Raw genomic sequence first — 113,383 nt, 5'->3', positions numbered from 1 at the left:
CGTCGTTGATATTGAGGGTTCGCACGGCCCGTATTTGCGTGACGCCATCACTGGCAAAGAATATATCGACTTCTTCACCTACTTTGCCAGCGCTCCCGTAAGCCATAACCACCCCAAAATGCACGAATCGGCCTTCATTGAGAAGATGCTGAGCGTCGCGATCACCAAACCGTCTTCGTCTGACTTTTTCACGACGTATATGGCCGAGTTCGTCGAGACCTTTGCCAAGTATGTGATGCCATCCAGCATGCAGAAGCTGTTCCTGGTTGGTGGCGGCGCTTTGGCGGTAGAGAATGCCCTCAAAGTGGCGTTCGACTGGAAGGTGCGCCGCAACTTTGCCACCATCAGCAAGCCGCCCCAAGGGCGTATGCACCGCATTGATGGACTGGGCAGCAAGGTCATTCATTTCCGCCAGGCCTTCCATGGCCGCTCCGGCTATACGGTCTCGATGACCAATACGCACGACGAGCGCAAGTATCTGTACTTCCCCAAGTTCGAGTGGCCGCGCATCCTCAACCCCAAGCTGCGCTTTCCGGTGACCGACCAGGTGCTGGAAGAGGTCAAGCGTGAAGAGCAGATCGCCATCACGCAGATCGAGTTTGCCCTGCAGCAGTTCCCGGGTGATATTGCCGCGCTGATCATTGAGCCGATCCAGGGCGAGGGCGGCGACAACCACTTCCGCCCGGAATTCTTCAAGGAACTGCGCCGCATGGCGGATGACCACGAGTTCCTGCTGATCATGGACGAAGTGCAGAGCGGCATGGGCATCACGGGCAAGATGTGGGCCGTGGAACATATGGGCATTGAGCCGGACATTATTGTGTTCGGCAAGAAGTCGCAGGTGTGCGGTTTCATTGCCGGCGACCGGATTGATGATGTGGACAAGAACGTCTTCGTAGAAGAGAGCCGCATCAACTCCACCTGGGGCGGCGACCTGACTGACATGGTGCGCTCGCAGCGCTTCATTGAGATCATGCAGGAAGAGAAGCTGGTGGAGCACACCGCCAAGATGGGCGAGCGCCTGATAAGCGGCCTTCACAGTGTGGCGGCCAACTCCAATGGCTTTATGGACAATGTGCGCGGCCGCGGCATGATGGTGGCGTTCGACACGCCCGACAGCGCGGCGCGTGACGCCCTACTGGAGCGCATGAAGGAGCACGGCGTGTACGCGCTCAGCTGCGGGCCGCGCTCGGTACGCTTCCGCGGCATGCTGGACACCCCGGCGGAGATCATTGATAAAGCGCTGGAGATCCTGGAAGCCAGCCTGCCCAAAGCCTGAGCATACGCCGTATGATTGGGCAACCTGGAGCTGGCCGCCCACGGCGCGCCAGCTTCAAGGACGGACGAGCCTATGTTGCCTGACTTTAGAGTACGCCAGCGTGATTATCTGCTTGAGATCGCGCGGGTCATCACCCAAGAGCTGGACCTTGACGAGGTGCTGGCGCGCATTTTGCGCCACGCTGCTGACCTGCTGGCCGGCCAGGCCGGGCTGGTGGCGTTGCGTGGCGAACCGGGCGGCTGGGCCACGGCCGCCTCGTATGGCATTCCCAACGAGCTGATCCAATATCTGAACCCCATCTTGAAGGCCGTGCCTGACCATGAGGATGCGGCCCGCTTTGAGCTGCCCGAGGTCAACCGCCTGCTGCAGCGCCTGGCGCGGGAAGTGAGCCTGGGCCTGTTCACTGGCGTGGGCTTGCCGCTGATCGCCCAGAACCGCGTGCTTGGCGTGATCTTTGTGTTCCGCAATTACCGCGGCCAGTTCTCTGGCGAGGACCGCGTGCTGTTGCAGAGCTTTGCGGTGCAGGCGGCAATTGCTGTGCAGAATGCACAGCAATACGCCAGCACCAACCGCGAACGGCGGCGCACCGAGGCGATTTTGGACGCGGTCGCAGACGGCATCCTGATCCTGGGGCCGGACCACACCATCGAGCGCTGCAACCCGGCCTTCGCGCGCCTCTCGGGCCGGGCGGCGGGCGACGTGGTGGGGCTGAGGCACAATGAGGTGATCCAATTCGGCGAGGTGGAGCACGGCCCCACGCTGGAGCAGGCGGAAGCCGGCGGCTGGCCGCTGACGCCCACGGCCACCCTGTACGTGGAGGGCGACCTGCAGCGTCCGGATGGCAGCGCGCTGGCGGTGGGCGTGACCTACGCGCCGCTAAAAACGCAGGAGGGCCAGCTGCTCAACATCATCGCCTCGGTACGGGATGTGAGCCGCTTCCGCGAGGCGGAGGAGCTGCAGACTACCTTCATCTCCGTCATCAGCCATGAGCTCAAGACGCCGGTGGCGCTGATCAAGGGCTATGTGGGCACGCTGCGCCGCCCGGATGTGCGCTGGGATGGCAAGGTGGTGCAGGACAGCCTGGAAGTGATCGAAGAAGAAGCCGACCGCCTGAGCGGGCTGATCGAGAACCTGCTGGACGCCTCGCGCCTGGAGGCGGGCGTGCTGCCGATCAACGCCAGCGACATTTCGCTGCCGCTGCTGGCGGAACGCATGGCCGAACGCTTCCGTACCCAGTCGCCTTCGCACAAGTTTGTGCTGGACTTCCCGCCGGACTATCCGGTGATCCTGGCTGACGAACAGCGCATTGGGCAGGTGCTGCTGAACTTGCTGTCCAATGCGGTCAAGTATTCGCCGCAAGGTGGCGAGATCCGCATCTGGGGCCAAGTGCGGCCGGAGCATGTGGTGGTGTGCGTGAGCGACCAGGGGCCGGGTATTGCGCAGGGCGACATTCCGCACATCTTTGACCGCTTTTATCGCGCCGATGAAGCCCAGCGCAACACCAAAGGCGCGGGTCTTGGTTTATATTTGACGCGGGCCATCCTGGAAGCACATGGGGGCAGCATCTGGGTGGACCCGACCTATACAGACGGCGCGTGCATTTGTTTTTCACTGCCGCGTCACTAAAAAATTCACTGCAAACGAGAGAAGATGCCACGAACACAAGTCGCTTGTCCGCAATGCCGCACGCCCGTCACCGCTGAAGTGGAGCAGCTGTTTGACGTGGGGGTTGACCCACAAGCCAAGCAAAAATTATTGAACGGCACGGTCAACGTCATCCAGTGCCCCAACTGCCGCTTCCAGGGCCAGATCCCGGTGCCGGTGGTGTATCACGACCCCAGCAAAGAACTGTTGCTGACCTACTTCCCGCCGGAGTTGAACACGCCGGTGATGGAGCAGGAGAAACAGATCGCCCCGTTCATGAACCGGGTGGTCAACAGCTTGAAGCAGGAAGAGCGCAAAGCGTATCTGTTCAAGCCACAGCAGATGTTCACCTACCAGAACCTGATCGAAAAAGTATTGGAAGGTGAAGGCATCACCAAGGAAATGTTACAGGCGCAACAAAAGCGGGTGGAGCTGCTGCAAAGCCTGCTGACCGCGCCCGAAGATGGCCTGGTGGAGCTGGTCAAGCAGAATGCAGAGACGGTGGATAACGACTTCTTCACCCTGCTGAGCCGCATGCTGCAGGCTGGCTTGGGCGCCGGCGACGAGAAGGCGGCCGTGCGCCTGGGCAAGATCCAGGAAGCGCTGCTCGAGAACACCGAGCTGGGCAAGCAGATCAAGCAACAGGCCGATGAGATCGAGGCGGCGCGGGCCGCGCTGGAAGGCGTGGGCGCCGAGCTGACCCGCGAGAAGTTGCTGGAGCTGCTGCTGGCCGCCGCCGAAAGCGACGCACGCCTGAGCGCGATGGTGAGCATGGCCCGCCCGGGGCTGGACTATGTGTTCTTCCAGCAATTGAGCGAGCAGATTGACAAGGCCGGCGAGGATGAGAAGGCCAAGCTGAGCAGCCTGCGCGAGAAGCTGTTGGAGATGACCCGCCAGATCGACGAGCAGATGCAGGTGCGGGTGGCCGCGGCCCAGCGCAACCTGGAAGCGATGCTGGCCGCCGAGAACCCGATCGAGCTGCTGCAGCAGAACCCAGCCATTTTGGATGAGCTGTTTGTGCAGGTGATCAACCAGAGCCTGCAGGACGCGGCCGAGAAGAAGGACGGCGAGCGCTTACAGAAGTTGCAGCGGCTGGCGATGCTGATCCAGCAGCTGATCAACCCGGGCTACAACCCGGCCCTGCTGGAGGAACTGATCGAGGCGCCGGATGATGCAGCGCGGGCTAAGGTGGCGGAGGAGAACCGCGAGTCGATCTCGCCCGAGTTCCTGGAGAGCCTGTCGGCGATGATGGTGCAGATGCAGGAGAGCCCGGACAAGGAACTGGCCGAGAAGGTGCGCCAGGCGTACCGGGCGGCGTTGAAGGCTTCGATGCAGAAGGGGATGCAGGGGGAGTAAAGAATCGCCGCAGATGAGCGTTGGGTTCGCTAACGCTCGCAGATAAAAACACAGAAGATACAGAAGTCTGTCTTATTTCTGAGCGCTACGGAGGGTCCCTCGCTGCGCTCGGGATGCACAGAAAAAGACCCGCTATTGCGGGTCTTTTTGTTCTTCGTCTGGGGTTACGGGATTGTCAAGCCGCAGGCCGTGGCCGCGGACGGTGATGACGTATTCGTGATCGGGGTCGGCTTTGGCCAGGCGCTCACGCAGGCGGCGGATGAGCGCATCCAGCGCCTGGTCAGAGATACTGAGGGCCTCTTCCTCCTGCCAGACATGCTTGACCAGCTCATCGCGGGTCACCACCAGGCCATCGCGCAGGTAGAGCATCTCCAGCATGCTGAACTGGGCCACGGAGAGCGGCGGCAGCACTTCCACATCGCTGGCCCACACACGGCGCGAGCGCTTGTCCATGTGCAGGCGGCGGCGGCCCTCGGGTACCTCGGCGGGGAGGTCAAAATCCAGCGGCACGGTGGCGTCTGAGCTGAGGAAGGTGAACTTCTGGGCCAGGGCGATCTGGATCAGGTCGCCATCGCCCAGCTGCACGCTGCCCTTGAGCGGCTTGCCGTTGTGGTGCGTGCCGTTCTTGCTGTCGAGGTCTTCGAGGAGGATGCCATCCGGCGCCAGGGTAAGGCGGGCGTGGTGGCGGGAGATCTTGCGGTCTGGGATGATGATGTCGCAATCATCACCGCGGCCGATGGTGAGCTGGTTGCGCACTGGCCAGCGTTCGCCGTTCAGCGGGCCGCTTTGAGCGATCAATACGGGGTGAGTTTCAGCGCTGGGGGGCATTAATGCTCCGTAGGTATAATACCAAATTCGGCTATCCGCCCTTGCGCCAGCACTTCCGGGCCGGTAACCTGACCGTATTTTTGGAGAAGAACAGACGAATGCCTTTGGAAACAGGCGAAATTTTACGCGAGCGCTACCAGATCAAAGAGTTCATCAGCCGCGGGGGCATGGGCAGCATCTACCTGGCTGAAGATCTGCGCCTGGAAGGCCGCCTGTGCGCGGTCAAAGAAGTGCGCCTGGACCCTTCGCTGTCTGATGAGACGCTGGAGCAAACCCGCACGCAGTTCCTGCGCGAGGCGACTGTGCTGGCGCGCATGGACCATCCCAACCTGCCCAAGGTGTCTGACTTCTTTTCTGAGGGCCAGAGCGATTACCTGGTGATGGACTATGTGCCCGGCGGCGACCTGCGGGCACTGATGATGGAAGCCAAGCAACGCGACGAGTTTTTGCCCGAGGTGGAAGTGCTGGCCTGGGCCAGCCAGATTGCCGAAGGGTTAAGTTACCTGCACAGCCAGGAGCCGCCGATCCTGCACCGGGATGTGAAACCCAGCAACTTGAAGCTGACGCCGAACGGCGTGGTCAAACTGGTGGACTTTGGCCTGGTGAAGATCCTGGCGGCGCAGGAGGATACGGTGACGATCGTGCAGGGGCGCGGTACGGCGCTGTACACGCCGCTGGAGCAGTATGGCGGCGACACGGGCCACACGGATGTGCGCAGCGATGTGTATGCACTGGGCGCCACGCTGTATCACCTGCTGAGCAATACGCCGCCGGTGGAAGCCCGCGAGCGCTTTTTACATCCGGAGCAGATGCCCAGCCTGCGCTCGCTCAACCCGGAGATCAGCCCACGCACTGAGCGGGCGGTCACCTGGGCGCTGAGTCTGCACCCTGAAGAGCGCCCGCAGAGCATTGCCCAATTCCAGGAAGCCTTGTTTGGCAAGCTGGAGCCCGCCGGACGTGCCTCGGGGCGCGTGCCAGCCCCTACCTGGGCCGACATTCTGGCGCGCGGCACCGAGCGCTCGCTGGTGTGGTTTGCAGGCTTGCTGTTGCTGCTGGGCTTTATTGCGACGATCGGGCACTAGCCGGTTTGCGGCGGGTCCACTGCCACCACAACCAGCCCGCCAGTGCGCCGGCCAATGCGCCGGCCAGCACTGAGATCACCAAACCCCACTTACCGCCAAATTCCAGGATCATACGGCTGGCTGGCAGATCCAGCGAGAGGTAGCAACCTACCAACAGGCCGCCAATAAGGGTGGTGAGCGCCCAGCGCACGCCCCAGCGCACCTGGTGCAGGTTGGCGCCGCTTTGGTATGCGAACAGGGCGGCCACGGCGGAGATCAGCACCCACAGGAACCAATCCACCAGGTCAGTGCGGCGAATGGTGCTTTCGGCGCCGCCGGGCTGCTGGGTGACCAGCGGCGTCAGGGCCGCCTGGGTGGCCAGGATGGATTGGGCGGTCTGCGTGGCTTGCAGCGCAAGGCCTTCGGGGTTGATGCCGGCCACGTTGAACTGCTGGCCGAGGGCAAGCGCGGGTGGCTCACCGCTGGAGGCGGTGAGCACCAGTGTGCCCTCGTCTTCGATCGAATAGTTGGCAGTTGCGATGCCCAGATGGGTCTGCGCAGTGATCTGGCGCTGCAGAGTGCTTTGCTCCGTGATCAGACTGATGGAAAAGTTGACCGGCGTGTTGTCTGGCACGGGGTTGCCGTTGTGGTCGAGGATCGGGCCGGCCTGCAGAGTGAGCAGATCGCCCGCCTGGAAAGTGGGCGGCTCGGCTGTGGCTTCGGACTCGCTGGTGGCCTGCGGCGTGGCGGTGGCGGCGGGCAGGATTCGGGTGACCAGCAGCGGGATCTCGCGCCCGGGGTTGGGCGCCAGGGCGGCGCTGAGGCTGTAGGCCACACCTTCGACGCTCACTGGGGATGCGCCGCGCGCTTCGATCTCTTTGAACAGCAGGCGAGCGGCCACTTCGGCCAGCTCAGGATTCTCGCCATACAAGCCGTAATACACGCTGACCTTGGTCACATCGGTGGCGTCCAGGTAATAGGGCGCATTGAGTGCAAAGACCACCACGCGCTTGTTCTGCAACAGGTCCATGCGCTCGGAGAGCAGGCGCAGCAGAGCCTGTGAATCGGGGCGGGCCGGGTCGTTCTGCGTGACGCCGAACACGACCCATTCAGCGCGGGCCAGATTGCCCAGCAGGGGGTCCTCGCCTTCAATGTTGCCGTCCAGCGTGCGGGTGAGCTGCGTGAAGGAGAACGACGCCAGGTTGGCGGCTGAGATCTGGTTGCCGCCAACCTGTCCGTATAGGCTCACCACGGCCTGGGCAAAGGAGTTGACGGAAACCTCCGCCCGTGGAGGGCACTGGCTACACTGCTGCGAGGTATAGCTATCGGTAATGAAGACGATCTGTTCAAAGCGGCCGGGCGGTTCGGGCAGGGCGTCGGCCAGGCCAGAGGTGGTGGGGCTGAACAAGGTAGCGGCGCGGCGGCCGACCTCAAAGATAAAGTCACGATTGGTGCCAATGGCTTCCAAGCCGGCAGGGTCAGTGATCACCTGGGCGGCGGAGAAGGCGGGGTAGAGCTGGTACTTGAGGGTGAGGATGCGCAGTACGGATTCATCCACGCGCTCGGCGAAGGCCAGGTCTTCGCGATACTTCTGTGCGAAGAACTGCATGGTGTTGATGACAGTCGTGTAGCTATTGGCATCCCCGGTGGAGATGAAGTTGCCCAGGTAGAGCAGATCATTGCCGGCCAGGAAGGCATCGCGCGCCACCAGCGTGCCGTTGAAGTTCAGCTCACTGGCGTCATAGCTGCGCCGCACGGCGCGGGTGCCCAGGCTGTCACTGATGATCAGGCCGCCATCCTGACGCCAGCTGGCAAAGGCGGGCAGGGCCATCAGATCATTGAAGGCTTGTGGGTCGAAGCTGAGCGGGCGAGTGGTGGTGCGGATGTTGCCCTGGAAGCCCTGGTAGCGAATGTGGGCCAGCAGCATGCCATCCGCTACGCCATCTGCAGAGGCGGCGTTGCCGGTAACAGAGAAGAAAGGCGGCAACTCCACTTGGGTGAGTTGTGTCAGTGATTTGCGGATGGTGGGGACTTCCTCTTCCAGCGGGCGGTCAGAATCGCCAAATCCGGGCAGGTGCTTGGCCACAACGGCAACACGGTTCTGGCTGCCGGAATGCACACCGGCGATAAAGGCCTGGCCCATCTGGCCGACCCAGTACGGGTCGCCGCCAAAGCTGCGCACGCCCAAGTCTCCAGTGGAGTCAGGCCGCGGCGTTTCGATAACATCCAGCGAGGGACCAAGCAGCATATTGACGCCGAGGGCCGAGAGCTCGCTGCCCAGCAGGGCGCCGGCCTGCTGGGCCAGGCTGGTGCGCCAGGTGGCGCCCAGCATCATGGCGTTGGGCTGCGGGCTAAGCACATCCAACAGCTGGTCGTTAGGGTAACCATCACCCTCCTGCGAGAGGGCGACCAGTAATGGAATGTAGACCGGGGTGTATTCTTCCTGGCTGGTGAGATCTCGCCGGCTGGCAAGCGAAGCGTGCTGCTCAGCCGTTTGCAGCTGGCTGATGAGCGTGTGGGCGCCGGTGAGCGTGTCCGGGCGAGCCATGAAATTGTCCATATCGCGGCGTAGCACCACGCCGCCGATGTGATAGTTATTGATCAGATCGTAGATCTGGCTTTCGGGGGCCGCGGTGGCGCCGCTGAAGGTGACCATGAAGAGCTGCCCCACCCGTTCTTCGGGCGAGAGGCGCTGCAGCAGGGCGGCAGCCCGGGCGGCCGGGTCGCTTTGCGCCAGCGGCGCCGCGTAGGCGGCGTACGCCGGAGACGGGGCGGGCAGGGCCTGCCAGAGCAGGGCCAGCAGCAGCGCGGCCAGGACCAGGCGGTAGCGGATTGCGGTGTGCAGGGAGCGCGTCATTTTTGCGGCAATACAGCGGTAACAAAAAACCGCAACGCTTCAACCGTTTGCGGTTGGAGCAAATTATACACGGCGGGTTTGCGCGGTTCAATCGCATATAATCGGCGGCATTATGAGGCTCAGCGTCGTCATCCCCATCTTTAATGAAGCCAATACGTTGGAAGAAATTATCAAGCGCGTGCGTTCCTCGGGCCTGGCGGACGAGCTGGTGCTGGTGAACGATGGCTCCACAGATGGCACGCCGCAGCTGCTGGAGAAGTTCGCCGCGCAGCCGGGGGTGCAGGTGCTGCACCACGAGCGCAACCAGGGCAAAGGGGCGGCGGTGCGCACGGGCATTGGGGCGGCCATGGGGGATCTGATCCTGATCCAGGATGCCGACCTGGAGTACGACCCGCGTGATTTTGAGAAACTGCTGGACCCGATCCAGAATTCCGGGGCGGATGTGGTGTATGGCTCGCGTTTTCTGGGCGGCCCGCGCCGGCCAACGATGTTCTGGCACATGGTGGCGAATAAGCTACTGACGCTGCTGACCAATATTCTGTATAACAACATCCTCACGGATATGGAGACAGGTTACAAGCTCTTCAAGCGTGAGGCGCTACAAGGCATCACCATCCGCTCGAACAGTTTTAATTTTGAGCCGGAGATCACGGCCAAACTGCTGAAGCGTCGCGTGCGCATCTTTGAAGTGCCGATCAGCTTCAACCCGCGGGATTATTCAGAGGGCAAGAAGATCGGGCTGAAGGATGCGTTCGAGGCGGTGTGGGCGCTGTTCTGGTATCGCTTTTTTGATTAGGGACTAGCTAGCAGGCTTCAGATCGCGTACGTTGAGCTGCAGCTGCGTGCGCCCGTTGAACTCATTGGTTTCGAAACGATACAGCAGGTCGATGGCGGCGGGCAGGTTGCCGGCCCATTCACCCATCCCAAACCCGATCGCATCGTAGACAATGCGCCCGTCGGTGACGGTGAGCTTGAGGTGACGTGCATCGGCGCCGACGGTGCGGGCGGAGCGCACGGTGAGGCCGCGGCTCACCAAATTGACCTGCGGGTTGCCGAAGCCGGTCGGCTCCAGCAGAGCGAGCTGGTTGAGGATGTCTGGCTTGAGCAGGTGTAGCGGTAGCTCCGCGTCCACCTTGATGACCTGGCGCAGGTCCAGCGCGCCGAGCTGGTCGACGGCGATGGCGTTCATGCGCTCGAGCAACTCTGGCACGCGCTCGTTGCGGATGGTGAAACCAGCCGCGGCGGCGTGGCCGCCGAAGTTCTGGAACAGATCGGCGCACTGCTCCAGCGCGTGGGTGATGTGGAAGTGGGGAATGCTGCGGCAGGAGGCGCGCGTGAACGCGTCACCCTGCTGGCCGACGATGGCCGGGCGGTAGAAGCGCTCAACAAGACGTGAGGCGGCCAGGCCGACCACGCCTGAGCTGTAATCAGGATGGATGGCTACCAGCAGGAGCGCATCCGGGTTGGCCTGGGTGGCCAGCACCTCGGCTGAGGCGCTCATCTCGCGGGTCAGCGCCTGGCGCTCCTTATTGCGCACATCCAGATATTGGGCCAGCTGGCCAGCCTTGAAGATGTCGTTGGTGGTCAGCAGGTCGTAGGCGGCTTTGGCGTTCTCCATGCGGCCGGCGGCGTTGAGCCGCGGGCCGAGCATGTAGCCAATATCGCCGGAGCTGACCCCGGCGGGCTTGACGCCCGCCGCGCCCATGAGCGACATCAGCCCCTGGCGGGCGGGGCGGCGGATCTGGGCCAGGCCTTCGCGCACCAGCCAGCGGTTCTCGCCAGCCAGCGGCACCATGTCGGCCACCGTGCCTAGCGCCACCAGGTCGAGTCCCATGTGCGGGTCGGCGTTAGGTTGCAGGCGGGCTTGCAGGGCGGCGGCCAGCTTGTAGGCGGTGCCCACGCCGGCCAGCTGCTTCTCCGGGTACTCGTCGCCGTCTTGTTTAGTGTTGATGATGGCAAACGCATCCGGCAGCTCAGGGCCGGGGGTGTGGTGGTCAGTGATGATCAGGTCGAGCCCCAGCTTGCGGGCCTCGGCGGCCTCGGCCAGTGAGCGCACGCCACAGTCGACACTAATGACCAGGCTGACACCGGCTTCTTTCAATGTATGCAGGGCCTGGATGTTGAGGCCGTAGCCTTCCTCGAAGCGGTCGGGAATGTAATCACGCGCCCGGCCGCCCAGTGCCTGGATGGCTTGCACCAGCAGGGCGGTGGCGGTGACGCCGTCGGCGTCATAGTCGCCGTAGACCGCTACTAGCTCCTGGTTGCGGATGGCGTGCTCGATGCGGTCCACCGCCAGGCCCATATCCTTGATGCGCAAGGGGTTGTTACCGTCAGGCGGCAGGGCGCCGAGGTAGCGTGTGGCGGCGTCCGCCTCGGCGTGGCCGCGGTTGAACAGGATCTGGCGCAGCAAGCCAGGGTAGGCAGACAATGCGGCGTCAGCCTCGGGCGTGATGAGGTCAGCAACTTTCCAAATTTTTTCCAGTGGGGGCATCGCGGCGCAATGATACGCTGTTTTTTGTGCGTTATCATCCTCTGGCATGTTGGCTCAATTGCAAAAATGGCTGCGGGTTGCCTGGGTCGCTGTGCGACGCGTGCTGCGCTGGTTGACGCCCGGCCTGGGCATCAAGCGCTGGCTGCTGGTGATCCTGCTGGGCACCTTTCTCATCGGTGTGGGCGGGGCGATCCTGGTGCTGGATTTTTATCGCACCGCGCCGGACACCTGGTGGGCCAGTTATCTTTCCACCCTGTCGCTGCGCTTCCTTGAGCGCCCACTGCGCGTGCTGGTTTTTGGAGGGCTGGGCGTGGGTGTGCTGGTGTATGGCGTGCTCAACATGAACCGAGCCCTGCTGGCGCCGTACATGCGCCCGGGCCGCCCGGTGGTGGATACTCTGGTGGACCACCGCAAGCGTGGCCGCGGCCACCGCATTGTGGTCATCGGCGGCGGGCACGGCCTCTCGACCCTGCTGCGCGGCCTGAAGGCGCACACCTATAACATCACCGCCATCGTCACCGTGGCGGACGACGGCGGCTCCTCCGGCCGTCTGCGCGACAACATGGGCGTGCTGCCGCCCGGCGACATTCGCAATTGCCTGGCAGCCCTCTCCAACGATGAAACGCTGATCACACAATTGTTCCAGTACCGCTTCCCCAGCGGGCAGGGTGGACTGGAAGGCCACTCGTTTGGCAACCTGTTCATCAGCGCGCTGAGTGAGATCACCGGAAGCTTTGAGAAGGCGGTTGCCGAATCGGGCCGGGTGCTTTCAGTGCACGGCCAGGTGCTGCCGGCCACGCTGCACGATGTGCGCCTGGTGGCTGATCTGAGCATGCCGCTGTCTGGCGAAGTGCGCGTGCACGGCGAGAGCAAGATCCCGGAGCAGCCGGGGGCGGCTGTGCGCCGCGTCTGGCTTGAGCCGAACGCACCGCCGGCGTATCCGTCTGCAGTGCATGCCTTGCTGAACGCTGACATGATCGTGGTGGGGCCGGGCAGCCTGTACACGAGTATCCTGCCCAACCTGCTGGTGCCAGACCTGGCGGCGGCGCTGCGCAACAGCCCGGCGCTGAAGATCTTCATCTGCAATCTTTCCACCCAGCCAGGCGAGACGGATGGCTACAGCTGCGGCGACCATGTGCGCGCTCTGGAGAGCCATGTTGGCCCGCAATTGTTTGATGTTGTCATCGGCAACCAGCCGCCGGAAAAACCGCTGCCGGATGGTGGCCAGTGGGTGACGATTGATGATGATTTGCGCAAGAACTACCCGCTGTACGTGGCGCAGGTGGCTGATCCCAATAAACCCGGCCAGCACATGGCCGATAAACTGGCCCAACTGCTGGTGGACCTGCTGCAGGAACGCACTGGCCCCCTGACCCTGGAAGACGAGAGTAACGATGTTTAACAAGAAAACAATCGCAGACATTGATCCGCAAGGCAAGCGCGTGCTGGTGCGGGTGGACTTCAACGTGCCGCTGGACGGCAGCGTGGTGCAAGACGACACCCGCATGACCGCCGCCTTGCCCACGATACAGAACCTGCTCGAGCGCGGCGCGACCGTGATCCTGTGCTCGCACCTCGGGCGGCCTAAGGACGCGCCTGACCCCAACTATTCGCTGGCCCCGGTGGCGGCGCACCTGCGCACGCTAACCCAGGCGCCGGTGCACTTTGTGGAAGAAACGGTAGGCCCGAAGGCCGAAGCCGCCGCCCAAACGTTGAAACCAGGCGAGATCCTGGTGTTGGAGAATACGCGCTTTTACCCGGGCGAGACCAAGAACGACCCCGCCATGGCCAAGGCGCTGGCCAAGCTGGCGGATGTTTACGTCAATGACGCCTTCGGCTCGGCCCACCGCGCTCACGCCTCCACCGAAGGCGTGGCGCGTCACCTGCCCGCGGTGGCCGGCCTGCTGATGGAGAAAGAGATCCAATACCTCGGCCAGGCGTTGGCCGAGCCCAAGCGGCCTTTTGTAGCCATTTTGGGCGGGGCCAAAGTGAGCGACAAAATAGAGGTCATCCGCAACCTGCTTGGCAAGGCTGACCAGGTGCTGATCGGCGGCGGTATGGCCAACACCTTCTTCGCAGCTCAAGGTATCGCCATGGGCGACTCGCTGGTGGAGCCCGATGCGGTCGATACCGCCAAGAGCCTGCTGGCGGACGGCAGCGGCAAGCTGCAGCTGCCGGTGGACTTTGTGATCGCAGATGCGTTCAGCGCAGAAGCGCAGCATAAGACCGTGCCGGTGGGCGATGTGCCGGCTGGCTGGCGCGTGCTGGATATTGGCCCGCAGAGCGTGGCCGTCTTCGGCGCGGCGGTGGGCGCAGCAGGCACGGTGGTGTGGAACGGCCCGATGGGCGTGTTCGAGCTGGCGCCGTTCGCGGCCGGCACGGTGGGCGTGGCCCAGGCCGTGGCCGACTCTAGTGCGGTCAGCATTGTGGGCGGCGGCGATTCGGTCGCTGCCCTGCAGCAATCCGGCCTGGCCGACAAGATCACGCATATCTCCACGGGCGGCGGCGCCTCGCTGGAGATGCTGGAAGGCAAACTGCTGCCGGGTCTGGCAGCTTTGGAGGATAAATAATGGCGCGTGTTCCGCTGATCGCTGGCAACTGGAAGATGAACAAGACCGTGGGGGAGGCAGTGCGCCTGGTGGATGAAATGCTGCCCGGCCTGCAGGCGGTGCAAGGCGTGGAGAAGCTGCTGTGCCCGCCCGCCATGGCGATCATGCCGGTGGCGGCCATGCTGGAAGGTAAAGGCATTGGCCTGGGCGCGCAGAACCTATACTGGGAAAAAGACGGCGCCTACACCGGAGAGCTTTCGGCGGGCATGGTGGCCGAGTTTTGCCAATATGTGATTGTGGGCCATTCAGAGCGGCGCGCTATGTTCGGCGACAGTGACCTGAACGTGCACCGCAAGGTGGTTGCGGCGCTGGCGGCTGGGTTGAAGCCGGTGCTGTGCATCGGCGAGACGCTGGAGCAGAACGAAGCCGGCCGCGCTGCCGAAGTGCTGAGCAGCCAACTGCGCGCTGCGCTGGAAGGCGTACAGGTCAATTCGGCCGAGGCGCTGGTGGTGGCGTATGAGCCGGTGTGGGCGATCGGCACCGGCAAAGCCGCCAGCCCGGAGCCGATCAACACCCTGCTGCGCAACGTGGTGCGCCCCACGCTGGCCGGCCTGCTGGGGCAAGACCTGGCAGACGGCGTGCGTGTGCTCTACGGCGGCTCAGTGAATGCAGCCAATGCCAAGGAATATTTCTCTCAGCCGGAGATCGACGGGGCCCTGGTGGGCGGGGCCAGTTTGAAAGCGGCGGACTTTACCGCCATCACCCAGGCTGCGGCGTAGCCGCAGCCTTGCTCCTTAGGACTGACCAAACAGGCGGAAATTGTTTCCGCCTGTTTGTTTTACTTCATACATCGCCTGGTCGGCGGCGCGCAGCAGGGCGTCAGCATCGGCATTGCCCTCATTGAGGGCAATGCCGATGCTGGCGGTGATGTTGACCTCCTGCGCCGGGTTGCTGAGCTGGAACGGCTGCACGATCGCCTCCTGCACGCGGGTGGCGACGTGGCTGGCATCCTCGGCCTGGTGCACGCCATCAAGGAAGACGGCGAATTCGTCGCCGCCCAGGCGGGCAACCACATCGCCGGGGCGGATGCTGGTTTCCACTCGGCGGGCGAAGTTATACAGCAGTTCGTCGCCGGCCATGTGGCCGAAGGTGTCGTTGAAGACCTTGAGATCGTCCAGATCAATGAACAGCACTGCGTAGCCGTAACTGTTGTTCTCGGCCAGCAAGTTGGCGCGCCGCAAATGGTCCAGAAAGAAAGAGCGGTTGGGGATCTGCGTCAGGGCATCGTGGGTGGCGTGGTGTTGCAAGACTTCCTGGGTAAGCTTGCGTACGGTGATGTTGTGCAGCACGCACACCCAACCGCTCTGGTCTGATTGGAGCGGGGCGGCGTGCCAGTCAAAATGCTGATCACCCAGAGCAATCTCAAAATCAAAAGCTCTCGAGTTGGCGAACATGTCCAAGGTGCGGGAGATCTCGTTCGCTTCCAGTTCCTTGCGTTGGAGCAACTGCTCCAGCGTGAGTGGAGCGCGCTCCGTCAAGTTAAAGAAATCCATGGCTGCCTGGCTGGCGCGGGTCAGGCTTAGTTGAGAGGAGAACAACAGAATAGGGTCGGGCGTGCTTTGCAGCAGCGCATCGAATAAGGCGGTCTGCTCCATCAATTCGGCCTGGACTTGGCGCTTGCCGGTGATGTTGCAGAACATGATCTCGGTGCCGATCACATTGCCCTCGTCATCTTTGCTGGCCACGGCCGAGCACATGGCGAAGACTGGCACACCGTGCTTGTTGTACAGGCTCAGCTCACGCTCGCGCACGAAGCCGTTGGTCTTGATGTCATTAAACAGCCGGGAAACCTCGGTCTCGTTGTTCCACATGTATTCGGGGAAAGGCTTGTTGAGCAACTGGCTGTTAGCTTCCTCGCCCATCATGGTGAGGAAGTAGGGGTTGGCATACGTAATCTGGTTGCTGGCGTCGGTATACACTACGCCGTCGTGGGCGTTGTTGTGGAAATTAAGATCAGCCATGGCGCGTTCAAGAAAATTGCGCTCAAGTGACACCTTCTCAAGTTTTTTCTTGAGTAGGGCGTTCTCTTTGTGCAACTTGGCCAATGCAGGCGTGGATACGGTGCGCTTGACCGCCTTACGCTTGGCCACGGCGGTCTTTGCCACGGCGGTCTTTGCCGTACCTTTCTTTGCAGTTTTCTTTACCGGCATAACCTTAAACACTTCTCCCATCTGAGAGTGTACACCCTTCAAAAACGTCAAAAAGCAGCAGCTAACAAAACTGCAAGCTAGTCGCTTGCAGCTTTATCCAGTACCGAACTGGCGATCACCGGCATCGCCGAGGCCGGGAACGATATACCCGATCTCGTTCAGGCGCTCATCCTTGGCGCCCAGGAAGATGGGCACATCTGGATGCTGTTCGCTCAGATGCTGTATGCCTTCCGGCGCGCCCAGCAAGCCAATGTAGCGGATGTTCTTCACGCCCCATTCTTTGAGAATGCTTACTGTGGCGGCAGCCGAGCCGCCGGTCGCCAGCATGGGGTCGAGCACCAAGCATACGCCCACGGTGGGGGCGGTGGGCAGCTTGTTGTAATACTGAACCGGTTGCAAGGTCTTCTCGTCGCGGAAGAGGCCGATGTGCCAGACCTGCGCGTCGGGAATCAGCTCCCATACGCCGTCCACCATTCCCAGGCCGGCGCGCAGGATCGGCACCAGGCCGATGGTGTCTTTCATCTCACCGCCCATGGCCTTGCCCATCGGCGTCTCAACCTGTTTGTCGATGGTGGGCAGGTCGCGAGTCGCCTCGTAGGTGAGCAGCGAGCTGATCTCTTTTACTAATTCTCTGAATTTACGGGGTTCGGTGGATTTGTCTCTGAGGATAGTGAGCTTGTGTAAGACCATGGGGTGTGTGGATACATATTCCTGGGCCATGCGCGTTCCTCCGTGGCTATTGGGTTGCAAATTGCGCTGATTATATACGCGCCGCCTGTGCGCCGCGATTTTTTGAACCTGTATAATCCTTCGCAATGAGCGACACGCCGCGCCTGGTTGACCCGGCGCCACAGACCACCGACCGCAGCGAACCTGCCCTGCGCCCCCGCAAGCTTGATGAACTCATCGGCCAGAAGAATGTCAAAGAAAACCTTGCCATCCTGATCGACGCGGCCCGCCAGCGCGGCGAAGCGCTGGACCATGTGCTGTTCTACGGCCCGCCGGGTTTGGGCAAGACCACCCTGGCGCATATTCTGGCCAATGAGATGGGCGTCAACATCAAGGTCACCGCCGGCCCGGCCATCGAACGCCAGGGCGACCTGGCCGCCATCCTGAGCAACCTCAACGAAGGCGATGTGTTGTTTGTCGACGAGATCCACCGCCTGGGCAAAGCCGTGGAAGAAGTGCTCTACCCGGCCATGGAAGACTATTCGCTCGATATCGTCATCGGCAAAGGCCCGTCGGCCCGCGCCATCCGGCTCAAGCTGCCGCGCTTCACCGTCATCGGCGCCACCACCCGACTGGCATTGCTGACTGCGCCGCTGCGCGCCCGCTTTGGCGCTACTTTCCGCCTGGACTACTACGAGCCCGAGGCGATCCGGGCCATCCTGGCGCGGGCGGCCGGCGAGCTGGGTCTGCAGCCCGACCCGGAGGGCATGCGCGAGATCGCCACACGCAGCCGCGGCACGCCGCGCGTGGCGCTGCGTCTGCTGCGCCGCGTGCGTGACTATGCCGAAGTGCGCGCCAGCGGGCAGATGACCCGCGCCGTGGCCCAGCAGGCCCTGCAGCTGCTGGAGGTTGACGAGCTTGGCCTGGACGAGTTGGACCGGCGCGTGCTGCGCGTGATTATTGAGAAGTTCAGCGGCGGCCCGGTGGGGCTCAACACCATCTCAGCCGCGGTGAGCGAAGAGCCCGACACGATCATGGACGTGGTCGAGCCGTATCTGATGCAGCTCGGCTTCCTGGAGCGGCGTGCCCAGGGCCGCCATGCCACCTTGGCGGCCTGCAAGCACCTGGGCTTGCCGGTGCCAGCGCAGTTGAATACACCTACGCTGTTTTAGCCCACAGATGAACACGGATGCTGAAAGGCGATAAACGCAGATATATCTGAGTTCATCTCTGCTTCTATCTGTGTTTATCTGTGGAGAATCGTATTTTGAATACCGCTGATTTTGACTACGAACTGCCTGAAGAGCGCATTGCCCAGACGCCGCTGGAGCCGCGGGATAGCTCGCGCCTGCTGGTGCTCGAGCGCGCCACGGGCAAGAGCATCCATGCCCACTTTGCCGAGATCGGCGCGTTTCTGCGTCCGCATGACCTGCTGGTGGCCAACCACAGCCGCGTGCTGCCCGCCCGCCTGCATGGGCGCAAGCTGCCCGGCGGCGGCGAGGTGGAGTTGCTGCTCATTGAGCAGCTGGAGCCGCAGCGTTGGAAGGCGCTGGCGGGTGGCAAGGGCCTGCGGCCCGGGCGGGTGATTGACCTGGGCAATGGCTTGCAGGCCGAGGTAGTGGAGGAACTGGAGCGCTCCGAACGGGTGGTGGTGTTCAACAAGCCGCTGGACGAGGCGCTCAACACCATTGGGCAGATGCCGCTGCCGCCCTATATCCACACTGCGCTGCAAGACCGCGAGCGCTACCAGACCGTGTATTCGCAGCAGGTTGGCTCCGTGGCGGCGCCCACGGCCGGCCTGCACTTCACGCCGGAGCTGCTGGCGCGCCTGCGGGCACAGGGCGTGGGCTTCGCCGAGGTGCTGCTGCATGTGGGTCTTGACACCTTCGCCCCTGTGCATGAGGAAGACCCGGCCGAGCACCACATCCACACGGAGTGGTGCCGCCTGCCCGCCGAGACCGCCGGCGCGGTGAACGCCGCCAAGCAGGCCGGCGGCCGCGTGGTGGCGGTGGGCACCACCAGCGTACGCACGCTGGAGAGCGCTGCCCGTGGAAATGGGGCTGGCGACGGCCAGGTGGCCGCCTACGAGGGCCGCACGGATCTGTTCATCTTGCCGGGTTTTGAGTTCAAGGCGGTGGACGCCATGGTGACCAACTTCCACCTGCCGCGCTCCAGCCTGCTGATGCTGGTGAGCGCGTTTGCGGGCCGCGAGCTGATCCTGGAAACCTACCAGGAGGCCATCGCGCTTAAGTATCGCTTCTATTCGTTTGGCGATGCAATGCTGATCGTGTAGCGGCTAGGTTTCGTCGCCGTTGCAGGTGTCAAGCACCTGCAGGAACGCCTCAACCACCAGCGGGTCGAATTGCGTACCGCTGCAGCGCTTAAGCTCGGCGATGGCTTCTTCCTTCGAACGCGCTTTGCGGTACACACGCTCGTCAGTCATGGCCACATAGGCGTCGGCCACGCTGATGATGCGGGCGATCTTGGGGATCTGATCACCCTTGAGCCCGTCAGGGTAGCCCGAGCCGTCATAGCGTTCCTGGTGGGCACGGATGATGGGGGCCACGGTGGCCAGGTTGCGCACCGGCTCCACAATGCGGGCGCCGATCTCAGGGTGCTGGCGCATCACTTCTAGTTCAGCTTGTTCCAGTGAGCTGGGCTTTCGCAGGATCTCATCCGGCACGCCGATCTTTCCAATGTCATGCAGCAGGGCGCCCCATTTGATGTCAACCAGCTCCTGTGGAGTGCAGCCCAGCAGGCGGCCGGTTTCCACGGCCATATCCACCAGGCGCTGGCTGTGGCCGCTGGTATAGGTGTCACGCACGTCAATGGCGCTGGCCAGGGCGCTGACGGTTTGCAGATAGGCGTCCTGCGCTTCTTCAAACAGGCGTACATTCTCCAACGCAATGCCGGCGTGGATGGCGAAAGTGGCCACCAGGTCGGCATCGGCCTGCGAGAACTGCTTTGCGGTGTATCCGTCCACGGTCAGCACACCAATGCAGGCGCCGCGGGCGATCAGCGGTGCACCGATCCATGATTTCACATTGCTGGCGCCTTCCAGCTGCAGCCAGTCGGGGTGGTCACTGATGTCTTCATATAGCACGGTGCGCTGTTCGAACAGCAACGGGTGGGCGAATTTGTCTTCTTTGATCGGCAGTTCGAGGCCGACCACGGCCGACTCCAAGTTGCCCGCCACCGCGTGCACGATCAGGTTTTCACCGCGCACCAGCTGAACTGACGCGCTGTCGAACGGCACGACGCGCTTGAGCTGCTCGAGGATCAGATCCAGCACGCTGGCCCGGTCTGCGGCGGAGCCCAGGATGGCGGCCACCTCGCGCAGGGTCTCGGCCTGGCTGCGCTGGAAGCGCTCGGATTGCAACAAGTGCAGCTTCTCAATGGCCGTGCCGATCTGGCCGGCGATCGTGCTGAGCAGGCGCAGGTCCGAGTCGGTGAACGCGTTCACGCGTATGCTCTCGGCGTTGATCACGCCCAGCACGCGGTTGCCGTTGCCGAGGATGGGCACGCACAGCTCAGAGCGCATGTTGGGGTTGATGCGCATGTAGCTGGGCTCCTTGCGCACATCCGGCACACGCCAGGCTTTGCCGGTGGCCGCCACGCGGCCGGTCACGCCTTCGGACAGCGTCACCATTCGAGACAGATCCTGCGGAGTGATACCTCTATAGGATGGATGTACGATCAGCTTATCGCCATCCGGGTGCATGGTGAGGAAGCCAAATTTGTCTGTATACAAGCTGGCGCCGATGATCTCGGTGGCGCGCTCGATCAGCTCATCCTGGGTGCGGGCATTAACCGCCGCCTGGGTGATGGCGTGCAGCACGGTGAGCTCCTGAAGCTGGCGCTTGGTCGACTCGAACAGATGCACGCTCTCCAGGAACATGGAGATCTGATCCCCCAGCGTGGATAGGGCGGCGATCTCGTAATCGTCAAACGCGTTGGCTTGCTGGCTTTCAATGTTCAGCAAGGCATACACCTTGTTGTAGATCTTGATCGGGATGACAATCTCTGATTGGATCCTGGCAAAGCCTTCCACCATGAAGAAGTTCGGATGGGCGCTGGCATTGTTGGTGTGAACTATTTCGCCTGTGCGGGCAGCCAACCCCAGCAGGCCCAGCCCGAAAGGCTGGGTGTAGCCCTGGCGCTCGGCCACGAGTTCAAAGCCGCCGGCCACAGCCTCCACGATGTAGGACTGGGTGTCATCATCCACGCGGGAGATGTCGGTGGAGTAGTAGCCCATGCGGCGGTGCAGGCACTCGACAATGATCTGGAACAGTTTGTCGCGCTCCAGCACGCCGCTCATGCGGCTGGTGAGCTCATTGAGAACTGCCAGTTGATGCGTGCGGCGGCCTTCGGCGGCTGCGTTGCGCAGGCGCTCGATGCCGGTGGCCAGCTGGCCGGCCAGCGTGAGCAGCAGGCGCTCGTCGTCTTCGGTGAAGTGGTTGAGCTCGCGGCTTTCCGTGTTGATGATGCCAATTACACGCTCGCCGATCTTCATCGGCACGCACAGCTCGGAAAGGGTTTGCTGGTCGTAGTCCAGGTAATTGGCTTCCTGGCGCGTGTCGGCGATGCGCATGGGTTTGCCGGACTGGGCTACGCGGCCGGTGACGCCCTGGCCCAGCGGGATGGGCTTACTGGCAACCTCGGGGGCCGATTCGTAGGAGGGATGAATGTGCAGTTGCCCGTCTTCACCCAATAGAATGATGCCGAAGTTATCCGAGTAAATGCTGTGGCGGATCAACTGGGTGGCGCTCTCGATCAGCTCGTCCACGCTGTTGGCCTCGGTGGTGGCGTTGGCCACTTGCTGCAAAATGGTCAACTCCTGCAGCTGGCGGCGAGTGGCCTGGAACAGACGGGCATTTTCAATGGCGACGGCGGCCTGGTGGCACAGGGTCTGCGCCAAATAGATCTCGCGGCTGCTGAAGGTGTGGCCCTCGCGCTTGTCTTGCAATTCGGCCAGGCCGATGGTCTTGCTCTGCGCAATGAGTGGCAATATAAGCACGGTCGTCGCCCCGGCAGACTTCATGGCCTTCTTTTCAGCGGCCGTAGTGGTGCTGGCGTCGATCTGTTTTTGCACCGGGCGGCCCAACTCCAGCACGTTGCTGACATCCAAATGGGGCGCAACCGGTTTCGGCTGGCTGCGTGCCATAGTGTAACTATGGCGCATGCGCAGGTCTTTGCTGTTGGCCAGCCAGTCGTAGGCTATGAAGGTGTTGGCCTCGAGCAGGGTGGCCAGCTGCTTGCCGACCACTTCCATCACTTTGTCAATATCCAGGCTGGAGGCAATGCTGGCGCCAGTCAGTGCCAGGGCTGCCAGCTCATCAACATGCTGGCTGTCCTCAACCCAGCTGGCGGCTTCGACTTCGGGGTGCGAAATATGAATACGGATGAACTCCGCATCCTTTACAGGCAAAGTTGACATCTGCGCCTTGCCGGAGATCTGCTTGCCGCTGGGAGTGCGCCCCTGCCATTCAAACTCTGGGGATTCGCCGGCCCGTACGCGCTGCACATAATCCGCATAGCGGTCCAACGGCGAGGTTTTGGGCGCGTTCTTGGTTGCGCTCAATTGGTTGAAGGTGAGCCCGTACAGCGCTCCCTCGTCGGCCTCGAACAGCAGCAGGGCGCTCTGGTTGGCTACCAGGATCTTGCCGCTCTCCGGATGCAGGATGAGGACCGCGTCGGCGCTGTGCTCAACCAGCGCTTTGACCTTGCTCAGGTTGCGCAAAGAATCCGCGTCCGGAGCGTTTTGACGCGAGGGTGAGTCTTTGAAGGAAGCCAGCAGCATTGTCTCAATACCCATAAGCGCTGCTCATCTTGCGGGCATGCGTCATGTTAAGGGAACGGTGCTTGCTGCCGGGAGTAGGGCAGCTATCCCAAAGTAATGCTAGAGCTTCTTAGTGTACAGCCGCCGAGGTCTGGATCAGCGAGCCGAGGCGGCGCATGAACTGGTCCAGATCCATCGCCTGGATGGCCGTGATGGCGCGCATTTCTTCCTCGTTCAGCTGGAAGGCGCCCAACTTTTCCTGCAGACGGCCGCTCAGAACAGCAGCTTTGAAATCCTGGTCTACCAAAGCGAGAGTTGCGATAGCGTTCAGTTTCAGCTTGGACATTGTAGGTCTCCTAAGGCGAGTACTGTTAGTTCGATTAAGGTGGTTACAAATTTACAGAGTGGTGGGGCCAGTGCCGATGCCGCCGCCAACAGGATGGTTGCCTTGGGGAGCGGTGCCGATACCGCCGCCGACGGGGTGGTGGGACAGGCCGGGGCCAGTGCCGATGCCGCCGCCAACAGGATGGTTGCTTTGGGGGGCGGTGCCGATACCACCGCCGACGGGATGAGCGAAAGCAAATTTCTTGGTCATGTTTGTAAATCTCCTATTTCTTTTTGATTAGATTGGCCGCATTGTATAAAGCGGCCTATGAACGCAGCTATGAGCATGGGTCAAAAAAAGCCACCCAAATCGAGTAGCTTTTCCCGTAATTTCTTGCTTGTAAGATGCAATTTCCTTGCCTAGACACTAATGGTCAGCTGCTGGTAGTAGGTTTTCAGAGCCTCGATCGGCTCGGCGTTCAGCTCCTTGCGTAGTAGTTTCTGGTATTCCTTGTAGTGCAGGATGGCAGCAGATGTAGCCCCTGAATCGGCCATGCTCTTCATGAGGGCCAGATGGGCTTCATCACGGTAGGGGTCGCTGGCTACGATGCGCTCATAGATCTCACGAGCCTCACGGAAGCGTTTGGCCCTGACCTCAATATCGCCCAGCAGTTCCAACCCGCCCAGGTACAGGCTGCGCAGCTCCTCGCGGCGTTCGTCGGCCCACTCCATATATACATCTTCCAAATAAGGCCCGCGGTACAAGCGTAGCGCCTGGCGCAGCATCTCGGCTTGCTCAGCTGGCTCGGCTTCCTCCAGCCCGGCGGTGGTGGCCATGCGCATGTAGTTCTCGAACTCTGCGGCGTCATACCAGGTTTGGATGCTGGGGTGCAGCGAGTAGTGCTCATCTTCAAAGACGATCGAGTCTTTGAAGCCCAGCGCCTGGCGCACGCGCCACAGGGTGGCGTGGAAATTGCTGCTCACCTTCCCGGGGCTGAAATCAGGCCAGAAGTGGATGCCGATCGCATCCTTGCGTACCCGGCCGCGATCCAGTATGTAAATGAAGAGTGAGCGGGCGCGTGTGGAGCGCCAGATCGTGACCGGCAGCACTTCGCCATTGCGGCGGATCTCAGAGCCGCCCAGCGTATGCACTTCCAGCTGCTGCGGTTCTGTCGTGGCTCCCTCTTCTGTCCCTTCGAGCATGCTGCGGGTGAAATTGGGGCGGCTGGCTTGCTCCAGGATGTCCGCCAGTTGGGGCGATGGAGATTTGGCCTGGGCGCGCCCCAGAGCGTTTTGCCAATCCCGCGCCAGCGGAATGAGGAATTGCTGATAGCCCAGCCGCGCTGCACCCTCCAGCGCCAAGGCCAACAACGGGTCGGCCTCGGCTTCCTCGCCCTGGGCGTACAGAATGCAGGCGCGCAGGAAGGCAGCGGTTACCTGGTCCTGCTGGGGTTGCTCGCCCCAGTTCTGCATGGCGAGCTCAAGCTGCTGCAGCGCCAGGTCGTGCTGCTGCATATTGGCATAGGTCCAGCCCATGTGCAGGGCATACTCGGCGCGGCTGAAGCGTGAGCCGGCCTGGCTGGCGGCTTTGCGTAGCCACGCCATGGCTTCGTTGTAGTCGCCCAGGGCGCTGGTGACCCGCGCCATGCTTACGTAGACTGGCACCAGCTCCTGCAGCTCGCCTGTGGCTTCACCCACTTCCACCGCAGCCAGCAAGCAGACCCGGGCTTCAAGCGGGTCCCCTGCGTCCAGCAACAAAGCCCCCTGGCCGCTAAGGATGCCAATATGTACGCGCGCGCTGCCTGAGGCCTTCACATAGGCAAGTGCTTGGGTGTACTGCTTCCATGAGGCCTGGTGTTGCCCGATCTGGTGTTGCAAGTAGGCAATGTTGTTGCGAGCAGAAGCCAGGGCGCCCAGATTGCTTCGGATGCTGACATGGATATCCAACACTTCCTCGAAGGCTTGTTGGGCGCTGAGCATTTGCCCGCTGGTGATATGGATCAGTCCAAGGTCATTGAGGCATTCCGCCAGGTCGAAGAGATAGACCGGGCGCATGGTTTCAGAGGTCTTCTCGGCCAGCTGGCGTAAGCCCGCTACTGCCATGTTGATGTGTTCGATTCCAGTTTCGGTTTTACCTAGCAGATGCAGCGCTACGCCGCGCAAACGTTCTGCCTGGTACCACTGCAGGCTGTTCTTGAGTTCACCGGCCAGCAGCTCCTGCGCGGATTCGGCCAGGTCTATCGCGTCTTTGGGCTTGCCGGTAAAGCGATACACCATGCCGCGGGTGATAAAGGCATTGGCCAGCAACTCGGCGTCGCCGCGCTGTTTCAGGATCGGTTCGGCCTGGGCCAGCAGCTTGAGGCATGCTTCAAACTGGCTTTGGTTGCCCAGTGACTTGGCCTGGTACAGGATCAGGCGCGGCGCGTGCTGGCGCAGGCCGGGCGTCTTATCTAGGTCTTCCAGCCAGCGCGCCAGCAGGGCCTGGCGGCCAGTGGTGTAGAAATGTTCAGCGGCGGAATCCATCCACGCCGCGGCAGCCTGCACTTCGCCTGAGGCGAACTTGTGCTGGACGGCGTTCTCCCACTCCCGGCGTTGGAAGTGCCAATCGGCGGCGCGGGCGTGCAGGCTGCCCAGCAGGGCGGGGTTATGGCGGGCAAAATAATCCTGCAGGAATTCTGAGAACAGCTGGTGAAAGCGATAGCTGCTGCCTTCACGCGTTTCGGTGCGGCTGACGAACAGGTTGCGCTCCTCGAGGGCGCGCAGCATATCACCCGAGTCTTCACGCCGCATCACATAATTGCACTGGGCTTCTGCAAAGTCGCTAAAGATCGAGGCGCCCAGCATGAACTCGCGCAGGTCCTCGCTTTGCTGGCTGACCACTTCTTCAGCCAGGTAGGTATAGATCTGCTCGGTATTGCCCAGGAAGCGCGGCAGGCCGCCGGTGCTCATGGCGCGCACGGCCAGCAATAGGGCCACGATCCAGCCATCGGCCCGCTTGGCCAGCTCTTCGGCTTCTTCTTGCGAGAGGCGCATGCGGTAGTTCTGCAGCACCAGCTTTTGCAGCTCATCGGCGCGGAAGCGCAGCTCATCCGCGCTGATGGTGACCAGTTCGTCACGGATATACAAGCTGGCGGCCGGGATGCCGTATACGCTGCGCGAGCCGATCAGGATGCGCAGATGGTCTGGCAAATGCTCAAGCAGGTTCTCGAGAAGATCGACGATCTGCTGGTTCTCGCCCGCCAGGTGGTAATCGTCCAGCACCAGTACGCTGAAATCCGGCACCTGTTCCTGCACAGCATTGATGATCTCGGTGGCAATGCTGGGGGCGTCTGGCCGCGCTCCGGGGGTGTTCAGACGCTCTTCGAGCGCTTTGCCGAAGCCGGGGAACTCCTGCTGGAAGGCCGCTACGATGTGCTGGGCGAACTGCACCAGGTCGCCATCCTCAGGCCCGATGCGGTACCAGCATACGTGGGCGTCCACATCCGCGGCAAAATCCACCAGCAGGGTGGTTTTGCCGTAGCCGGCGGGGGCCGAAACAAAGGTCAGTTTGCGGTGCAGGTTCTGGTGCAGCGTATCCACCAGCCGCACGCGGCGCAAAACGTCTTTGCGCCGCTGCGGGGCCCGCACTTTAGTGAGAACAATCGTCATAAGCAGACTGGCAGCCCAGCTTTTGGCTGCCAGAGTATTGTAGGGCAAGACAGGGGGAATGTTGAGTCTGGTTTAACAGCCGTTTGGACTAATGAGACCCGCCAGTATAATTTCAGGCGAGGTGACATGCGAACCGTTGATCTGATCATAAAGAAGCGTGATGGCCTGGAACTGACCACCGAGGAGATCGAATTCTTTGTACGTGGTTTCACGGACGGCACTGTGACTGACTACCAGGCCAGCGCCTGGGCCATGGCAGTGCTGCTGAACGGGATGAGTGACCGCGAGGTGACCGATCTGACCCTGGCCATGGCCAATTCGGGCGAGGTGCTGGACCTGAGCCAGGTCGTGGATATTGCCCTGGACAAGCATTCCACCGGTGGGGTGGGCGACAAGACTACCCTGGTGGTCGAGCCGATCGTCTCGGCCTGCGGGCTGCGGGTGGGCAAAATGTCTGGCCGCGGCCTTGGTTTCAGCGGCGGCACGCTGGACAAGATGGAGTCCATTCCGGGCTACCGCACCGACCTCAGCAAGGAAGAGTTTTTGGCCCAACTCAAGGGTCTGGGACTGGTGCTCACCGGGCAAACCGGCAAGCTGGCCCCCGCCGACGGCAAGATGTACGCCCTGCGGGATGTGACCGGCACGGTCGACTCGCTGGCGCTGATCGCTTCGTCGATCATGAGCAAGAAGATCGCCGCCGGCGCCCAGCGCATGGTGCTGGATGTGAAAGTTGGCGTTGGCGCGTTCATGAAAACGCTGCCTGCGGCCAAAAAGCTGGCGACCATCATGGTGCGGATTGGCAAGCTGGCCAATCGAAAAGTGGTGTGTCTGCTCTCCGACATGAATCAGCCGCTCGGCTTCGCCGTGGGCAACGCCCTCGAGGTCAAAGAAGCCATCGAAACCCTGCACGGCGGCGGGCCGCAGGATTTTTGCGAGCATTGCCTGGATATTGCCAGCCACCTGCTGGTGCTCGGCAAAGCGGCCAGCACGCCGGAAGCCGCCCGCAAAAAAGCCGCGGCCACGCTGCAAGACGGCAGCGCTTTTGAGCGCTTCCGCAAGCTGGTGGCCGCCCAGGGCGGCGATGTGAGCTATGTGGACCAGCCAGACAAGCTGCCGGCTGCGCCTTTCATTGAAGAAGTGCCCGCGCCCAAGAGCGCGTATATCAAATGGATCGATGCCCAGATCGTGGGCGAGACCTCAGTGGAGATGGGCGCCGGGCGCGCCAAGAAGGGCGATACGATCGACCCTGCCGTGGGCATTGTGGTGCTGCACAAAGTCGGCGACCGCGTGAAGAAGGGCGAGCCGCTGTTCGTGCTGCACGCCAATTCAAAAGACTCGTTGGCCGCGGCGCGCACACGCGTGCTGGCCGCCCACAAGTGGTCTGCCAAGAAGGTAAAGCGCTTGCGTCATTCCTATGGCGTTGTGAAGTAACGTTAGAAGTGTTGCGACAAAAAAACCTGCGCATGTGCGCAGGTTTTTTATTAGCTCTTGACTGTAACCTGTCGACTATTTGTATCCCGCCATGAAGGCTACGCCCAAGGTGCCGGGGCCGGTGTGCGTGCCCACCGAAGGGCTCACCGCGGTCAGGGCGGTCATGTCCGGCTTGAAGCGGGTCTTGGCTTCGTCTAGCAGGGCCTTGGCGTCAGCCTCGGCGTTGGCGTGCACCACCGCCAGGTGCAGCGGCGTGCGGCCGCCGATGCGCTCGTCCACCAGGTCCAGAATGCGGGCCAAGGCTTTGGCCTTGGTGCGCACGCGCTCGCGCGGCTCCAGGCGGCCGTCCTGCACTTCCAGGATCGGCTTCAGGTTTAGCGCGGTGCCCAGGAAGCGGGCGCCGCCGCCGATGCGGCCGCCGCGGTGCAGGAACTCCAGCGTGTCGACCAGCAGCAGCAGGCCGGTCTGCTCGCCGGCCTTCTTGGCGATGTCAGCGCACTCTTTGAGAGACTTGCCGGCTTTGGCGGCCTTGGCGGCCTCCAGCAGGGCCCAACCGGTGCCCATGGAGGCCGAGTGGCCGTCCATCACTTCGATGTTCAGCCCGCTCACCAGGTCTTTGGCCTGGTTGGCCGAGGCAATCGTGCCCGACAGCTTGGCGGATACGAACAGGCCGAGGATGTCGGTATAGCCATCCTTTTGCAGCTTCTCGTACATGTCCTTGAAGGCAGCCGGCGAGGGCTGCGAGGTCGTGGGCATGGTCTCAGCCTTCGCCAGGCGTTCGTAAAACTCGCCGGGCTGGATATCTACGCCATCACGCAGTTCTTTGCCATCCCAGATCACTACGGTGGGCACAATATTGATGTTCAGGCCCTCGCTTAGTTCCTTGGGAAGGTAGGTGGTACTGTCCGTAATAATCGCTACTTTGGCCATTCGTCTCTCTCCTCGAGGATGATTCATTGTGCCGGGCGGCACCGGGGGATGAGCCTATAGTGTAGTGGAAACCTGAAAAGCGGACAAGAGAGCGCCGGCAATTTGCGCCTTGCGCCGGCTGGGCTGCTCTTGACCGCCCACCCCAGAGCGGCTACAATCACCCGCTGTTTGGAGTCAACCTCCGGGCAAGCAAAATCGCGGGCAATTCCCGCTTTTAAAGAATATTCGAGGAGCTTGTTTTTTAGATGGTACGTATTAGACTGCGCCGCGTTGGCGGCCACAATCAGGCTAGCTTCCGCATCGTGGCGGCCGACAAAGAAAGCCCGGCCAAAGGCCGTTTCATCGAGGTGCTGGGTTCTTACAACCCGCGCACCAAGCCTGCCACCATCGCGTTGCAGGAAGATCGCATTTACCACTGGATCAGCAATGGCGCCCAGCCCAGCGAATCCGCCCAGCAGGTGTTCCAGCAGGCGGGCCTGATGGCGCGCTATGAGCGCTTCAAGGCCGGCGAAAGCCTGGAGACCCTGCTGGCCGAGGCTGACGCCGCGGCCAAGATCCGCAATGCGGATGGCCGCACCAGCTTCCCGGCTCCGGCCACCAGCAGCCGCAAGAAGGCTGCCCCGGCCCCGGCTGCTGCTCCGGCAGCCGCAGCCCCTGCCGCCGAAGCCGTAGCTGAAGCTCCAGTTGCTGAAGCGCCGGCCGCTGAGGCCCCGGCTGCTGAAGCCGCCGAAGCCCCCGCTGCCGAAGCCCCCGCTGCTCCGGCAGAAGAAGCTCCTGCGGCTGACGCTCCTGCTGCTGAGTAAAAACACGCATGAAAGAGCTCGTCGAATACATCGCTGGCGCCTTGGTGGATGACCCCACCCAGGTGCGCGTGAGCCAACGCCGTCGCGGCGAGGGCACCGAGCTCTCTTTACTGGTTGGCAAAGAAGACATGGGTCGTATCATTGGCCGCAACGGGCGCGTGGCCAATGCCATTCGCCTGCTGCTGCAAGTGGCCGCTTCGCAGGATGGCAAGCGCGCCACGCTGCACATTTCGGAACCTGATTGACCTCGCGCAGACAACAAGCCAGCCAACGCCGCAAGGCAAACCAAGGCAAGCCCTCCCAGTCAGGCTCAGCGGAATTCCGCGAGCCTGACTTTGTATTGGTGGGCATTTTGCGCCGCCCGCATGGCCTGCGCGGTGAAGCCCAGGTGTCCATCGAAACCGACTTCCCTGAGCGTTTGCAGCCCGGCCTGAAGCTGTTCCTGGGTGCCGAGCACACGCCGGTCACCATCCGCACCCAGCGCCCTGTGGACGGCGGCTTGCTGCTGTCCTTCGAAGAATTCCCTGACCGAAATGCCATCGAGCATCTGCGCAACGCGCCTCTGTTCTCCCGCGTGGAGGACAGCCCGCCGCTGCCGCCCGGCCAGTACTACCGCCACCAGCTCATGGGCCTGACGGTGGTGAGCGATGCCGGCGAAGAGCTGGGCACGCTGACCCAGGTGTTGGAGACCGGCGCCAATGACGTCTATATCGTGCGCTCCGAACGCTATGGCGAAGTGCTGCTGCCTGCCATCCGCGAGGTGGTAACAGATGTAGACCTGGCCAACAAACGAATGCATGTGCACCTGCTGCCCGGCCTGCTGCCAGACCCGCCCGCGGAAGCCTCGTCCTCATAAGCCTGCAAAGCGCATGTGGTATTCTGGTCGCCGTTTTGAATGCCCGACATGAATACGTACATGGACGCTGAACGCCTGAGCCGCATCGCGCTCACCAGCGTAAAGAATGTGGGGGCGGTGCGCTTCCGCAGGCTGCTGGCTGCCTTCGGCAGCGCTAAGGCCGCCTGGGCCGCAACGCCGGCCCAGTGGCAGGCCGCCGGTTTGCCGCCCGCCGCTACCGCCGGGCTGGTGCAGGCGCGCCAGACCCTGCAGTTGGAGCATATCCCGGCTCAGCTGGCCGCTCACGGCGTGCGCGCCCTGGTGTGGGAAGATGACGAATACCCGCGCCGTCTGCGGGAGTTGGAGCAGGCGCCACCCGTGCTCTACCTGCGTGGTGACCTGCTGCCCGAAGATGAGTGGGCGGTGGCGATCGTTGGCAGCCGCCAGGTAACGACTTACGGCCGCCAGGTGGCCGAGGAACTGGCCAGCTTCCTGGCCCAGCGCGGCATCACCGTGGTGAGCGGGCTGGCCAAAGGTGTGGATAGCTTCGCTCATACCGCGGCCCTGCGGGCTGGCGGGCGCACGCTGGGCGTGGTGGCGCATGGGTTGGATAGCATCTATCCCGTCGCTCATCACCGCCTGGCAGACGAGATGACCCAGCGCGGCGCCGTGCTGAGCGATTATGCGCTCGGCACCCCGCCGGACTCGGCCAACTTTCCGCCGCGCAACCGCATCATCTCCGGCCTGGCGCAGGCCGTGGTGGTGATCGAGGCAGGCGAGCGCAGCGGGGCGCTGATCACGGCCGGCTTTGCCGCCGAGCAGGGACGCGAGGTGTTCGCCGTGCCCGGCCCGATCTACGCCCCGCAAAGCAAAGGCTGCAACCTGCTGATCGAGCGCGGGGCGCACCCGCTGCTGCAATTTGAAACTCTATTGAAGGTATTGAACCTGGAAACGATGGATCTGAACAAAGACGCGCGCCAGGCCCTGCCGGCTGACGCCACTGAAGCTGCTCTGTATAGTGTGCTGGGCGCTGAGCCCCTGCACCTGAACGAGATCGGCGCCCGCGCCGCCTTGCCCATTGCGCAGGTGTCCTCTACCCTTACGCTTATGGAACTCAAAGGCCTGGTGCGGCATGTGGGCGGCATGGCCTATGTGGCCGCCCGCGAGCTGGGAGCCAGTTATGGCTGAGACTCCATTGCAGCATGCATACGCGGTCATCATGGCCGGCGGCGGCGGCACACGCCTGTGGCCGCTCTCGCGCCAATCCAAGCCCAAGCAAATGCTCACCCTGATCGAGGAGCGCAGCCTGTTCCAGATCGCGGTGCAGCGCCTGCGGGCGCTGCTGCCGCCCGAGCGCATCCTGGTGGTCACCAGCCAGCAGCAGGCCGCCGAGCTCAAGACCCACGCGCCCGAGCTGCCCGCTGAGAATTACATTCTCGAGCCGCAGCCGCGCGGCACCGCCGCGGCCATCGGGCTGGCGGCCGCCGCCCTGGGTGCGCGTGACCCGCAGGCGGTGATGATCGTGCTCACCGCTGACCACTACATCGCCAACGAAGCCGGCTTCCATCGTTACCTGGAAGCCGCCGTGGCCCTGGCGCAGACCGGGCCGCTGGTGACGCTGGGCATTGAGCCCACCTTCGCCGCTACGCAATATGGCTACATCCAAATGGGTGACAGCCTGGGCGAGTTCGGCGGCTTTGTGGCTCACAAGGTTAAGCGATTCAAAGAAAAACCCAGCCAGCCGGAAGCGGAGGGTATGCTGGCCGCCGGTGACCACGCCTGGAATTCTGGCATGTTCATCTGGAGCATTGCGCGCATCATGCAGGAGTTTGCCGAGCAGATGCCCGATCTGCATGCCACGCTTGAAAAAGTGGCCGCCGCCATGGGCTCTGCCGACTATGCAGACGTGATCGCGCATGAATGGCCGCGCATTGCGGCCCAGACGATCGACTACGGCGTTATGGAGCATGCCGCCAACGTGGCCGTCATCCCCGCCAAGGAATTGGCCTGGAACGATGTCGGCTCGTGGACTTCGCTCTTTGAAGTGCTGCCGGCGGACGGCAACGGCAACCTGGCCCTGCACCCGCACCACCATGATCTCGACAGCCACAATTCACTCGTGCACGGCGCCAGCAACACAGCCGAGCGTCTCATCGTTACCGTTGGCGTCAAGGATCTGGTGGTCGTAGATACCGGAGATGTGCTATTAATTTGCAGCCGTGAGCGCGCTCAGGATGTGCGCCAGGTCATTGAAGCCTTGAAAGAAAAAGGCTTGCAGCGTTACCTGTAGGTTAGAACTTATTCATTAGAGGTGTTTGTTTGGAAGCATATTGTGTGAAGTGTAAGACCAAGCGTGAGATGGTGAACCCGCAGCCGGAGTACACGGCCAGCGGGGCGCCGGGCACGCGCGGCACCTGCGGCGTGTGCGGCACTACCCTGTTCCGCATGGGCCGCACCCCCGCGCATGAGGGCATCGCTGCACCGGTCAAGCCCACCAAGCAGGAGCGCCAGGACGCCAAGCGCAAGGGCCGCCTGGTCATCGTCGAGTCGCCCGCCAAGGCCCGCACCGTAGGTCGCTACCTCGGCAACGGCTACCGCGTCGAAGCCTCGGTTGGCCATGTGCGTGACCTGCTGCGTTCGCAGCTCTCGGTGGATGTGGAGAACAGCTTCGCGCCCAAGTACCGCATCCCCAACGAGAAGCGCAAGGTGGTCAAGGGCCTCAAGGCCGAGGCTGCCAAGGCCGAGGAGATCTTCCTCGCCACCGATCCTGATCGCGAAGGCGAAGCCATCGCCTGGCACCTCATCGAAGCGGCCGAGATCGACCCGGCGCGTGCCAAGCGCGTCGTCTTCCATGAGATCACCAAGCCCGCCATCGAGGAGGCCTTCGGTCAGCCGCGCGATATCAACATGAACCTGGTCGACGCCCAGCAAACCCGCCGCGTGCTCGACCGCCTGGTGGGCTACAACCTCAGCCCCATCCTGTGGACCAAGGTGCGCAACCGCCTCTCGGCCGGGCGCGTGCAGTCTGTCGCCCTGCGTCTCATCGTCGAGCGCGAGCGCGAGATCGACGCCTTTGTTCCAGTGGAATATTGGTCCATCGAAGCCAAGCTACAGCCCGAAGGCAGCCAGAACACCTTCGTCGCCAAACTGGCCGATGTCAACGGCGAGGAGCCCGACCTGGGCGCCAAGGAAAAGGTCGACCCGCTGCTGGCCGATATGCAGACCGCCAGCTACGCCATCCGTGAGATCAAGCGCGGCCAGCGCCGCCGCAAGCCGCCCGCGCCTTTCACCACCAGCACCCTGCAGCAAGAGGCTTCGCGCAAGCTAGGCTACACCGCCAAGCGCACCATGGCCATCGCCCAGCAACTGTACGAAGGCATTGACCTGGGGCAGGGCGAGACCACCGGCCTCATCACCTATATGCGTACCGACTCGACCTATATCTCGCCGCTGGCCCAGCAAGAGGCACGCGAGTACGTCACCAGCGTGCACGGCGCCAGCTACCTGCCGGAGCAGGCGCCCGAGTACAAGACCCGCGCCAAGGGCGCCCAGGAAGCGCATGAAGCTGTGCGTCCCACATCGGCCATGCGCACCCCAGCCCAGGTCAAAGACTTCCTCAGCCGTGACCAGTTCCGCCTGTACCAGCTGGTCTGGCAGCGCTTCCTCGCCTCGCAGATGGTGCCGGCTGTCTACGACACCATCTCGGTGCGCGTTGTGGGCCAGGGCACCAACGAGTACCTGCTACGCGCCTCAGGCTCCATCCTGCAATTCCCCGGCTATCTGGCCGTCTACGAAGAGGCCAAGGACGAGACCGTCAAGGCCGAAGGCGAGGACGACTCGCCTATCCCGCCGGACCTGGCTGAGGGTCAAGCGCAAAAGCTCCTTGAGCTGTTGCCGTTACAGCATTTCACCCAGCCGCCGCCGCGCTTCAGCGATGCCTCGCTGGTCAAAGCGCTGGAAGAGTACGGCATCGGCCGCCCGTCCACCTATGCGCCCACGCTCAACACGCTGCAGCAGCGCGGCTATGTGGTGCGTGAGGACAAGCGCTTCATCCCCACCGAGACGGGACTGCTGGTCAATGACCTCATCACCGAGCACTTCCCCGACATTGTGGATTTCAACTTCACCGCCGAGATGGAAGCCAACCTGGACAAGATCGCCGCCGGCGATGCCAACTGGGTGCGCGTCCTTAGCGACTTTTACGAGCCCTTCTCTGAGACGGTGGAGAAGGCCAAGCTGGAAATGCCCGAATCCAAAGCCGGGCCGGAATACATCGGCCGCGAGTGTCCCACCTGCAACCAGGGCCAGCTCATCATCCGCTGGGGGCGCTACGGCAAGTTCATCGGCTGCGAACGCTTCCCGGATTGCCGCCACACCGAGCCCTGGCTCGAGAAGATCGGCGTCACCTGCCCGCTGGATGGCGGCGATGTCGTTGAACGCCGCACCCGCAAGGGCCGCATCTTCTACGGCTGCGCCAATTACCCGGCCTGCGAGTTCACCTCGTGGAAGCGCCCGCTGCCTACGCCGTGCCCCAGCTGCGGCGGCACGCTGGTCATCGCCAACAAGAACTTTGCCCAGTGCATGACCTGCGAAACGCAATTCCCGCTGGATGATGTGCAGAAGGAAGAGGCCGAAGGCCAGGCAGCTTAGGCTTCTGTCATTGCGAGGAATGCGCTCGCAATGACGGCTGGCTAAAACACCCCCTGTCATTCCGAACGAGGCCAAAGGCCGAGGAGGAATCCTTTAGGCCAAAAAAGTTACTCTGGTTTGGCAATGCACTAAAGGATTCCTCACCACTCGCTGCGCTCGGGTTCGGAATGACCTTGCCTTTCAGATTGCCTAGACCAGTTGCGTATTCGTGCCCGCTCCTCTAGAATCCAACCCTAATGGACTACGACCCAGAACCTCAAACGAATGAGCCCGCCCCGCTCCGCAGGGCGGCTTTCAACCCGGCGCAACTACTCGCCAGCCTGCGCCAACCCCGCACCTTGGCCATCGTGGCTGGCATTGCCGGCCTGCTCTTCGGCTGGCTGGTCATCGGCTGGTGGCTCTACCCCGTCGAATTCGTTGACGGCAATCCGGAACAGCTGCGCGCCGACTACCAGCAGAGCTACCTGCGCGCCGTCATCGACTCCTACACCCTGAACCCCGACGAAGCCGCGGCGCGTGAGCGCCTGACGGCGCTCGGCGCCGCAGTCGACTCCACCATGGCGGCCGTTGCCGCCGCCCCCGGCAGCCAGAGCATCGATACCATCGCCCATTTCCAATCCATGCTGGGCCAGCTCACCACGGCTGACCCGCAAACCCCCGCAGACGGTCAGCCGACTCCGCAGCCTACCCAGCCCGCCGCCGGCGCGCCGTTGCAGAACGCGCGCAACTGGCTGACCATGATGTGCGGCCTGATGATCGCCATCGCCGTCGCGTTCGGCGGCATCACCCTGTGGAAGCGCCGGCAGGCGGCAGCCGGCAGCGCTTCGCCCTTTGGCCCGCGCGGCCGCATGCAGCCCGCCAGCCCGCTGCCGCATGCTGGCGGCGGGGATGCGCTGCCGCTCTCGCAATGGATGACCACGTATCACGTGGGCGATGACCTCTTCGACGACTCGTTCAGCATCGATTCGCCAGCCGGCGAGTTCATGGGCGAATGCGGCGTTGGCATCGCCGAGACGATCGGCGTGGGCACACCCAAGCGCGTGACCGCCTTTGAGATCTGGCTGTTCGATAAGAATGACATCCAAACCGTCACCAAGGTGCTGATGAGTAGCCACGTCTTCCGCGATGATGCGGCCCGCGCCCGCCTCTCCGCCAAGGGCGAGCCGGCGCTGTGCAGCCCCGGCGTCGAGATGGTGCTCGAGACCGCTACCCTCCAAATGGTCGCCCGCGTGGTGGATATGCAATACGGCGAAGGCGCCCTGCCTGAGGACAGCTTCTTCGAGCGCGTCACGCTCGAATTGGCCGTCTGGTCGAAGCAGTAAACAGTGCACAGACAACAGTAGACAGAAAAAAGCCAGCGAAAGCTGGCTTTTTGTTTGCAGACTTCCTCACCCCGCTGGCTCGCGCCCTCTCCCAGTGGGAGAAGGGAAGATATGAGTCTGTTTGTGAATAACTCAATCGGGGTAGGTTTCTGTCAACTGCCGTCTGTCTACTGTCAACTACTCCACACTCACCACTTCAAACACTAAAGCCCCCGCCGGGGTGTGCGCCTCTATCTTGTCGCCGGCCTTATGGCCCAGCAGCGCCTTGCCGATCGGTGACTCGTTCGAGATCTTGCCATTGCGCGGGTCAGCCTCCTGCGCGCCCACCAGGAAGTACCTGACCGGCTCGCGCCCCTTTTCCTTCAGCGTCACCGTCGAGCCGATGCCGATCACGCCGTCCGGGTTGCTTTGCTCCGTGATCAGGACCGCATTACCCAGAATGGCATTGATCTCCTGAATGCGGCCTTCCAGAAAGGCCTGGTCTTCCTTGGCCTTGGAGTAGTCCGCATTCTCAGACAGGTCGCCCTGCTGGATGGCGGTGCGCAGGCGTTGGGCCAACTCCGTGCGGCGCGGGCCGCTCAGCTCAGCCAGCTCGGCCTTGAGCTTCTCGATGCCTTCGGGGGTCAGATAAAACTCGTGTGAGCTCATGGCAAGCCAGTACTTCCCTTCAGTCGGTTGTTCTCCTGCTCGGCAAACCGATCGGTCATGCCGGCAATGTAATCACACACGGCCCGCTCCAGGCCGCGGCTGGGGATGGCCGCCTGGAAGTCAGGCGGCAGCATCTCCGGCTTGGCCACATAGGCGCGGTAGATGGTGATGAGCGCGTTGCGGGCGTGCTCGGCCATGCCGCGCACCCGAGGGTGGTTGTACAGGTTCTTGAACAAAAAGGTCTTCAGTTCTTTGTTGAGTGGGAGCAATGAATCGCTATAGCCTATCACATTCGCGTCCAATTGCTGGATGGCCAGCGCGCTCTGCGCCCCGCTGGCCTCGATGCGGGCATTGGTGGCTTCGACCACATCACTGATCAGGATGCCCACCAGGCGGCGGATGATCTGGTGGCGCAGCAGTTCGCTCATCTCGCCCTTGCCGTCCCAGCCCACGCTCTCGATCACCATCTTCCACAGGCCCAGATCGCCGAACATTTCGTGGTGGATCATGCCCGAGCGCAAACCATCATCCAGGTCATGGGTGGTGTAGGCCAGCTCATCGGCAATGTTGGCAATCTGCGCTTCCAGGTTGCCGCGCAGCTCCGGGTTGAAGTCGGTCGCATCCGAGACGTCGTATTCGGTCTCGTGCTTGACGATGCCCTCGCGCACTTCCCAGGTCAGGTTGAGCCCGGGCCAGTTGGGAAAGCGGCGCTCCAGCTTGGTGACGATGCGGAAGGACTGTTTGTTGTGATCGTAGCCGCCGTGGTCCTTGAGCAGCTCGTTGAGCGTGGCTTCGCCGGAGTGGCCGAAGGCAGCGTGCCCCAGGTCGTGCGCCAGGCAGATCGCCTCGATCAGATCCTCGTTGGCGCCCAGCGCCCGCGCGATGGTGCGGCCCACTTGGGCCACTTCGAGTGTATGGGTCAAGCGCGTGCGGAAGTAGTCGCCCTCAAAATTGTTGAAGACTTGCGTCTTGTACTCCAGGCGGCGGAATGCTGTGGTGTGAATGATGCGGTCACGATCGCGCTGGAATGCAGTGCGATACTCCGGTTCCTTGTCGGGGTATTCGCGGCCCTTGCTGTCGCGGCTGCGCATCCCGTATGGAGCCAGTGTCTGGTCCTCGTACTGTTCGAGTAGTTGGCGCGTAATGATCATCGTATGAAAAGTCTAGTTGATGGCTATGGGACTGTCAACGAGAGAAACGCAGGGCAATTACTGCGCTGCCAGCGTGGTGCCGAGCATTTTGCCCAGCAACGCGTTGCGAATGTTGCCCTCTTCAATCCCCGAAAAAATGCTCACCGTGCATTCGGGCTGGGCCTGCACGATGCTCAGCATGCTCTCCACCTTGCTGGCCATGCCGCCGGTCACGTCCGTGGCCGCCGATGCTCCCGGCAGCGCCGCCAGGTTGGCATAACTGGCGGGTGTGATGCGCCCCACCACTTCGCCGTCCGGGTAGCGGTCATACACGCCGGCGTCGCTGCCCGCCAGCAGAATGCGTGCAGGCCGCAGCTCGGCGGCCAGATGCACGAACAGGTCCTCGGTCGAGAAGATCGTGCCGCCGAGCTCCATATCAAATATCACGTCACCATACACCACCGGCAGCAGGCCCGAGGCCAGGGCGCGGCGCAGCGGTTCCAGGTTCCAATGCTGTACGCGGCCGCCGGCGGCCAGCACGCTGCTCACCGGCGCAAACGCTACGGCCGGCTGGTCACTCACCGCGGCCAGCGCTCCCATCACCGCCTGGTTGAGCGCGCTGGCATAGCGCCATACCTCCACAAACCCGCGCCACTGCTTCGGCGTGCGCACGCCCTGGCGCGTGCCAAATTTCTTGGCCGGCACATGCCCAAACGAGCCGGAGCCGTGCCCGAGCACAATTTGCAGATCGGGGCTGGCTTGGCGCGCTGCGGCAATCTCCTCCACAATCCGTCGCACCAGCTCCGGGCGCAGCATGGCCTCGGTGTGCTTGTCCGTGATCAACGAACCGCCCAGTTTGAGGAAGACCAGCTCGCTCATACCACCACCGTGTGCAGGCTACTGCGGGCGCCTGCTGCGTGCAGCTGGCTTTGCAGCGCGGCCGGGTCGCCGTTGGTCAGCGCCACCATGTTGCCGCCGCGCCCGCCGCCGGAGAGCTTGGCGCCCAGCGCGCCGGCGGCGCGGGCCGCCGCCACCAGGCTGTCCAGCTCGGGGCTGGATACGCCCAGGTCTTGCAGCAGGCTGTGGTTGCGGTTCATCAGTTCGCCGAGTGTGGCCAGTTCGCCGCGCTCCAGCGCGCCACGGGCTGTTTTGGCGATCGCGCCAATTTCAGCAAACAACGCGTCATAGCGTTCGGGTTCAGCTTCCCAACTGGCGCGCACATCGCCCACCGTCACTTTGGTTGGGCTGGGGATGCCCGTGTCGGCGATCACCAAGTTCAGCGGCGCGCCCAGCGTGAAGGTTTGCAACGGCTGGCCCTTAATGAAATACACCGGCCGGTTATAGGTGATGACGGTGTTATCGATGCCGGACGGAGTGCCGTGGTGGATCTTCTCGACCTCGAACGCCACCGCGCTGACCTGCTCATCATTCAGCGGATGGCCCAGAAAGCCAGACAGCGCCCGGGCGATGGCCACGCTGACCGCCGCGCCGGAGCCCAGCCCCGCCGCCACCGGGATGGTGGAGCTGATCCGAATGGTGACTGCCAGCGGGTGCTCCACGCCCATCGCCTCCAGCGTGAAGCGCACGGCCGCCGCCAGCGGGTGCTGCGCGTCCATCTCGCTCAGGTCGGCTTCGAAGCCCACTTCGGGGGCCAGGATGCGGATGCGCCCGCTGGGCGCATTGAACAGCGGGCGCACCAGGGCGCGGGCCGTCACCTGCTGCACCGGCACGGCGATGGCGGGCTGCCCGTACACGGCGGCGTGCTCGCCAAATAAGATCACTTTGCCGGGGGCCGCCCCGGTGCCTGCCGGCATGCTCACGAGATATAGAAGACCAGCAACACGGTCAACGCCCACAGCACCAGGTCAATTTGCAGCGGGCGGTCGGAGAACAGGATCTCCTCTGGCGCTTCGCCAGAGTGTTTGACCTGCACTAGATATAAATAACGAAAGAAGCCATACAGCACGAAGGGGATCGTCAGCATCATGCTGTGATTGTCAGGCAGGTTCGGAGCCGAGAAGGTGTACAGGCTGTAGGTCAGGATCGCCAGGCTCAGCACGATCAGCAGCAACTGGTCAAGGAACTCCTGGGTATAACCCGCCAGAACTTTTCGGGTATGGGCGCCACCCTTGGCGGTGATCTCTGCCCGGCGTTTGCCAATACCGAGGAACAGCGCAAAGAAGGTGGTGAATACATACAGCCACGGAGAGAAGCGCACCACATCGATCAGGGTCACGCCGGCCGCCACCCGCAGCACGTAGAACATGGCCAGCACGATCACATCAATGATGGCGATGTGCTTGAGCCAGCGGGAGTAAGCAAAGTTGAGCGCCAGGTAAATCACGCAGATGATGCCGAACGCAGGCGAGAGCCAGAAGCCGCCCAGCAGCGCTGCCAGCATGCAGACCCCCGCCGCGCCCATCGCCAGCGGCAGCGGCAGCGCGCCGGATGCCAGCGGGCGTTTCTTCTTGACCGGGTGGCGGCGGTCCGCCTCCAGGTCCATGATGTCGTTGATCAGATACACGCTGCTGCTGAGCAGGCAGAAGAACACGAAACCGAGCAGGGTTTGCTTCAGCGGGCCCAGCTGGGTCAGCTGACGGTCGAACACCAGCCCCGCAAACAGCAAAACGTTCTTGGCCCATTGCTTCGGGCGCATGTTTTTTAGCAAAGCGAGCAGCATGCTACGAATCATACACTGCCAACTGTGGCGTTGCCATAGTTGGCAGTGCTATAAAATCAAGTCATGCCCAAACAACGCGCCGATCTGCTGCTGGTGAAGCGCGGCCTGGCTGAGACTCGCAGCCAGGCCCAGCGCTTGCTCATGGCCGGCCAGGTGCGCCTCAACGGCCAGATCGTGGATAAACCCGGCCAGCTGCTGGCGGAGGATGCTGCCCTCGAGCTGGCCGCACGGCCGCCCTTCGTCTCGCGCGGCGGCGAGAAGCTGCAAGCTGCGCTGGACGGCTTCGCCATCGATGTGGCCGGCTGGGTGGCGGCGGATGTCGGCGCCTCCACTGGCGGCTTCACCGATTGTTTACTCCAGCGCGGCGCGGCCAAGGTCTACGCCATCGATGTGGGCAAGGGCCAGCTGCACTGGCAACTGCGCCAGGATCCGCGCGTCGTTGTAATGGAAGAGACCAATGCCCGCAACGTAGTCGCCCTGCCTGAATTGGTAGATGGCGTGGTGGTCGATGCTTCGTTCATCTCGCTTAAGACCCTGCTGCCCGTTTTCCAACACTGGCTTAAGCCCGGTGGACAGGTGGTCGCGCTCATCAAGCCCCAGTTCGAGGCGGGCAAGAAGGAAGTGGCCCGCGGCAAAGGCGTGATCCGTGACGCCGCCGTCCACCGCCGCGTGCTGCAGGATATGCTCGATTTTGTCGCCGAACGGGGGCTGACGGTACGCGGTCTGCTGCGCTCGCCCGTGCTTGGCCCCAAAGGCAACGTGGAGTTTTTGCTGTGGGCAACGGCTTCCGTTTCTGAGGAAATCGTTGCTCACAGCATAGACCTCGATGTGGTCTTGGCCGGTACGCCTCAGGAGGACACCGATGGCTAAATTGCAAACTCACGCCGGCGTGCTGGCCTATATTTCCTCAAGAAACCTGGCGCCAGCGACAGCTATCCGTTTGGCCCTGGGGCGCGTGTGCTCAAAGTGGGCGGCAAGATGTTCGGCCTCATCGGCGAGGGCGAGGAGCAGCTGACCCTGAATCTCAAGTGCGATCCTGAAGATGCCCTAGCTCTCCGCGCCGCCTATCCCCAGTGGGTGCGCCCGGGTTATCACATGAACAAAAAGCATTGGAACACGGTCGTGGTAGGCGAAGGCTTGCCCGATGATGTCCTGCGCGAAATGATCGATCATTCCTACGCTCTCGTCATTGCCAGCCTGCCCAAAGCGCTCCGATCAAAATTAGGTTAAGCCAGCAGCCTGTTCAAAAGTGAGCTTGTAACAAGCAGCACGAGCTCACGTACGACGCGGGACCCCAGAAATCCAGGTCAAGATCAATATCCAGGTCTTCGAGGCCATCGTCGCCGCCGTCTTCTATGGTTGCAGATCCCAGACTGAGCGTTTGCGGAGGGGCCAGGGGAACCAACTCCAGCGTAGCGTAGGTTCCCCCTGCGGGGTCACAGGGGCAGCGCCCCTGAAAAAAGAAAGCTTGAAGCTCTTCGTTTTATCGCGCCGCCGTAGCCTCTACGCCAACCCCGGCGGCAAGTAGATCGTGAACTCCGTCTGCGCCTGAACCAACGCGCTGTACGGTCTGCGCTGCTCCTCAAAACTGGCCACCCCCAGCCGCTCCAGCGCCTCAAAGCGCGCCTCCACCACCTCGGCCGCCTGCATCTCCAGTCGGTCGTGCCAGATGCTGTAGCTGCCTAGCTTGCCGTCACGGCGGTGGTAGTAGCCGTTGAGCGGGTGTGTTAGATACACCATGGCCGTCTCCTCGTCCGGGAAGCCGGCATGCTGCTGCGGCAGACTAAAGGCCTGCCGCAGCTTAAGCACTGCGCCGCCCCAGGCTGAGCGCGTTGTGATGGCGTAGCGTTCGTAGCGCCCATCTGCCCCCAGCGCGCAGTCAAAGTGCATCCGCCCGTGGTGCCAGGGTAGCTTCCATAGATAGCGGGGGATCACCACCGTCAGCGAGTCCAGCAGGCTGCCCAGGAACCATACACAGGGCTGGCCCGTGCTGCGGTCGGTCACATACACGCGGTAATTGGTCTGCCCGAAACGGAATTGTGGGGAGGGGTAGGCCGCCAGCCGGAAATCCAGCTCTTGAAATGGCACTACTGACACCAGGGCACATTGCTCGCCGTCCACCTCAACCGTCAGCAGCTCAAAGCGCTCGTGCACCAGCGGGCGCAGGCGCTCAGACGGCACGGCATAGGTGATGATGGAGAAATGCAACAGGGTGCTGACCACGTCAACGCCGCGTGGCTGCGGCTTGGGCCGCGCCGCATCCATGAAGCGCAGTGGCTGCATCATTCCAGCGGCTTAAGCTCGCCGTCGGCGCCCAGCTGCTGCACGCGCAGTTCGGCTTGCTCCAGCAGCGTGCTGCAATGCTGGCTCAGCGCCTGGCCGCGCTCGTACAGCGCCAGGGCCGCGTCCAGGTCGCCCACTTCGGCTTCCAATTGCTGCACAATGCTATCAAGCTCTTCCAAGGCCTGGTCATAGCTCAGGCTGCTGATCTCTTTGGGCTTGGCCATTAGTCTTCCTTCGTCTCTTTTACTTCTACATTGATGCTGCCGCGTTGCACGCGCACCGTCAGCTTGTCGCCGGCCTGCACGTTGCCGGCATCGCTCACCAATTGGCCCTCGGCGCTGCGCACCACGGCGTAGCCGCGTTGCAGCACCGCTAGCGGGCTCAGCGCTTCCAGCCGAGCCGTTTGGCTGCTCAGCTCTGCCCGCAGCAGGCGGGCACGCTGCGCCAGGGCGCGGCCGCCGCGCAGGCTCAACTCGTCCAGTTGTTGGCGCGCCCGGTTGATCTTGGCCAGCGGCGTCTGGCGCACCAGGCGGCTGCGCAGGGCGGCCAGCTGGCCGCGCAGTTCCTGCACATCCGGCGTGGCCAGCTCGGCTGCGGCGGTGGGGGTGGGGGCGCGCAGGTCGGCCGCAAAGTCGGCAATCGTCACATCGGTTTCATGGCCCACGCCGCTTACCACCACGGCGCGGGTGCGCACGATGGCGCGCGCCAGAATTTCACTGTTGAAAGCCGCCAGGTCCTCCAGCGAGCCGCCGCCGCGCACCAGCAGGATCAGGTCGGGCTGGGCGAACTGGTCCAGCATGCCCAAGGCATCCGCCACCAACATGGCCGCGCTCGGCCCTTGCACCTGGGCCGGAGCCAGCACCACCTCGGCCAACGGGTAGCGGCGCTCCAGCGTATGCAGCACATCCTGCAGCGCCGCCCCGGTGGCCGAAGTGACGATGCCGATGCGCCGCGGCCAGGGCGGCAGGCTGCGCCGGCGCTCGAACAGGCCCTCGGCTTCCAGCTTGTTCTTGAGCTCAACAAATTTCTGGTACAGCGTGCCCGCCCCGGCCGAGCGGATCTCGTCCACATACAGCTGGTAACGCCCCTGGGCTTCGTAAATGCTCAGCCCGCCGTGCACTTCGATGCTGTCGCCATTTTTTGGGATTTGGGCCTGCAGTTCAGCCGTGCTGCGCCACATCACGCACGGCAGGGCCGCGTCGCGGTCCTTCAGGGTGAAATACCAATGCCCGGATTGCGGGCGCGAAAAATTGGATACTTCGCCCTGCACCCACAGGTTCTGGAACACATCCACTGACTCGATCGCCCGGCGCAGGCCACGCGTCAGCTCGGTTACCGTGATCGTCTTGGGTTCGGGGGAGAACATGCCCATCTGCTGCATGCGTGCAGGATACTTGCCGCCCGTTGGCACGTCAAGCCGCGCAGTGGCTGCGTCAAGGAATTGCTCTGTTGGGCGTGCCTCCTGTCAACTGTGGACTGTTACCTGTTCACTTGACACTGCTACAATTCATCCCATGCAGCGCCTCTTTTCCCCCTGGCGGAAGCCCTACATCGAGCGCAAGCCAGACGCAGATGCCTGCGTGTTTTGCCAGGCGCTGGCCGAGGCCGACAGCGCCGATAATCTCATCCTCCATCGCGGCCAGCATGCCTTCGTCATGCTCAACCGCTACCCGTACACCAGCGGCCACCTGATGGTGCTGCCGCTGGCCCACGCCGCCCGCCTGGACGAGCTCGCCGCCTTCGCCCGTGCCGAAATGATGGAGCTGCAGACCCAGGCCATCACCGCCCTGGAGGCCGAATACGGCCCGCAGGGTTTCAACCTGGGCGCCAACTTGGGCGCCGCGGCCGGCGCAGGCATCGCCGAGCATCTGCATCTGCACATCGTGCCGCGCTGGGCCGGCGATACCAACTTCACCTCCACCGTCGGCAGCACCCGCGTGCTGCCTGAAACGCTGGAAGACACCTGGGCGCGCCTGAAGGCGGCCTGGAAAGCAACTCCGTAGCATGCATACGATCTCTGAACGGGTGTGGGCCACCCTCGTCTGCCCCATCTGTGGCTCACCGCTGCGTCCTCAGGCGGGTGGGGCAGGCTGCACGCAGTGCGGCCTGCAGTACCCGGCCGACGCCAATGGCCAGCTGGACCTGCGCCTGCAGCGCCCCAAACCGGAGACGGTGAAGTTCACCCTGGGCGGCGCGCCCGTGCCGGCCGGTTTTGCCTTCGAGCCGCTGCGTCCTAATCCCAGCCCGGCCCTCGACCTTGCCGCTCTCGATATTCCCTGGCATCTCACCCGCACGCTGGTCAGCCACTTCCCCCGCGCCCGCGCTAAGGATGCGCTCATGCTCGACCTCGGCTGTGGTGATGGCATCCACCGTGAGGTCGCCGAGGCCTTCGGCTACGAATGGGTCGGGTTGGATTACGTTCTGCCTGAAGCCCCGATCCGCGGCGATGGCCACGCCCTGCCGTTTGCAGACAATAGCTTCGAGTTCATCCTCAGCATCGCCGTGCTGGAGCACATCCAGTTTCCCTTCGTGATGATGCAGGAGGCCTTTCGCTGCCTGCAGCCCGGCGGCGTCCTCATCGGCACCGTCTCATTTATGGAGCCCTTCCACAACGACAGCTTCTACCACCACAGCCACCTGGCAACTTATAATACGTTGCACAACGCGGGCTTTGAGGTGCAGGCGGTCAGCCCGTCCCCCGATTGGCAGGCCTTGCAGGCCATCGGCGCCATGGCGCTGTTCCGCATGGCGCCCGGCTGGCTAAGCCGCCTGCTGGTGGCGCCGCTGCAGGCGCTCCATCGCCTGTGGTGGTGGCTGGGGTATGCTTTCACTCGCTCCGAGCGCGCCAGCGAGGCCTATCGCCAACTTTCCACCAGCGGTTCGTTCACATTCATCGCACGCAAGCCCAACCCATAGGATGGTTATGACCCAAAATCCAAATGAGCCAGTGATCCTCAGCGCAGTGCGCACGCCCATCGGCAGGTTCCTCAGCGCCTACAGCACGCTCACTGCGCCGCAGCTCGGCGCCGTGGCCGTCAAGGCCGCCCTCGAGCGCGCCGGGCTGGATAGCTCCGCCGCCATCGACGAAGTCATCATGGGCAACGTGGTCTCCGCCGGCCTGGGCCAGGCGCCTGCCCGCCAGGCCAGCATTTATGCGGGCATCAGCCCCGAGGTCGGCGCCACCACCATCAACAAGGTGTGCGGCTCGGGCCTCAAAGCCGTCATGCTCGCCTCGCAGGCCATCAAGGCCGGCGACGGCAGCCTGTTCGTGGCCGGCGGCATGGAGAGCATGAGCAAGGCGCCCTTCCTGGTGGATGGCCGCGGCGGCTCTCTGCGCTATGGCAGCGCCCAGCTCACCGACGCGCTGCAGCACGACGGCCTATGGGACCCATTCGAAGACTGGATCATGGGCGATGCCGCTGAATTCATCGCCGATGAATACGAAGTCACCCGCGAGGCGATGGACGAATTCGCCCTCGCCAGCCACCAAAAAGCGGTCGCCGCCATTGACGGCGGCAAGTTCAAGGATGAGATCGTGCCCGTTGAGGTGAAAGGCAAAAAAGGCGTGACCCTTGTCGACACTGACGAGTCGCCCCGCCGTGACACTTCGCTCGAGCAGCTCCACAAGCTGCCCGCCGCCTTTAAACAAGGCGGCAAGGTGACCGCCGGCAACGCCCCCGGCCTCAACGACGGCGCCGCCGCCACCATCATCGCCAGCCGCGCCCGCGCTGCTGAGCTCGGCGTCAAGCCGCTCGCTCGCATCGTGGGCTACGCCCAGGCCGCCGTCGACCCTAAGAGCATTTTCATCGCCCCGGCGCGTGCCATCCCGCTGCTCCTGCAAAAAATTGGCTGGACTCTCACCGATGTCGACCTCATCGAGCTCAACGAGGCCTACGCCGCCCAGGTGCTGGCGGATGGCTATGCCCTCGCCGACCAGGGTTGGGATTGGAGCAAGGTCAACGTCAACGGCGGCGCCATCGCCCTCGGCCACCCGCTGGGCGCCAGCGGCGCCCGCTTGCTGGCCACGCTCATCTACGCCCTCAAAGATCGCGGCCTCAAGCGCGGCATTGCCTCGCTGTGCCTCGGCGGCGGTGAAGCCGTGGCCATGGCCATCGAATTGGAGGACTAAGTGGATAAAGCCGAACGCCAGCAGCTCATCGAGAAATACGCCAGCGCCTTCGACGAATTCGAAGCCGCGCTGAATACCATCCCGCAGGAGGCCTGGCTATTCAAGCCCGCCCCGGATGCGTGGAGCGTGCACGAGAACATCATTCACCTGCTCGATAGCGAGACCAACAGTTACCTGCGCGCCCGCCGCCTGGTTGCCGAACCCGGCCAGCCCCTGATGGCCTACGACCAGGACCTGTGGGCCGTCAAGCTCAACTACCACTCCGAGAACATTGAAGACGCCCTGGCCCTGACGCGGCTCGTGCGCAAAGTCACCTACGACTTCATCAAGAATTTGCCCGACGAAGTATGGAGCAACACCGTCGTGCACCCTGAATACGACGAGCCCTATACCTTCGAGAAGTGGCTGCGCATCTACTCCAACCATCCCCGCGCCCACGCTCAGCAAATTACCGAGAATTACAAGATTTGGAAAGAGCAGCAGGAGTCCTAATGGCCATCAAGAAGATCTTCGTCATCGGCGCCGGCACCATGGGCAACGGCATCGCCCAGACTGCCGCCGTTTCCGGCTACCAGGTCACTATAATGGATGTGGCCGAAGAGTTCGTGCAGCGCGGCGTCAGCACCATCGCCAAGTCGGTCGAGAAACTGGCTGAGAAGGGCCGCATCACGCCGGAGCAGAAGCAAGCCGCCCTCGCCATCATCCCTGTGACGGACATCAAGGGCGTCGCCGAAACCGACCTGGTGATCGAAGCCGCCACCGAGAACCCTGAGATCAAGTTCAAGCTCTTTCAGGATCTGGACAGCATCGCCCGCCCCGAAACGGTGCTGGCCTCCAATACTTCCTCGATCAGCCTCACCAAGCTGGCCGCCGCTACGAAGCGCCCCGACAAGGTCGTGGGCATGCACTTCTTCAACCCGGTGCCGCTCATGTCGCTCATCGAGATCGTGCGCGGCCTGGGCACCAGCGACGCCAGCGTAGACCTCGCCCTCGAGGTCGGCCGCCAAATGGGCAAGACCCCCGTCGTGGTCAATGACTCGCCCGGCTTCGTCTCCAATCGCGTGCTGTGCCCCATGATCAACGAAGCCATCTTCGCCCTCGAGGAGGGCGTCTCGGATGCCGAGGGCATCGATACCGTCATGAAGCTCGGCATGGCCCATCCCATGGGCCCGCTAACCCTGGCCGACCTTATCGGCCTTGATGTCGTGCTCTATGTGATGGAAGTCCTGCAGCGTGACCTGGGCGATAGCAAGTATCGCCCAGCCCCGCTCCTGCGCCGCATGGTCGACGCCGGTTACCTGGGTCGCAAGAGCGGCAAGGGGTTCTACGAGTACCCGTAAGGGATAGGCTCAGAATTCGTATCTATCACGTAGCGTTTATGGATGTCACGCAGTAGCTTTGCAGCTTGTTCGTTCAACTCTACAGGGCGCTCTCGCTCCTTTTTGACGGCTTGTCTAATCGATGCTGATTAGCACCGCCCTCACAACCCGTCTAAACAGGTATTCGCCGCTGACTTCATCAAAACCTTGGCAAGTGATCAATGTCACCCAATCATGATCGGTTGTGGCCAGCGGGCTAAGGCTGCTGGGGCTGTAGCTGGTGTTGGTCCGTACCTCATAGGTGTATGTTTGGCCCCAGGCATTGATACTAATATGGTCGCCGTACCGTAAGCCATGCAATCCTGCAAACGGGCCAGGCTGATTGTCCGCGCCCCATACATGAGCAGTGATAACCGTGTTTCCCGCAAGGGTCGGGAAAGCAGTGCCGTGCAGGAAGCCGGCGCTCTCGCCCAGCCAGCTAACATCCCACCCATTGATGCCCTGTGGAACGCCGACGATGTCAGTCGCCAGGCCAAGCTTGGGGATGCTGAGATGTAATCCAGTTGATGCATACGCCGCTTTCGGGTTCAGTTCAGCTGCCACATTAGGCGCAAACCCAGTATTCGGCAGACTAAAACTTCCTAATGTAAACAATGAGAGGGTGCGCGTGTGGGCACAGATCATGCCGCTGGAGCTGCTAAGCGTCGCCAGCGGATCCCAGGAACCGCCAGCATCCCCGCGATGGAAGATCTTTTTATCGTCCGTGCTTCCTTCGGGACGAATACAAATTGTTATCGGCGCAAGGAAGATATGCTGGTTTGCCCCGTCACAAGTGATATCTACATCCCAAACGCTATCGTTCAGAGTAAATCCAAAATCGCCGGAATTGCCAAGGTCTTGAATGCTCAAGCTACAAGAGCCTAGACCAGTCACGGCTTCAGCCGGCAGGCTAACTGAAATATCACCCAGCTCCAGCGTAGTGGTACCTGAGGTAGCAATCTCTACTCTTGAAATCTGTTGGGTCGTGGTTTGGGGTTTACTAAACACCAGACCAAATTGAGCCGCGTAATCCGTATCCGCATCGCCACCGGCGTTTTCAAAGGAGCCGACGGCGTACAGTACGTTGTCCACGATCACCATATCGTTAACAATGTCACTCAAACCTGTGTTAGCCCCATTCAGGGAGGACCAGGCGCCATCGCTAAACTTGGCAATTCGATCAGCATTTGGGTCTCCGCCCGCGTTGTCGAAATCCCCGCCCACGTAAATAATCCCGCCGGAGATCAGCAGCACCTCCACATACCCCGGGAGACCGCTGCCCGAACCGCCCAGGGATGACCATGCGCCGCTCTCAAACTTGGCAATGTAATCGGCATCCGCATCCCCGCCGGCATTTACAAAATCGCCGGCGGCATAGATCACCGCGCCGGAAATGACAAGATCAAGAACAGGGCCGGATAGGCCGGTGCCGGCACCTCCCAGCGAGGACCAGGCGCCGCTTTCAAATTTGGCAATGAAATTGGCATCAGGGTCTAGCCCCGCATTCAGGAAGGCGCCGCCGGCGTAAATAATCCCTCCGTGAACTTCGATTACTTCTACCCTGTTGTTCAGGTCGCTGTTTGCCCCACCCAGCGAAGACCAACTGCCGCCGCTGAATTGCGCGATCCGATCGGCGTCTGGATCGCCGCCGGCGTTCGTGAAATTGCCTCCAGCATAGATAATGCCGCCATCGATTGTGATGCTTAATACACCCGAATTCAAACCCGTACCGGCGCCGCCTAAAGAGGACCATGCACCGCTTTCAAACTTGGCGATGTTATCCGCATCCGGATCACCCCCGGCATCCGTGAAGGTGCCGCCGGCATAGATCACACCCCCATCGATCACAACCACCCGGACACCCTGGTTCAACCCTGTGTTAGCCCCACCCAGCGTGGTCCAGGCGCCGCCTTCTAACTTGACGATGTTATCCGCATCCGGGTCACCTGCTGCATCGGTAAAAAAGCCGCCCACATACACCGTGCCGCCATCCAGCGCGATCGTGTTGCCGCTGCCGTTCAAGCCTGTACCCACATCGTTTAGGGCGCTCCATGCGCCGTCAATTGCCGCGGCGGGTTGAAACACCAGGCCTCGCTGGCTATCCAGACCCACGTCCCAGCCCGTCAGATCCAGCGCGCCGCTGAAGTCGGCTGGCAGCATCAGGCTGCCGTCCTCTGCAAGATAGCTAGCCGGCGAAACGCCGGCAGCTTTCGCCTGTCGTGTGGGGAACGGCGCCAAAACGACTACTAGCGTCAAAGCAACAATTAGTCTCCAGCTGGAATTCAGAGAACTTTTCATCGTTTTACGTTCCTCTTGATTGTCGTTTGTGCCAGCAGACCGGCGGTTGCACTGCAATGCAGTTGTGGAGTTTTGGCACAGGCCCCATCAAGCCATGTTAAGTATAAACTCAATTGGCACCCAGGTGGGTAGTCACATGGGCAGTCCTGCGGTAGAGCGTACAATAACCTGCAGGCCGGCAGCACACTGCAAGCAATCCTCCGTTGAACCGGTTATTGAACCGCAATCCTCACGCTCGCTAAGTTCATGAACCTGACGTTGGTAAAATCCCCCCATGCCTAACGAAACACGCGGCACAGCTGCGTACGAAGTCGTCATCGGTCTCGAGACCCACATCCAGCTCAACACCCAGAGCAAGATCTTCTGCTCCTGCAGAGCCGACTCCTGGGACGATGCGCCCAACACCAACATCTGCCCCGTGTGCAGCGGCCTGCCCGGGGTGCTGCCGGTGCTCAACGAGAATGCCGTGCAGAAAGCCGCCACGCTGGCGGCGGCCATGGGCGCCGAGCTGCAGCCCGTCTCCCACTTTGACCGCAAAAACTACTTCTACCCAGACCTGCCCAAGGGTTACCAGATCTCGCAATACGACATGCCGCTGGCCAACGGCGGCCACATGGATCTGCCCACGCCCAACGGGACACGTCGAATAGGCATCCACAAGCTCCACCTGGAGGAGGATGCCGGCAAGACCGTGAACCGCGCCGATGGCGCCCGCCTCATTGACTTCAATCGCTGCGGCGTGCCGCTGGTCGAGATGGTCACCGGGCCGGACCTGCGCTCGGCCGACGAGGCCGCCCAATACCTCATCCGCCTGCGCCAGCTGTTGCGCTGGCTGGGCATCTCCGAAGCCGACATGGAGAAGGGTCACCTGCGCGCCGATGCCAACGTCTCCATTCGCCCCGTAGGCAGCACCGAGCTCAACACCAAGACCGAGATCAAGAACGTCAACTCGATCGACTCGCTGCGCAGCGCCATCCTGGCCGAGATCGAACGCCAAACCCGCGAGGTCGAGGCCGGCGGCACCATCCAGCCCTGGACCCTGGCCTGGGACGAGAACACCGGCACGCTCAGCAAAATGCGCTCCAAGGAGACCGAGGCCGATTACCGCTACTTCCGCGAGCCAGACCTGTTGCCGCTGGTGCTCAGCGACGAGCGCCGCGCCGAGATCATCAACGGCCTGCCCGAGCTGCCGCTCGCCCGCCGCCAGCGCTTCATCGAGCAGGTCGGCCTGCCCGAGTATGACGCTGACATTCTCAGCAGTGAACGCGCCCTGGCCGACTATTTCGAGGCGGCCGCGGCCGCTTACGGGGGCGACATCAAGCGCGTCTCCAACTGGCTGATGAACGATGTCATGGCCATGCTCAACGAGAGCGGCCAAACCGCTGACCAACTCAAGCTCACGCCGGAGTACTTCGCCGAAGTGCTCAAACTGATGGACTCCGGCGCCGTAAACACGCCCACCGGCAAGAGCCTGCTCGCCAAGGTGCAGGCCAGCGGTCAGCCGCCTGCCGACATCGTCCAGGCCGAGGGCCTCGCCCAGGTCTCCGATGAGACCGAGCTGCGCAAGATCGCCGAAGACATCATCGCCGCCAACCCTGATAACGTCGCCAGCTTCCGCGCCGGCAAAGAAGCGCTGATGGGCTGGTTTGTGGGCCAGCTGATGCAGCGCACCAAAGGCAAGGCCGACCCCAAAGCCGCTGCCCGCATCCTCAACGAACTGTTGCGTGGATAACCTCACCGCGCTACCCGAATTCAGCATCCAGCCCGCCGGGCCGCAGCACGCTGCTCCCATCCGCCAGCTTATCGAGCAAGCCGACCTTTTCCAGCATGGGCTTGACTGGCAAAACTTCCATGTCGCCCTCACGCCCGTCGGCGAATTTATTGGCTGCGGCCAGATCAAACAACACAAAGACGGCACTTGGGAGCTGGCCTCCATCGCGGTAGTACCAGCCTGGCAGGGCCGCGGCGTCGGCCGTGCCATCATCGAAAGCCTGCTCGCTCAGCACACGAGCGAGCTGTACCTTATGAGCATCTCCGCCCTCAAGCCCCTCTACGAGAAATTTGGCTTTATTGAAGTGGCGGGAGAGCATTTACCGAAGTATTTTCGCCGCCTGACGCAGATGCCCGCCATGATCGCTGAATTTGAACGGGTAGATGAGCGCATTATGGTGATGAAGCGTGAAGCCAGATGAAATCTAGAGTGTGTGTTCAAAGCCATCTGGAGTTAGCGCAGCGAACCCGACCACAACAGAGCATGTTCGAAGACTTCTTGGAGTTCGCGCAGCGAACTCCCGCGCAGCGAAGCTGCGCACGGGGCGGGGCATGAGTAGACCCCTAGTGCTGTACGATGGCTACTGCGCGTTGTGCAATCGCAGCGTCAGCTTCCTGCAAGCCCGCCAACGTGACGGTGCGCTTGAGTACGCCTCGCTGCAGTCCGAGCGCGGCCAGCGCGTCCTGGCCGCCGCCGGCCTGCCGCTGGATGATTACGACAGCGTCGTCGTGCAAGACGGCGGGCGCATCTATCTGCGTTCTGCCGCCGGCCTCCGCTTGCTGCGCTACCTGCGCTTCCCCTGGCCGCTGCTCGGTGTCCTGCGCCTCGTTCCTGCCTTCCTGCGTGACCCCATCTACAACGTCATCGCCCACAACCGCCACACATGGTTCGGTAGGGCAGGGAAAAAATAACTTGTCATTGTGAGGAAGTGAGGCGGCGCAGCCGCTGAGCGACGAGCAATCTAAAGATTGCACACTGCCCCAGTTTTTATAACTATAGATTCTTTCCTGCACTCACTCCGCCAGGCTCTGCTCCAACTCATCAATCGCAGCCTGGCGGGCCGCCTCGCCTTTGTGCGCCCACTGCACCCTTGGGCGCAACGGTGGCGGAGCGTCATCCGTATGCCCCATCAAGTAAAACAGGGCCGCCGCGCAGTGATAGCGGATCAGGTCATCCGCTTCCCGTCGCAAAACATCCAATAACACCGGCGCCGCCTGGGCCAGCGAAACTTTCTCGCGCAGGCGATACCAAATCGTGTAGTACCCATCATAGTGCCCCGCAGTAATCTGAGCCAAAAGCTCTTCTGCCGTTTGTGCCTCAAAATGGTCTGATGTCTGGCGGGCATGCCATTCCCATGCCTCTTGCCAGTTGGAGAATTGGGGTGGCTCAGTCATCGCTCTCTGCGGTCCTTCTATTGTCAGCATGATCTCGCACAGGGATTTTACAGCTTGTTCAAGCCGTAATCGTAAAATGTGCATCCTGAGCGAAGCGAGGGATCCTCGCTACGCGTATTCGCCAGCAAGAGCCAGTTCCAGAACCGTGTCGCCCTGAGCGCAGCGAAGGGCATTTGCGGCGCGTATTCGCTCTGGCAAGCTGGCTGAAACAACGAATCCTGAAGCGTCGAGGCGTACGCTGCTTGCAGCAAGCTACTGCGTCCACTCCTCTCCCTTGACACTACACCCCAATCCACCCACCAGCCCACATACCCTGCTATAACCTCGCCATGCTTGAGCGCTCCGCTCCGCTAGCACAAAAAAACAAGAAACAGCCACTCAGCAAACGAACGAGGTTAAAACTATTAAAACAATTAATACATTAAGTACATTTCCCGTAGCTACGGGCTAAATCCTGCTGGAAAACACGGCAAATGTTTTAACTTGACCATTCATATGGGGGCCAAAAACGACATGATTATTAATAGTTATCTGCAACCATGGCCCGATGCCAGCATATAATTCCGCCCATTCCATGCGCCTCCCCAAACTCTTCTCGCCCGCAGGCCTGTTCCTCCTCGCCCTCATCCTGCGCCTCATCCCCGTCATCGCCGCCATCAACCTGCCCATCGGGCTCGATGACATGTTCCAGTACGACATGCTTGGCCGCAGCCTCGCCGCCGGCCAGGGCTACCGCTGGTACGCCCAGCCCGACCTGGACCTGATGCGCAGCTACATCGACATAGACTTCATTGCGCCCGACTATGACCCGCGTGGCATCGAGACCTCCTTCCGTGCCCCGGCCTATCCCTTCCTGCTCGCCGGCGTCTACACCCTCAGCGGGCTGGAGTGGCGCCTGTTCGCCGCCCGCCTGGCCAACGCCGCCCTCGGCGCGCTGCTGGCGCCGCTCACCTTTGCCCTCGCCCGCCGCCTGTTTCCCGATGACGAGCGCGTCGCCCGCTTCGCCGGGCTGGCGCTGGCCGCCTATCCGATGCTGCTCATCTATCCGCTGGCCCTCGCCACAGAGAACCTGTTCTTCCCGCTGGTGCTCGGCGGCCTGCTGGCCCTGCTGCGCGCTGCCGAGAAGCAGCGCGCCCGTGACTGGCTGTTGGCCGGCCTTATCCTCGGCATTGCCACGCTGACCCGTTCGGTCATCTTCGCCTTCGCCGGCCTGGCCGGTCTCTGGATCCTGTTCGGCCTGCGCAACGTGCGCGGCGCATTTTTGTACGGCGCGGCCGTGCTGGCGCTCGTGCTGCCCTGGACGATACGCAATACCCTGCTCGAAGGTCAGTTCACCTTCGTCGAGAATTCGATGGGCTATAACCTGCACATGGGCTACCACCCGCAGGGCACCGGAACCTTCCAGTACGGCATCTCGCTGGAGCTCTTGCCCTATCTCGACGACGGCGAACGCAACACGCGCGGTACGCAAATGGCGCTCGACTATATAAAAGAAGACCCCGGCCGCGTACCAAGTCTCATGGCCAGCAAGCTCGGCTACTTTTTTGGCCTCGAGCGCCGCGCCATCAGTTATTTCTATACCAACAACTTCTTCGGCAGCATTCCAACCGTGCCGTTGGTTGGCGTTTTCCTGCTCTTCACGCTGCCGTTCCCTATCATCGCCACCCTTGCCGCGCTTGGCTTTTCATTCGCTCGCAGCACGCGTGCACACACGCTGGTGCTTCTTCTGCTGGCAGGGTACATCGTGCCTCACATGCTCCTCATGGCGGAGGACCGTTTCCATCTTGCCATCCTGCCGGTGCTGGCCGTCTATGCAGGCCATGCTTGGTCACAACGTCGTGAGCTGTTGGCGCAAGCCAGCCGCAGTGCCCCTCGCGTCGTAGCTGCCGGGCTGCTCGTCGCGTTGCTGTGGTTGAATTGGGGTCTGGAGCTGCACCGCGACGCTGCCAAACTGGCCCAACTCTTCGGGCCGGATGGCAACCATGCTGGCTTCTCCTACTAGCATGAAAAAACTCTTCGATTTCAATGTCAAGTTTGACCGCGAGGTGGTCGCCCTCACCATCGTCAGCACGCTGCTGCTCATGATCGACTATTACGAGCGCCTCACCCCCATCAAGGTCATCGACCGTGTGGCGCTGTACCTCATCATCCCGCTCGGCATCATTATCTTTGCCTTCCGCCGCCCGGTGGGCGAGTACGGCTTCCAACTTGGCGATTGGCGCGCCGGCCTGGCCCTCACCGGCCTGGTGGTCGCAATTGGCGCGCCCATCCTCTGGTTCGTCGGCCGCAACGACCCCAACATGGTCGCCTACTACGCCCACCAAAGCGGCCCGGCCGCCGCCATCTACACTTTTCTCGATCTTATCGGCTGGGAGTTCTTCTTCCGCGGCTTTCTGCTCTTCGGCTACGCCCGCTTTTTCGGCGCCAACGCCCTCTGGCTCGCCTCGGTACCCTTCGCCCTGGCCCATATCAGCAAACCCGCCGTCGAAACCTACTCCACCCTGTTCGGCGGGGTCCTTTTTGGCCTGGTGGCCTGGCGCACCCGCTCCTTCCTTTATCCCTTTCTCATCCACTGGTTCGTGTCCACCTTCACCATCTATGCCGCGGCCACCATGCGTTAGCGGCTGCACATATGTTCGGCCTTGGCCCTGGCCGGGGAAACCCGCCCAACCCATAAGCCCTGGCCCCAGGCCGCGCCGTTGACAGTTGGGGGCTTCTGCTCGTATAATGCACCGCCTACTGGGCATCGTGTTTACACGATTTCGGCCCCGGCGAAATGCTGGGGCTTATTCTTGAAAGTTGGAGATAGGTTGATGCGGTACGCAATTATTGAGAGCGGCGGCAAGCAGTACAAAGCCGTGGAAGGTGAAACCATTGAGGTGGATCTGGTTGCCCAGGAAGCTGGCAAACAGATCGAAATTGAGCAGGTACTGCTGATCTCCGATGGCGACAATATCCTGGTGGGTACGCCCACAGTGGCCGGCGCCAAAGTGGCCGCCACGGTAGTGGACGACGCCCAGGGTCCCAAGATCACGGTCTTCAAGTACAAGCCCAAGATCCGCTACCGCGTCAAGACTGGCCACCGCCAGAAGCTGACCCGCCTGATGATCGACAGCATTGACATTGCTGGCGAAACGCGCAGCAAGCCTGCCAAGCAGGAAGCCGCCGCGCCGAAGGCTGCGGCCAAGCGCAAGCCCGCTGCCAAGAAGGTTGCCGCCAAGAAAACGGTAGCCAAGAAGACTGCGGCCAAGAAGACCGCAAAGAAGAAATAAGTTTGGAGTAGATGACAGATGGCACATAAAAAGGGCGGCGGTTCCAGCCGCAACGGACGAGACAGCCACTCCCAGCGCCTGGGCGTCAAGAAGTTTGGCGGCGAGCAGGTGAAAGCTGGCAACATTCTGGTGCGCCAACGCGGCACCAAGATCCACCCCGGCCAGAACGTAGGCCTGGGCAAGGATCACACCATCTTCGCCACCATTGACGGCCAGGTCGTCTTCGAGACGGTGGCCAATGGCCGCAAGCGCGTAAGCGTACAGCCGGCTGAGGCCAAGTAAATATCAATTGAAGCGCCGCAGCATGGCGTTGAAAGGAAACAATGAAGGCTGAGATCCATCCCAAGTACTACACCGAAGCCAAAGTGATTTGCGCTTGCGGCAACAGCTGGACCACCGGCTCCACCAAGGCCGAGATCCGCGTAGACATTTGCTCCAACTGCCACCCCTTCTACACCGGTGAGCAGCGCATCGTTGACACCGAAGGCCAGGTGGACCGCTTCTACAAGCGCTTGGAAGTGCGCACCGAGTACAAGAAGACCCGCGACGCCGCCACCGCGGCCAAGACCTCGCCCACCCGCCCGCTGGCTGAGTTCGAACTCACCAAGAAGACGCTGGAGGCCTACAAGGCCGCCGGCATCGAGACCGCCGGCCAATTCGTCGAGAAGCTGCAAGGCGGCGACCAAGCTCTGCTGGCGCTGGATGGCGTTGGCCGCAAGGGTCTGGCCGACACCAAGAAGGCTCTCAAGCGCGCCGGTTTCGCCCTGCCCGAAGGCAGCGACACCGAGCCCGAGGCTGAAGCCGAAGCGGCTGAATAACTCCGTAGCAATTCAAAAGCGCTCCCGCACGGGAGCGCTTTTTTGTTTAAAGATTCCGGTCTGCCCAACTTTGCGTGGCATCCCGCGCGGAGTTGTTCTACAATAAGCGCCAAAGCCACGGTTTGTGGCGCACTCCCTTCACAACTGTTGAGGTGCAAATGGAAACCCAAACCGGCTCACTGGAAGTCATCACCGGCTCGATGTTCTGCGGCAAATCTGACGAACTGATCCGCCGCCTGCGCCGCGCCAAGATCGCCAATCAGCACATCCAGGTATTCAAGCCTGCTCTGGATGACCGTTACGCCGAAAGCAAGGTCGTCTCCCACGCCGGCAATGAATTCGATGCCGTTGCCATCGAAAAGGCCGCCGACATCCGTGCCCAGCTGCAGCCCGCCACCACCGTGGTGGGGATAGACGAGGCCCAATTTCTGGATGAGGAAATCGTGGCCATCGCCAAATACCTGGCCGAGAGTGGCCTCCGCGTCATCGTCGCCGGGCTCGATACCGATTTCCGCGGCGAGCCCTTCGGCAGCATGCCGGTGCTCACCGCTCAGGCCGAGCGGGTGGACAAGCTGCACGCCATTTGCATGGTGTGCGGGCGGGATGCCAGCCGTACCCAGCGCTTGGTGAACGGCCGCCCCGCCAACTACAATGACCCCATTGTTATCGTCGGCGCCTCTGAAATGTACGAAGCGCGCTGCCGTGCCCACCACGAGGTGCCCAACTAACCATGCCGCAGCTCCCGCCGCCCTATGCCGACCTGCTGTCTGAGGTGCTGATCACCGAAGAGCAGCTGCAAACCCGCATCAAAGAACTAGGCGCTCAGATCAGCCAGGATTATGCCGGCCGCGATCTGGTGCTCATCTGCATTCTGCGAGGCGGGGTCATGTTCCTCACTGACCTGGTGCGCCACATCGGCGCCCCGCACATGATGGATTTTATGGCCGTCTCCTCCTATGGCGCCGGGGCGCGGGAGAGCAGCGGCCAGGTGCGCATCACCATGGACCTGAGCATGGACATTGCCGGGCGTAATGTGGTGCTGGTTGAGGACATTGTGGACAGCGGCAACACGATCGCCTCGGTGCTGGCTCTGCTGCAATCCCGCAACCCTGCTAGCCTCAAAGTCTGCAGCCTGCTCGACAAGCCGGAATTGCGCCAGACGGAAGTGCAGATTGATTACACCGGCTTCGTCATCCCTACCAAGTTCGTTTTTGGCTATGGGCTTGATCTGGATGAGTACTACCGCAATCTGCCCTTTATCGGCGTGGTCGATACCAGTAAGTACAAAGCTGCTGAATAGACTAGTAGCGCTCCAGAGGGAACGCGTACGCTAGACTTAGCTCATGACCGGTTTTCCTCAACTGCCGCCACTGGTGCAACAAGTGCGCGCCGCCGTGCCACCTGATCAGCCGCTGTACCTGGTGGGCGGCGCGGTGCGCGACCTGCTGCTCAACCGCGCCGTGCACGATCTCGATTTTGTCGTGCCGGGCCGCGCCATCCCCTTGGCGCGCAAGGTGGCCGATGCGCTCGGCGGCAGCTTCTACGCGCTGGACGCCGAGCGCGATGCTGGCCGCGTGCTGCTGCCGGACCATGGCGCCGCGCTCGACTTTGTCGCCCAGCAGGGCGCCAGCCTGGAGGAAGACCTGGCCGGGCGTGATTTCACCATTAACGCTATGGCGCTCAGTCTGCACGACTCAGCCCTGCATGACCCGCTGGGCGGCGCAGCCGACCTGCGCGCCAAGCGCTTGCGTATGGGCGGATCGTTGGCCTTTGCCAACGATCCGGTGCGCATCCTGCGCGCCGTGCGCATGGCGGCTGCCTTCGGCTTGCAAATGGAGCCGGACACACGCGCCGCCCTGCGCGCTGCTGTGCCGCAGCTGGCCCAGGTCTCGCCGGAGCGCCGGCGGGATGAGATCTTCCGCCTGCTGTTGGCGCCCAAGCCCGCCGCCTCACTGCGTGCGCTGGATGTGTTCGGCGCGTTGTCGGTACTGTTTCCCGAGCTTGAGCCGCTCAAAGGTCTGGAGCAATCGCCGCCGCACATCTACGATGTGTGGAATCACAGTCTGCACGTCGTAGACAAGCTGGGCCTGGTCTTCAGCGCGCTGGATGAAAACTATCCGGCGGATGGGGTGGGGGAGCTGGTCAGCGGGCTGACCGTGCTGCGCCTTGGCCGTTACCGCGGCCAGATCAGCCAGCACCTGGCGGCTGAGCTGGTGCCTGGCCGCCCGCGGCGTGGCCTGCTGCTGCTGGCCGCCCTGCTGCATGATGCCGGCAAGGCGCTGGCCCGCACGGTGGATCCCAACGGACGCATCCGCTTCTTTGAGCATGAAGCACGCGGCGCCGAGCTGATCGAGGAGCGCGCCCAGGCCATGCACCTGAGCAGCGACGAGACCCAACTGCTGCGTACGATTGTGGCGCACCACATGCGCCCCTTCCTGCTGACCCACACAGGCAAGCCGCCCAGTCGCCGCGCCATCTATCGTTACTTTCGTGACGCCGGCGCGGCCGGCGTGGACATCTGCCTGCTCTCGCTGGCCGACCAGCTTGGCAAGCGCGGCCCTGCCGTGGACGAGAAGGAGCTCACCGCCACGCTGGATACTTTGCGCGCCCTGCTGGAGGGCTACTATGAGCTGGCCGATGAGATCGTCTCACCGCCGGTGCTGCTCAATGGCAATGACCTGATGAACGAGCTGGGCCTCAAGCCGGGCCGCAAGGTGGGCGAGATCCTGGAGGCGCTGCGCGAGGCCCAGGCCATGGGCAATGTGCCTGACCGGGCCGCGGCCCTGGCCTTTGCCCGCCAGCGTGTGCGCGCCGGCCGGAACTGACCTATGTTGGAGATTGCTTCGTCGGCTGCACTTTGTGCAGCCCTCCTCGCAAAGACGACCCATCGCCGTCCTTGCGAGCCCGCTGCAGGCGGGCGAAGCAATCCCCAAGATGATGTCCTTCACAGATAGAATTCACCTGCATGCAAATCAGCAACCATCCCACCATCAGCACCAGCGCTGACTTGCGCCCCACGCATGTGCAGGTGGACCTGCATCGCCTGCAAAGTAACCTGCAGGCCATCCAGACGCATGTGGGCGGCGCCAGGGTCATGCCAATCCTCAAAGCCAATGCCTACGGGCACGGCCTGGTGCGGGTGGGCCAATATATGCAAGAGCTGGGGGTCGGCTCGATCGGCGTGGCGTACCTCGAAGAAGGCATCCTGCTGCGCGAGGCGGGCATCACCACGCCGATCCTGGTGCTGGGGGGCATTCTGGGCAGCCAGGCGCCGCTGTTCCTGCAGCACAATCTGACCCTGACGGTATCTTCGACCCAGAAACTGGAGCAGGTCGAGGCCGCCGCGGCGGCTGCCGGCGTGACCGCCCGTGTGCACCTCAAGATCGACACGGGCATGGAGCGTATTGGCGTGCACTACTACAACGCCGAAAGTTTGCTCGAAGCCACCTTGCAGTGTAAGCATGTTGAGGTTGAGGGCATCTTCTCGCACTTTGCCAATGCCGACGCGGCAGACCTGAGTTCGGCTCGTTTGCAAGTGGAGCGCTTTCAGGAAGTGCTGCGCTTCTATGAGAAGCGCAGCCTGCCAATGCCGCTGCGCCACATGGCCAACTCCGGCGCGGTGCTGCAGTTGCCCGAAAGCTGGATGGACATGGTGCGGCCGGGCATCTTGCTGTATGGTGTATATCCTTCCGCCCAGGTTCAGCAGACTGTGGCTGTGCGGCCGGCGCTCACCTGGTCTTCGCGCATTGTGTATTTCAAAGTTGTGCAGCCCGGCCACCCGGTGAGCTACGGCTCGACTTGGCAGAGCGACCACCCGGTGCGGGTGGTCACCGTGCCGGTGGGCTATGGCGATGGCTATTTCCGCGCGATGTCTGGCAAGGCGCAGGTGCTGATCAAGGGCCAACGCTATCCGGTGGTGGGCACCATTTGCATGGACCAGTTCATGGTCAATATAGAAGAAGACTCCGCCTTCAACGAGGATGAGATCATTGTGGTAGGCCAGAGCGGCAACGAGCGCATCACGGTCGAAGACCTGGCCGGCTGGGCCGGCACCATCCCCTATGAGATCCTCACCAACATCAATACACGCGTGCCACGCGTATATTTGCAAGACCAGAAGTGACTCGCCCCGTGACGGGTAGAATAGCGCTTCATCCCAGCTTGAGGGCTCATGACATCCAACACACCGCAACCCCGCATTAACCTGCGCAGCTATTTCTCTCTGGTGCTGATCTCCGGCACCCTCATTGTGCTTGACCAGCTCACCAAGAACTGGGTGCGCGCCAACCTGGCCTATGGCCAGACCTGGATGCCATGGGAGGAGCTGGCGCCGTATGCGCGCATTGTGCATTGGCAAAACACCGGCGCGGCCTTTGGCATGTTCCAGAACGCCGGCGGCATCTTCGCCGTGCTGGCGATCCTGGTGGCGGGCATGATCGTGTACTACTTCCCGCGCCTGGAGCCGGGCGATTGGGCTGTGCGCCTGGCGATGAGCCTGCAGCTGGGTGGGGCGCTGGGCAACCTGATCGACCGGCTGCAGCATGGCCATGTGACCGATTTCATTTCGATTGGCCGCTTCCCGGTGTGGAACATTGCCGATGCCAGCATCACCTGTGGCGTGGCGGTGCTGTTGCTGGACCTTCTCTTCAACCGTGAGCGCAGGGAGCAGGCCCACGGCGCGCCTGCCAAGGGCGATGACAAACCCGCCAACTGAGGACACCTGCCCGCCGGGTATCACCCATACCTTCCAAAACCAGGGCGGCGTGCAGCGCCTGGATAAATTTCTGGTTGAGCAACTGGATGGCTTCTCACGCGCCCGCCTGCAGGCCTTGATCAAGGATGGGCTGGTGCTGGTGAATGGGAAGCCAGCCAGCAAAAGCGGCCAGCAGCTTGAGGGCGGCGAGCAGGTTGATGTGCGCGTGCCGCCGGCCGCGCGCAGCCAGCTGGTGCCAGAAAATATTCCGCTGGATGTCGTCTTTGAGAACAATGATGTGCTGATCGTCAACAAGCCAGCAGGCATGGTGGTGCACCCGGCTGCCGGGCATGACCGCAGCACGCTCATTAATGCTGCACTGGCCCACGCGCCCGAGATCGAAGGCGTGGGCGGCGAGCTGCGCCCTGGCCTCGTCCACCGCCTGGACAAGGACACCTCGGGCCTGATCGTGCTGGCCAAGAACGACGCGGCCCAGCACGCACTGCAGGCCCAGTTCCAGCAGCGCCAGGCTCAAAAGACCTACATCGCCCTGGTAGATGGGCGGCCGACCACGCCCACCGGCCGCATCGAGGCGGCCATCGGGCGTGACCCGCGTGAGCGCAAGCGCATGGCGGTGGTGCGCTCCAGTAGCAGCCGTGGCCGCGAGGCGGTGAGCGAGTACCGCACGGTCGAGGAATTTGACGAGCACACGCTGCTGGAAGTGGATATACACACAGGCCGCACGCACCAGATCCGCGTGCATCTGGCTTTTATTGGCTGCCCTGTGGCGGGGGATACGGTGTATGGCCGCCGCAAGCCCAGCTTGCCGCTCAAGCGCCAGTTTTTGCATGCGGCTCGCCTGGGGCTGGTGCTGCCGGGTGAGAGCGAGATGCGCACCTTTAGCGCACCACTGCCGGCTGATCTGCAGCATGCGCTGAAAAACTTGCAGGCCAGAGGGTAGCGCTGGCAGGGCGCACCGCAGTGCGCTTGTTCGCAGATAACTATTAATCATCATCACAGTCAAAGTACTGACCCCGCTTTGATAGTTCTCAAGTTAAAACATTTGCCCCTGCTTTTTCATCCTGTGTAGCCTGCGCTTACGGGAAATGTACCTAATGTATTAATTGTTTTAATAGTTTTAACCTCGTTTCATTGAGTTGGTTAATTCTTTGTCTTTTCGGCTTGTCGCTCAGCGATAGGTGGCTTTACGTCCTCGCAATGACAGGGTATAGCAGGGAACCTTGGTTGGCGGGCGAATTGGGGTGTGGTGTCAAGGGTTCCGGGTGGCAGGTGCCCTAGTGAGCGCACGCAGTACGCCCCAACGCGGGGCCGTGCGTTCCGAGCGTAGCGAGGAATCCTCGCTGACGAGACTTTTGGCCCCCGCGTTGCACGGAAGATATGCCAGTAAGGATTCTTCCCTGATCTGGGTTCGGCGGTCAGGTGTATGTGCATGAACCCGGTCAGAATGACAAGAGAGTGGGGCTACGCGCGCATCGTGCATTCCGAGCGTAGCGAGGCCATTGCACCATCAACATGACTTTGGATTGTCCTAAAGGATTCCTCCGCAGGAATGCACTGCGGCTCCTCGCCGCTACGCGGCTTGTTCGGAATGACGACAGTGCCTTTAGTGCGGCAGCGTGTGGGCACGAATCTGCAAAAGCGCATATCGCTAAATCATTGTTGATAGTTTGGATTAACGGATTAACGGATTAACGGATTAATCGATTAATCCCGCTTAGAATGAGCACATGACTCCGATTGACCTGCGTTCTGATACCGTTACCAAGCCGACCGAGGAAATGCGTGAGGCGATGGCCCGCGCCGAAGTGGGCGATGATGTGTATGGCGAAGACCCCACTGTAAACCGATTACAGGAGCTGGCGGCCGAGATGACTGGCAAGGCGGCGGCCCTGTTCGTGCCCTCGGGCCATATGGGTAACCTGGCCGCGTTTTTAGCTCACTGCCAGCGCGGCGACGAGTTGATCCTCGGCAATCTTTCGCACCCGTTCAACTCGGAGACCGGCAGCCTGGCCGCGGTGGGCGGCATTCAGCCGCACACGCTGCCCAACCAGCCGGACGGCACGTTGCGCCTGGAGGACATTCGAGGGGCTATCCGTGAGGACGATGTGCACCACGCGGTGACGCGACTTATTTCGCTTGAGAACACTCACAATCGTTGCAATGGCGTACCGCTCAGTGTGGAATACACCCGCGCCGTGGCCGGGCTGGCCCATGCCAACGGGCTCAAGCTGCACATTGATGGCGCGCGCCTGTTCAACGCTGCCGTGGCGCTAGGGGTGCCGGCGGCTGCCCTGGTGGCGGATGCTGACTCGGTTACCTTCTGCCTGAGCAAAGGGTTGTGCGCCCCGGTCGGCTCGGTGCTGTGTGGCGATGAGGATTTCATCTATCGTGCCCGCCGTGCTCGCAAGCAGCTCGGCGGCGGCATGCGCCAGGCCGGCATTCTGGCCGCGGCGGGCATACTTTCGCTGACCAAGATGGTGGACCGCCTGGCGGAGGACCATGCCTGCGCCGCCCGCCTGGCCGAAGGCCTGATGGAGTTCCGCGACTTTGTGGTGCCGGAAGCACACACCAACATTGTGCGCTTCCGCCTGGCCGAAGGTTCGCAAGTAAACCCGCAGGCGCTGATTGCCAATCTGGCCCGAGACGGCGTGCTGTTGGATGAGGGCAGCTACGGCAGCTTCCGCGCGGTTACCCATCACGGGGTGGATCAGGCCGATGTTGAGACCACTTTGGCGGCCTTCGCGCGCAATCTGTAGTCTGTTTGGCTAAGGGCAGCGTGCTGCGCCTTATGCTCGCTGCAACGGTCCCTCGCTCCGTTCGGGACACACTATGGCTCTTCTGCCTGCTGATCTGGAATTCAATATCGGCCATGTAGGGGCGGGTCTTAGACCCGCCCCTACGCGATTCGGTGCAGAGTTCCTGCCTGTTGGCTGGAACTCAATATCGGCTATGCAGGGGCGTAGCACGCTGCGCCTCTACGCACATCTGTTTATCCGTGTTCATCTGTGGATGAAGCCCTCTAACCTCACGCTCAGCAATCCCTTAGCTGTTCAGGGCTGGCGGATACGGGCCAACTGTTATAATTTTGCTTATTGTCCTTTAGCGTTTTATCAACCTTCCAATGGAGCAGAACATAGATGGGTGATTTCCTCACCATTGCCGATATTCAAGCTGCAGCTGCTGCGATCCAGAAAAAGACCGACCAAAAGCCCCGTATAGGCATGATCCTGGGCTCTGGTTTGGGTTCCTTAGCCGAATCGATCGAAAACCCTGAATACGTTCCCTACAGTGAAATACCGGGCTGGCCGGTCTCTGGCGTTAAAGGTCACGTGGGCCGCCTGGTGCTGGGTACCCTGGAAGGCCAGAACGTGATCGTCATGCAGGGACGCACCCACTATTACGAAGGCTATGACATGCCCCGCCTGGGCCTACCCGTACGGGTGATGCAAGCCCTGGGCATTGAGATCATTGTGATCACCAACGCGGCCGGAGCGGTGAACCCTGACTTTGAGCCCGGCGACCTGATGCTTATCACTGACCATCTCAACCTGATCGGCATGGCCGGCCAGAACCCGCTGCGCGGCCCCAATCTGGAAGAGCTTGGCCCGCGCTTCCCTGACATGAGCCAGGTCTACGACCGCCAGCTGCAGGCCCTGACGCGTGAGGTGGCCGCCGCCGAGCACCTGAAGCTGCGCGAGGGCGTGTACTGCTGCCTGGCCGGCCCCAGCTTTGAAACCCCGGCTGACCTGCGCTTCCTGCGGGCGATGGGGGTGGATGCGGTGGGCATGTCCACCGTGCCGGAGGCCACGATCGCCCGCCACAGCGGCACGCGTGTGCTGGGCATCTCTGGCGTCAGTAACAAAGCCAACCTGGACGGCAACACCGAGACCACGCACGAAGAAGTGCTGGAGGCCGGCAAGGTGCTGGCGCCAAAACTCACTCAATTGGTTCGTGGAGTGCTGCGTAAGCTCTAAGCTGTTGCTCCGATGGCTGAAGTATTACGATTTTTCGTTCAATATGAAGCGGTCCTGTACTTTTTACTGGGCCTGGGTGGCATTCTCTACTTTTACCGCTTCCTGCTGGCCTGGCAGGAAGTGCGTGAGGCCCACTATGGCCTGGAGCGCCAGGCCAGCCGCGAGCGGCTGAACCAGGCGGCGCTGATGCTGTTTGGCATGCTGGTGATCGCGGTAGGCGTTTTTGTAATGGTCACTTTTGTCGCCACCTCGCTGCCCGCCCAGGATCTGCTGGCCACGCCCACGCTGTCACTTTCCATGGATACCCAAACTGGTGCCACCACTGTCACCCCCGCCGGCGATGAAGTGCTGGCCACCGCCACGCCGCTGCCCACGGTGGCGGTCAACCCGGAGGCTTGCGTGGCGGCGCAAATAGAGATCACCGACCCGCAGCCGGGAGACACCATTAGTGGCTCTGTCTCCATCACCGGCACAGTGGACGTGACCAATTTTGGCTTCTATAAGTTCGAAGTTGCCCGCGCCGAGGAAGAGCTGTGGCTCACGATCCAAGCCGGCCGCACCATTATCCGGGATGATGTGCTGGTGGAGAACTGGGACACTTCACGCCTGCCCATAGGCGATTATGTGCTCCAGTTGGTGATCACTGATAGCAATGGCAGCGAGCTGCCGCCCTGCCGCGTGCCCGTGCGTATTGAGGCGCCAAGCTCATGAGCGAAAAATTACAAGTTACCCTGCGCCCGGTCGCCGACGAAGACTATCCGGCCCTGATGGCGCTGGACCATGGCTATTCCACCGAATACGTCTGGCAGATGGAAGTCGACTCGGCCACCCCGCGCATGGGCGCCCGCTTCCGTGAAATGCGCCTGCCGCGCCTGATGCAGGTGGCCTACCCGCGCCCCAAGCAGGCCCAGGCCGCCCTGCTGGCGCAGCGCAGCCTGGTGCTGCTGGCCGAGGCCGAAGGCCAGCCGGTGGGCTATGCCGCCCTGACCACCCAGCTGGTGCCTTCCACCGCCTGGCTCACCGATGTGGTGGTGGCCGCCAGCCAACGCCGCCGTGGGGTGGGCAGCCGCCTGGCGCTGGGCGCCCAGGCCTGGGCGCGTGAGCACGGCTGCCAGCGCCTGGTGCTGGAGATGCAGGCCAAGAATCAGCCCGCCATCAAACTGGCCCAGAAGCTGGCCTTTGAGTTTGCTGGTTTTAGTGACCGCTATTATGAGAATCAGGATATTGCGCTGTTCTTTGCCAAACGCCTGGCATAAATCTTTTTAGAGTTGAAAGCCGCATGGACGATTGGGTTCTGAGAAGTTTGCAAACCATCAACCGAATATTTGAAGCCGGCATCGCCATCACGGCGTTGTCGCTGTTTCTGCGCGCCCTGACATTTAATTTGCGTGACCGTATTTCGCGGGCCTTTGCCGTCATCCTGGCCTGTGTCATGGTCAGCTTTCTGGGCGAGGCGGTGGCCGGCGTGCTGAGCCAATCGACCAGCCTGGAGGTGTGGCTGCGCCTGCAGTGGATGGGCACGCTGTTCCTGCCCGCCGCCTACCTGCACTTTTCGGATGCCCTGCTGGAGACGACTGGCCGCCCCTCGCGCGGCCGCCGCCGCTGGGCGGTGCGCTTCTCGTACTTTGTATCGGCGGCCTTCTCGCTGCTGCTACCCACCACGCTGTTCCTCGGCCCGCTGGTGGCGGATGCCCAACCCGTGCCGCACCTTACGCTCACGCCGCTGTCGCTGGGCTTCAGCGTCTATTACGTCGTCACTATGCTGATGGCCCTTTCGGTCATTTACCGGGCCTGGAAGCGCACCGTGCTCACCGCCAGCCGCCGGCGCATGACCTATCTGCTGGTCGGCTCGATCGCCGTGGCGGTGGGCAGCTATCCCTTCCTGCTGCTGGCGGGCGAGCTGGCTGCAGCGGTGCCGATCATCTTCTTCCTTACCGCGTCGATCGCCAACGTGTTCGTGTTCTACGCCATGGTCGCCATGGCGTATGCCACCGCCTTTTTTGGCGTGCCCTGGCCGGACCGCGTGGTCAAGAGCCGCCTGTTCCGCTGGCTGCTGCGCGGCCCGGTCACCGTGTTCATCGTGCTGGCGCTCATCCCCTGGACGGATGATATTGGCCGCATTCTGCAAATTCAGGATGGGGTCGTGCTGCCCATCCTGGTGGGCCTTTCCACCCTGCTGGTTTCGCACATGCTCACCCTGGCCGCGCCGGTGTTGGAAAAGTGGCTCATCTTCGGCGCCAGCGAAGACGATATGCAGTTCCTACAGGAGCTGCCTGAGCGCTTCCTGACCGATGCAGATATGCGCCAATTTCTTGAAGCCGTGCTGGCCGCGGTGTGCGACCGCTTCCAGAGCAAATCAGCCTTCGTCGTTGGTTTGCAGGACGGCCAGATGCAAACCGTGGTCGAGGTCGGCTCGCGTAACTTGCGCGATAGCGACAAATCCAAAGACCTGCTCAAAGTAGCCGGCAAGCAGAATGGCTCGCAGGTCTTCACCTGGAGCGGGTACCGCCTGCTGCCGCTGCACAGCCGCGAGGGCGGGCCGCTCATCGGCATGCTGGGCGTGCAGCGCGGCCGCAAGGGCGAGCTGAGCGAAGAGCAATTGCGCGCCCTGGAGAGCCTGGGGGCGCGTGCGGCCCAGGCGCTGGAAGACCGCCGCCAGCAGGGCGATGTGCTGCGCTCGCTGCAAAGCCTTACCCCGCGGGTTGAGGTCATTCAGCGTTTACGCGCTGCCTCGCGCTACGACCAGGGTGAAGTGCTCAGTGATGTTGAGGCACTGCCCAAGTACAAAGACCTGGTCAAGTGGGTGCGGGATGCGCTTACGCATTACTGGGGCGGCCCCAAGCTGACCCAGAGCCCGCTGCGCGGCCTGCAGGTGGTGCAAAGCGCGCTGGAGCAGCACGAGGGCAACCCGTCGTTGGCGGTGCGCTCGATTCTGAAGACCGCCATTGAGCGCAACAAACCCGAAGGTGAACCCCGCCTCAACGGTGAGTGGATGCTCTACAACCTGCTCGAAATGAAGTTCATGCAGGGCCGCAAGGTGCGCGAGGTAGCCATGCGCCTGACCATGTCTGAAGCTGATCTGTATCGCAAGCAGCGCGTCGCCATCGAGAGTGTGGCGCGCAGCTTGCTTGAAATGGAAAAAGACACTCTTGCCGTAAAGAATGGAAAGGAAACACACTGATGAACGAGTACAACCGTGCCAGAAACTCTTCGGCCCCGCGCAGTGAAGGGTGGGGCGGCTCGCTGGCTGATGACCATCTTGGTTCGGCTGCGCCCAACCGCCGCCCGGGCGCCAAGCGCCCCGGCCAGCGGCCAGCCGGCCCGCGGGGGGGGAACCGCCACGGCGGCCGCACGCCGGCGCCTAAGGCCGATGAGAGCATGGGCTGGGTGGATTGGCGCCGCGTGCTGGAGCTGCAGGAGAACGAAACCGTCTGCTATGCCGAAGTGGTGAGCTGGAATAAGGGCGGCCTGCTGGTGCGCGCCCAGGAATTCCAAGGCTTTGTGCCCCGCTCGCACCTGGCCGCCACGGCCAGTGGCCAGCGTGTCACCGAAAAGCTGCTCGAAAGCTACATGGGCAAAGAGATGGAGCTCAAGGTGATCGAATGTGACCCGGAGCGCGGCCGGATTGTGCTCTCCGAGCGGGCTGCTGAAAGCGCCCCCGGCTCGCGCCAGGGCTTGCTGCAAACCCTGCAGCCCGGCCAACAGGTGGAAGGCAAGGTCACCAACGTCACCAACTTTGGCCTGTTCATTGACCTGGGCGGGGTGGAAGGGCTGGTACACATCTCCGAGCTCTCGTGGGGCCGTGTGGGCCACCCGCGCGAGATCGCTTCGCCCGGCCAGGTGCTCTCGGTAGTGGTGCTTGAGATCAACAGCGATCTGGAGCGGGTTTCGCTCAGCGTCAAGCGCGGCCAGCACAACCCCTGGGCCACCGTGATGGAACGCTTCCCCGAAGGCGCAGAAACCAGCGCCGAGATCACTGAAGTTGTACACTTTGGTGCCTTCGCCAAACTGGAAGAGGGACTGGAAGGCTTGATACACATTACCCAGATGGGCCTGCACCACCGCCTGGACCCACGCCTGGTGCTGGAAGCCGGCATGCAAGTGCAGGTCAAGGTGCTCCAGGTCGAATCCGACCGCCAGCGCCTCAGCCTGCAGCTGTTGGGCGAGCCGTGGAAGGACCAGGCCGAAGGCCCGGCCTGGCTCGAAACTCCCGGGGAGCATGCTTAGAAACCGTTATAGGCGGAGATAGTCATGCCTGAGAGAAACTCGGAGAAGCGTCGCTCGGCAAAGCCGAGCAGCTTCTCCAGTTCTGCGAAGCAGAACAATATGGCCACTGAACGCCAGCCACAACGCTCCCTGTGGGAGCGGGTGGGCTGGCTGCAAGGTGGCCCGGCCGACTATGTCTCCGATGTGGTCGGGGTGTTGCTTATCGCGCTGGCTGTCATTACCATCCTCGGCCTGCTCGGCCTGACGGGCGGCGCCTGGCTCACCCCCTGGGTGGGCGTGTGGCGCCGCTGGCTGGGCTGGGGCTCGGTGCTGGTGGTGATCGGGTTGGGCCTGGCAGGCTGGCAGCTATTGCAGCGTCGCCGCCTGGGCGCAAGCCTGACTCCGGCGCGCCTGATCGCTTTTGAAATTGCCGTCTTCGCCGCGCTGGGCTTGCTGAGCCTGGTCACCGGGCTCTCGCTGGAGCAGGCAGAAGCTGGCCGCGCCGGCGGCCTCATCGGCTGGGGGCTGGCTGAAGGTCTGCACTTATTACTGGACAGCGTGCTGCCCAGCTGGTTGGCGATGGGCATTACCGGCTTAGTGTTCGCGGCAGTGGCTGGCCTGGCTGGCCTGTGGGCCTTTAGCCAGGTGGCCTGGTTGCGCGGTCAGTTGGGTGGACATGGCGCTGAGCCCAAGCTGCCGAGCTTTGAATTTGACGACGAGCCCGTTTTCACCGCCTCGCCCATGGGCGTTGACAACGAGCCGGACGATGAACCTGCGCCGGCGCGCCCGCGCCGCCAACGCGTGCCTGCCGAATTCCGCAAAGATTTCAAACTCAGCGAAGAGCAGAAGAAACCCGCCAAGGCGGCCGTGCCGCGCTCGGCCGACCTGCCGCCGCTCAAGCTGCTGGTGGAGGAGCGCACCACACGCCCCGATGAGCGCCACATCAACGAGATGGCCGGCCTGCTTGAGAAAGCGCTGGCCGAGCTGGGTGTGCCTGCCAAAGTGATCGACTTCCAAGTCGGCCCGACGGTGACGCAGTTCGCCGTGGAGCCGGGCTACATCCAACGCCCCGGCGACCCGCAGGGCGAGGGCGGCCAGCGCGTGCGCGTGGCCCAGATCTCGGCCCTGCAGCGTGACCTGGCGCTGGCGCTCTCCGCCCAGCGCCTGCGCATCCAGGCGCCGGTGCCGGGCCGCTCTTATGTAGGCATCGAGGTGCCGAATCTGCGCACGATGACGGTGCGCATGCGCCCCATCCTCGAGAGCATGGCGTTCCACAAGCTCAACTCGCAACTGGGCATTGCGCTGGGGCGCGATGTGTCCGGTGAGCCACTGGCAGCCGACCTGGCGCGCATGCCGCATCTGTTGGTGGCCGGTACCACCGGCTCCGGCAAGTCTGTACTCATCTCGGCCATCGCAGTGTGCTTGATGATGAACAACAGCCCGGCCGACCTGCGTCTGGTGATGCTCGACCCCAAAATGGTGGAGCTGGTGCGTTTCAACGGGTTGCCGCACCTGATCGGCAAAGTCGAGACCGAGCTTGAGCGCATCACTGCCAGCTTGCGCTGGGTGGTGGCCGAGATGCAGCGCCGCTACAAACTGCTGGAGCAGGAGCGTGTGCGCGATATTGACGGGTACAACCGCAAGGTCGAGAAGAACGAAGACGGCGAGCGCCTGCCGCGCATCGTCGTGCTGATCGATGAGCTGGCCGACCTGATGATGAACACCGCCGAGCACACCGAAAGCACCCTGGTGCGCCTGGCGCAGATGGCTCGTGCCGTGGGTATCCATCTGGTGGTGGCCACCCAACGACCCAGTACGGATGTGGTCACCGGCCTGATCAAGGCCAACTTCCCGGCGCGCATCTCGTTCGCGGTCGCCTCGGCGATCGACTCGCGCGTCATCCTCGATACCACTGGCGCCGAATCTCTGCTGGGCCGCGGCGATATGCTGTACCTCTCGCCTGAGGCGGCCGGCCCCATGCGCTCCCAGGGCGTCATGATCACCGATGCCGAGATCGAAGCGGTGATCGCTTATTGGCAGAAGGCCTGGCCGCCGGATGAGGATGTCTCGGCCCCGTGGGATGGCTTGCTTCAGCGCGAAGCGCTGAGCGAAGACCGCGATGAGCTGATCGACCGGGCTATTGATGTGATCCGCGTCACCGGCAAGTCGAGCGCCTCGCACTTACAGCGCGCCCTCAAGGTGGGCTACCCGCGGGCGGCCCGCCTGGTAGATGAGCTCGAAGAGATGGGCGTGCTCGGCCCTGCGCAAAGCGGAGGCCGCGAGCGCGAAGTCCTGATGGACCTGGACCACTTTGGCAGCGAGGGCGAGGGTGATGACCTTGCTTGACACCGCGCGTGCGCTCCAGTAGCATACAATCCTTCCATGCGCGACCCCATAACCTTCACTGACCGCCTGCGCATTAGTTTTGCCTGGCTTATCAATCCCACCGTTGAACTTCTGGACAAACTCGGCGTCACCCCCAACATGCTCACCATCGTGGGCTTTTTGGGCATCTCGGTCGGCGCCTGGTTCGCCGCCCAGGGCAATTTTTCGATGGCGGGCTTGATGGTGCTGCTCATGACGCCCTTCGATGCCCTGGATGGCGCCCTGGCCCGCCGCCGCGGCGAATCGCAGGAATTCGGCGCCTTTGTCGACTCGGTCAGTGACCGCTACGGCGAGCTGGTGGTCTACGGTGGCCTGCTGTGGTGGGCCAGCCTCAACAACAACCACTGGCTGGCGGTGGCCAGCTACCTGGGCGCTTTTGGCTCGGTATTGGTCTCGTACATTCGTGCGCGCGCTCAAAGCGTTGGGCTGGAGGCCAAAGTGGGCCTGCTCAGCCGGGTGGAGCGCTATTTCATCCTTGGACCTACGCTGTTATTCAATATCCCGCTGATCGGCGTCAGCATCATCGCCATTGGTGCAAACCTCACTGCTATTCAACGCATCTGGCATGTGCGCAGCGAAGCGCGCAAGCTGCCTGCGGCCAAAGCCGCCGCGCCCGGCAAACGGGGCGTAGCGCGCAAGCCTCGCAAGTAAGGAGTTTCCATGTCAATTGACCAAACTGCAATTTATATCGGGCCGCTCACGATCCACTTCTACGGCCTGATCCTGATGAGCGGCGTGATCGCCGCGGCCTACCTGGGCGAGCGCATCGCCAAGGAACGCAAGATGAACAGCGAATTCATCTGGGATAGCCTGCTGTGGATCGTGCTGGGCGGCATCATTGGCGCTCGTCTGTGGCACATCCTCACTCCGCCGCCCAGCATGGTGGAGGCGGGCGTCACCACCATGTACTATCTCACCCACCCGCTGGATGCGATTGCGGTGTGGCGCGGCGGCCTGGGCATCCCCGGCGCGGTGGTGGGCGGCGTGATCGCGCTGTACATCATGGCCCGCAGGCACGGCGAGAAGTTGCCCGCCTGGCTGGATGTCATCGCCGCTCCGCTGGCCCTCGGCCAAGCCATCGGTCGCTGGGGCAACTTTGTTAATCAGGAGCTTTATGGCGCGCCGAGCGATCTGCCCTGGGCCATCACCATTGACCCGGTCCACCGCCTGCCTGAGTTCGCCGACGTGGCCCGCTATCACCCCATCTTTCTGTATGAGTCTTTGTGGAGCCTGGTCACGGTCATATTCCTGGTCTGGCTGGGCCGCAAGTACGGCAAAGTGCTCAAGCCGGGCGATATTTTCCTAACCTACCTCATCACCTATCCAACCATCCGCATCCTGCTCGACTTCCTGCGTTTGGATGCTTCACAGGTGGGCGGTTTCAACGCCAACCAGACCCTGATGGCGGTCGTGCTGGTGCTGGCGGCCGGTACGCTGATCTATCGGCACACCCGGCCAGAGAAGAAGAAGCGCAAGTAACAAAAAAAGGCGGCCAACAGGCCGCCTTTTTTTGTTACTTGCTGGCAAATCTTCTATGCAGCGCGTGACTTTTTATATTGAGGCCACGATGATCCTTCGCTTCGCTCAGGATGCACGGAACTTCCTGGAAGACTATGGCGCGGAGAAGCGTCACTCGGCGCAGCCGAGTAGCTTCTCCTAAAAGGTGCGCAGCAAGTCAATCCGGTGCTACTGCTGGTAAGGTGCTGCGCACCTTACCAGCCAGTGATAAAGCTATTCCAATCCATGTTCTCGGCCAGATAGCGGCCAAAGATGTACTGGGCCGAGGCTGCGGGCGCATGCGGCTGGCTGAGCAGCTGCATGCCGGCGTGCTCCAGCACGCGGCCGCCTTTTTGGTGGTTGCAGGCCCGGCAGGCGGTGATCAGATTCTCCCAGCTGTGACGGCCGCCCAGGCGGCGCGGCAGGATATGGTCGAGGGTCAGCTCCACATCTTTGCGGCCGCAATACTGGCAGGTATGCCCGTCTCGGCGGAAGATTTCCTGCTTGTTCAGCTTGACTTTGGGGCGGGGGCGGCGCACCATACGCTCCAACCGGATGACGGAGGGGGCTGGGTACACCTGACGAGCCGTGTGGATCTCGCCGCGGCCGTTCTGGAGCATGGAGGCCTTCTCAGAAAAGATCAGACCCATGGCGCGGCGTATGGTGCAAACGTTGATCGGTTCGTAGTTGGTGTTGAGGACGAGGACGAGTTCCTTTAAGCTTGGTTGCATGGCCGTGATGGTGCAACCTGCGCATTATAGCACGCCGGTTCTGCTGTCACCCGCATGCTATAATGCCAACATGCACGCAGAATTTGCCCCGGCATATGCATACGCCCCGACCTGCTGAGCTGGTGACGGGCAATCTGCGCGCCCTCGCCAACGAGGGCGTCTTTGTTTAACGGAGTCGAGCATGAACATTGAAGAGCAAGTCCAAACTCTGATGCAGGGCACCGAATACGGTGACCCGCAGCTGGCCAAAGCCATGGAGACCGAGCTGCGCCAGCGCCTCAACGAGGCGCAGGCCAGCGGCCGCCCGTTGCGCGTCTATGCCGGCTTTGACCCGCGCACTACGGATCTGCACCTGGGCCACACCATCCCCATGCGCAAGCTGCGCCAGTTCCAGGATTTTGGGCACCATGTCGTCTTCCTCATCGGCAGCTTCACTTCGCTGATCGGCGACCCGTCCGACAAGGATCAGCTGCGTCCCCAGCTAACCGCCGAAGAAGTGGAGCAGAACGCGCAGACCTATGCCGAGCAGGCCTTCCGCGTGCTGGACCGCGACAAGACCGAGGTGCGCCACAACGCCGAATGGCTCTCCAAGCTCGATTTTGCCGACCTGATCAAACTGGCGGCCAACTTCACCCTGCAACAGTTCGTCACGCGTGAGAACTTCCACTTGCGCTGGGAGAAGGGCGACCCCATTTACCTGCACGAGACCTTCTATCCCATCATGCAGGGCTACGATGCTTACGCCCTCAAGACCGATGTGCAGGTGGGCGGCACGGACCAGCTTTTCAATATCCTCACCGCCGGGCGCAAGCTGATGAGCGCCATGGGTGAGAAACCCAACATTGGCATCATCCTCGGTATCCTGCCCGGCACGGATGGCGAGATCAAGATGAGCAAGTCGCTCGGCAACCATATCCCGCTCAATACCGACGCCAACGACATGTTCGGCAAGGTGATGAGCGTGCCGGATAAGGCCATGGGCGCCTACATGCGCCTGGCCACCCGCTGGAACGCCAGCGAGGTGGCCCGCCGCGAGGCGGCCGTCGCCGACGGCAGCCTACACCCGCGTGAAGCCAAAGCCGAGCTGGCCGCCGAGATCACCGGCATCTTCTACGGCGCCGAGGCGGCCGCAGCCGCCCGCCAAAACTTTGACCGCGTATTTCAGCAGGGCGACGTACCAACGGCGATGGATACGTTTACTGTGGATAAGAGCCAATCCTTGCTCGACATTTTGCTGGCCGTTGGTTTGGTCAAGAGCAAGAGCGAGGGCCGTCGCCTGGTGGAGCAAAATGGCGTCCGTTTGGATGGCGAGGCGCTGACAGACCCAGCCGCTCCGCTGCCTGCCGCCGGCGTGCTGCAGGTCGGCAAGCGCCGCTTCGTGCGCGTTGAGTTTTAGAAGCGCAGATACAGCTGCAAAAGGGCTGCTCGCTCTATTTTTCTACCCTTTACATCTATGCCGTCTCCTGCTAATATGCAAGTATATACTTGCATATTAGCAGAGGAGATATACAATGAAGCAAGCAGTGCAGCTGTTGCCCAACCTTACGTTTGACGGCACCTGTGATCAGGCCCTGCAGTTTTACAAAGCCGTGTTCGGGGGCGAACTGGTGGTGAATTACTACCGCGACATGTACGAGATGCCTGAGAACGAAGCGCACAAAGTGATGCACGCCGAACTGGATAACGAGTTCCTGACCCTGTTCGCCGCCGACACTGTGCCGGGCATGACCACCACCTTTGGCGACAACGTGCGCGTCTGCGTAGCCGGTACGGATGTGGCCAAGCTGAGCGAGTACTTCAAAGCCCTGGCGGAGGGCGGCGCGGTCTTTATGCCTTTCGAGAAGCAACCCTGGGGCCAGGAGCTGGGCATGCTCACCGATAAGTTTGGCACGCATTGGATGATGGCCGCCCGCGCATAAGCCAGGCCAGCATGCCAATAAAAAGCCCGTGGTGATGCCACGGGCTTTTGCTTACGCGCTCGGCACTTCGGCCAGCTCGATCAGGTTGCCGTTGGTGTCATCCAGCACCGCCGAATACCAGCCGCCCTGGCGCATGGGCTTCTGCGTGAATAGCACGCCCAGCTCGCTCAGGCGTTTGTACTCGGCGTCCAAGTCTTTGACCGCGAACGAGGTGATGGGGATGCCATCCTCGGCCAGCGCTTCACGCAGGGCCTTGATGCCGCGGTGCTCGGCGTTGGGCTCCAGCAGCAGCTCCGGCCCTTCCGGGTCCTCGGGCGAGACCAGGGTGATGAAACGCATGGCGTGACCCATCTCCACATCGCGCTTCTTCACAAAGCCCATCTTTTCCGTATAAAAGGACACGGCGTTCTCGTAATCCGAGATGGGGACGCTGGTGATGTAAATTCTCATGAAGCCTCCTTGCCGCTCCAGCGCTGCTGGATGGCTTTCAATGGTTCGGTATTTATGAAGTGGAATTTGTAGCGGCCCTTGCGCTCGACGCGGATCAGGTCTGCCGCCTCGAGCACATCTAGATGCTGGGATATGGCCTGGCGTGAGGATTCCACCTTGTGCTCAAACAATAGACGCTGGCACAGCTCGAACAGGGTTTGACCGTCGTGCTTGCTCAGTTCGTCAAGAATGTTTCTGCGGGTTGGGTCGGCCAGTGCCTTGAAGAGCAGGTCCACGGAGTAGAGTATGGCAAGTAAACGCTTGCCTGTCAATCAGAAACTTTTGGGTTTGCTCCATCGTTGTACTTCCTAACAGTCCAATTGCACAAAAAACAGGAGCCTATCATGTCGAACCAAAGAACCTGCATCGTTGTTATTGCTGCCCTCGCTATCTTCGTGTCTGCGTGTGCCGCTCCAACTCAGCTCAACGAGCGAACAGGGATCGCCGAACTGGACAGTATTATTGAAATTGCACTCAGCGGAGATGCTGCCCAGTTGCGTTCCCTGATCGAATTCACCCCAGCCTACTGCACAAACGCAGAAGGGCTGGGCGGGCCACCGAAGTGCCTGCCCGACGAGGCCGAAGGCGCTATGGTTGAAGTGCTGCCCTTTCTTGGAGCCGAGGGCAACTTTATCCGCAGGAGCGATATTGAGAGCTGGAACGGGGTCCAGATCGAAAGCTTATACGCAGTTTACGAAGTCTCCGATGCGGCCTACTCCGATGAAAATTACCCCCGCGGCGAATATGCGCTGGTGTTCCTCACCGACCGTGGTGCCAGTATTACTTTGCAGGTGACAAAGGGACGCATTGTACGGATCGACTACGGCTTCATGGCCCCGCCTGTGATCGATCAAAATACGGTTGTCAGATATCTTGTGGAGCCTGCAAATTAAGGCAGCTTAGTTTCTATCCATCCAACGCCGCCAGCAGCAGTTCGCGGCCGATGGACATGGCACGTGCCGGGCTGGCATCCTCCAGCAGCACGACCACCACGCGGGTCGGCTGGTTGCCGCGGCTCAGGCTGCCGGCCAGGTACCAGGCGTAGCGTTGCCCGCTGGCGCCGAGCGCGGTTGCGCTCAGTTCCCATATCGGCTCATCGCTGGCGGCCAGGCGCTGGGCCTGGCTGAAGGCGGCCGCGCTGGTCAGCACTGCTTGCGCGGCCGCTTCCTCCGTATATGGCAGCCACTCGCCGCTGGCGTCTTTCACCGCCAGCGCCAGCTGGGCAGCCGGCAGCTGGCCGCCGTTGCTCAGCGTGGCTGCCACGCGGGCCATTTGCAGCGGGCTCACCAGCATCCCTGCCTGGCCGGTGGCGGCCTCACCCGGCCGCGGCAGGCTGGCCGGCGCAGTGAACGCCGGCTGGCGCAGCGGCACGCTGGGTGCGCTATATAGGCCCAGCGTGTTGTACAGGGCCAGCAGGTTCTGCTCGCCCAGCGCCAGGCCCAACTGCGCCAGCGCGCCCGGGCACGCACCTGCGATCAACGCGTCCCACTCCAGCTGAGCAGGTTCCCGAGTGCATTCCAGCGTCACGCCGTTCAGCACATAGCTTGTCTCAGCGCTGGGCTCGGGCAGTATGTCCTGGCTGCGGGCGGCGGCTAGCAGCCATGGCCCCAGGGCGCCGCCCGGCGGGTAGGCGCCTTGCACGGCGCGGTTCATCAATGGCGAATATTCGCTTTCCAGCAGGGCGGGCCAGTCTTCAGCCACAGTGCTGGCATTGAAGCTGGGCTGGGATGCCATTGCCAGCACTTCACCGCTGGCCGCATCCATCACCACTGCAGCGCCGCGCTGGCCCTCCAGCGCTTGCATGCTGTACAGGGTCAGCTCCAGGTCCAGGCTCAATTGCACATCCAGCCCGGGCGATGGCTGGCCGTACAGAATATGGCTCATCCATAGGCCCCAGGCTGGCTGGCGTTCTTCGCCACGCAGGATCGGGTCGAGCCCATCTTCCAGGCCAGACTGGCCGAATTGCGGGTGCGAATAGCCCAGAATATTGCCCAGGCTCGGTTCAACATAGTCACGCGTGTACTCGCTGGCCGCGCCGCCGGTACGCGAGAGTGGCTCATAGTCACGATCCAGCAGGGCGCCGCGCCAGACGTAACGGTCAGACAGGCCGCGGCGGGCATTGTCGTTACGCGTTAGTAGGTCTGGCCCGCGCACTACACCCCACCAGCCGGTGATGGCGGCCGCCAGGGCGAACGCGCCCAGCAACAGCCCGGCAATGATCAGGGTGGGGCGGCTGTTGAGCACCGGCGCCGAACGGTGCACACCGTCATGGCTCACCAGAGACAGCAGCAGCAATGCAAAGAACGAGACCAGCATGGATGAGCCGCCGTAGGAGACGAACGGCAGGGTGACGCCGGTCAGCGGCAGCATGCGGATGTTGCCGCCAATGATCAGCAAACTCTGGCTGGCGATGTAGGCGGCCAGGCCGATGGCCAGATAGCGCTGGTAAGCGTCCCGAGCATGCAGCGAGATGCGCAGGGCGCGTACCACCAGGAAGGCGATCAGCGCCAGCAGGGCGATGGCGCCCAGCAGGCCGCTTTCCTCCACGATGGAGGTGTAGATAAAGTCGCTGTGGGCCACGGGCACAAAGCCCGGGCTGCCCAGGCCAGGCCCGCGGCCGAACATGCCGCCGGCGGCGATCGCCATCAGCGCCTGCACGATCTGGTAGGAGCGATTGGTCGGGTCTACCCAGGGGTTTAGCCAGCTGTCGATGCGGGCATGCACAAGGCCCACCAGTTCGTAGCCGGCCACCATCGCCAGGATCAGCACCAGCGCGCTGGCCAGCAGTACACGCCGCTTGCCCGCGGCGATGTAGATCAGGATCGTGTAAATGAAGATAAAGACCCAGGCCGTGCCGAGATCGCGCTGCACCATAAGCAACAACAACACCGCGCCGGTCATCACTGCCGTGGGCGCCAGCAGCGGCAGCAGCCCGGTCATCAGCGGCTGGCGGTCGGCCAGGTAAGCCGCCAGGTAAATGATGAGCAGCAGCTTGAGCAGTTCTGAGGGTTGAAAATACAGACCGCAGCAACCCAGCCATAGATCCGGCCCAATGCCTGACGGGTTGGTGCCGAACAGGAACGTGAGCGCAGTGATGAGCAGGCCAGCCAGCAGCCACACATATTTGTAGCGCCGCAACATGGGCAAAATGCGCTCGCGGAAGCGCAGCGCCAGCACGAACAGGGCGCAGCTCACCGCCAGCCAGGCGGTCTGGCGCAGGCCAAACTCGAAGGTGAGCCGCCAGATCGTGAGCAAGCCCCAGCCAGCCAGCAGACCAGCCACCGGAATGATGAAGGGGTCACGGTTGGGCAGGCTGGCGCGCGTACGCCGGTCGAGCCAGAACAGCGCCAGCACCCACACCACCACGCCCAGCCAGTGCGCCCAGCGCAGCTCGGCCAGCGGCAGCAGGCTGCGCTGGCGCACCGCCGGCGAAAGGGTCAGCGCCAGCGCGAACAGGCCCAGGAAGGCCGCCGCCAGCCGAAGCAGGCTGGCGGAGACGCTGGCGGGCAGCAGGTGCCTCAGTGGGCGCGGAACTTTCATTCGTTCAAATATTTCTCAACCAGGATGCCAAGCTTCTTGCGCGCCGCGGGCGCGATGTTGCTCTTGTGAGTGATCAGCGCCGTGGCCAGCGCTTCGTCGCAAGCGCACTCCGGCGCATGCAGGCCCGCGGCCAGCTTACGAATGGCATCTTGCACGGTGAGCGTGTTTTGCTGCAGAGTGCGCACCACCATATCCACGCTCACCGGCTCCTGGTGCCATACGTCATAGTCGGTCACGTGCGCCATCACGCCGTAGCACAGCTCGGCCTCGCGGGCCAGGAACGCTTCGGGCGATGTGGTCATGCCGATGATGGAGAGTCCCCACGAGCGATAGATGTTGGATTCGGCCCGGGTAGAGAAACGCGGCCCCTCCACGGTGATGAAATCGCCGCCCAGGTGGGTCGTGGCGCCAGCGGCTTTGCAGGCATCGTAGATCTGCTGGCCGAGACTGTTGCAGAACGGGTCAGCCACGCCAATGTGCGCCACCAGCCCGGGGTCATCGAAGAACGAGTTCACCCGGCGGCGGGTTAGGTCGAATAGCTGGCTGGGCACCACAATATGGCCCGGCTCAAAATCCTCGCGCAGCGAGCCGCAGGCGCTGACCGCCACCACCCAGCGCACTCCCAATGACTTGAGCGCGTAGATGTTGGCGCGGTAGTTTACATGCGTGGGCGAGATGGTGTGCTTGACGCCGTGGCGCGCCAGGAACGCCACTCGGCGTCCCTCCAGCGTGCCCACCACCACCGGCGAGCTGGGCTCGCCGAACGGAGTATTGACCTTATGCTCCTGTTTGTCTTCCAGGCCCGGCATGTCGTACAAGCCGGAGCCTCCAATGATGGCGAGTTCGGGGGTTGGGTTCATGCCTGCTCCTGTGTCTGTGGTGTGGCCTGCGGCAACGCCTCAATATGCAGGGTAAAGCTCACCTGGCCGCAGCGAATATGGTCCTGACTGGTTAACACCACAGGAGCGTGCAGGGCATCCCCATTGAGAAAAGTGCCATTGCGCGAGGCCAGGTCTTCCAGCCACCAGTGGTCATGGTGGAACACCAGGCGGGCATGGCGGGAGGAGACGGTCTCATCCGCCAGCACCCATTCGCAGCTGGGGTGGCGCCCCAGGGTCACTTCGGCCGTGGCGAAGCGCAGCTGCTGGTTGGCGTCGCCGTCCTGCGTTATCAGCAGGGCAGGGATGCGCTGGCGCGCCAGGTTCATGGCCTGCTGCTTCAGCTCACGCCATAGCGTGAGGAAGCACCATGCCAGGAAGCCGTACAGCGCCAGGGCCATCAGCGCTCGCAGGCCAAGCAAGAGGTATGCGGGGAGCTCTGCCATTACTTCACAGGGTTGGCGCTGGTGTGGATCTCCTGGGTTTCCTGCGCCTTGCTTGTGGCGGCGTCCTGCCCGTAGATGAGCGGCACGACGCCCGCCAGTTGGATCACGTCGCCGGCCAGCAGCACGGCGCTCTTGGCTTCGACGCCGTTGATGCGCGTGCCGCCGGTGGAACCCAAGTCAAAGAAGTGGTAGTGCCCGCCGATGGCGCGCAGCTGGGCATGCCGCCGTGAGATCTGCGGGTGCTCGATCACGAGTTGGTTATCGTTCTTGCGGCCAATGTTGATGATGGCCTGGGTGAGCGGGAAGACATCTGAGCCGGCCACGATGAGGAACGCGCCGACGGGGATCTGCACCTCGCCGGCTGCGCCATTGGCATCCAGGCTTTGCGTAGCGCCCAGGCTCTCGCCCACGCCGGCCGCCCGCACGCGGAACTCGCCTTCGGCCAGGCCATCCTGTGGGGCCACGTGCAGCACCAGCTCGCCCGCCATGGCAATCCCCGATTCGGCCGCGGCGTGGCGCAGCGCCTCGCTCAACTCCTCCAGCAAGCCCGCGTTGGCGCGCAGCCCGCTGGCATGTTCCGGGTGGGCCAGGATCGTATAAATGCCTGGCGCCTGCAGCTGCTCGCCCCCGGCAAACTGCACTTCGGCTTGCATAGCTTCAATGAGTTGGGAGGCCAGAATGGCCTTGGTGTCCTGGGTGGAGAATAAACGCGCTGTGCCGTCTTCTATCAATCGCTGCAGGCGCGCCTCAAGGCGGTGCAACTGGCTCATAAAAACGATTGTATCGTTTTAGCCTGTGCTGCGCTGCGGCGCCGCGCATGGTTTAATCAGCATTAATGCGCGGCGGTTGCGCGAAGCAGGAACATTTCATCAAGTGGAGGCGTTCTACGAGTATGAAAAAGCACATCATCTTCTTTATTATTTTGGCAGCCGTACTGGCTGCCTGTGGGGCGCCAACTGCGCCAGCAGGGCAAGGCCCGGTGTACTTTGACTCGGCCGACCTGCTGATCATGGAGAGCTTCCCGATCCAGTTGCGCCTGGCGATGTCCGGCAACCTACCCACCCCGTGCCATGAACTGGCCTACGAGATCGCCGAAGCCAACGCCCAGAACCAGATCCACGTCAGCGTCTACACCACCGTTGACCCGGCCGTGACCTGCATGCAGGTGCTGCAACCTTTCGATGAATCCATCGCCATCCCGCTGGATGGCCTGGCGGATGGCGAGTACAGCGTCTGGCTTAACGGTGAGCAGATCGGCGAATTCAGCTATCCGGGCTAGTACTTACCATTTAGGCTTGGAGATTGCTTCGTGCGCAGGCCAAGCCTGCGCCTCGCAATGATAGTCTGGAATGTCTTTGCGAGGAGTGCGATGCGAAGCAGCGCAGACGAAGCACTCCCCAAGTAGGTTATCGCAAAAAAAAAGAGGCGCAGCATTTGCTGCTCCTCTTTTTAAGTTAATCAATTGCTAAAAAATCTCAGCTATTTCCCCAGCCGTTCTTTCAACGCCTTGGTCAACGCCGGCACGATCTCGTACAGATCGCCCACTACGCCAAAGCGGGCCAGTTTGAAGATGGGTGCATCGGGATCCTTATTGATCGCCACGATGACCTTGCTGGTGCGCATGCCCGCCAAATGCTGGATGGCGCCCGAGATGCCGAGCGCAATGTACAAGTCGGGCGAGACCACTTTGCCGGTCTGTCCGACCTGGTTGGCATACGGAATGTAGCCCGCATCCACCGCGGCCCGGCTGGCGCCGACCGCGCCGCCCAGGGTCTGGGCCAGTTCGCCGAGCATGATGAAGCCCTGCTGGGCGCGCCAGATCTCTTTCTCTTTTTCGTCGGTGATCTCGGCTGGCGGGGTCAGGGCCGGGTTGTTGGCCACACCGCGCCCGCCCGAAACGATCACGCCGGCATCGCCCAGGCTCACCCGGCCTTCCACGGTGGCGTAGTCCACCACTTTGGTCGGTAGGTCGCCATCGGCTACGGCCGCGGCGACCTTGGTTACCGTGCCGCTGCGGCTGGCATCCGCCACCGGCTTGCCAAAGGCGCGGCCGCGCAGCGTGATCAACGCCGGTTTGGCGCTCACTGTCACTTTGCTCAACAGCTTGCCGGCATAGATGGGGTGGGTGGCGGCGAAGTTGTCGCCGTCTTTGCTGATCTCGGTCACGTCCACCAGCACCCCCGTGTCCAGGTCGATCGCCGCCATGGCGGCGATCTCTCGGCCACGGATGCTGGTCGGGAACAGCACCGCATCCGGCTGTTGCTCTTTGGCCAGTTTGCTCAGCAAGCTGGCATAGGCTTCGGCGCGGTAATCGGCCAGGCTGGCGTCATCGCCCAGCAGCACTTCGTCCGCGCCATAGTGGAAGGCGGTCTGGGCCAGCGCGTCCACGCCCTGGCCGAAGACCAGGGCGGTCACCTTGCCGCCAAGGGTCTTGGCGGCGGCGATGGCTTCATACGAGGCGGGCAGGGCCGTGCCTTTGAAATGGTCTACGTATACCCAAATGCAGGCCATTACAGCACCCCCTCAGCAATGATCAGGTCGGCCAGCTTGGCGGCGATCTCGTCGGCGTTGGCGCCGGTCACCATCTCGTTGCTGACCTCGCGCGCGGCCGGGGCAGTGATCTCGGTCCAGCTCACCTTTGATTCAGGAGCGCTGATACCCAGGTCACCCAGGCTCCATACCGGCACTTCGGCCTTGGAGGCTTTGCGAATACCCATGAACGACGGATAGCGTGGCTCAGCAAAATCCTTGACGATGCTCAGCACCGCCGGCAGCTTGCTTTCCACCACCTGGCGGCCTTCTTCGATGGCGCGCTCTACCTTGATGCTGCCCGCCTCCAGCGAGGGGATGGCGGCCACCATGCTCAAGGCCGGCCAGCCCAGCACGCGGGCGGTCATGGCCGGGGCCAGCCCGGTGTCCGAGTCGATGGCTTGCTTGCCGAAGATGGCCAGGTCCACGCCGCCCAGCTTCTGCACTGCCGCCGCAAACACCTTGGCGGCCGCGGCTGCGTCGGCATTCGCCAGCGCCGGGTCGCTGATCAGCGTGGCGCTGCCCGCTCCCATGGCCAGGGCGTGCTTCAGCGCCTCTTTGGCGTCCTCGCCGCCCAGGCTGATGGCGGCCACTTCGCCGTTGTGCTTCTCGGCCAGTTGCAGGGCGGCCTCCACGGCGTATTCATCCCACGGGTTGATCACCAGCGGGGCGTCGCCCCAGTTCACATTGCCGTTATCAACTGACAGCTTGGCAGCTGAGTCCGGCACTTGTTTCACAAATACTGCGATCTTCAAGAGTTACTCCTTAGCTATCCAGATCGGGGTTTACTTCGTGCGCAGGCCAAGCCTGCGCCTCGCAAAGACGGCTCGGGTGTCATTGCGAGCGTAGCGAAGCAATCCCCAAGTAAATTTGCAATGCAGCGATAGTAGCAGCCATTTGCCTGCTCGCCGATCACTGCTTACTGTTCACTATCCTTCCGCCTGCCAGTACTCCGCATCGTAGGCCGGCAGTTCGCAGCGCAGCTCAGCATCCTTGCGATAGCCCAGCGCATAGCCAGCCTGCATCAGCTGGTGGATCTCACTGGTGCCTTCGTAGATCACGCCACCCTTGGAATTGCGCAGGTAGCGCTCCACATCGTACTCGTCGCTGTAGCCGTAGGCGCCATGCACCTGGATGGCTTCCGAGGCCGCGTCGAACGACGCGTCCGTCGCGTACCACTTGGCCAGTGAGGTCTCGCGCGTGTTGCGCTCACCCTGGTTCTTCAGCCAGCCCGCCTTCAGATACAGCAGGCGCGAGGTTTCGTATTGCTGCACCATGTAAGCGATCTTCTGCTGCACCAGTTGGAACTGGCCGATCTCCTTGTTGAACGCCTTGCGCTCGTGCGAATACTTGACGCTGGCATCCAGGCTGGCGCGGATCAGGCCCGTGGCCCCGGCCGCAACGGTGTAGCGCCCGTTGTCCAGGCACGACATGGCGATCTTGAAGCCTTCGCCCTCTTCGCCCAGGCGGTTCTCCAGCGGCACGCGCACGTCTTGCATGGCAATGTAGCCGGTGGAACCGGCGCGCATACCCAGCTTGCCGTGAATGTCGCCGGTGGTGATGCCCTTGCGATCCAACTCCACAATGAACGCGCTCAGCCCGTCATGCGGCTCTGCATCCGGGTTGGTGCGCGCCACGATCAGGGCGTGGTGGGCCTTGCTGGCCAGCGAGATCCACATCTTCTCGCCGTTAAGTACGTATTCGTCGCCTTCGCGGCGGGCGGTGGCCTTCATGCCGGCCACGTCGGAGCCGGCGCCCGGCTCCGTCAGGCCAAAGCAGGCGTACTTCTCGCCCTTGGCCTGCGGGGTCAGAAACTTCTGCTTCTGCTCCTCGGTGCCCCATTGCAACAGGGCCATGCTGTTCAGGCCCATGTGCACAGACATCACTACGCGCAGCGGGCTGTCGCCGGCTTCCAGCTCCTCGCACACCAGGCCCAGGGTAATGTAGTCAAAACCCTGGCCGCCGTAGCGCACCGGGATGTTGATGCCCAGGATGCCCAGCTCGGCCATGCGCGGCAAAATGAAAGGGGCCATCTCCTGCTTGCGGTCCCACTCCTGAATAATGGGCTTGACCTCTTTCTGCACAAAGTCCCGCACCATTTTTTGCACCATCAGGTGCTCTTCACTTAGTCGAAAGTCCATGTGACTCCATATAAAGGAAAAACTTGTGATTAAAAGCGCACAGGATTTGAATTATACCTAGATACGCCGTCCCTCCCTTGCAGCCATTCGCCCGCCAGACTCTTATAATCCCCGCATGCGCCGCGTCTCCCGCAAGCTCTGGCTGCTGATCCCGCTCGCCATCCTGGTCTTCGCCCTGCCCACCTGGTGGATGCGCACCTGGCTGCCGCGCCAGGGCGGCCTGCCAACGCCTACCGCCACCGTGGCACCCTCGCCGCTGGAGGAGACCTACCGCCAGGCCATCGAGCTCGCCGCCAGCGAGCCGCTGGATGCGCTGCCGCTGCTGGCTGAGCTGATCGACAGCCCGTACGCCAGCGCGGCGCTGACCATTCGCCAAGGCATCCAGGGCGGCCGCCTCAGTGGCGACCGCGCCTATCTTCTCACCGCCACCGGCCAGTCGCTGGCCGCGGTGGGCGAATGGGCCGCGGCGCGCCAGGCCTTCCTGGCGGCGGTGGAGGCCAACCCAGACTACGCGGAAGCCTGGGCCTATCTTGGCGAAGCTCTGCAAAAGAACGGGCAAGACGGCTTGCAAGCCCTGCAAAAAGCGGAGGATCTCGACCCCAATTCGCTGTCGGTGCGCTTGTTCCTGGCCCTGTACTGGCAGCGCCAGGCCGACTTTGAGCGCGCCGAGCAGAACCTGCGCGTGGCCGCCCTGCAACACCCCACCAATCCGCTGGTGCAGATCCAGTTGGCTGAGAATGCCGTGCTCAAAGGCGATACGGCCGGCGCGTTGCCGTACCTGCAGCGCGCCCTGGACTTGGCGCCCAACGACCCGGCCATCTGGCGCGCCGTGGCCGCTTACAGCGTGGAATCGGCCCTGTATCTGGAAGAGATCGGCCTGCCCACGCTGGAGCGCCTGCTGCACCAGCAGCCAGGCCAGGCCGACTATCTGGTTCTCAATGCCCGCGCTCTGGCCCTGCTGCGCCGTGACACCGAGGCTGAGACCTACTTCGTGCAGGCCCTGCAGGCCGATCCTGACCACGTATCGGCTCACCTTTTTTATGGCATCTTTCTGCTGGCTGGCCAGCGGCTTGATGAAGCCCGCCAGCATCTCAATACCGTGCTGGCTCTGCAGCCTGTCGGTCCCCAGGCCAGCCTGGCCGCCCACTGGCTAGCACAAATATCCCAGTAGGCCTATAACACCCTCGTGCTAAAATGCGTTGACTGCGTGATTAAGGAGATCGCAAATGCGCAAACAAATATGGTTCGTTGTACTGGCGTTGCTGCTCGTGGGCATGGCCTGCAGCTTTGGCGCCAGCTCTGAAACTCAGGGTGACGCCCCCACGGGCAATACGGGTGCTTCCACCCAGGCGCCCGCCCCAACAGACTCCCCCGTTCTGTTCCAGGATGATTTTTCCAGCACCAGCAGCGGGTGGGATCGCTCTACCTATGATGATGGCAGCCAGACCGACTATGTTGACGGCGGCTACCACATCCTCGTCAACGGCGAATACGCCTCTGTCTGGGCCAACCCGGGCATTGACGTGGCTGACGTCAGCGTTGAGGTTGACGGCGTCAAGCGCGGCGGCGTGGATGACAATGAGTTCGGCGTCATCTGCCGCTATCAGGACGAGAGCAACTTCTACGCTGGCAGCATCAGCAGCGATGGCTTCTATGCCATCGTCAAGATCCAGGATGGCGAGTTCGGCTATGTCGGCACTGAGGGCATGCAGCCCTCCGATCTGATCCTGCTGGGTGACCAGGTCAACCGCGTCCGTCTGGATTGTGTTGGCTCCATGCTGACCCTGTATGTCAATGGCACTCAGCTCATCTCGGGCAACGACAGCTCGTTCGGCAGTGGTGATGTTGGCTTGTACGCTGGCACCTTTGCTACGCCGGGCATTGATGTTTTCTTTGATAACTTTGTTGCCAATCGCCCGTAGCCATGGTTAATAGGGTAAGCGGCTGGCATCACCAGCCGCTTACCTTTTTTAAGGAGAGAAATGCACGTGAAGAAATTTTTGCTTGTGATCGCCCTGCTCAGCGCCCTGGCGCTGGCCTGCGCCGGCCTACCCAACATTGGTGACCTGGCTGGCAATGCCGTAGGCACCGCCCTCGCCACCACGGGTCTGGATGAATTCGTGCAGATGGCCACCATGCTGGCCGACAGTGGCCTCAGTGATGAAGCCCAGAGCATGGCCGCCACGATGATGGCTGGCGGAACTCCTTTCCCGCTGGAAACCCTGATGGCCCAGTTTGGCGATCAGGCTTCAGGCGCAATCATCTTCCAAGATGATTTTTCGAATGCCAGTGGTGACTGGGTTGTCGAATCGGATGCACTGGGGACACAAGGCTATTACAGTGAAAAATATCGCATTACCGTCAGCGAAACAAATACTGTTTTATGGTCCGACACTCTTTCAGGTAACTATGGTGACATTTCTGTAGAAGTTGATTCTGCCAAGATAGCCGGCCCTGATCAAAATGAAATGGGACTTCTGTGCCGCTACTCAGACGGAGATTTTTATGCCGCCGGAATTGGTAGTGATGGCTATTTTTCTGTTTGGAGTCGTTTGAGTGGTGAATGGAACCTGCTTGGGATGGAGGAAGTGCAGTTCAGCGAGGCCATTTACACTGGCACGCAGACCAACCGCATTCGCTTCGATTGTGTAGGTTCCAGCCTGACCCTGTACGCCAACGGCACGCAGCTCATCCAGGTGCAGGACAGCTCGCTCACCACGGGTGATGCCGGCGTCTACGCCGGCAGCTTTGACGTCGGCGGCGTGGATGTTGTCTTCGACAACTTCCTCATCGCTCAACCGTAAGCAGGTCTGCTTTTTCGTATAATAAGGCGGTGTGCCCAGCTGGGCACACCGCCTTTGTTTCCGGTGAGATCATGGCCAACGATTGCATCTTCTGCAAGATCGTGGCGGGCGAGCTACCCGCAACGAAACTCTATCAGGATGAGCTGGTCACCGCCTTCCGTGACATCCATCCCCTCGCGCCCACTCACATCCTCATCATCCCCAATGCGCACCTGGCCAGCACCAACGACCTGGCGCCTGAGCATGCCGCCGCAGCCGGCCGGATGCTGACCCTGGTACCGGAACTGGCCCAGCAGGAGGGCATTGCCCAAAGCGGCTACCGGCTCATCATGAACACTGGCGCCGATGGCCGCCAGGAAGTGGCGCACATGCACCTGCATCTGCTTGGCGGACGCCGCATGCAGCACCCGCTGGGGTAGCGGGGCACTGGCTCCCCGGTCAGTTCGTGCTGCCCAACCAATAATCCATCCGTCCCTTATATGTAGTTATACAACCGTAGGGGCCGGTCTTAGACCCGCCCCGTACAACATGATGTTTGCGTGGCGAATGGACTTCTGGGTGAGTTACTTGACACATGATCCCAATATTCCAGGCAGTCATGTTTTCATGGCATAAAGCAGCGTTTACGCCCACTCTAACTCCGGCTCTGCTTGTAGCGCAAACTCCCGCGCCGCTTTGCGGCGCAATACCCCCCCCAGACAAAAACAAACAACATCTTGCGAAATTGGCCCTTCGCTCTAGCCGTATTCATCTGTATCCTGAAAGGTATAATTAAAACTATTATGAGCAAAAAAGCTGAGCTTGAAACCGCCCTGAAAGACGCCATGAGGGCCAATGACACCGTGCGCAAGAACACCTTGCGCGGTGCCCTGGCGGCGGTGAAGGAAGCCGAAGTTGCCAAACGCGGTGAGCTGGATGACGCGGCCGTCATCTCCATCCTCCAGAAGGAGCTCAAGTCGCGCCACGAAGCCATCGCCGAGGGCGAGAAAGCCTCCCGGCCTGACCTGGTTGAGGCCAACAAGCTGGAAGCCAGCATCCTCGAAGCCTATCTGCCCGCCGGCCTCAGCGCCGATGAGATCGAAGCCATTGTCACCGCCGCCATCGCCGAATCGGGCGCCAGCGCCCCGTCTGATATGGGCAAGGTCATGAAACTCGTTCTGCCCCAGGTGCAGGGCCGCGCCGACGGTGGCCAGATCAGCGCCCTGGTCAAGGCGAAATTGCAGGGGTAGCTTTCACTGTTCTCTATGTCTGAAAAAACCAATTCCCAACGCACACCGCAGCGTTGGTCCACTCGCCGGAGCGCTTTCTTGTGGACCCTTTGGACGGTCTGCCTGCTCATCTCGGTTGCGGCCCTGGTCATGCCCTTTTCCACCCGCCAGGCGAGTTTGCGCGCCCAGGTGGGCGATGTGGCCAGCCAGGATATCGTCGCGCCCCGCACCCTCAATTACCAGAGCGCGGTCTTCACCGAACGTGACCGCCGCGAGGCCTCCGACGCGGTGGCGCCCGTCTACGGCGCCCCGGATGCCAATGTCGCCCGCCAGCAGCTGGAATATCTGCGCTCGGCGGTTGATTTCATTGACAGCGTACGCGCTGACACCTACGCTACGCTGGAGCAAAAGATCGGCGATCTGACCGCCCTGCAAAACGTAACCCTGGGCCGCGAGAGCGCCCAGGCCATCCTGCTGCTCAATGACAGCGCCTGGCAGAACGTGCGCCAGGAAGCGATTGTGGTGCTGGAGCAGATCATGCGCAGCAGCATCCGCCAGAACCGCCTGGATGAAGCTCGCCGTAGCGTGCCTGCTCTCGTCAGCCTCTCGTTGCCGCAGGACCAGGCCACCCTGGTGGCCGAGATCGTTTCCGCCTTCGTGGCGCCTAACAGTTTCTACTCTGAGGCGCTGACCCAAGCCGCCCGCCAGGAGGCGGCCGCGGCGGTGTCACCCGCCGTGCGCACCTTCGTCACCAACGAGATCATTGTCTCGCGTGGCCAGGTGCTCAACGAGGCTGACCTGGAAGCTCTGCAGCAGTTTGGCCTGGTACAGCCTGAGACTGGCTGGCGCGACTATGTGGGCGCCGCCATGCTGGTGCTGGTGGCCTTTGCTCTGGCCGCCCTGTTCCTGCGCTTCCGCCCGCAGTTGCTCGACAAAATTCGCGAGCTCACGCTGGTTTCCACGCTCTTCATCGCCTTCCTGCTGGTGGCACGCTTCGTCATCGTAGACCGCACGGTAATGCCCTATCTGTTCCCGGTGGCGGGCTTTGCGCTGCTATCCGCCACACTGTATAGCTCCCAGGCCGCCCTGGTGTTCTCGCTGGTCCTCAGCGTACTGGCGGCCTATAACCTGCCCAATGCCTTTGACCTTACGCTGTACTATTTCTTCGGCAGCCTGTTTGGTGTGCTGTTCCTCAAGCGCGCCCAGCGCGTCATGGCCTACTTCTGGGCTGGCGCAGCCGTCATGCTGGCCGGCGCGGCCGTGCTGGTGGCCTACCGCCTGCCGCTCGCTTCTACCGACCTAGTGGGCTTGCTGACCCTGTTGGGTGCGGCTGGCCTCAATGGCTTCTTATCCGCCAGCCTCACCATCGTGCTGCAGCTCTTCCTGGCGCAGTGGCTTGGGCTCACGACCACCGTGCAGCTCATGGAGCTGACCCGCCCTGACCACCCGCTACTGCAATTCATCATGCGCCACGCGCCCGGCACCTACCAGCACAGCCTGCTGATCGCCAACCTGTCTGAGCAGGCAGCCGAAGCTATTGGCGCAGATGCTTTGCTCACCCGCATCGGTTCGCTCTATCACGATGCCGGCAAGGCTCGCCAGCCGCACTACTTCATCGAGAACCAGGTCACCGGCGCCCACAACCCGCACGAAGACCTGACCCCGCACGAGAGCGCCCAGCGCATCATCCGCCATGTGCCGGATGGCGTGGAGCTAGCCCACAAGCATCGCCTGCCGCAGCGCATCATTGACTTCATCAAGGAGCATCACGGCACCCTGGTGACCCGCTACCAGTATGCCCGCGCCCTGGAAGCTGCCGGCGGCGATGAGACCAAAGTGGATCAGGATGATTTCCGTTACGATGGCCCGCGCCCGCAATCCCGCGAGACCGCCCTGGTCATGCTGGCCGACGGCTGCGAAGCGCGCACGCGTGCCGAGCGCCCAAAGACCGACGAAGAGCTGGCCGCCCTGGTGCGCAGCGTAATCGACGGCCGCCTCAACAACGGCCAGCTGGAAGATACTGCCCTGACCATGCGTGATCTATCCGTGATCGCTGATACCTTCGTCACCGGCTTGCGCGGCGTTTACCACCCTCGCCTGGTCTACCCGGACCTGGACGAGAAGACCCTCAACGCCCTGGATGCCCAGCCGGCGCTGAAATCGTTCCCGCCCAAGCAATGATCCATCTCCACATTGATGGCCGCTACGCAGCCCACAAGTTTGACCGCAAGCTCAAGCAGGCTGTACAAGCCGCTTTGCAGCATCAGCAGGCGCCTCAAGCCGAGCTCACCGTCGTCCTTACTGGGGATGCGCGCCTGCATGCTCTGAATCGCCAATACCGTGGCATAGACAAGCCCACGGACGTGCTCTCGTTTGGGGATGTGGAGCAGATGGGCGAAAACGGCAACCTGTACCTGGGGGACGTGGTCATTTCAGTGCCGCGTGCCCGCGCGCAGGCCAAAGCCGCCGGTCATAGCCTGCCCGCCGAGCTGCAATTGCTGGCCGTACACGGCGCGCTGCATCTGCTGGGGCATGACCATGCCACGCCGGCCCAGCGCCGCAAGATGTGGGCAGCTCAGGATGCCATTCTGCAGCAACTCGGCCTGGCCATTGTTTCGGCCGAGATGGAAACCCGGCCAGACGTCACATAAACAAAAGCCCCAGCATTCGCCGGGGCTTTTTTTGTTTAGCAAAGGTAAGACTAGACGAAGCGCTCGCGGATCTCGGAGCTGACAAAGTCCAGCGCGGCCACAGTGATGGCGATCAGCCAGACTGCAATGCCGACCGCCTCATACTGGTACAGGCGGATCCATTGGAGCAATATGAAGCCGATGCCGCCGCCGCCCACAAAACCCAGCAGCGTGGACATACGCACGTTGATGTCCCAGCGGTACACCGTGAACGAGATCACCGGAGGCAGGATCTGCGGCACGACCGCGTACACAATGCTCTGCAGGCGGTTGGCGCCCACGGCGTCCAGCGCCTCCAGCGGGCCGGGGTCAATGCTCTCGATGGCTTCGGAGTATAGCTTGGCCAGCGAGGCGATGGTGTGCAGGGTCAGCGCCAGCGTGCCGGCGAACGGCCCCAGGCCTACCCAGATCGCGGCGATGATCGCATAGATCAGCGCTTCCACCGAGCGCACCACGTTGAGAATGGTGCGGATGACCGCATACAGCATCAGGCCCACCGGCACGCGGCGCGTGCTGCGCCGACGGTACAGGTATAGCAGCGTGATGGCGGCGGCCAACACCGCGCCGATCATGCCGTAGATCTCTTCATTGATGGCGGCCACTTCGGCGCCCAATACGATCGCACGGATGCCGCGGCTGAAGCCGAGGCCCAGTTGGTAGCCGGGGAAGCCGGCCATGATCGCCAGCAGCCCTGAGGCTACCCAGTACCCGTTGCCCTTACCCAACCGGGAGAGCAGCGCCTCACTCAGGCGCCCGCCCAGCTGCAGGCCCACATAGCCCAGGCCGAGCACGGCGATGACACCCACCAGGAAGATCTGCACCGGAGCCTGTTCCAGGCCGCCCAGGCGGTCAGATACAAGGTCGGTAGCTTGCAGGCCAGCCCAGCCGCCGGCCAGCAGGCCCAATACGTTGCCTGCAATGCGTTCAGGGGCGCTCATGATCGGCGCCATCAGGTTCTTGGCGGCCAGGAACGAAAGCGGGAAGGCGGCCACGATGCCGAAGAACGTTGCCATCAGGCCGATCATGATGGTTTCCAGCAGGCCGATCAGGGCCAGGTTCATTTCATTGCTCAACCGGCCGCCGAAGACTTGCACACTTTCCTGGCGAATGATCAGCGAATGCACCTGAGCGCCGGTAGCCGTCTCAGGCGAAATCACTGCATCTGGAATGTTCAGCTTGCTTTCGAATTCACCGTTCTCATCAATGATGATCGTGGTTTCGCCCATCCCACGCGGGGTGAAGGGATTGCCGATCGGGTTGGCCCAACGGACCAGTACTTCCTGCCCAGGGACAAAATTGCCGCCGGTGATCGTCAGTTCAGTGCCCAGGATCAGGCCGCCGGTCACCGGGCGAGAGCTTAGCTCGCCGCAGGTAGGTGTAGCGCTGATCCATGGATCATTGGCTAACTCAGGATTGGGGGGTGGTGCCGCGGCCTCATCAGTACACGGCGCCTGGATCCTCTGCACAACTTCAAAGACTTCTTGGTCATAGGCAAAGGCTGCCCGCCAGGGCCATAGCAGGCGCGGCAGCAAAATGCCAACGTCCTCGTATTCACGAATAGCCTTAGGCATGTCCACCGCGGTCAGGTTGTAGCCTAAGGCAAACACCAGCAGACAGGCCAGCACGATGGCGCCAGCCATGGAGGGGAAGCGTGTGCTGCCGTCTCGCTTGGTGCCCAGGCTGCGGGTATTGCCAATCCGAGCGGCATCGCTTACCTGCCACAGCCACAACGCCGCCAGCGCCGCGCCAGAGTACAGCGCCGTGCCGGCGTGAATCTGGCTTAGTTGATCGCCAGAGACCACCGTGGCCAATATATCGTCACCCACCCAAATGATCAGCAGGAAGAATACGATCGCCACTCCATACATGCTGAACGTTTCGGCCAACGGGTCCTTCAGTACAAAACGGAGTAACAGATGGCGCACTGCCAGCAGGAACAAGAGCAGGGCAGCGCAGGCCAGCACAATGCGGAAATACACGCTGGTGGCCATGGCGTATTCGGGGAAGCGCGCCCGCTGGGCCACTGTCCACATGCTCAGCCCGAACAGGGTCAGCACCGTCAGAAGCAGGCTGAAGCCGCGGCTGCGTGCCCCGGCCACGAACTGGCCCAGGCCGGGCACGAAGGCCGAGAGAGCGGCGTGCAGCAGGCTGCCGCGCGGGTGTTCGGTCAAGTGTGTGTTCTTTGTTTCAGCCATTACTGCCCGCCCATGCGAATGGCATCTTCGCCGTAAATTTCGCGGAAGCGCTCATCGCTCATCTTGGCGATGTCGTCTTTCGTGCCTTCAAACACCACTTTGCCGTCACGCAGGCCGATCACGCGCTCGCAATAGCGTTGCACGAGGTCAAGATAGTGCAGGCTGCACAACACGGTGATGTTGTCTTCGCTGTTTAGTTTTTCAAGGTATCCAAGGATGGAGTGGGCTAATACGGGGTCAAGGCTGGCCACTGGCTCGTCGGCCAGGATCATCTTGGGTTCCTGCATCAGCGCCCGGGCAATTCCCACGCGTTGCTGCTGCCCGCCGGAGAGTTCATCGGCGCGATTGTACGCTTTTTCAGGTATGCCCACTCGTTCCAGCGCCCGCACCGCCATCTGGCGGTCCTGGCGGCTGAAGCGGTTGGCCAGCGCCCAACTGGGCGGCGTGTAGCCCAGCCGCCCAGAGAGCACATTGGTCAGCACGCTGGAGCGCTTGACCAGATTGAATTGCTGGAACACCATGCCAATTTCCCGGCGCACCGTGCGCAACTCACCCTGCGGCAGGTGAGTGACGTCTTTGCCGTTCCATATAATCCGGCCTTCGGTGGGTTCCAACAGACGATTGATACATCGCAGCAAGGTGGACTTGCCAGACCCGCTCAGGCCGATCACGCCGAGGAACTCGCCGTCTTTGACTTCAAAACTTACGTCCCGCAGCGCTACGGTGCCATCCGGGTAGACCATGGTAAGGTGTTCGACAGTCAGCATAGCGATTATTGTAAATGGATTCTGCTTCTGCAAATTAAGTAAAAAAAGCGGGAAGGTGCCGGCGTCGTTAGACGCCACCTTCCCGCTTTTGTGTGCTAGCTAAAGCTTAGCGAGAGACGAAACTAGCAGTCCTCGCTGATGCGGCCAGCGTCGCTGATGCACATGCCGGCAGCTTCCAGCTGCTGGCGGAAGCCATCATAGAAGCTGTCTTCCGTGGTGGCCAGGCCGCTCCAGCTGTACAGCTGGTTGAGCTGGGCCAGGCCATCTTCGCTGTCGTTCAGAGCCAGCAAAGCGTCGATGATGGCAGCCTTCACATCATCAGGCATGTTCACGTCGAAGCTGATCGTGTCGTTGGGGATCGGGGCGCTCTCAGTGAGCACGGTCACCACTTCGTTCACGTCAGGGTAAGCCTCGGCCACGTTGGTGCGGGCGTCCGTGAAGCTGGAGCCGGCATCGCAGTCGCCGTTGTACACGCTGATGATCACGCCATCGTGACCGCCGGCGTCCACGATCGTCATTTCGGCCTCAGGGTCAATACCCTGAGCCTTGATGGCGATGGACGGCAGAACCCAACCAGAGGTCGAGGTCGGATCCGGGCGGCAGAAGGTGGTGCCAACCAGGTCAGCCAGGCTGGTGATGCCGGTTTCCGGACGGGTCACGATCTGGCCGGTGTAGAAAGTGCTGCCGAAGCGCATGGACACCAAACCAACCTCGGCGCAGCCGCGTTGCTTGGCCACGATGTAGTTGAAGGTGTTCAGGGCGCCCATCTGGGCCTCGCCGCTACACATGGCCTCAACGGCCGCAGTGAAGTCGGTGGAGATCACAGGCTCGATCACGTAGCCGGTGGCCTCTTCAACAGCTGCCGCAATACCGCTGGCGCCGCTCAACACGGCGTCAGTGTCCTGCGAGGGGACCAACACCCAAACGATCGGGTTGTCGGCCGTACCGTAGGCATAAGGCTCCTCGGTCGGCGCAGGGGCTTCGGTGGGGGCTGCAGTCGGGGCCGGGGCCGAAGTGGGCTCCGGAGCTGCACCGCCACCACATGCGGCCAACAGCAGTGACAAGATCACTACCAGGGCCAGCACGGGAAAGAAACGATTCTTCATGGCTCTTCTCCTTGTGGGGTATCGCGGCACCTAGGCCGCGTCTGACGAATTATAAACACCTTATATGGGAATACCTTAAAAGATTACCTACAGGTGGCGTTTTTTCATTTTTGTTAGCATGAAAATTGGCCTGTACAATCACTCGCATGCCTGCCCCCAACCTGCTCGGTTACCTCGCCGGCCTGCGCAACCTGGCCACCCGTGACCAGAACACCATGACCAGCGCAGACTTCGAGCTGGCTCGCCTGCAGCGCCTGCTGGCCGCCGTTGGGGATCCGCAGCAGGCTTACCCCAGCCTGCACGTGGCTGGCACCAACGGCAAAGGCTCCGTGTGCGCCCTGTGTGCTGCGGCCCTGCAGGCCCAGGGCGTAAGCGTGGGCCGCTTCACCTCGCCACACAGCCAGGGCGCGCTGCACGGCATCGTCGTCAATGGCCAACCCGCTACGGAGGCTGAACTGCAAGCCGCGTTTGAGCAGCTGTATCCTGAGATACAGGCGCAGCAAGGTTGGACCCATTTCGAGATCGTGGTGGCGGTGATGTTCACGCACTTCGCCCGCGCCGGAGTGGACGTCGCTGTGATCGAAGTTGGCCTCGGCGGCCGGGATGACGCTACCAATGTATTGATGCCCACCGTCAGCGTCATCACCCCGATCGATTTTGACCACACCACTATCCTCGGGAACACACTCGCCGAGATCGCTGCGCACAAGGCCGGCACCATAAAGCCTGGCGTGCCGGTGGTGAGTGCGCCGCAGCACCCGGAGGCGGCCACGGTGATCGCCGCATCGGCCGCCGCCCAGCACGCGCCGCTCACGCAGGTGGGGCACGACTGGCAGGTGGAACCGCTACACGCTGACCTGAGCGGTCAGCGCTTGCGCATCCGCCGCACGGACGGCGATTGGCATGAGCTTGATATTCGCCTGCTGGGCCAGCACCAGATCTACAACGCCGCCACAGCTTATGCCGCGCTGCAAACCCTGAACGAGCGCGGCGTACCAATAAGGCCCGATGCCATCAAGGCGGGCTTCGCCGCCGCCCGCTGGCCTGGCCGCTTTGAGGTACTGGCTGGGGAACCCACCACGGTACTGGATGGCGCCCATAGCCCGGCGGCGGCGCGCGCCCTGCGCCACGCGTTGGACGCGTACTTTCCGGATACTCCCATCGTGCTGGTACTGGGCGTCTCTGCTGATAAGGACCTGCCCGGTTTGCTGGAGCCGCTGCTGCCGCGTGTGCAGCGTGTGATTGCTACGCAATCACAGCAGCAGCGGGCCATGCCCGCCGCCCAACTGGCCGATCAACTGACCGCTCTGGGTCTGGCTGCCGCCGCCGAGCCGCAGCCAGACGCCGCGTTGGCGGCGGCGCAGGCAGCCTGCCCGCCCGGCGGCGTGGTGCTGGTGGCGGGGTCGGTGTTCTTGGTGGATGAAGTGCGCGAGGGGATGGGAGTCGACAAACCGGTGTCATTCTGACCGGGTTGTGTATCTTCACCAGAACGCCGAGACTGGATCAAGGAAGAATCCTTGCTGGCATGTCTTCTATAGTGAGCTTGGATCATTTATGCGCGTAGTGATGATCCCTCGCTACGCTCGGGATACACGATAAAGCTAAGTTGCAGAAACGCTTACATTGCTCCTGTCGCGCCCCTGGCTAAAGCCAAGCTCTGAACCGTCTTTACCGTATTCCAATAATTCAATGCGATAATTGTTCAAATGAAGCTGACAAAACAAGTGTTTCCTGCATTGCTGTGTTTGCTGGCCCTGGCCGCATGCAGCCTGCCGAGCACCCCCGCGCCCCAGCCCACGGCAACCAGCATCACGTTGCCCCCAGCCACCGAGGCGCCAGCGGCCACCGCACCCGCCGCTGAGCCGACTGCCAGCGGCGAGGTGGCCCTCGAGGCCATCCTGATTGGCAGCCCGGGCTTCGCCTCGGCGCTTACGTCACCCGTCACGGTCAGTGGCCAATCCCGCCCCACCTTTGAGCAAAATCTGGTCATCGCCATTTACGACGAGGCCGGTAACCAGATCGCTCTTACGCCTACTACCATCGCTGCCGATGCCGGCAGTCCTGGTCCCTTCTCCGCCGAGCTGAGCTTCAGTGTGACACATGAGCAGGCTGGGCGCATCGCCGTGATGGAGCACAGCGCCATGGATGGGGGCATCGTGCACCTCACCAGCATTGAGGTGACCCTGCTGCCCGGCGGCAGCGCCACCATCCTGCCACAACCGGTGAGCGGCGAGAACATTGATATTCAACTCCCTCTGCCCAACAGCGCCATCAGCGGCGGCAGCCTCACCGTCAGCGGCTTCTCGGAGTACTACTTTGAATCCACGCTCGGCCTGAAGCTGTGTGGCCCGGGAGAAGGCTCGGGCGCAGCCGACGCGATCTGCGGCGACAGCCACAACGTGCTCGCCCACACCTTCGCCACCATCAATTCGCCTGACATCGGCCAGCCTGGCCCCTTCAGCGGCACGCTGACCTGGTCAGTGAGCGAGGCGGTGCCCGGCCGCATTGTGGTCTACGCCGAATCGATGCGTGACGGCGGCATCACCCACCTCAGCAGTATCCCGGTGCTCATCCAACCGTGAGCTCCGCCCAGCCCAACAAGCCCGTCATCCTGATCACCGGGGCGTCCTCCGGCATCGGCGCGGCCGCGGCGCGCCTGTTCGCCGTCAATGGCTATCGCGTCGCCCTGGCCGCCCGCCGCCTTGACCGCCTGCAGACTTTGCAGGCTGAGATCCTCGCGGCCGGCGGCGAAGCCGTTGCCATCCAGGCCGATGTCAGCGATGCCGCCTCGATCCAGGCCATGGTTCAGCGCACGCTCGAGACCTATGCTCACATAGACGTGCTCTTCAACAACGCCGGCTTTGGGCGCACCCGCTGGCTGGAGGAGCTCGACCCCAAGGAAGATATTGCCGCCCAGATCAATACCAATCTCACTGGCGCCATCCTGGCTGCCCGCGCCATGCTACCCCACATGATCGAACGTCACCGCGGCCACATCATCAACATGAGCTCGCTGGCTGGCTTTCTGGCGACGCCCACCTACAGCGTCTATGCCGCCACCAAGTTTGGCCTGCGCGGCTTCAGTGATGCTTTGCGCCGCGAAGTAGGGGTATACGGCATCCACGTCTCGGTCATTTACCCCGGCGGCGTATCCAGCGACTTTGCCAGCCATACCGGCGCCGACCGCAAGACTGGCCTCAGCACGCCCAAGGCGCTGCTGCTCACGCCGGAGCAGGTGGCCCAGGGCGTGCTGCGCCTGGCCCGCCGCCCGCGCCGCACCATGATCCTCCCTGCCATCGCCCGCCTGGGCATCCTGTTCGCCAGCCTGTTCCCCGGACTTACTGACTGGCTGCAAGAGCGCTTCTTCACTCGCCCTGAACGCGGCCTGTGAACGGGCCGTTTATGCTTCTCCCGGTCAACGCTACAAATAGGCATTAAGTCAATACCGGATCGCGTAGGGGCGTAGCATGCTACGCCCTCTACAACACCAGGGCCACCCAATATTTAAAGATTCTGTCCTACGACCCTGCGTATAATCAGCCAAATTCGCCCCCAACTGAGGCTTTATGAAACCGTCGTTTGGCGATCGCCTGCGTTACCGCTTTGACAACCTGATGTCGCGCGGCGCACCTGCGCTCATCGGCATGCTGTTCGTCATTTCCCTGCTGGTGGTCCTGCTGGCCGCCACCATCCTCACCATCGCCGGCTTCGTGCAGGACGGCGAGATGGACCGCCTCAGCTTCACCGAAGCCGCCTGGCAAAGCCTGATGCGCACGCTCGATTCGGGCACCATGGGCGGCGACACCGGCGCCGGCTACCGCGCCGTGATGTTGCTGGTCACCCTCGGCGGCATCTTCATTGTCAGCGCCCTGATCGGCGTGCTCAACAACGGCATCGAAACCAAGATCGACGAATTGCGCAAAGGCCGCTCGCGGGTGCTGGAGCAGGGTCACACCCTCATCCTCGGCTGGTCGCCGCAGATCTTCACCATCCTCAATGAGCTGGTGCTCGCCAACGAGAACCAGAAGAATGCCTGCATCGTCATCCTGGCTGACCGTGACAAGGTGCAGATGGAGGATGAGATCCGCGAGCGTGTGAACCTGCGCGGCAACAAGACCCGCATCGTCTGTCGCAGCGGCCAGCCCAACGACCCGGCCGATATCGAGATCGCCAATCCACAATCCAGCAAGTCCATCATCATTCTGCCGCCGGATACAGCCGACCCGGACGCCGAGGTCATTAAGTCCGTGCTGGCCATCACCAACGCCGCCAATCGCCGGCCCGAGCCGTATTCGATCAACACCCAGGTGCGTAACGCCCGCAACCTCAATGTTCTCAAACTGGTCAGCGAACAGGACAAGCTGCAGGTAGTGCTGATCGGTGATCTGATCTCGCGTCTCGTGGCCCAGGCCCACCACCAGTCGGGCCTTTCCGTGGTCTACACCGAGCTCATGAACTTTGAAGGCGACGAGATCTATTTCAAAGAGGAGCCGGCCCTGACTGGCAAGACCTATGGCGAAGCCTTGCTGGCTTACGAGGCGTCAGCCGTCATGGGTATGCGCTCGGCGGAGGGCAAGATCTGGCTCAACCCGCCCATGGATACCCAGATCAAGCCCGGCGATCACTTGTTCGCCCTCTCGTCAGATGACGACACCATTCGTTTGACCAAGGCCGACGACGTTGAGATCCAGACCCAACTCATCCACACCGGCGGCGCGCTGCCCGCGCCCGAACCCGTGCGCACTCTCGTGCTCGGCTGGAACCAGAACGGCTTCACCATCCTGCGCGAGCTGGACCACTATGTGGCCAAGGGTTCCGAGGTGCGCGTGGTGGCTGATATTTCGGATGCCATAGCCGAAGGCATTCGCAGCCAGGCTAACGCGCTGCAAAACATTCGCCTGCATGTGCTACAGGGTGATGCCACGGATCGCGGTTTGCTGGATGCCCTCAAAGTGGAGGATTACAACCACGTCATCGTGCTGGCATACATGGAGCGCGGCGTGCAGCAGGCCGATGCACTGACCCTGGTCACTTTGCTCCACCTGCGCGACATCTTCCAGCAGGACCAGACGCCCTTTTCCATCGTCAGCGAAGTACTTGATCTGCGCAACCGTGAGCTGGCCCAGGTGGCCCGCGTGGATGACTTCATCGTCAGCGAGCAGCTTATCAGCCTGATGATGGCCCAGTTCGCCGAGAACGCTGACCTGTACGCAGTCTTCGCCGATATCTTCGATCCCGAAGGCGCCGAGGTGTACCTCAAGCCCGCTGACCATTATGTGGAAACCGGCCGCCCGGTCAACTTCTACACCGTGGTCGAGGCCGCCCGCCGCCGCGGGGAAACCGCCATCGGCTACCGCCTGGTCGCCGAATCCAACGACCCGGCCAAGTCCTACGGCGTGTACACCAATCCTAAGAAATCCCACTCCATCATCTTCGGTGAAGGCGACAAGGTCATTGTGCTGGCGGAGAGTTAGCTCTACTAATCCGCAATTTTGTTGTTTTTCAAGAATCGCTAGTACAAAATAAAACGCCCGCAATTATTGCGGGCGTTTACTTTAATCTGAGTACGGTCTGGCTAGACCTGATTACTGCCGCCGCCCTGGCGCGCCTGCATCTCGGCCCGCTTCTCTTCCTGCTGCTGCATCACCGTGCGGATGCCGTTGCGCACCTGGTTGAGCACGCGCTCCAACTCCATCTCAAGGCTGGTCAGCGTCTCGATCACGTAATCGTCGGCTTCCTGGCGGGTGGCCTCGGCGTCCAGGTTGGCCTGCTGGATGATCTGCTCAGCCCGGCTCTCGGCGGCGGTCACCACCGCATCGCGCTCCACCAGGCCGTCGCTCTTTTCGCGGGCCAACTGCAGGGTGCGCTGGGCCTCCTCCTGCGCCTGGGCCATCGTGCGGTCGCGTTCGGCGATCAGCTTCTGGGCCTTCTTGACCTCATCCGGGATCGCCACTCGCATCTGGTCGATCAGGTCCAGCATGCGGTCTTCGTCCACAATGACGTTATTGGTCAGCGGCAGGGGGCGGCTTTCGTTAAAAAGCTCTTCCAGCTTGTCTACGAGTTGAAGAATGTCCATAAGGGTCGTCTTGCCTTCTTGCCTCAAGATGCAAGATTTGAGCCTAGCTTATCTGTAAACCGCCGTTTCGGCAACTTTGCAGGCCAGGCAATCTATGTCAAAGGCTTTCTCCAGAATTGACAGCAATTGACTCCCGCACAAAGGCCAATGAAGCTGTGGGCATGTCTGCTGATGACTATCAGCAGTGAGTCAGTCCCGCAGCTGATTGGCCGGGTACTTCGGCTCGCCGTTGGCGGCCATCTCCGCAATGCGGTCGGCCAGCGCCTGCTTGACGTGCGGCGGTACCATGCTGCCCACATCGCCGCCCAGCGAGGCCACTTCGCGCACTGTCGTGGAGGACAGGAAGCTGTGCTCCTTGCTGGTGATGAGCGAGACCGTCTCCAGGTCTGGCGCCAGCTGGCGGTTGGCCAAGGCCATGCGGAACTCGTACTCAAAGTCCGAAAACACACGCAGCCCGCGCACGATCACCTGGGCGCCGATCTGGCGGCAATAATCCACCGTCAGGCCGGAGTAGGTGGTGACGGTGATCTTCTTCTCATCCTTGAAGGTCTCTTTCACCAGGGCAACCCGCGTGTCAGTCGAGAGCATCAGGTTCTTCTGCGGCAGCTCATACACCGCCACCACGATCTCATCGAACAGCTTGGTGGCACGCAGGGCGATGTCAATATGCCCGTTGTGAATGGGGTCAAACGTAGCGGGGAAAAATGCACGGATCATTAGCTCAGGTCTCCCTTACCGTCTCGTGTGTAGTGTATCAAGGCTGCCGCGATCGCAGTGTGCTGCGGCTGGCTCAGCTCGGGGTCGACCGCCAGCAGGCTCTCCGCCTGCCGGCGGGCCTTGTCGATCAGGCGGGTATCCGTCAGCAGCGCCAGCTGTAGGTCGCCGAAGCCGGCCTGCGCCATGCCCATGAACTGGCCCGGCCCGCGCTGCTGCAGGTCGATCTCGGCCAGCTTGAAGCCGTCGTGCGTGCTGGCCAGCGCGGTCAGGCGCTCGTTCTCGAGCGCATCGGCGCTGTCCGGCACCAGGATGCAATAGGCCTGGTCACTGCCGCGGCCCACCCGGCCGCGCAGCTGGTGCAGCTGTGCCAGGCCGAAGCGGTTGGCGCCTTCGATCAGCATCACCGTGGCGTTGGGCACGTCCACGCCCACTTCGATCACCGTAGTGGAGACGAGCACATCCGTCTGGCCGTCGCGGAAGGCGCTCATCACCTGGTCCTTCTCTTCGGCGCTGATGCGGCCGTGCAGCAAGCCTAATTTTAGTTGGGGAAAGACTTCCTTGCTCAGCCGGGCATGCTCAGCCACCGCCGCCTTGGCCTGCGAGGTTTCGCTTTCCTCGATGAGCGGGTAGATGATGAAAGCCTGCCGCCCGGCCGCGGCCTCTTTGCGGATGTAGGTGTAGGCGCGCTCCACCTCGCGGGGCGGTAAGACATGCGTGCTTACCTGCTGGCGGCCCGGCGGTAGCTCGTCGATCACGCTGACGTCCAGGTCGCCATACAGAGTCAGCGCCAGTGAGCGCGGGATCGGTGTGGCGCTCATCACCAGCAGGTGCGGGTTGGTGCCCTTGTTGCGCAACGCGGCCCGCTGGCCGACGCCAAAGCGGTGCTGCTCGTCGATGACGATCAGCTCGAGCGCGTCGAAGACCACCGGGTCTTCGATCAGCGTGTGCGTGCCGATGATGAGCTTGATACGCCCATCGCTCAGTCCGGCCTTGATCTGGTCTTTCTCGGCCTTGCTGGTGGCGCCGATCATCAGACGGATCTCTTCGGGCGCCAGCGGACCACCTTCGTTTGCCAGCAGCTTGCGCAGGCTGGCATAGTGCTGCTCGGCCAGAATGCTGGTAGGCGCCATGATGGCGGCCTGGGCGCCGCTGGCCGCCACCAGCGCCATGCACAGCGCCGCCACCACCGTCTTGCCCGAGCCCACATCGCCTTGCAATAGGCGGTTCATCGGGCGGCCCGAGGCCAGATCCGCCAACAGGTCGGCCAGGGCGGTTTGCTGCGCCTCCGTGAGCGTGTAGGGTAGGCGCGCGGTCTGCGCCTCCAGCCAGCCGGCCGCCGGAGCAAACTGCTGCGCGGTTTCACCCTGCCAGATGCGTTTCTGGATCAGCACGGCCAGCTGCAGTAGGAACAGCTCGTTGAAAGCCAGACGCAGCTTGGCTGCCTCCAGGTGCTCCTGCGAATCCGGGAAGTGCACTTGTTGCAGCGCATCGGCGTACGGCAGCAGGCCGGCGCTGGTCAGTAATTCGGGGGGCAGCATGTCGGGCAGGCGCGGCGCCCAGTAGCTGACCACCTTTTTCATCAGGCCGCGCAGCCAGCGCTGGCGGATGTCTGCGGTGAGCGGATAGACCGGTACGATGCGGTTGGTGTGCTGGGTGTCGGTGGGGCTTTCTTCGTCCTCCACCAGCTCCCATTCGGGGCTGCTGAGGGTCAGGCGGCCCAGGTACTGGTCGATCTTGCCGGAGAGCACCACCTCGTCGCCCTCGCGGAAGTTCTTGAGCAGCCAGGGCTGGTTGAACCAGATCGCCCGCAAGGCGGCCGTACCGTCGTCCACCACGATCTCGAAGACCTGCTTGCCGCGTGGCGGCCCGTGGCGGCTCTTGCTCTTCACCGTGCCGATGACCGTGACCACCTGGCCAAACTTCAGCTCGCGGATGGGCAGCAGCTGACTGTAATCATCGTAGCGGCGCGGGAAGTGGTACAGCATGTCGCCCAGGGTGTAGATGCCCAGCTTCTCCAGCCGCTCGGCGTTCACCGGGCCGACCCCGGTCAGCACCGTGGTGCTGGCCTCCAGGGCGGCCGGCTCGCCTTCGATCTTGGCGCGGCGCGCCGGCGGCTTGCTGCGCCGGACGGGCGGTTTGGGTGAGTCGTCGGGGTCGGGAGATTTTGTCGCCCGCTTTCTGGCGCCAGTCGGCTTTTTAGCTGCAGCCGGCTCTTTTGCTGCCGCAGTCTTGGCCTGCCTGGCTTTTTTAGTGGGCGTCTCGCGTTTGGCTACCGGTGCCCGCCGGACTTGAAAGCTTTGTGTATTGACGCGCCCACTGCGTTGGGCAATATTCGTTCCGGTCTCGCGTTCAATCCGCGCCGACACATTATTAATGGCGACGGAGCGATATTCCGGTTCAAGGGTGTCGTAGTTGCGCAACTGTGCCACGATAGCGTTAACGAGCGGCTCGTTCACGTCTTCGGCGCGGGCTTCGCTAGCCCAGCCAGGCAGCATTTGCTCCAAGCCGCCGATGACGGCACGGTTATCGTATTGGCGCTGGGCTTCCAGGGAAAAAATCTTCCTCAGTTTGCTGAGGGAAGGCTGCATTACAGTATTCTAACAGCGGCAGGACTACGAAGCGCGGATGGCAAACAGGCCCAGCGAGCGCGGCCCAATAAAGCTGGCCAGTGGGGCGTTAATGATCTGCTCGCTGATGGGGGTCGTGTGCCCTTCTTCGGCCAGGCGCTCACGCAGGGCGCGTGTCTCAGCCTCAAAAGCCGGCGCGCCTTGCAGCAGGGCAATGTGGCTCAGGTCAGTGAACTCAGACAGGAACTCATGCATCACATCCACCAGCTGGCGCGGGTTGCGCGCCTTCTGGGTGGGCACCAGCTGGCCGCTGTCCAGGGTGAAGACCTGCAGAATTTCCAAATATTCGCCCACCACGGCCTGGCTGTGATTGATCTGCCCGGTGCGCTCCAGGTAGCTCAGACCCGGCACGCACAGCATACCGAACACGCGCGGCAGTAGGCCGCGCACATGCAGGTCCAGCTCCGCCAGGGGCATGCCTGCCGCGCTGGCCGCCGCGGCGGCCTGCACCAGCAGGCCCAGCCCCAGCGAGATGTTCAAACTGTCCAGCACCCGCACGGCCACTTTGCCGTGCACCGCGCCGGCCGCGGCCTGGGCTTCTTCTTCGACCGGGCTGAAGTGGTTGGAGTGCAGCAGCACCAGCACGCCGTCGTGGCTCTGGCCCAGCTGGCGGTATAAGGCTTCCAGGTCTGCCGCGCGCGGCGGCAGCAAGCGTGGCGCCGCTCCGTTGGCTGTGTGTCGCAAAGTAGGGGGAAAGCTGCTGGCTTTCAAGCGCTCCACGCCCGCGGGCAGCGCAGGCTGCCAGCCAGGCGAGAGGATGTGCACCAGCTCCCGCCCGGGAAAGACCGGGTTGGGGAACGAGACGGTGCTGTCAGTGATGATGGCGACGGACATGCCAGCTGCTAGCGTTATTCTGCGGCGAAGATGAACTGGTAGTGCGGTTGGCCGCCGTGCTGCACTTCGATCTCCTGGTCAGGGTAGGCCTGACGAATAGTGTCGGCTACCGATTCGGCCACCTGGGCATCCACCTCTTCGCCATAGAAGATCGAAAGCACTTCCATGCCCTCAAACTTCATCTCCTTGAGCAGGGCCAGGCTGGCCTTCTCCACATCCCCGGCGGCCACTTTGAGCTTGCCATTGTGCAGGCCGATCACCTGGCCGTCCTTCACCTTGACGCCGTCCAGTTCCACGCTGCGCGTGGCCGTGGTCACTTCGCCGGTTTGCACTGCACCGGCCGCCTTGCGCATCGCTTCGCCCACCGGCTCCAGTTCGCCGGTGGGGTCCCACACCAGCATGGCCGCCAGGCCTTGCGGCACGCTGGTGGTGGGCAGCACGATGGCTTCCTTCACCGTCAGCTCGGCGGCGGATTGGGCCGCCAGGGTAATGTTCTTGTTGTTGGGCAGGATGATGACCTTATCCGTAGGCAGGTTCTCAAACGATTTCAGGATGTCGGCCGTGCTCGGGTTCATGGTCTGGCCGCCTTCAATGATGGCCGCCACGCCCAGGTCAGCAAAATGGCGGGCGATCCCGGCGCCCGGCGCCACGGCCACCACGGCGATCTGGCCGGGGGCGATCGGGCGCACGGTGTATTCGCCGCGGCCCTTGGCCTGGGCGGTAATGTCGTCCATCTGTGCCATCAGGTTCTCGATGGCTACATTGGTCACCGTGCCGAGGGTCATGATGTAGTCGATCGGCTCGTAGCGCTTCTCAGTGGGGACGTGGATATGCATACGGAACATGCCTTCGCCTTCGCCCACCTGGATCGAGGTGCCCATCTTTTCCAGCTCGGCGTAGAAGCTGGGCAGGGCCAGTTCGCCATTCGGGCGGAAGTCTACGACAATCTCGTAGTCCTGGCCCTCTTCCACGGCTTCCAGCGAGTTCTCGAGGTTGAGCGAGGCGATCGGTGCAATGATGCTCTCGGCCTGGCGCACTTGCTGGCCGCGCACCCAGCGCAGCATGCCTTCGATGAGGAAGTACAGACCCTTACCGCCCGAGTCGACCACGCCGGCTTCCTTCAAGATCGGGAGCAGGTCCGGCGTGCGGCGCACCGAGGCGTCAGCCGCCTTCAGCACCGCTTCCAGCAAGGCGATGGGGTCGTTCACGCCGCTGGCAATCGCTTCTTCGGCGGCGGTGGCCATGTCTTTGGAAACGGTCAGGATGGTGCCTTCCACCGGGCGCACGACGCCCTTGTAGGCTGTATCGCGGGATTCAGAGAAGCCGCGCGCCAGGTCCTCAGCGGTGAGCAGGTCTTTGCCCTCGGCGGCGCGCGCAAAGCCGCGCCACAGCTGAGAGAGGATCACGCCAGAGTTGCCGCGGGCGCCCATCAGCGCGCCGCGGGCGATCGCTTCCAGCACCTTGCCGGCCTTCTGTTCGGCCGACTTGTGCATTTCTTCGATGGCGGATTTCATGGTGAGCACCATGTTGGTGCCGGTGTCGCCATCCGGTACGGGGAAGACGTTGAGCGCATTGACGGACTGTTTATTGGCTTCAAGCCAGCCAAAGCCGGCGAGGGCCAGGCTGCGCACGCCGTTGCCGTCGACAGGGCGCTGTTGCAAGATGTTGGCTCGGTGGGCGCGTTCTTGAGTGAGTTCTGACATGATGATTCCTGCTTCTCTCTGAATTTTTAGTCTGCACTGACGCGCAGGCCCTGCACATGCACATTCACATGCTGGATGGGCAGGCCCAGGGCTTTTTCCACGTTATAGCGCACGGTCTGCGCCACGCTGGCCGCGATGGTTTTGATGTTGGTGCCGTATTCCACGACGATGTAAATATCAATATTGATGGCGCCCTCGTCATAGCTCACCTCGATGCCGTGGGTGGGGTCCTTAACGATGAAGTTGCTGACGCCATCCAGAAAGTTCTTGGCCGCCAGGCCCACCACGCCGTAGGATTGCACGGCGGCCTGGTAGGCCACCGTGGCGACGGCACGGGGCGAGACATGGATGCTGCCGTGGGGAGCGTTGTCTGCGGTCATTGAACGTGTCCTAATGTTGGGCTACCAGGGCGGCATTGCGCAGGGCGTTGACGCCCGCCGCAATCCCCTGGGGATGGTCAAAGATGGCATGCCCGGCCACGAAGGCCTGGCCGCCGGCGCTGTGGGCGGCCGGCAGCGTGCTGGCGTCGATGCCGCCGTCCAGCTCGATCAGCGTGCCCAGCCCGCGCTCGGCGATCGCCGCCTGCAGCTGGCGCACTTTCTCCAGGCTCTCGGGCATGAACGCCTGGCCGGAGCGGCCCGGGTTGACGCTCATCACCAGGATGATGTCAGCCTGCTCAAGATAGGGCAGCACGCGCTCGACCGGCGTGGGCGGGTTAAGCGCCAGGCCGGCTTTGCAACCCAGGGCGCGGATTGCCGCCAGGCTGGCGGTCGGGTCGGAGCTTGCTTCGACATGGATGTGGATGTGGTCGGCACCGGCTTCGGCAAACGAGGCCAGCATGCCGTCGGGGTTTTGCACCATCAGGTGCACATCCAGCGGCAGCTGGCTGTGCTGGCGGCACACCCGCGTCACCAGCTGGCCCATGGTGATGGGCGGCACGAAGTGCCCATCCATCACGTCAATATGCAGCCAATCCGCCCCGGCCTGCTCGGCTTCGGCAATTTGCTCGGCTAAATAGCCAAAATCTGCACTGAGTATGGATGGAGCGATGATTGGCTTGGACGCCATTGGAAAATTATAACTGAGGGTAGGCGGGCAACGCTTGGCAGGTGTCCAGTCCCTTGATTTAATCTCCAGCTCCCCATATACAACCTGAAATTGAGTAAAACCATCGCATGTCTGCGCTCACTCAAAAGTTGTTAGTAATATCTTTTGACCCCCACCCCTTTCCAGCAACAATAACTTTTCTGCTTTCATTGCGAGGATGCTGAAAGTTGCTTTCATGCAACTTTCAGACCCGAAGCAATCTGGGTTTACTGGGGGCGAGCTTGCTTGCGCACAAATGGTAGGGGCCCACCGCGGTGCGCCCCTACGCCGGAATGACTCGGCCGGCTGTGTTTCTTATTGGATCGGCGGGTTGTGCACCAGATACACCCACATCCAGAACGGCAGCAGGCCGCCAACTGCCAGCGCCGCCAGCAAACCCAGCGCCACCGCCACCCAGTCGGTCTTGCCCTGTTCGGCGGGCTCGCCGTTCAGGTCAGCGGTTGCCATCGGGCCCATGGTGGCCGCATCCTGCGCCCGCTCCGCAGCTACCTGCGGCGCGGCGAAGGTCAGCAGCACGCGGCCCAGCTGGTCAGCCGCCCGGTAGCGGGCGGAGGGCTCTTTGGAGAGCACCTTGAGCATGATCTCGTTGAGCGCCGGCGGGATGTTGGGGTTCAGCTGGTTGGGCGGCACAGGCTGCTCGGTGCGGTGCTGCTGGCTCAGCTCGGCCGGGGTTTTGCTTGTAAATGGCAGCTGGCCGGTGAACATCAGATACATGATCACGCCCATGCTGTATACATCCGAGGCGGGGGAGGGGGCGCTGCCGGCTGCCTGCTCCGGCGAGAAATATTGCGGCGAACCCCACACGACCTCCTGCTCCTCACGCGGGTTGATCGAGGCCAGGGCGCGGGCGATGCCGAAATCGGTCACCTTGACGCGGCCATCCGGCGTCACCAGGAAGTTGTGGGGCTTGATGTCACAGTGCACCAGGCCGGCACGGTGGGCGTAGCCCAGTCCTTTGCAGGCCTGGATGACGATGGGGATACCCTCCTCCAGCGAGTACACGCGCTTTTGCTTGATGAGCGTGTTCAGGTCCGTGCCGGGGATGTACTCCATGACGATGAACAAGCGCTCCTCGTCATAGCCAAAGTCGTACACGGTGACGATATTGCTGTGGCTCAGGTTGGCGGCCGCCTTGGCCTCCTGCCGGAAGCGCTCACGAAAGCCGGCGTCCTTGGAGTAGTCTTCGCGCAGCACCTTGATGGCTACATCGCGCTCCAGCATCAGGTCACGCCCACGGTATACAGTGGCCATGCCGCCCTTTTCCAGGAAGTCCTGGAGCTGGTAACGCTTGTTGAGCAGTAGTTTCTCTGACATCGCAAGGCGATTTTATCGCAGCCAATCGGCTTTTCTGCCTAGGAAGACAGGATGATTGACAAGTTTGCGCTTTATGCCTAGACTGCCTCATTGGTTAGCGACGCGCCTTTATGCAATTCAAGAAATGGGTAGTGATTGCGTCAACCTGCATTCTGCTGGGCTTTTTGCCATCCTGCCGTTCATATGTACGGCTAAATCCTCGCACCGAACAACTGGAAGTCTATATCCCCGCAGGCGAGTTCACTTATGGGCAGGCGCCCGAGAATACGCCAGGCAGCGTGTTTGCCTTGCAGATGGCGCGGGCTGAGTTGCCGGGTTACTGGATCTCGCGCACACAGG

General features: G+C 62.3%; 105 protein-coding genes (2 of these 105 cut by a window edge). 64 read left to right on the top strand and 41 right to left on the bottom strand.

The window, feature by feature from the left end; genetic code table 11:
* The 3 genes in view from lat to KIT08_04075 are tightly spaced (at most 24 nt apart) and all read left to right on the top strand, a layout consistent with a single transcriptional unit that may run on beyond the window.
* Window positions 1–1,279 carry the 3' portion of an L-lysine 6-transaminase gene (gene lat / locus KIT08_04085; GenBank protein ID UYN90423.1) on the top strand. The gene continues 62 nt to the left of window position 1, outside the view, so the window shows 1,279 of its 1,341 coding nt (coding positions 63–1,341); its start codon lies beyond the left edge, outside the window; its stop codon occupies window positions 1,277–1,279.
* Window positions 1,280–1,294: 15 nt separating this feature from the next.
* The gene (locus KIT08_04080; protein UYN90422.1) at window positions 1,295–2,905 is read left to right on the top strand and encodes a GAF domain-containing protein; all 1,611 of its coding nucleotides are present in this window, start codon (window positions 1,295–1,297) and stop codon (window positions 2,903–2,905) included.
* A 24-nt stretch (window positions 2,906–2,929) separates the two neighbouring features.
* Window positions 2,930–4,279, top strand: a complete 1,350-nt coding sequence (locus KIT08_04075; protein UYN90421.1) for a CpXC domain-containing protein — start codon at window positions 2,930–2,932, stop codon at window positions 4,277–4,279.
* A gap of 132 nt (window positions 4,280–4,411) precedes the next feature.
* Here the strand turns inward: KIT08_04075 and KIT08_04070 are convergent, their stop codons facing one another.
* Window positions 4,412–5,107, bottom strand: coding sequence for an FHA domain-containing protein (locus tag KIT08_04070; protein UYN90420.1), 696 nt, complete (start codon window positions 5,105–5,107; stop codon window positions 4,412–4,414).
* A gap of 98 nt (window positions 5,108–5,205) precedes the next feature.
* Between KIT08_04070 and KIT08_04065 the strand changes: the two genes are divergently transcribed.
* Entirely contained in the window at window positions 5,206–6,189 is a 984-nt protein-coding gene (locus tag KIT08_04065; GenBank protein ID UYN90419.1) for a serine/threonine protein kinase, read from the top strand.
* Here the strand turns inward: KIT08_04065 and KIT08_04060 are convergent.
* A complete protein-coding gene (locus KIT08_04060) occupies window positions 6,167–9,025 on the bottom strand; it encodes a hypothetical protein (GenBank protein ID UYN90418.1) in 2,859 nt (952 codons plus the stop codon). The two genes, KIT08_04065 and KIT08_04060, sit on opposite strands and share 23 nt — an antisense overlap.
* Before the next feature lie 112 nt (window positions 9,026–9,137).
* Between KIT08_04060 and KIT08_04055 the strand changes: the two genes are divergently transcribed.
* Window positions 9,138–9,821, top strand: a complete 684-nt coding sequence (locus KIT08_04055; protein ID UYN90417.1) for a glycosyltransferase family 2 protein — start codon at window positions 9,138–9,140, stop codon at window positions 9,819–9,821.
* 3 nt (window positions 9,822–9,824) lie between these two features.
* Here KIT08_04055 and recJ read toward each other — a convergent pair whose 3' ends face one another.
* Entirely contained in the window at window positions 9,825–11,516 is a 1,692-nt protein-coding gene (recJ, locus tag KIT08_04050) for a single-stranded-DNA-specific exonuclease RecJ (protein UYN90416.1), read from the bottom strand.
* Window positions 11,517–11,562: 46 nt separating this feature from the next.
* Between recJ and KIT08_04045 the strand changes: the two genes are divergently transcribed.
* Genes KIT08_04045 through tpiA form a run of 3 tightly spaced genes read left to right on the top strand, consistent with a single transcriptional unit; the run spans window position 11,563 to window position 14,844 of the window.
* A complete protein-coding gene (locus KIT08_04045) occupies window positions 11,563–12,918 on the top strand; it encodes a YvcK family protein (GenBank protein ID UYN90415.1) in 1,356 nt (451 codons plus the stop codon).
* The gene (locus KIT08_04040; protein UYN90414.1) at window positions 12,911–14,086 is read left to right on the top strand and encodes a phosphoglycerate kinase; all 1,176 of its coding nucleotides are present in this window, start codon (window positions 12,911–12,913) and stop codon (window positions 14,084–14,086) included. Before KIT08_04045 ends, KIT08_04040 begins: the two co-directional genes overlap by 8 nt.
* Window positions 14,086–14,844, top strand: coding sequence for a triose-phosphate isomerase (gene tpiA, locus KIT08_04035; GenBank protein ID UYN90413.1), 759 nt, complete (start codon window positions 14,086–14,088; stop codon window positions 14,842–14,844). The genes KIT08_04040 and tpiA overlap by 1 nt, the downstream gene beginning before the upstream one ends.
* A gap of 15 nt (window positions 14,845–14,859) precedes the next feature.
* On the opposite strand, the gene KIT08_04030 is transcribed toward tpiA, so the two are convergent.
* Complete coding sequence (locus KIT08_04030) at window positions 14,860–16,275, bottom strand: diguanylate cyclase (GenBank protein UYN90412.1); 1,416 nt, start codon at window positions 16,273–16,275, stop codon at window positions 14,860–14,862.
* Window positions 16,276–16,368: 93 nt separating this feature from the next.
* A complete protein-coding gene (gene upp, locus KIT08_04025; protein UYN90782.1) occupies window positions 16,369–16,995 on the bottom strand; it encodes a uracil phosphoribosyltransferase in 627 nt (208 codons plus the stop codon).
* A gap of 95 nt (window positions 16,996–17,090) precedes the next feature.
* Between upp and ruvB the strand changes: the two genes are divergently transcribed.
* Together ruvB and queA are read left to right on the top strand one after the other, a co-directional pair.
* Entirely contained in the window at window positions 17,091–18,116 is a 1,026-nt protein-coding gene (gene ruvB, locus KIT08_04020) for a Holliday junction branch migration DNA helicase RuvB (GenBank protein UYN90411.1), read from the top strand.
* Window positions 18,117–18,211: 95 nt separating this feature from the next.
* The gene (gene queA, locus KIT08_04015; protein UYN90410.1) at window positions 18,212–19,237 is read left to right on the top strand and encodes a tRNA preQ1(34) S-adenosylmethionine ribosyltransferase-isomerase QueA; all 1,026 of its coding nucleotides are present in this window, start codon (window positions 18,212–18,214) and stop codon (window positions 19,235–19,237) included.
* A gap of 3 nt (window positions 19,238–19,240) precedes the next feature.
* On the opposite strand, the gene KIT08_04010 is transcribed toward queA, so the two are convergent.
* From KIT08_04010 to KIT08_03995, 4 genes are all read right to left on the bottom strand, one after another.
* Complete coding sequence (locus tag KIT08_04010) at window positions 19,241–22,759, bottom strand: GAF domain-containing protein (protein UYN90409.1); 3,519 nt, start codon at window positions 22,757–22,759, stop codon at window positions 19,241–19,243.
* Window positions 22,760–22,853: 94 nt separating this feature from the next.
* Complete coding sequence (locus KIT08_04005; protein ID UYN90408.1) at window positions 22,854–23,069, bottom strand: hypothetical protein; 216 nt, start codon at window positions 23,067–23,069, stop codon at window positions 22,854–22,856.
* Between the two features lie 51 nt (window positions 23,070–23,120).
* Window positions 23,121–23,318, bottom strand: coding sequence for a hypothetical protein (locus KIT08_04000; GenBank protein UYN90407.1), 198 nt, complete (start codon window positions 23,316–23,318; stop codon window positions 23,121–23,123).
* A 149-nt stretch (window positions 23,319–23,467) separates the two neighbouring features.
* Window positions 23,468–26,695: a hypothetical protein gene (locus KIT08_03995; protein ID UYN90406.1), complete on the bottom strand. Its 3,228-nt coding sequence runs from the start codon at window positions 26,693–26,695 to the stop codon at window positions 23,468–23,470.
* Window positions 26,696–26,821: 126 nt separating this feature from the next.
* Here KIT08_03995 and KIT08_03990 point away from each other — a divergent pair, with 126 nt between their 5' ends.
* Window positions 26,822–28,126, top strand: a complete 1,305-nt coding sequence (locus KIT08_03990; GenBank protein UYN90405.1) for a thymidine phosphorylase — start codon at window positions 26,822–26,824, stop codon at window positions 28,124–28,126.
* A 75-nt stretch (window positions 28,127–28,201) separates the two neighbouring features.
* Here KIT08_03990 and KIT08_03985 read toward each other — a convergent pair whose 3' ends face one another.
* Window positions 28,202–29,056 carry a DegV family protein gene (locus KIT08_03985; protein ID UYN90404.1) on the bottom strand — a complete coding sequence of 285 codons (855 nt, stop codon included), beginning with the start codon at window positions 29,054–29,056 and terminating at the stop codon, window positions 28,202–28,204.
* Between the two features lie 245 nt (window positions 29,057–29,301).
* Here KIT08_03985 and rpsP point away from each other — a divergent pair, with 245 nt between their 5' ends.
* The 7 genes from rpsP to KIT08_03950 all read left to right on the top strand — a co-directional run bounded on the left by rpsP (window position 29,302) and on the right by KIT08_03950 (window position 36,666).
* Window positions 29,302–29,859 carry a 30S ribosomal protein S16 gene (rpsP, locus tag KIT08_03980; protein ID UYN90403.1) on the top strand — a complete coding sequence of 186 codons (558 nt, stop codon included), beginning with the start codon at window positions 29,302–29,304 and terminating at the stop codon, window positions 29,857–29,859.
* Between the two features lie 8 nt (window positions 29,860–29,867).
* On the top strand, window positions 29,868–30,104 hold the full coding sequence (locus KIT08_03975; GenBank protein ID UYN90402.1) for a KH domain-containing protein: 237 nt from the start codon (window positions 29,868–29,870) through the stop codon (window positions 30,102–30,104).
* On the top strand, window positions 30,101–30,715 hold the full coding sequence (rimM, locus tag KIT08_03970; GenBank protein UYN90401.1) for a 16S rRNA processing protein RimM: 615 nt from the start codon (window positions 30,101–30,103) through the stop codon (window positions 30,713–30,715). The genes KIT08_03975 and rimM overlap by 4 nt, the downstream gene beginning before the upstream one ends.
* A gap of 39 nt (window positions 30,716–30,754) precedes the next feature.
* Window positions 30,755–31,882 (top strand): DNA-processing protein DprA, encoded by a 1,128-nt coding sequence (gene dprA, locus KIT08_03965; GenBank protein UYN90400.1) that lies wholly within the window; start codon window positions 30,755–30,757, stop codon window positions 31,880–31,882.
* Window positions 31,875–32,984 carry a mannose-1-phosphate guanylyltransferase gene (locus tag KIT08_03960; protein ID UYN90399.1) on the top strand — a complete coding sequence of 370 codons (1,110 nt, stop codon included), beginning with the start codon at window positions 31,875–31,877 and terminating at the stop codon, window positions 32,982–32,984. Before dprA ends, KIT08_03960 begins: the two co-directional genes overlap by 8 nt.
* Window positions 32,985–33,052: 68 nt before the next feature.
* Window positions 33,053–35,344 carry a type I DNA topoisomerase gene (gene topA, locus KIT08_03955; GenBank protein UYN90781.1) on the top strand — a complete coding sequence of 764 codons (2,292 nt, stop codon included), beginning with the start codon at window positions 33,053–33,055 and terminating at the stop codon, window positions 35,342–35,344.
* Between the two features lie 236 nt (window positions 35,345–35,580).
* Complete coding sequence (locus KIT08_03950; protein ID UYN90398.1) at window positions 35,581–36,666, top strand: hypothetical protein; 1,086 nt, start codon at window positions 35,581–35,583, stop codon at window positions 36,664–36,666.
* Between the two features lie 177 nt (window positions 36,667–36,843).
* Here KIT08_03950 and greA read toward each other — a convergent pair whose 3' ends face one another.
* Genes greA through KIT08_03925 form a run of 5 tightly spaced genes read right to left on the bottom strand, consistent with a single transcriptional unit; the run spans window position 36,844 to window position 41,124 of the window.
* Window positions 36,844–37,314 (bottom strand): transcription elongation factor GreA, encoded by a 471-nt coding sequence (gene greA, locus KIT08_03945; GenBank protein ID UYN90397.1) that lies wholly within the window; start codon window positions 37,312–37,314, stop codon window positions 36,844–36,846.
* Window positions 37,311–38,465, bottom strand: a complete 1,155-nt coding sequence (locus KIT08_03940; protein ID UYN90396.1) for a deoxyguanosinetriphosphate triphosphohydrolase — start codon at window positions 38,463–38,465, stop codon at window positions 37,311–37,313. The genes greA and KIT08_03940 overlap by 4 nt, the downstream gene beginning before the upstream one ends.
* A gap of 57 nt (window positions 38,466–38,522) precedes the next feature.
* Window positions 38,523–39,323: an isopentenyl phosphate kinase family protein gene (locus tag KIT08_03935; protein UYN90395.1), complete on the bottom strand. Its 801-nt coding sequence runs from the start codon at window positions 39,321–39,323 to the stop codon at window positions 38,523–38,525.
* On the bottom strand, window positions 39,320–40,258 hold the full coding sequence (gene mvk / locus KIT08_03930) for a mevalonate kinase (protein UYN90394.1): 939 nt from the start codon (window positions 40,256–40,258) through the stop codon (window positions 39,320–39,322). Before mvk ends, KIT08_03935 begins: the two co-directional genes overlap by 4 nt.
* Window positions 40,259–40,260: 2 nt before the next feature.
* Window positions 40,261–41,124 carry a decaprenyl-phosphate phosphoribosyltransferase gene (locus tag KIT08_03925; GenBank protein UYN90393.1) on the bottom strand — a complete coding sequence of 288 codons (864 nt, stop codon included), beginning with the start codon at window positions 41,122–41,124 and terminating at the stop codon, window positions 40,261–40,263.
* Between the two features lie 63 nt (window positions 41,125–41,187).
* On the opposite strand from KIT08_03925, the gene KIT08_03920 reads away from it, so the two are divergent.
* Entirely contained in the window at window positions 41,188–41,994 is an 807-nt protein-coding gene (locus KIT08_03920) for a TlyA family RNA methyltransferase (protein UYN90392.1), read from the top strand.
* Window positions 41,995–42,354 (top strand): MmcQ/YjbR family DNA-binding protein, encoded by a 360-nt coding sequence (locus KIT08_03915; GenBank protein ID UYN90780.1) that lies wholly within the window; start codon window positions 41,995–41,997, stop codon window positions 42,352–42,354. It begins immediately after the preceding gene.
* Between the two features lie 273 nt (window positions 42,355–42,627).
* On the opposite strand, the gene KIT08_03910 is transcribed toward KIT08_03915, so the two are convergent.
* Genes KIT08_03910 through xseA form a run of 3 tightly spaced genes read right to left on the bottom strand, consistent with a single transcriptional unit; the run spans window position 42,628 to window position 44,788 of the window.
* Entirely contained in the window at window positions 42,628–43,410 is a 783-nt protein-coding gene (locus tag KIT08_03910; GenBank protein UYN90391.1) for a DUF2071 domain-containing protein, read from the bottom strand.
* Complete coding sequence (locus KIT08_03905; protein ID UYN90390.1) at window positions 43,407–43,631, bottom strand: exodeoxyribonuclease VII small subunit; 225 nt, start codon at window positions 43,629–43,631, stop codon at window positions 43,407–43,409. The genes KIT08_03910 and KIT08_03905 overlap by 4 nt, the downstream gene beginning before the upstream one ends.
* Complete coding sequence (gene xseA, locus KIT08_03900) at window positions 43,631–44,788, bottom strand: exodeoxyribonuclease VII large subunit (protein UYN90389.1); 1,158 nt, start codon at window positions 44,786–44,788, stop codon at window positions 43,631–43,633. Before xseA ends, KIT08_03905 begins: the two co-directional genes overlap by 1 nt.
* Before the next feature lie 133 nt (window positions 44,789–44,921).
* On the opposite strand from xseA, the gene KIT08_03895 reads away from it, so the two are divergent.
* Genes KIT08_03895 through KIT08_03875 form a run of 5 tightly spaced genes read left to right on the top strand, consistent with a single transcriptional unit; the run spans window position 44,922 to window position 48,876 of the window.
* Window positions 44,922–45,410, top strand: coding sequence for an HIT domain-containing protein (locus tag KIT08_03895; GenBank protein UYN90388.1), 489 nt, complete (start codon window positions 44,922–44,924; stop codon window positions 45,408–45,410).
* Between the two features lies 1 nt (window position 45,411).
* Window positions 45,412–46,323: a class I SAM-dependent methyltransferase gene (locus KIT08_03890; protein UYN90387.1), complete on the top strand. Its 912-nt coding sequence runs from the start codon at window positions 45,412–45,414 to the stop codon at window positions 46,321–46,323.
* Between the two features lie 7 nt (window positions 46,324–46,330).
* Window positions 46,331–47,536: an acetyl-CoA C-acetyltransferase gene (locus KIT08_03885; protein ID UYN90386.1), complete on the top strand. Its 1,206-nt coding sequence runs from the start codon at window positions 46,331–46,333 to the stop codon at window positions 47,534–47,536.
* Complete coding sequence (locus tag KIT08_03880; GenBank protein ID UYN90385.1) at window positions 47,537–48,028, top strand: DinB family protein; 492 nt, start codon at window positions 47,537–47,539, stop codon at window positions 48,026–48,028.
* Window positions 48,028–48,876, top strand: coding sequence for a 3-hydroxybutyryl-CoA dehydrogenase (locus KIT08_03875; GenBank protein UYN90384.1), 849 nt, complete (start codon window positions 48,028–48,030; stop codon window positions 48,874–48,876). The genes KIT08_03880 and KIT08_03875 overlap by 1 nt, the downstream gene beginning before the upstream one ends.
* 114 nt (window positions 48,877–48,990) lie before the next feature.
* Here the strand turns inward: KIT08_03875 and KIT08_03870 are convergent, their stop codons facing one another.
* On the bottom strand, window positions 48,991–51,192 hold the full coding sequence (locus tag KIT08_03870) for a sortase (protein UYN90383.1): 2,202 nt from the start codon (window positions 51,190–51,192) through the stop codon (window positions 48,991–48,993).
* A 274-nt stretch (window positions 51,193–51,466) separates the two neighbouring features.
* Here KIT08_03870 and gatB point away from each other — a divergent pair, with 274 nt between their 5' ends.
* From gatB to KIT08_03855, 3 genes are all read left to right on the top strand, one after another.
* Entirely contained in the window at window positions 51,467–52,924 is a 1,458-nt protein-coding gene (gene gatB, locus KIT08_03865; protein ID UYN90382.1) for an Asp-tRNA(Asn)/Glu-tRNA(Gln) amidotransferase subunit GatB, read from the top strand.
* The gene (locus KIT08_03860) at window positions 52,917–53,384 is read left to right on the top strand and encodes a GNAT family N-acetyltransferase (protein ID UYN90381.1); all 468 of its coding nucleotides are present in this window, start codon (window positions 52,917–52,919) and stop codon (window positions 53,382–53,384) included. The genes gatB and KIT08_03860 overlap by 8 nt, the downstream gene beginning before the upstream one ends.
* A 130-nt stretch (window positions 53,385–53,514) precedes the next feature.
* Window positions 53,515–53,874 carry a DUF393 domain-containing protein gene (locus KIT08_03855; protein UYN90380.1) on the top strand — a complete coding sequence of 120 codons (360 nt, stop codon included), beginning with the start codon at window positions 53,515–53,517 and terminating at the stop codon, window positions 53,872–53,874.
* Between the two features lie 102 nt (window positions 53,875–53,976).
* Here the strand turns inward: KIT08_03855 and KIT08_03850 are convergent, their stop codons facing one another.
* Window positions 53,977–54,357 carry a hypothetical protein gene (locus KIT08_03850; protein ID UYN90379.1) on the bottom strand — a complete coding sequence of 127 codons (381 nt, stop codon included), beginning with the start codon at window positions 54,355–54,357 and terminating at the stop codon, window positions 53,977–53,979.
* Between the two features lie 574 nt (window positions 54,358–54,931).
* Here KIT08_03850 and KIT08_03845 point away from each other — a divergent pair.
* The 20 genes from KIT08_03845 to lgt all read left to right on the top strand — a co-directional run bounded on the left by KIT08_03845 (window position 54,932) and on the right by lgt (window position 75,205).
* Window positions 54,932–56,359 carry a glycosyltransferase family 39 protein gene (locus KIT08_03845; GenBank protein UYN90378.1) on the top strand — a complete coding sequence of 476 codons (1,428 nt, stop codon included), beginning with the start codon at window positions 54,932–54,934 and terminating at the stop codon, window positions 56,357–56,359.
* 1 nt (window position 56,360) lies between these two features.
* The gene (locus KIT08_03840; GenBank protein UYN90377.1) at window positions 56,361–56,978 is read left to right on the top strand and encodes a CPBP family intramembrane metalloprotease; all 618 of its coding nucleotides are present in this window, start codon (window positions 56,361–56,363) and stop codon (window positions 56,976–56,978) included.
* Between the two features lie 192 nt (window positions 56,979–57,170).
* Window positions 57,171–57,629 (top strand): 50S ribosomal protein L21, encoded by a 459-nt coding sequence (gene rplU / locus KIT08_03835; protein UYN90376.1) that lies wholly within the window; start codon window positions 57,171–57,173, stop codon window positions 57,627–57,629.
* Window positions 57,630–57,647: 18 nt separating this feature from the next.
* Window positions 57,648–57,911: a 50S ribosomal protein L27 gene (gene rpmA / locus KIT08_03830; protein ID UYN90375.1), complete on the top strand. Its 264-nt coding sequence runs from the start codon at window positions 57,648–57,650 to the stop codon at window positions 57,909–57,911.
* Between the two features lie 41 nt (window positions 57,912–57,952).
* Window positions 57,953–58,447, top strand: a complete 495-nt coding sequence (rpmE, locus tag KIT08_03825; GenBank protein UYN90374.1) for a 50S ribosomal protein L31 — start codon at window positions 57,953–57,955, stop codon at window positions 58,445–58,447.
* Window positions 58,448–58,605: 158 nt separating this feature from the next.
* Window positions 58,606–59,175, top strand: a complete 570-nt coding sequence (locus KIT08_03820) for a thymidine kinase (protein UYN90373.1) — start codon at window positions 58,606–58,608, stop codon at window positions 59,173–59,175.
* A gap of 2 nt (window positions 59,176–59,177) precedes the next feature.
* A complete protein-coding gene (hpt, locus tag KIT08_03815; protein ID UYN90372.1) occupies window positions 59,178–59,747 on the top strand; it encodes a hypoxanthine phosphoribosyltransferase in 570 nt (189 codons plus the stop codon).
* Window positions 59,748–59,790: 43 nt separating this feature from the next.
* On the top strand, window positions 59,791–61,272 hold the full coding sequence (locus tag KIT08_03810; protein UYN90371.1) for an HD domain-containing protein: 1,482 nt from the start codon (window positions 59,791–59,793) through the stop codon (window positions 61,270–61,272).
* A 140-nt stretch (window positions 61,273–61,412) separates the two neighbouring features.
* Window positions 61,413–62,570 (top strand): alanine racemase, encoded by a 1,158-nt coding sequence (alr, locus tag KIT08_03805; protein UYN90370.1) that lies wholly within the window; start codon window positions 61,413–61,415, stop codon window positions 62,568–62,570.
* Window positions 62,571–62,618: 48 nt separating this feature from the next.
* Window positions 62,619–63,161: a signal peptidase II gene (gene lspA / locus KIT08_03800; GenBank protein UYN90369.1), complete on the top strand. Its 543-nt coding sequence runs from the start codon at window positions 62,619–62,621 to the stop codon at window positions 63,159–63,161.
* Window positions 63,142–64,101, top strand: a complete 960-nt coding sequence (locus KIT08_03795) for an RluA family pseudouridine synthase (protein UYN90368.1) — start codon at window positions 63,142–63,144, stop codon at window positions 64,099–64,101. The genes lspA and KIT08_03795 overlap by 20 nt, the downstream gene beginning before the upstream one ends.
* A 787-nt stretch (window positions 64,102–64,888) precedes the next feature.
* Window positions 64,889–65,917: a low-specificity L-threonine aldolase gene (gene ltaE, locus KIT08_03790; GenBank protein ID UYN90367.1), complete on the top strand. Its 1,029-nt coding sequence runs from the start codon at window positions 64,889–64,891 to the stop codon at window positions 65,915–65,917.
* Between the two features lie 381 nt (window positions 65,918–66,298).
* Window positions 66,299–67,135, top strand: a complete 837-nt coding sequence (locus KIT08_03785; protein ID UYN90366.1) for a purine-nucleoside phosphorylase — start codon at window positions 66,299–66,301, stop codon at window positions 67,133–67,135.
* A gap of 12 nt (window positions 67,136–67,147) precedes the next feature.
* Window positions 67,148–67,846 (top strand): hypothetical protein, encoded by a 699-nt coding sequence (locus KIT08_03780; protein ID UYN90365.1) that lies wholly within the window; start codon window positions 67,148–67,150, stop codon window positions 67,844–67,846.
* Complete coding sequence (locus KIT08_03775) at window positions 67,843–68,391, top strand: GNAT family N-acetyltransferase (protein UYN90364.1); 549 nt, start codon at window positions 67,843–67,845, stop codon at window positions 68,389–68,391. The genes KIT08_03780 and KIT08_03775 overlap by 4 nt, the downstream gene beginning before the upstream one ends.
* A 23-nt stretch (window positions 68,392–68,414) precedes the next feature.
* Window positions 68,415–70,316 carry a hypothetical protein gene (locus KIT08_03770; GenBank protein ID UYN90363.1) on the top strand — a complete coding sequence of 634 codons (1,902 nt, stop codon included), beginning with the start codon at window positions 68,415–68,417 and terminating at the stop codon, window positions 70,314–70,316.
* Window positions 70,316–71,362, top strand: coding sequence for a 30S ribosomal protein S1 (locus KIT08_03765; protein UYN90362.1), 1,047 nt, complete (start codon window positions 70,316–70,318; stop codon window positions 71,360–71,362). The genes KIT08_03770 and KIT08_03765 overlap by 1 nt, the downstream gene beginning before the upstream one ends.
* A gap of 99 nt (window positions 71,363–71,461) precedes the next feature.
* The gene (locus KIT08_03760) at window positions 71,462–73,687 is read left to right on the top strand and encodes a hypothetical protein (GenBank protein ID UYN90361.1); all 2,226 of its coding nucleotides are present in this window, start codon (window positions 71,462–71,464) and stop codon (window positions 73,685–73,687) included.
* 36 nt (window positions 73,688–73,723) lie between these two features.
* A complete protein-coding gene (locus tag KIT08_03755) occupies window positions 73,724–74,377 on the top strand; it encodes a CDP-alcohol phosphatidyltransferase family protein (protein UYN90360.1) in 654 nt (217 codons plus the stop codon).
* 9 nt (window positions 74,378–74,386) lie between these two features.
* Entirely contained in the window at window positions 74,387–75,205 is an 819-nt protein-coding gene (gene lgt, locus KIT08_03750; GenBank protein ID UYN90359.1) for a prolipoprotein diacylglyceryl transferase, read from the top strand.
* Between the two features lie 233 nt (window positions 75,206–75,438).
* Here lgt and KIT08_03745 read toward each other — a convergent pair whose 3' ends face one another.
* Entirely contained in the window at window positions 75,439–75,954 is a 516-nt protein-coding gene (locus tag KIT08_03745) for an HNH endonuclease (GenBank protein UYN90358.1), read from the bottom strand.
* 181 nt (window positions 75,955–76,135) lie between these two features.
* Between KIT08_03745 and KIT08_03740 the strand changes: the two genes are divergently transcribed.
* Window positions 76,136–77,350: a tyrosine--tRNA ligase gene (locus KIT08_03740; protein ID UYN90357.1), complete on the top strand. Its 1,215-nt coding sequence runs from the start codon at window positions 76,136–76,138 to the stop codon at window positions 77,348–77,350.
* A 115-nt stretch (window positions 77,351–77,465) separates the two neighbouring features.
* The gene (locus KIT08_03735) at window positions 77,466–77,873 is read left to right on the top strand and encodes a VOC family protein (protein ID UYN90356.1); all 408 of its coding nucleotides are present in this window, start codon (window positions 77,466–77,468) and stop codon (window positions 77,871–77,873) included.
* 51 nt (window positions 77,874–77,924) lie between these two features.
* Here KIT08_03735 and KIT08_03730 read toward each other — a convergent pair whose 3' ends face one another.
* Together KIT08_03730 and KIT08_03725 are read right to left on the bottom strand one after the other, a co-directional pair.
* Complete coding sequence (locus tag KIT08_03730; protein UYN90355.1) at window positions 77,925–78,323, bottom strand: VOC family protein; 399 nt, start codon at window positions 78,321–78,323, stop codon at window positions 77,925–77,927.
* On the bottom strand, window positions 78,320–78,598 hold the full coding sequence (locus KIT08_03725) for a helix-turn-helix transcriptional regulator (protein ID UYN90354.1): 279 nt from the start codon (window positions 78,596–78,598) through the stop codon (window positions 78,320–78,322). Before KIT08_03725 ends, KIT08_03730 begins: the two co-directional genes overlap by 4 nt.
* A gap of 108 nt (window positions 78,599–78,706) precedes the next feature.
* Here KIT08_03725 and KIT08_03720 point away from each other — a divergent pair, with 108 nt between their 5' ends.
* Window positions 78,707–79,255 carry a hypothetical protein gene (locus KIT08_03720; GenBank protein UYN90353.1) on the top strand — a complete coding sequence of 183 codons (549 nt, stop codon included), beginning with the start codon at window positions 78,707–78,709 and terminating at the stop codon, window positions 79,253–79,255.
* A gap of 13 nt (window positions 79,256–79,268) precedes the next feature.
* Here KIT08_03720 and KIT08_03715 read toward each other — a convergent pair whose 3' ends face one another.
* Genes KIT08_03715 through KIT08_03700 form a run of 4 tightly spaced genes read right to left on the bottom strand, consistent with a single transcriptional unit; the run spans window position 79,269 to window position 83,996 of the window.
* The gene (locus KIT08_03715; GenBank protein UYN90352.1) at window positions 79,269–81,902 is read right to left on the bottom strand and encodes an FtsW/RodA/SpoVE family cell cycle protein; all 2,634 of its coding nucleotides are present in this window, start codon (window positions 81,900–81,902) and stop codon (window positions 79,269–79,271) included.
* On the bottom strand, window positions 81,899–82,762 hold the full coding sequence (gene mtnP, locus KIT08_03710) for an S-methyl-5'-thioadenosine phosphorylase (protein ID UYN90351.1): 864 nt from the start codon (window positions 82,760–82,762) through the stop codon (window positions 81,899–81,901). Before mtnP ends, KIT08_03715 begins: the two co-directional genes overlap by 4 nt.
* Window positions 82,759–83,226 carry an FHA domain-containing protein gene (locus tag KIT08_03705; GenBank protein ID UYN90350.1) on the bottom strand — a complete coding sequence of 156 codons (468 nt, stop codon included), beginning with the start codon at window positions 83,224–83,226 and terminating at the stop codon, window positions 82,759–82,761. Before KIT08_03705 ends, mtnP begins: the two co-directional genes overlap by 4 nt.
* Window positions 83,226–83,996, bottom strand: a complete 771-nt coding sequence (locus KIT08_03700; protein ID UYN90349.1) for a DUF3662 domain-containing protein — start codon at window positions 83,994–83,996, stop codon at window positions 83,226–83,228. The genes KIT08_03705 and KIT08_03700 overlap by 1 nt, the downstream gene beginning before the upstream one ends.
* 122 nt (window positions 83,997–84,118) lie before the next feature.
* On the opposite strand from KIT08_03700, the gene KIT08_03695 reads away from it, so the two are divergent.
* A complete protein-coding gene (locus tag KIT08_03695; GenBank protein UYN90348.1) occupies window positions 84,119–84,505 on the top strand; it encodes a hypothetical protein in 387 nt (128 codons plus the stop codon).
* A 200-nt stretch (window positions 84,506–84,705) separates the two neighbouring features.
* Here KIT08_03695 and KIT08_03690 read toward each other — a convergent pair whose 3' ends face one another.
* The 3 genes from KIT08_03690 to KIT08_03680 form a co-directional block, all read right to left on the bottom strand.
* On the bottom strand, window positions 84,706–85,737 hold the full coding sequence (locus KIT08_03690; protein UYN90347.1) for an electron transfer flavoprotein subunit alpha/FixB family protein: 1,032 nt from the start codon (window positions 85,735–85,737) through the stop codon (window positions 84,706–84,708).
* Window positions 85,737–86,510, bottom strand: coding sequence for an electron transfer flavoprotein subunit beta/FixA family protein (locus KIT08_03685; protein ID UYN90346.1), 774 nt, complete (start codon window positions 86,508–86,510; stop codon window positions 85,737–85,739). The genes KIT08_03690 and KIT08_03685 overlap by 1 nt, the downstream gene beginning before the upstream one ends.
* A gap of 174 nt (window positions 86,511–86,684) precedes the next feature.
* Window positions 86,685–87,896, bottom strand: coding sequence for an acyl-CoA dehydrogenase family protein (locus KIT08_03680; protein ID UYN90345.1), 1,212 nt, complete (start codon window positions 87,894–87,896; stop codon window positions 86,685–86,687).
* A gap of 115 nt (window positions 87,897–88,011) precedes the next feature.
* Between KIT08_03680 and KIT08_03675 the strand changes: the two genes are divergently transcribed.
* The 7 genes from KIT08_03675 to ybeY all read left to right on the top strand — a co-directional run bounded on the left by KIT08_03675 (window position 88,012) and on the right by ybeY (window position 94,559).
* Complete coding sequence (locus tag KIT08_03675) at window positions 88,012–89,067, top strand: tetratricopeptide repeat protein (protein UYN90344.1); 1,056 nt, start codon at window positions 88,012–88,014, stop codon at window positions 89,065–89,067.
* 55 nt (window positions 89,068–89,122) lie between these two features.
* Entirely contained in the window at window positions 89,123–89,818 is a 696-nt protein-coding gene (locus tag KIT08_03670) for a hypothetical protein (protein UYN90343.1), read from the top strand.
* A 60-nt stretch (window positions 89,819–89,878) separates the two neighbouring features.
* Window positions 89,879–90,700, top strand: coding sequence for a hypothetical protein (locus KIT08_03665; protein ID UYN90342.1), 822 nt, complete (start codon window positions 89,879–89,881; stop codon window positions 90,698–90,700).
* Window positions 90,701–90,771: 71 nt separating this feature from the next.
* On the top strand, window positions 90,772–91,119 hold the full coding sequence (locus tag KIT08_03660; GenBank protein ID UYN90341.1) for a histidine triad nucleotide-binding protein: 348 nt from the start codon (window positions 90,772–90,774) through the stop codon (window positions 91,117–91,119).
* A 363-nt stretch (window positions 91,120–91,482) separates the two neighbouring features.
* Entirely contained in the window at window positions 91,483–91,929 is a 447-nt protein-coding gene (locus KIT08_03655) for a GatB/YqeY domain-containing protein (GenBank protein UYN90340.1), read from the top strand.
* A 15-nt stretch (window positions 91,930–91,944) separates the two neighbouring features.
* A complete protein-coding gene (locus KIT08_03650) occupies window positions 91,945–94,089 on the top strand; it encodes an HDIG domain-containing protein (protein UYN90339.1) in 2,145 nt (714 codons plus the stop codon).
* On the top strand, window positions 94,086–94,559 hold the full coding sequence (gene ybeY, locus KIT08_03645) for an rRNA maturation RNase YbeY (GenBank protein ID UYN90338.1): 474 nt from the start codon (window positions 94,086–94,088) through the stop codon (window positions 94,557–94,559). Before KIT08_03650 ends, ybeY begins: the two co-directional genes overlap by 4 nt.
* A 50-nt stretch (window positions 94,560–94,609) precedes the next feature.
* On the opposite strand, the gene KIT08_03640 is transcribed toward ybeY, so the two are convergent.
* The 3 genes from KIT08_03640 to KIT08_03630 form a co-directional block, all read right to left on the bottom strand.
* Window positions 94,610–96,793 (bottom strand): ABC transporter permease subunit, encoded by a 2,184-nt coding sequence (locus KIT08_03640; GenBank protein UYN90337.1) that lies wholly within the window; start codon window positions 96,791–96,793, stop codon window positions 94,610–94,612.
* On the bottom strand, window positions 96,793–97,560 hold the full coding sequence (gene phnC, locus KIT08_03635) for a phosphonate ABC transporter ATP-binding protein (protein UYN90336.1): 768 nt from the start codon (window positions 97,558–97,560) through the stop codon (window positions 96,793–96,795). Before phnC ends, KIT08_03640 begins: the two co-directional genes overlap by 1 nt.
* A 122-nt stretch (window positions 97,561–97,682) precedes the next feature.
* Window positions 97,683–98,666, bottom strand: a complete 984-nt coding sequence (locus KIT08_03630) for a phosphate/phosphite/phosphonate ABC transporter substrate-binding protein (GenBank protein UYN90335.1) — start codon at window positions 98,664–98,666, stop codon at window positions 97,683–97,685.
* 146 nt (window positions 98,667–98,812) lie between these two features.
* Here KIT08_03630 and KIT08_03625 point away from each other — a divergent pair, with 146 nt between their 5' ends.
* The 4 genes from KIT08_03625 (at window position 98,813) to KIT08_03610 (ending at window position 104,140) form a co-directional block, all read left to right on the top strand.
* Window positions 98,813–100,132: a hypothetical protein gene (locus KIT08_03625; GenBank protein UYN90334.1), complete on the top strand. Its 1,320-nt coding sequence runs from the start codon at window positions 98,813–98,815 to the stop codon at window positions 100,130–100,132.
* A 240-nt stretch (window positions 100,133–100,372) separates the two neighbouring features.
* Window positions 100,373–101,248, top strand: coding sequence for a hypothetical protein (locus tag KIT08_03620; GenBank protein UYN90333.1), 876 nt, complete (start codon window positions 100,373–100,375; stop codon window positions 101,246–101,248).
* Window positions 101,245–102,057, top strand: a complete 813-nt coding sequence (locus KIT08_03615) for an SDR family NAD(P)-dependent oxidoreductase (GenBank protein ID UYN90332.1) — start codon at window positions 101,245–101,247, stop codon at window positions 102,055–102,057. Before KIT08_03620 ends, KIT08_03615 begins: the two co-directional genes overlap by 4 nt.
* A gap of 175 nt (window positions 102,058–102,232) precedes the next feature.
* Window positions 102,233–104,140, top strand: a complete 1,908-nt coding sequence (locus tag KIT08_03610) for an NAD-binding protein (GenBank protein UYN90331.1) — start codon at window positions 102,233–102,235, stop codon at window positions 104,138–104,140.
* 101 nt (window positions 104,141–104,241) lie between these two features.
* Here the strand turns inward: KIT08_03610 and KIT08_03605 are convergent, their stop codons facing one another.
* The 8 genes from KIT08_03605 to KIT08_03570 form a co-directional block, all read right to left on the bottom strand.
* The gene (locus KIT08_03605; GenBank protein UYN90330.1) at window positions 104,242–104,742 is read right to left on the bottom strand and encodes a hypothetical protein; all 501 of its coding nucleotides are present in this window, start codon (window positions 104,740–104,742) and stop codon (window positions 104,242–104,244) included.
* Between the two features lie 189 nt (window positions 104,743–104,931).
* Entirely contained in the window at window positions 104,932–105,459 is a 528-nt protein-coding gene (gene coaD, locus KIT08_03600; protein ID UYN90329.1) for a pantetheine-phosphate adenylyltransferase, read from the bottom strand.
* Window positions 105,459–108,047 (bottom strand): ATP-dependent DNA helicase RecG, encoded by a 2,589-nt coding sequence (recG, locus tag KIT08_03595; protein UYN90328.1) that lies wholly within the window; start codon window positions 108,045–108,047, stop codon window positions 105,459–105,461. Before recG ends, coaD begins: the two co-directional genes overlap by 1 nt.
* 24 nt (window positions 108,048–108,071) lie before the next feature.
* On the bottom strand, window positions 108,072–108,920 hold the full coding sequence (locus KIT08_03590; protein UYN90327.1) for a DegV family protein: 849 nt from the start codon (window positions 108,918–108,920) through the stop codon (window positions 108,072–108,074).
* A gap of 14 nt (window positions 108,921–108,934) precedes the next feature.
* Window positions 108,935–110,623 (bottom strand): DAK2 domain-containing protein, encoded by a 1,689-nt coding sequence (locus KIT08_03585; GenBank protein ID UYN90326.1) that lies wholly within the window; start codon window positions 110,621–110,623, stop codon window positions 108,935–108,937.
* A 26-nt stretch (window positions 110,624–110,649) separates the two neighbouring features.
* Window positions 110,650–111,003, bottom strand: a complete 354-nt coding sequence (locus KIT08_03580; GenBank protein ID UYN90325.1) for an Asp23/Gls24 family envelope stress response protein — start codon at window positions 111,001–111,003, stop codon at window positions 110,650–110,652.
* A gap of 10 nt (window positions 111,004–111,013) precedes the next feature.
* A complete protein-coding gene (rpe, locus tag KIT08_03575; GenBank protein ID UYN90324.1) occupies window positions 111,014–111,691 on the bottom strand; it encodes a ribulose-phosphate 3-epimerase in 678 nt (225 codons plus the stop codon).
* A 333-nt stretch (window positions 111,692–112,024) separates the two neighbouring features.
* Window positions 112,025–113,044 carry a serine/threonine protein kinase gene (locus KIT08_03570; protein ID UYN90323.1) on the bottom strand — a complete coding sequence of 340 codons (1,020 nt, stop codon included), beginning with the start codon at window positions 113,042–113,044 and terminating at the stop codon, window positions 112,025–112,027.
* Window positions 113,045–113,154: 110 nt separating this feature from the next.
* Here KIT08_03570 and KIT08_03565 point away from each other — a divergent pair, with 110 nt between their 5' ends.
* Window positions 113,155–113,383, top strand: the 5' portion of a protein-coding gene (locus KIT08_03565) for a formylglycine-generating enzyme family protein (protein ID UYN90322.1). It continues 539 nt past the right edge of the window; 229 of the gene's 768 nt are visible here — the first part of the coding sequence; the start codon lies at window positions 113,155–113,157; the stop codon falls past the right edge of the window.

It is taken from the genome of Anaerolineales bacterium (genome assembly GCA_025808555.1).
GTDB lineage: Bacteria > Chloroflexota > Anaerolineae > Anaerolineales > UBA11579 > JAMCZK01.
This window is presented reverse-complemented; position numbering and strand designations above follow the sequence as displayed.

Bases quoted from the DNA above. Each gene is read 5' to 3' on its own strand.
- KIT08_04000 (UYN90407.1), bottom strand. From the start codon at position 23,318: ATGACCAAGAAATTTGCTTTCGCTCATCCCGTCGGCGGTGGTATCGGC.
- KIT08_03990 (UYN90405.1), top strand. From the start codon at position 26,822: ATGCGAACCGTTGATCTGATCATAAAGAAGCGTGATGGCCTGGAACTG.
- KIT08_03610 (UYN90331.1), top strand. From the start codon at position 102,233: ATGAAACCGTCGTTTGGCGATCGCCTGCGTTACCGCTTTGACAACCTG.
- xseA (UYN90389.1), bottom strand. From the start codon at position 44,788: ATGCAGCAGATGGGCATGTTCTCCCCCGAACCCAAGACGATCACGGTA.
- KIT08_03890 (UYN90387.1), top strand. From the start codon at position 45,412: ATGCATACGATCTCTGAACGGGTGTGGGCCACCCTCGTCTGCCCCATC.
- KIT08_03820 (UYN90373.1), top strand. From the start codon at position 58,606: ATGGAAACCCAAACCGGCTCACTGGAAGTCATCACCGGCTCGATGTTC.
- KIT08_03735 (UYN90356.1), top strand. From the start codon at position 77,466: ATGAAGCAAGCAGTGCAGCTGTTGCCCAACCTTACGTTTGACGGCACC.
- mvk (UYN90394.1), bottom strand. From the start codon at position 40,258: ATGCCGGCAGGCACCGGGGCGGCCCCCGGCAAAGTGATCTTATTTGGC.
- KIT08_03650 (UYN90339.1), top strand. From the start codon at position 91,945: ATGTCTGAAAAAACCAATTCCCAACGCACACCGCAGCGTTGGTCCACT.
- KIT08_03775 (UYN90364.1), top strand. From the start codon at position 67,843: ATGAGCGAAAAATTACAAGTTACCCTGCGCCCGGTCGCCGACGAAGAC.
- KIT08_03620 (UYN90333.1), top strand. From the start codon at position 100,373: ATGAAGCTGACAAAACAAGTGTTTCCTGCATTGCTGTGTTTGCTGGCC.
- KIT08_04070 (UYN90420.1), bottom strand. From the start codon at position 5,107: ATGCCCCCCAGCGCTGAAACTCACCCCGTATTGATCGCTCAAAGCGGC.
- KIT08_03700 (UYN90349.1), bottom strand. From the start codon at position 83,996: ATGAGCCAGTTGCACCGCCTTGAGGCGCGCCTGCAGCGATTGATAGAA.
- lgt (UYN90359.1), top strand. From the start codon at position 74,387: ATGTCAATTGACCAAACTGCAATTTATATCGGGCCGCTCACGATCCAC.
- dprA (UYN90400.1), top strand. From the start codon at position 30,755: ATGCCCGACATGAATACGTACATGGACGCTGAACGCCTGAGCCGCATC.
- KIT08_03745 (UYN90358.1), bottom strand. From the start codon at position 75,954: ATGCAACCAAGCTTAAAGGAACTCGTCCTCGTCCTCAACACCAACTAC.
- KIT08_03935 (UYN90395.1), bottom strand. From the start codon at position 39,323: ATGAGCGAGCTGGTCTTCCTCAAACTGGGCGGTTCGTTGATCACGGAC.
- ybeY (UYN90338.1), top strand. From the start codon at position 94,086: ATGATCCATCTCCACATTGATGGCCGCTACGCAGCCCACAAGTTTGAC.
- KIT08_03960 (UYN90399.1), top strand. From the start codon at position 31,875: ATGGCTGAGACTCCATTGCAGCATGCATACGCGGTCATCATGGCCGGC.
- coaD (UYN90329.1), bottom strand. From the start codon at position 105,459: ATGATCCGTGCATTTTTCCCCGCTACGTTTGACCCCATTCACAACGGG.
- recJ (UYN90416.1), bottom strand. From the start codon at position 11,516: ATGCCCCCACTGGAAAAAATTTGGAAAGTTGCTGACCTCATCACGCCC.
- KIT08_03660 (UYN90341.1), top strand. From the start codon at position 90,772: ATGGCCAACGATTGCATCTTCTGCAAGATCGTGGCGGGCGAGCTACCC.
- KIT08_03655 (UYN90340.1), top strand. From the start codon at position 91,483: ATGAGCAAAAAAGCTGAGCTTGAAACCGCCCTGAAAGACGCCATGAGG.
- recG (UYN90328.1), bottom strand. From the start codon at position 108,047: ATGCAGCCTTCCCTCAGCAAACTGAGGAAGATTTTTTCCCTGGAAGCC.
- KIT08_04060 (UYN90418.1), bottom strand. From the start codon at position 9,025: ATGACGCGCTCCCTGCACACCGCAATCCGCTACCGCCTGGTCCTGGCC.
- KIT08_03675 (UYN90344.1), top strand. From the start codon at position 88,012: ATGCGCCGCGTCTCCCGCAAGCTCTGGCTGCTGATCCCGCTCGCCATC.
- KIT08_03605 (UYN90330.1), bottom strand. From the start codon at position 104,742: ATGGACATTCTTCAACTCGTAGACAAGCTGGAAGAGCTTTTTAACGAA.
- KIT08_03910 (UYN90391.1), bottom strand. From the start codon at position 43,410: ATGATGCAGCCACTGCGCTTCATGGATGCGGCGCGGCCCAAGCCGCAG.
- tpiA (UYN90413.1), top strand. From the start codon at position 14,086: ATGGCGCGTGTTCCGCTGATCGCTGGCAACTGGAAGATGAACAAGACC.
- rpsP (UYN90403.1), top strand. From the start codon at position 29,302: ATGGTACGTATTAGACTGCGCCGCGTTGGCGGCCACAATCAGGCTAGC.
- lspA (UYN90369.1), top strand. From the start codon at position 62,619: ATGACATCCAACACACCGCAACCCCGCATTAACCTGCGCAGCTATTTC.
- KIT08_03755 (UYN90360.1), top strand. From the start codon at position 73,724: ATGCGCGACCCCATAACCTTCACTGACCGCCTGCGCATTAGTTTTGCC.
- KIT08_03855 (UYN90380.1), top strand. From the start codon at position 53,515: ATGAGTAGACCCCTAGTGCTGTACGATGGCTACTGCGCGTTGTGCAAT.
- KIT08_03625 (UYN90334.1), top strand. From the start codon at position 98,813: ATGCCTGCCCCCAACCTGCTCGGTTACCTCGCCGGCCTGCGCAACCTG.
- KIT08_03840 (UYN90377.1), top strand. From the start codon at position 56,361: ATGAAAAAACTCTTCGATTTCAATGTCAAGTTTGACCGCGAGGTGGTC.
- KIT08_03590 (UYN90327.1), bottom strand. From the start codon at position 108,920: ATGTCCGTCGCCATCATCACTGACAGCACCGTCTCGTTCCCCAACCCG.
- KIT08_03905 (UYN90390.1), bottom strand. From the start codon at position 43,631: ATGGCCAAGCCCAAAGAGATCAGCAGCCTGAGCTATGACCAGGCCTTG.
- KIT08_03570 (UYN90323.1), bottom strand. From the start codon at position 113,044: ATGTCAGAGAAACTACTGCTCAACAAGCGTTACCAGCTCCAGGACTTC.
- KIT08_03895 (UYN90388.1), top strand. From the start codon at position 44,922: ATGCAGCGCCTCTTTTCCCCCTGGCGGAAGCCCTACATCGAGCGCAAG.
- mtnP (UYN90351.1), bottom strand. From the start codon at position 82,762: ATGAACCCAACCCCCGAACTCGCCATCATTGGAGGCTCCGGCTTGTAC.
- KIT08_03870 (UYN90383.1), bottom strand. From the start codon at position 51,192: ATGAAAAGTTCTCTGAATTCCAGCTGGAGACTAATTGTTGCTTTGACG.
- KIT08_04055 (UYN90417.1), top strand. From the start codon at position 9,138: ATGAGGCTCAGCGTCGTCATCCCCATCTTTAATGAAGCCAATACGTTG.
- KIT08_03810 (UYN90371.1), top strand. From the start codon at position 59,791: ATGACCGGTTTTCCTCAACTGCCGCCACTGGTGCAACAAGTGCGCGCC.
- KIT08_03580 (UYN90325.1), bottom strand. From the start codon at position 111,003: ATGACCGCAGACAACGCTCCCCACGGCAGCATCCATGTCTCGCCCCGT.
- KIT08_03770 (UYN90363.1), top strand. From the start codon at position 68,415: ATGGACGATTGGGTTCTGAGAAGTTTGCAAACCATCAACCGAATATTT.
- KIT08_03630 (UYN90335.1), bottom strand. From the start codon at position 98,666: ATGAAGAATCGTTTCTTTCCCGTGCTGGCCCTGGTAGTGATCTTGTCA.
- KIT08_04005 (UYN90408.1), bottom strand. From the start codon at position 23,069: ATGTCCAAGCTGAAACTGAACGCTATCGCAACTCTCGCTTTGGTAGAC.
- alr (UYN90370.1), top strand. From the start codon at position 61,413: ATGCAAATCAGCAACCATCCCACCATCAGCACCAGCGCTGACTTGCGC.
- rpmE (UYN90374.1), top strand. From the start codon at position 57,953: ATGAAGGCTGAGATCCATCCCAAGTACTACACCGAAGCCAAAGTGATT.
- rpmA (UYN90375.1), top strand. From the start codon at position 57,648: ATGGCACATAAAAAGGGCGGCGGTTCCAGCCGCAACGGACGAGACAGC.
- KIT08_03975 (UYN90402.1), top strand. From the start codon at position 29,868: ATGAAAGAGCTCGTCGAATACATCGCTGGCGCCTTGGTGGATGACCCC.
- KIT08_03795 (UYN90368.1), top strand. From the start codon at position 63,142: ATGACAAACCCGCCAACTGAGGACACCTGCCCGCCGGGTATCACCCAT.
- KIT08_04045 (UYN90415.1), top strand. From the start codon at position 11,563: ATGTTGGCTCAATTGCAAAAATGGCTGCGGGTTGCCTGGGTCGCTGTG.
- KIT08_03740 (UYN90357.1), top strand. From the start codon at position 76,136: ATGAACATTGAAGAGCAAGTCCAAACTCTGATGCAGGGCACCGAATAC.
- KIT08_03845 (UYN90378.1), top strand. From the start codon at position 54,932: ATGCGCCTCCCCAAACTCTTCTCGCCCGCAGGCCTGTTCCTCCTCGCC.
- KIT08_03680 (UYN90345.1), bottom strand. From the start codon at position 87,896: ATGGACTTTCGACTAAGTGAAGAGCACCTGATGGTGCAAAAAATGGTG.
- KIT08_03760 (UYN90361.1), top strand. From the start codon at position 71,462: ATGGCCACTGAACGCCAGCCACAACGCTCCCTGTGGGAGCGGGTGGGC.
- KIT08_03640 (UYN90337.1), bottom strand. From the start codon at position 96,793: ATGGCTGAAACAAAGAACACACACTTGACCGAACACCCGCGCGGCAGC.
- KIT08_03720 (UYN90353.1), top strand. From the start codon at position 78,707: ATGTCGAACCAAAGAACCTGCATCGTTGTTATTGCTGCCCTCGCTATC.
- KIT08_03950 (UYN90398.1), top strand. From the start codon at position 35,581: ATGGACTACGACCCAGAACCTCAAACGAATGAGCCCGCCCCGCTCCGC.
- KIT08_03730 (UYN90355.1), bottom strand. From the start codon at position 78,323: ATGAGAATTTACATCACCAGCGTCCCCATCTCGGATTACGAGAACGCC.
- KIT08_03995 (UYN90406.1), bottom strand. From the start codon at position 26,695: ATGACGATTGTTCTCACTAAAGTGCGGGCCCCGCAGCGGCGCAAAGAC.
- KIT08_03690 (UYN90347.1), bottom strand. From the start codon at position 85,737: ATGGCCTGCATTTGGGTATACGTAGACCATTTCAAAGGCACGGCCCTG.
- KIT08_04010 (UYN90409.1), bottom strand. From the start codon at position 22,759: ATGGGTATTGAGACAATGCTGCTGGCTTCCTTCAAAGACTCACCCTCG.
- KIT08_03780 (UYN90365.1), top strand. From the start codon at position 67,148: ATGGCTGAAGTATTACGATTTTTCGTTCAATATGAAGCGGTCCTGTAC.
- KIT08_03715 (UYN90352.1), bottom strand. From the start codon at position 81,902: ATGAAAGTTCCGCGCCCACTGAGGCACCTGCTGCCCGCCAGCGTCTCC.
- rpe (UYN90324.1), bottom strand. From the start codon at position 111,691: ATGGCGTCCAAGCCAATCATCGCTCCATCCATACTCAGTGCAGATTTT.
- KIT08_03920 (UYN90392.1), top strand. From the start codon at position 41,188: ATGCCCAAACAACGCGCCGATCTGCTGCTGGTGAAGCGCGGCCTGGCT.
- KIT08_03985 (UYN90404.1), bottom strand. From the start codon at position 29,056: ATGGCCAAAGTAGCGATTATTACGGACAGTACCACCTACCTTCCCAAG.
- KIT08_03585 (UYN90326.1), bottom strand. From the start codon at position 110,623: ATGTCAGAACTCACTCAAGAACGCGCCCACCGAGCCAACATCTTGCAA.
- KIT08_03670 (UYN90343.1), top strand. From the start codon at position 89,123: ATGCGCAAACAAATATGGTTCGTTGTACTGGCGTTGCTGCTCGTGGGC.
- greA (UYN90397.1), bottom strand. From the start codon at position 37,314: ATGAGCTCACACGAGTTTTATCTGACCCCCGAAGGCATCGAGAAGCTC.
- KIT08_04075 (UYN90421.1), top strand. From the start codon at position 2,930: ATGCCACGAACACAAGTCGCTTGTCCGCAATGCCGCACGCCCGTCACC.
- KIT08_03925 (UYN90393.1), bottom strand. From the start codon at position 41,124: ATGCTGCTCGCTTTGCTAAAAAACATGCGCCCGAAGCAATGGGCCAAG.
- KIT08_03705 (UYN90350.1), bottom strand. From the start codon at position 83,226: ATGGCAGAGCTCCCCGCATACCTCTTGCTTGGCCTGCGAGCGCTGATG.
- KIT08_03940 (UYN90396.1), bottom strand. From the start codon at position 38,465: ATGATCATTACGCGCCAACTACTCGAACAGTACGAGGACCAGACACTG.
- hpt (UYN90372.1), top strand. From the start codon at position 59,178: ATGCCGCAGCTCCCGCCGCCCTATGCCGACCTGCTGTCTGAGGTGCTG.
- KIT08_03785 (UYN90366.1), top strand. From the start codon at position 66,299: ATGGGTGATTTCCTCACCATTGCCGATATTCAAGCTGCAGCTGCTGCG.
- KIT08_03850 (UYN90379.1), bottom strand. From the start codon at position 54,357: ATGACTGAGCCACCCCAATTCTCCAACTGGCAAGAGGCATGGGAATGG.
- KIT08_03885 (UYN90386.1), top strand. From the start codon at position 46,331: ATGACCCAAAATCCAAATGAGCCAGTGATCCTCAGCGCAGTGCGCACG.
- KIT08_03875 (UYN90384.1), top strand. From the start codon at position 48,028: ATGGCCATCAAGAAGATCTTCGTCATCGGCGCCGGCACCATGGGCAAC.
- gatB (UYN90382.1), top strand. From the start codon at position 51,467: ATGCCTAACGAAACACGCGGCACAGCTGCGTACGAAGTCGTCATCGGT.
- phnC (UYN90336.1), bottom strand. From the start codon at position 97,560: ATGCTGACTGTCGAACACCTTACCATGGTCTACCCGGATGGCACCGTA.
- KIT08_03695 (UYN90348.1), top strand. From the start codon at position 84,119: ATGAAAAAGCACATCATCTTCTTTATTATTTTGGCAGCCGTACTGGCT.
- ltaE (UYN90367.1), top strand. From the start codon at position 64,889: ATGACTCCGATTGACCTGCGTTCTGATACCGTTACCAAGCCGACCGAG.
- KIT08_04040 (UYN90414.1), top strand. From the start codon at position 12,911: ATGTTTAACAAGAAAACAATCGCAGACATTGATCCGCAAGGCAAGCGC.
- ruvB (UYN90411.1), top strand. From the start codon at position 17,091: ATGAGCGACACGCCGCGCCTGGTTGACCCGGCGCCACAGACCACCGAC.
- KIT08_04065 (UYN90419.1), top strand. From the start codon at position 5,206: ATGCCTTTGGAAACAGGCGAAATTTTACGCGAGCGCTACCAGATCAAA.
- KIT08_04030 (UYN90412.1), bottom strand. From the start codon at position 16,275: ATGCCGGTAAAGAAAACTGCAAAGAAAGGTACGGCAAAGACCGCCGTG.
- KIT08_03665 (UYN90342.1), top strand. From the start codon at position 89,879: ATGCACGTGAAGAAATTTTTGCTTGTGATCGCCCTGCTCAGCGCCCTG.
- KIT08_03765 (UYN90362.1), top strand. From the start codon at position 70,316: ATGAACGAGTACAACCGTGCCAGAAACTCTTCGGCCCCGCGCAGTGAA.
- rplU (UYN90376.1), top strand. From the start codon at position 57,171: ATGCGGTACGCAATTATTGAGAGCGGCGGCAAGCAGTACAAAGCCGTG.
- upp (UYN90782.1), bottom strand. From the start codon at position 16,995: ATGGCCCAGGAATATGTATCCACACACCCCATGGTCTTACACAAGCTC.
- topA (UYN90781.1), top strand. From the start codon at position 33,053: ATGGTGAACCCGCAGCCGGAGTACACGGCCAGCGGGGCGCCGGGCACG.